The following is a 115343-nucleotide window of genomic DNA, read 5'->3' on the forward strand; positions in this document are numbered from 1 at the left end:
AAACATCAGGAACAACAGGACAAATACCTAATAAACGGTACTTTAATTCCCCTTGTCTTTTATCAAAATACCAATATCCAACTATTCTGTAAGCTGTTACATCATAAGCTTCGATTTCAGTTTTTCTGATATACTCCTCATCAATTTTTTTGGTACCTTTTCTATAAGCATCCATATCTTCATTCATTTGCTCACGACCAACATCTGTTGTATCTACAGTGTACAATGAAGCTTCGATATCTTTAAGGGTTTTCTTAGTAGTAAAATAACTTGAGTCATAAACTTCAGTAATTTTACCTTCTTTGATACCATTAATTAAAACATTATAAAGAGGTCTTCTATCTGGAGATGACATAACATCACCATCTACAGGAAAGTATAGAGGGAAATTAACTCTTTCATCAAGATCTACATATTCCCAAATACGTTTTCCCATTAAGATATCTCTATCATGAACATACCCATAAGGCAACGGTTTGTCATTATCAGCACTTAATTCTGCTTCTGTTTTTTTCCCGATTTGATCAGGTGTTTTAGCATTTAATAAGTTTGACTGAGCAAAAGTAGTAGCGCTTAAACCTAATACTAAAATTGCAATACTATTTCTCCAATTCATTTTATTCATTTTTTATTTGGTTTAAAAAGATAAACTCAAATTAATTTAAATTATTGTATTTCGTAAGTACAAATTGATACTTTTTTAGCCATCTGATCAATACCTTGGAAACTAGCTTTAATCTCAGAAATAACTACAACATCACCTTTTTGTGCTTTTGCAATTGCAGATTTAGCTCTACCATCCATTCTATTACCAGAAACTACAATTGTAGGTTGTCCTGGAACTTTAACGTTAAATTGTGTTACGTTAACAGTAACAGGGAAGTCGAAATCTTCCATAACAGCAGTAACTGTACAAACCTCTAAGTTAGATTTTGGACCTTTATTCTTTTCAGAACCACCAACTTTTCCAGTTGGAGCAGGTAAACCTTTAATTCTAAATACTTGAGCACTTGACATTGCTTTACCATCAGGCATAGTAGCATTTACGTTAATTTTAACTTCGCTACCAGCTCCTGGTTTTAACATGAATTTACCATCACCAACTTTAGACATTCCTGGAGCACTAGCATTTACTTTATTAGAAGCAATACCTGGAACAGAAATAGAAATTGGATTAGGAACTCCACGGTAAACAACATTCATCTTATCAGCTGAAATGATAGCTTGGTTAGGACGTGGAACAACAACATAAGTACCTTCGAATTTTAATGGAATTTCTTTACCATCTTCTAAGAATCCGAACTCTCCAGAAATAGTTTGTTCTCCAACATTACCAGCAGTCATAGAGATAACAGCTTGACCGTTTTCAATTTTACCAGGACCTTTGAAAGATGTTGGTTGAGTGTTAGCATCATAACGACCTAAAACTACTTTACCTTTAACAGCTTCACCTTGGAAATAAGCATTTTTCTCTAAAACTACAATAGCTTGAAAGTTTTTCATAGAAGCTGCAGATTTTAATGCATTTCCTAAGAATAAGTTGTAAGCTCCAGCTTCTGTATTTTTAACATCATTCTGCATAGCAGTTAAAAATGTTAAAGTAGAAACTGCAGGGAAACCTTTAGTTTTATAATCTAAAAATTTAACTTTAACACCTTCTCTGTTAGTAATATCACCAGTTGAGAATTTTTTCTCGATTTCTTTAATAAAAGGAATGTATTTTACATCATTTCCTAATACTTTTTTGATATCAGCAACATACTTGTCAATTTTAGAAACGATTTCAGTTCCTCTTGGACTATATCCATCTCCTTGAAACCATTTTTCGTCAATAGTTGATTTGTCCATTGATTCGAAAGGTAATTTACCAGTTTCATCTGGTTCGATACCTTCAGTAACTTCAGCTTTTACAGATTCTAAAAAAGTAGAAAATTCTTTTGAAATTTTAGCAACTTCTTTAGCTTTTTTTGCAGGCTCAGCATATTTTGCTGGCTCATCTGCAGCCTTAGTATTTAATGCAGATAACAAAGTCTCGTTAGACTGATCTGTTAATTTGTTTGATTCTGTAAATTTGTCATTAAAGTTACCAAAAGCCGTTAATACTTCTTTTGACATATTTAATGCCAACATTGCGATGAAAACCAAGTACATCAGGTTAATCATCTTCTGTCTAGGGGTTAATTTTCCTCCTGCCATTTTTCCTTTAAATTAGTTTTTAATTAATAAAATATTTAATGATAAAACTAATTATCCTCTGTTACTCATAGCAGATAACATACCTCCATAAACTGCATTTAAAGACGCAATGTTTGAAGTCATAGATTGCATTTGCTCTTTTAATTTAGCAGCATTTTCAGCAATCTCTTTGTTTGCTTGTGCATTTCTATCAGCACTTTCTAATTGTACTTTATATAAACTGTTTAAAGCTTCCATTTGAGCTGCAGCTGTAGTCATTTCTTCAGCATATTTCTTTTGACCAGCCATTGCATCAACAGTTGGAGAAATTGATTTAGCAGCACCTTCGAAGTTTTTAATACTGTTTCCTAAGCTTGCCATTAATTCACCATCAATTTTAGCTTCTTTCAACATATTATCTAATTTTTGAGATAATAAACCTTGAGCTTCAGCTGGGTTTTCTTTTTTATCTTTTGGTTTAGCTTCACCACCTGCTAATTCAGGGTAAACTAAAGACCAATCTAATTCATTCTCTACTGGTTCAAATGCTGATAATGCGAAAATTGCAGCTTCAGTTAATAAACCGATTACAAGCATTGGTCCTGCCCCTGGCCAGTGCATTAATTTAAATAATGCTCCAACGATTACTACTGCCGCTCCCATTCCATAAAGGAATCCCATCACTTTTTTGCTTAAAATTGCCATAATAAATAAAATTTAGTTAGTTAAGTTAATTATATAATAAAATTGGTTAAATACTATTTAGGTCTGTTGCCAGTTGCAGCTGTACCCATGTAATCTTGAACTGTTCTGAACCCGATGTAACTTCTTGCAGAATCAGCATACTCATAATCACGAGTTGAAACTTGTAAGAAATAAGCAACATCTTTCCAAGAACCACCACGAACAACTTTTCTTTGGTTTTTCTTATCAGCAACATGTGGATTCATTGTAGAAACGAATTCGTAAGCTTCAGCATAGTAAGAAGACTCAGTCCACTCTGAAACGTTACCTGCCATGTTATATAAGTTATAATCATTTGGCTCATATGATTTAGCTTCTACAGTGTATAAAGCACCATCAGCAGCATAATCACCACGGTTAGGTTTAAAGTTAGCCATAAAACAACCTCTGTCATTTTTAGCATAAGGACCTCCCCAAGGATAAGTAGCTCCTTCAATTCCACCTCTTGCAGCATATTCCCATTCCGCTTCAGTTGGTAAACGGAATGAATTTACTTGATCTCTTCCTTTTTTCTTTTTGATAAATGCATTTTTATACATTGTTCTCCAAGCACAAAATGCTTTAGCTTGATTCCAAGAAACACCTACCACAGGATATTCTCCGTAAGCTTGATGCCAGAAATAATCATTATGCATTGGCTCATTATAAGAATAAGCAAAGTCTTTTATCCAAGCAGTTGTATCAGGATAGATTTCAATAGGTGGTGCATCTTCGTAGAAGTTTTTACGTCCTTTTTTCTTAACAGCCTTGTTTAAATCAACTTGATTGTATTTGAATTTTAACTTAGAAGCATCAATAGTTTTTAAACCATTGTATGATTCTGACTCAGGTAAATACATTGAATCCATTACTTCTACATAATGCTCATCAGGATATTTTCCAGGCTCTTTTATAAGTTTGATTTTTTTATTTAACTTTCTTCCAGCATAAATATCATCATCAGTTCCAACACTGTAATAATTTTCATACATATACTTATCGTACGGAGTCATTTTTTCAGGATCAACGTCAGCAAAGGCAAAATCACCAATACTTCCACCTTTTCCTCCACCAGAACCAGGCTTTTGACCTTGTTCATCAGCAAGAATAGCTAGGCGCGTTCTGATAGTTGAATCTTTTACCCATTCAACAAACTGACGGTACTCACTATTAGTAATTTCCGTTTCATCCATATAGAATGAACGAACCGTAACTGTTTTAGTAGGCGCGTCTTGAATGTTAGCTAAATCATCATCGGCTTTACCCATAATAAAAGCTCCTCCAGGGATTAACGTCATACCGTAAGGTTTCTCGGGATGCCATTTTCTCCCTTTAACTCCTACTAATTCTCCTTTATCGCCTTTACCACAACTGATAAATAATGACAAAATTGCTGAAAATGCAACAAACTTCTTCATATAAACTTGGGTTAAATGTAATTTCTATTTAAGGGCGTAAACCTATTCAATAATTTTGAAAAAAACAACATTTTTTTAAAAAACGTGCAAAAAATATTGAATTTTAGCATTACACCTGTTTTAACAATGCTTTAACACTTTGAAAAATAACGACTTTTACAAAATATTCCTTCTTTGGGCTTTCCACCATCTTTCTGGAATTTCCTGCTCGCAAGCTGCTAAATAATCTTCATGTGTGCAAGGTAATAACGTATTTCTTTTTAATTTATTGTTAACATTTGTTAAAAACGGTATTTCAATCCACCATCTTGCGGTTTTATTACTCTTGTAAAAGATTAATTCTTCATCTTCTATAGGAACAATATACTTTATATAGTTCTCTTTTGTTCCAAATGGATACTCATTTGAACGAAAACAAAATCCTTCAATAAAATACCACAGCATTTGAGCTGTTAAAACAACTTCATTTCCATTTGGATTAAAATTAAAAATTCCAAATGAAGTTACTTTATCACTAATTCCAGCATAACGTGTTAGAGCGCAAATTTCTTTTCCTGTAAATCCGTTTGGATTAAAAACAGCAAAATTTCCTGAATAAGACGATTGTACCGAATTCATATCGATACTTACCAAATCCGCATCTCTAAAAACAGGTTCTGCTACGGCAATGTTGTTTGAAACTTCTCCTAAACGATAGGCTTCAAAGTATAATTTCTCGATTAAATCGATTTCTTCTTGCGAATTAAAATACGTTTGAAAACCTAAGTTACTGAAATTAAATAGATTATTAGGTTCTTCTACGATAATTTTCGACAAATAAGACTCCGAATCCAATTTATTCTCTTTAGAAAAATCAAATTGATTGTCTACGGAAACCAAATTTACCATTTGATCTAAATTATCATAACCGCGATACATTGGATAAGTTAAATCTTGACTTCCACCAATAACAACTGGAATAATTCTTTTCTTAATTAACTCAGCAATCAAACTTTTTACAACAAAATAGGTGTCTTCAATACTAGCCCCTGCCTCAATTGACCCTAAATCTACAATGGAAGCATTCCAATTACCAGGAAAAAGAATGTAAAATTGCTTTCTGAAATAGTCGAAAGAAAAATCATCATTGTCTTTTGCATTTCCTCTAAACTCATTTACTGTAAAAATCGCTATAGCAACATTATCTAAAACAGGAAAATCTGTCTGCGTATGAAACACCACTTTTTTTCCCAATGTTTGATTGGATAACTTAGAGATATATTCCTCTACAGAAGTTGAAATAGGTTGTAAAAAATCAAAAACCATTGCTTATTTCTTTTTAGCGGTTGTTTTCTTAGCTGGTGCTTTTTTTGTCGCTGTCTTTTTAGCTGGTGTTTTCTTTTCAATCATTTCCTGAACTTGCACCAATGTTAATTTACTTGCATCAACATCTTTACTCAATTCAATTTTGATTTTACCTTTGGTAATTACAGAACGACCCCAACGTGCTTTTTCCACTTTAATTCCTTCCTCTTTCCAATCGTGTATTACTTTATCAATGTCTTTTTGTTGTTTTTCTTCAATTAACTCATTCAAATCTGACTGCGATAAATTATCGAAGTTGTATTTCTTATTTACATTAATAAACATTCCATTCCATTTAATGAAAGGTCCAAAACGACCAACACCTTTTTGAATTGGTAATCCATCATAAGTTCCAATTGGTGCATCAGCCTGAACTTTCTCATCAATTAAACCTTGAGCGGTTTCCATAGTAACATCCATTGGATCTACTCCTTTTGGTAAGGAAATAAACTGAGAACCGAAACGAACATAAGGACCAAAACGACCATTATTCACTTCAATTTCTTCTCCTTTATATGTACCTAATTGTTTTGGAAGTAAAAATAAGTTCAATACTTCTTCCAAAGTGATATTTCCAATATTTTGATCTTGACGCAAACTAGCAAACTGCTTGTTTTCATCTTCGGCATCTCCAATTTGAGCCATTGCTCCATATTTTCCTAAACGAACCGAAACTTGTTTTCCAGAAACAGGATGTACTCCTAATATTCTTTCACCGCTTTCTCTATCTGCATTTTTCTCTACATCGACTACATTGGGATGGAAGTGTTTGTAAAAATCGTTCATCATTTTAGCCCAATCTACTTTTCCTTCTGCAATTTCGTCGAAATCTTGCTCTACTTTTGCTGTGAAATTGTAATCTAAAATCGTGTTGAAGTTTTTCACTAAGAAATCATTCACGATAATTCCGATATCGGTTGGGACTAATTTTCCTTTATCTGAACCAACATTTTCAGTTAAAACTTGAGATTTTACTTCTCCTCCTTTTAACATCAACTGGTTGTATTTTCTTTCTTGACCTTCGAAACTTCCTTTCTCTACATAAGTTCTAGCAATAATGGTAGAAATAGTTGGCGCATACGTTGATGGACGACCAATTCCTAATTCTTCCAATTTTTTTACCAAAGAAGCTTCTGTGTAACGACTTGGTGGACGCGAAAAACGCTCTGTTGCCGTGATATAATTATTGATAAGTTTTTCGTTTACTTTTAAAGCTGGCAACATTCCTTCTTGTTCCTCTTCGTCATCATCATGTCCTTCTAAATACACTTTTAAGAAACCTTCAAATTTGATAACTTCTCCAGTTGCTGTAAAAGTTTCAGAATGATTACTAGCTTCAATTTTTACATTCGTTCTTTCTAATTCCGCATCGCTCATTTGAGAAGCTAATGTTCTTTTCCAAATCAATTCATACAAACGTGCTTGATCTCTATCAATATCAACAGTATGTCTTGACATATCCGTTGGACGAATCGCTTCGTGCGCTTCTTGTGCTCCTTTTGATTTGGTATTAAAATTTCTCGGTTTAGAAAACTCTTTTCCGTAATAACTGGTAATTTCAGCTTGAGCTGCTGTCATTGCTTCTTGCGATAAATTAACGCTATCCGTTCTCATATAAGTAATAAGTCCAGCTTCGTATAAACGTTGAGCAATCTGCATGGTAATCCCAACAGGTAAATACAATTTTCTAGCTGCTTCTTGTTGCAACGTTGAAGTAGTAAATGGTGCTGCTGGTGATTTTTTTGTGGGTTTGGTTTCTAAATCTCCTACTTTGTAAGAGGAACCTATATTTTTTGTTAAGAAATCTTCCGCTTCCTTTTTAGTTGCAAAGTTCTTAGGCAATTTTGCTTTGAATGTTTTTCCAGCCTCATTAGTGAATTCTGCTGTAATACTGTAAGAAGCTTCTGGTTTGAAATTTTGAATTTCTCTTTCACGCTCCACAATCAAACGAACGGAAACCGATTGTACACGACCAGCTGATAATCCTCCTTTTACTTTTTTCCAAAGTACTGGCGATAATTCGTAACCTACTAATCTATCTAAAACTCTACGAGCTTGTTGTGCGTTTACTAAGTTGTAATCAATTCCTCTTGGATTTTCGATTGCTTTTTGAATAGCAGTTTTCGTAATCTCATGAAAAACAATACGCTTTGTTTTTTCTGGTTTTAAATTTAATTCTTCAGATAAGTGCCAAGAAATTGCTTCTCCCTCACGGTCCTCATCGGAAGCCAACCAAACCATTTCGGCATTTTTAGCTAATCCTTTTAATTTGGTCACTAATGCTTTTTTATCAGCCGAAACTTCATATTTAGGTTTAAAACCATTCTCTACATCTACCCCAATTTCTCTCGAAGGCAAGTCGGCAATATGTCCATAACTCGACTCTACTTGATACTCACTTCCTAGAAATTTCTCGATGGTTTTTGCTTTTGCAGGTGACTCAACGATTACTAAATTCTTTGCCATTTCACATTTTTTTGAATCGCAAAAGTATAGGTTTTTTTTAAATTTTAACATCCCGAGTATTTTTTTACCTATAATTAACCAAAATATCAGTCAAATTACTCCTATATATATAGGTATAAAATCCACGAAAAACAGCTACTTAGAAATAGAGAAAAAAATAATTTAAAATTTCATGTTAAACCTTTTCTGCCATCTTGTCAGATTTTATAATTTAGTATTATCTTTGCGTTCCGAAACTTCGGAATGATTAATGGAAATCTTTGATATGGAAAAGGTAATTGATGAAAACAAACAAGGTCAAAGTTTAGTGCTTGACCAAAAAGAAGGAAATACAAAAAAACTTTTTATAGAGAGTTATGGTTGCCAAATGAATTTTTCGGACAGCGAAATCGTGGCGTCTATTCTTTATGAAAACGGATATAATACCACTCAAAATCTAGAAGACGCTGATTTGGTTTTGGTAAATACTTGTTCTATTCGCGATAAAGCGGAACAAACGATTCGTAAACGTTTAGAAAAATACAACGCAGTAAAGAAAATCAATCCAACCATGAAAGTTGGGGTTTTAGGTTGTATGGCGGAACGTTTGAAAAGTCAGTTTTTAGAAGAAGAGAAAATTGTAGACATGGTGGTTGGACCAGATGCTTACAAAGATTTACCAAATTTATTAGCTGAAGTTGAAGAGGGAAGAGATGCTATCAATGTAATTCTTTCAAAGGAAGAAACGTATGGAGACATTTCACCTGTTCGTTTGAATAGTAATGGAGTAAATGCTTTTGTTTCGATTACAAGAGGTTGCGATAATATGTGTACATTTTGCGTTGTTCCTTTTACACGTGGTCGTGAGCGTAGCCGTGAGCCACAAAGTATTATTGACGAAATTCAAGATTTATACGATAGAGGTTTCAAAGAAGTAACCTTGTTAGGACAAAATGTTGATAGTTACCTTTGGTATGGTGGTGGTTTGAAAAAAGACTACGACAAAGCTACAGAAATGCAAAAAGCTACAGCTATGGATTTTGCGCAATTGTTAGACAAATGTGCGATGTTGTTTCCGAAAATGCGTTTTAGATTTTCTACTTCGAATCCGCAAGATATGCACGAAGAAGTATTGCATGTTATTGCGAAACACCACAATATTTGTAACTACATTCACTTACCCGTTCAAAGTGGAAGTACTCGAATTTTAAAAGAAATGAATCGTCAACACACCCGTGAAGAATACATCGCGTTGATTGACAAAATATATGCAATTATTCCAGATATTTCTTTGTCGCAAGATATGATTGCTGGTTTCCCAACAGAAACAGAAGAAGATCATCAAGATACTTTAAGTTTGATGGAATATGTAAAATATGATTTCGGATTTATGTTTGCGTATTCAGAACGTCCAGGAACTTTAGCTGCTAGAAAAATGGAAGACGACGTTCCAGAAGAAGTGAAGAAAAGACGTTTAAATGAAATCATCGACTTACAACAAAGAATTGGTTTAGAAAGAACGCAACGTTTCATTGGTCAAGAAGTAGAAGTATTAATCGAAAAAGAATCAAAACGTTCAGATGCTCACTGGAGCGGAAGAAATTCTCAAAATACCGTAGTGGTTTTCCCAAAAGAAAATTACAAAGTAGGTGAATTCGTAATGGTAAAAATCACAGATTGTACCGCTGCAACATTGATAGGTGAAGCAGTTGGTTATTCTGAAATAATGAATTAATTTTTTTGTTTCAAGTTTCAAGTTTAAAAGTTTCAAGTTAACTTTCTAAACCTGAAACTTGAAACCTGAAACAAAATATATGGAATCAGTACAAGCTATAAAACAACGATTTGAAATTATTGGGAACGACCCAAAACTCAATCGTGCCGTGGAGAAAGCCATTCAGGTTGCTCCAACGGATATTTCGGTATTGGTAACAGGTGAAAGTGGTGTTGGAAAAGAAAGTATTCCAAAAATTATTCACGCACTTTCGCACAGAAAACATGGAAAATATATTGCGGTAAACTGTGGTGCTATTCCGGAAGGAACTATTGATAGTGAACTTTTCGGGCATGAAAAAGGTTCGTTTACTGGAGCAACTAATACGCGTGAAGGTTACTTTGAAGTTGCCGATGGCGGAACTATATTTTTAGACGAAGTTGGTGAATTACCTTTAACCACTCAAGTACGTTTATTACGTGTTTTGGAAAATGGCGAATTCATAAAAGTAGGTTCATCTCAAGTACAAAAAACGAATGTTAGAATTGTAGCAGCTACGAATGTCAATATGTTTGATGCTATTGAAAAAGGTAAATTCCGTGAGGATTTATTTTATCGATTGAGTACGGTTGATATTATGCTGCCACCACTTCGCGAACGCAAAGACGACATTCATTTGTTGTTTAGAAAATTTGCTTCGGATTTTGCACATAAATACAAAATGCCTGCTATCAAATTAGATGACAGCGCAGTCGAAATACTTTTAAAATATCGCTGGAGCGGAAATATTCGTCAATTGCGAAATGTTGCCGAACAAATTTCGGTTTTAGAAACAAAACGCGAGATTTCATCGCAAACGCTTCTCTCCTATTTACCCATGGAAAATCCGAATTTACCTTCGGTCATTGGAACAAAAAAATCGGAAAGTGATTTCAGTAACGAAAGAGAAATTTTGTACAAAGTCCTTTTTGATATGAAGAGCGATTTGAACGATTTGAAAAAGCTTACGATGGAATTAATGCAAAACGGAAGTTCAAAAGTTCAAGAAGCCAATAAAGGATTAATTCAGAAAATTTACGGTAAACCCGAAGAAAATGCTATTTTTGAAGAACAACCAAGAGTTGAAATGCTTCCAAATCAAAATAATTTGATTCAAGAAGAGTTTGAAGATGATGACGATGAAAATTATTTATTCGCAGAAACCGTTGACGAAGAAGAAACTTTGAGTTTAGAAGCCAAAGAAATTGAATTAATCAAAAAATCTTTGGATAGAAACAAAGGAAAACGAAAAGCGGCTGCTGACGAATTAGGAATTTCGGAACGAACACTTTATAGAAAAATAAAACAATACGATTTATAATGAGATATTTCATCATAGCAATAACTATAACTTTTTCCTTTCTATTAAATGGTTGTGGCGTTTATAATTTCACAGGAACTCAACCTATAGATGCTAAAACTTTTCAAGTAAACTACTTTCAAAACAATGCACCGTTGGTAGAGCCTGGAATTGAAAGAACTTTTACTTTAGAATTGCAAGACATTATTCAAAGTCAAACCAATCTAAATTTAGTTTCTCAAGGTGGCGAATTACTTTACGAAGGAGAAATTGTAGATTATCGTATCACACCAATGACAGCAACTGCAGATCAAAGAGCAGCACAAAACAGATTAACAGTAACAGTAATGGTTCGATTTACAAATCGAAATAAAGAAGACGATAATTTTGAAAAACGTTTTTCATTCTTCTATGATTTTGACGCCAATCAACAATTAGTAGGTTCCCAATTAACAACAGCATTAGATGTGATTTTTGAACGAATAACACAAGATGTTTTCAACGAATCATTAGCAAAATGGTAATTAATTTGTAAATTTTGAACATATCCGATTTAACATATCTTTTAAATAAGCCCGAAACTATAAACGAAAAGCAAACCATTGCTTTAGAAAATGTAGTTTTGCAGTTTCCGTATTTTCAGGCAGCACGAGCTTTACATTTAAAAGGATTGTACAATCAGGAAAGTTTTAGATACAATTACGAATTAAAAAAAACAGCCGCTTACACAACAGATCGAACGATTTTATTTGAATTTATTACTTCAGATAATTTCACAGCGATTCAACAGGAAAAGATAGATGAAATTCAAAGATCATTGTTAGATATTGAAGTACATCACATGGAAGAAGTAATAGTTTTACCTGAAATTGAAACCATTACCCCTGAAGAAGAAATTAAAGAGATAGAACCAACTTTAGAGGAAAAATTAGAAATTGGTAAACCTTTGCCATTTACTCCTTCAGAAAGACATTCGTTTCAAGAATGGTTACAATTGACAAAATTTAGTCCAATTGAACGTGAAATTGAAGAAAAAACCATTCAAAACGACCCCGAAAAACAAAAAAAATTAGACATAATCGATAAATTTATTGAAGCCAATCCAAAAATTGCTCCAGTAAAAGAAACGACGAAACCGCCTGCAAATATTAGCAAAAGTATTGAAGAACCAACACACTTAATGACCGAAACTTTAGCAAAAGTCTATTTGGAACAAAAAAAATATACAAAAGCCATACAAGCTTATGAAATATTAATTTTGAAATATCCAGAAAAAAGTAGTTTCTTTGCAGACCGAATAAATGAAATCAAAAATTTACAACAAAATAATAATTAATTATGGGATTCACAGGTTTTTTAATTGCGATAACAATTGTTTGTTTTTTATTAATCTTAGCTATTATGGTTCAAAACCCTAAAGGTGGAGGTTTATCTTCTTCATTTGGTGGTTCTCAACAATTAGGTGGAGTTCAAAAAACAACCGATTTCTTAGATAAAAGTACTTGGACATTAGGAGGAATTTTAATTGCTTTAATTTTACTTTCTAGTTTGAGTTTTAATGGCGCTGCATCTGGTTCTAAAGTTTTAGGTAATGATGACACAACAGTTCCTACAACTACAGTTCCAACTACACCAGAAGCTACAAAACAAGCTGCTCCTACTGCTACACCAGCACCAGTTGCAACAGATTCTACAAAATAAGAATTGACAAAATAGATAAAATGCCAGCACTGACATGCTGGCATTTTTTTTACCGAAAAATTGTCAGAAAATTGCTTTGGCACAATTTCTGAAAAACAACAAGCAACAAATTAATTTTAATAAACAAAATATATACAATTATGTCATTAAACATTAAACCTATTTCAGATCGTGTAGTAATTGCTCCATTAGCAGCAGAAACTACAACAGCTTCAGGAATTATTATTCCAGACACTGCAAAAGAAAAACCACAAAAAGGTACTGTAGTAGCCGTGGGAAATGGCAAAAAAGATTACACCATGTCTGTAAAAGTTGGAGATACCGTTTTATATGGTAAATATTCAGGAACAGAATTCAAATATGAAGGTAAAGATTACCTAATTATGAGAGAAGACGAAATTTACGCAATTCTTTAATCATAGATTAAACAGCAACTTTTAAACATTTAAACGTTAAACATTTAAACAAAAAATTAAAATGGCAAAAGATATAAAATTCGACATTGAAGCACGCGATGGTTTAAAACGTGGTGTTGACGCATTAGCAAATGCAGTAAAAGTAACTTTAGGACCAAAAGGAAGAAATGTAATTATTTCTAAATCGTTTGGTGGACCAACGGTAACTAAAGATGGTGTTTCTGTTGCAAAAGAAATCGAATTACAAGACCCATTAGAAAATATGGGCGCTCAAATGGTGAAAGAAGTAGCTTCTAAAACCAATGATTTAGCCGGTGACGGAACAACAACTGCAACAGTTTTAGCACAAGCTATTGTAAAAGAAGGTTTGAAAAACGTTGCTGCTGGAGCAAATCCGATGGATTTAAAAAGAGGAATTGACAAAGCAGTTGAAACTATTGTAACAGAATTAAGCAAACAATCAGTAGCTGTTGGTGACTCTTCTGAAAAAATCAAACAAGTAGCTTCTATTTCAGCAAATAATGATGAAACTATTGGTGATTTAATCGCTGTAGCTTTTTCAAAAGTTGGAAAAGAAGGTGTTATCACTGTAGAAGAAGCAAAAGGAACAGATACTTATGTAGATGTAGTTGAAGGAATGCAATTCGACAGAGGTTATTTATCGCCTTACTTCGTAACGGATGCTGATAAAATGGTAGCGGAATTAAGTAATCCATATGTTTTACTTTACGATAAAAAAATCTCTAACCTACAAGAGTTATTACCAGTTTTAGAACCAGTAGCTCAATCAGGAAGACCCTTATTAATTATTGCTGAAGATGTTGACGGACAAGCATTAGCAACTTTAGTGGTAAACAAATTACGTGGTGGATTAAAAATTGCTGCGGTTAAAGCGCCAGGTTTTGGAGACAGAAGAAAAGCTATGTTAGAAGACATCGCCATCTTAACTGGAGGAACTGTAATTGCTGAAGAAAGCGGATATTCATTAGAAAACGCTACTTTAGATATGTTAGGAACTGCAGAAAACATTACAATTGATAAAGACAATACTACGATCGTGAATGGTTCTGGTGATGCTGAAAACATCAAAGCAAGAGTAAACCAAATTAAATCGCAAATCGAAACTACAACTTCTGATTACGATAGAGAAAAACTACAAGAGCGTTTAGCTAAATTAGCTGGTGGTGTTGCTGTTTTATATGTTGGTGCTGCTTCTGAAGTAGAAATGAAAGAGAAAAAAGACCGCGTTGATGATGCTTTACATGCAACTCGTGCAGCGGTTGAAGAAGGAATTGTTGCTGGTGGTGGTGTTGCTTTAGTAAGAGCAAAAGCAGCTTTAAATACTGTAAAAGCAGAAAATGCTGATGAAGCGACAGGAATTCAAATCGTGAACAAAGCGGTTGAAGCACCTTTAAGAACTATTGTAGAAAATGCAGGTGGTGAAGGTTCAGTTGTAATTGCAAAAGTTACCGAGGGAACAGCTGATTTTGGTTTCAATGCTAAAACAGGTGAATATGTTCAAATGTTATCAGCTGGAATCATTGATCCTAAAAAAGTAACTCGTGTAGCTTTAGAAAATGCAGCTTCTGTAGCTGGAATGATTTTAACTACCGAATGTGCTTTAATCGACATCAAAGAAGACAGTCCTGCAATGCCAATGGGCGGAGGAATGCCTGGAATGATGTAATTCAAAGTTGAAAGTACGAAGTTCAAAGTACGAAGTAATAAAAACCCCGATTTGAAATTTCAAATCGGGGTTTTGTTTTTATTTTCTCCAATCAAAATTGGTAACATAAGTTAAACGAACTGTAGGATTACTTTCCTGAAATGTGTTCGTGTAATTCCAAATATTTTGATGAATATAACTCAATTGAATTTGATGATTTTTATCAAAATTATAACCAACTCCACCAATCAATCGATTTTGATTTAGAAACGTTTTTCCTGCATTCGAACCTAAATTCACAAAAACCTCATCGCCAAACAAAGCAAACAACTTTGTTGCGTCTTCTTTTTTTATCAAAGGATAATTGAATAATAACATATAACGCATTCGATTTCTATAATCGTAATGATCTATTTCTAAATCGCCATTCGATTGTGCTTTTGCTATTCCAACATATCGAAATTCATCTCGTAATCGATGTGTGATTTTTAATTGTCCACTAGTATGAACAAACGTTCCTTGAACCCAAAAATGATTTTCGGGAATACTAATTTTATTCATTGCCGGATTTCCGTAGGAATAGGTGTTATAATGACTAAATCCAACACTTCCCATAAACTTTTTAGTAAATTGATAATCTACTGATGGACGAATAAAATACTGTTGTTTTTCTGAAAATCCGTTGGCATATCGCATAGTGGCTTCAAATGAAAAGGAGAATTTTTCCGTAATCATATTCTTTCCAAAATAGTGCAACCAAATATCGTTGTTACTTTCTTTTACTTGTGCGAAACTAGTATTCACAGCAAGAAAGCTCGCTATTCCAACTAAGAATAGCAAGCGTATTTTTATATGTTTCATACTTATTGAACGATTAGATTTTTTCTAGATGCTTTAGGATGCGAAGATAAGGCTTTATGATTTTCTAAACCAATAATTGTAACCGTTCCACCGTCTTCATTAGCTTCATAATCGTGTTTGAAATGCTCTAAATTTTCCATTACAGAATGGTCAACCAACTTGGTTTTTTTCAAACAAATACGCACTTGATAGCCTGGTGGAATTTCTTCTAATTTTCTTTTGATACCCAAATAATTCGAAAAAATAGCGGCTTTACTAATTTCAACTTTGTATTCGTTATTTACAAAGGAAACAACTGTAGGCGCTTTAAAGAAAGAGGAAATTGGCGTGCCATTAACAACGTGAATAATCATTTTAACCAACATTCCTGCAGCAATTCCAAGTAATAAATCTTCAAATAAAGTTACCAAAACTGTCACCGTGAAAATAAATAATTGTTCTTTTCCAATGTGCAACATGTGAATGAATTCTTTTGGATGCGCTAATTTTATTCCCACACTAATTAACATGGCTGCAAGTGCTGCATTTGGAATCATCTCTAACAAAGGAGCTGCTAACAATACAAAAACTAAGATGAAAAATCCGTGAAAGAAGTTAGCCCAACGTGTTTTTGCACCATTATTTACATTAGATGATGAACGAGCTACTTCTGAAATCATTGGTAAACCACCTAAAATTGCAGCTAAAGTATTTCCTATTCCAACTGCAATTAAATCTTTATTTGTGTTGGATTTTCTTTTGAAAGGATCCAATAAATCGATGGCTTTTACAGTTAACAAAGATTCTAAGGTTCCCACCAAAGCAAACATAATCACATATTTTATAAATAATCCTGTTTGATTGATTCCTGAAAAATCGACATTCCAATTAATATTATCTACTAAATTTCCGATTTTCACTAAAGCATAAGGTGGTTCTGTGTGTGCAAAATCCATAAATAATTCACATGGAATAGCAAATAACAACACAACCAAAGGAGCCGGAATCATTTTAATCGATTTATTTTTGATGTAAGGCCAACCCAACATAATTGCCAAACTCACTACTCCAATAATCGAAGCTTTTGCATCTAAATTGATGATGAATTTCGGAATATTCAACAGTAATTCTATTGGTCCCATTCCTTTTGCTAAAGCGGGATTATCATTCAATAAAACCGGAATTTGTTTCGCAATAATGATAATTCCAATAGCCGCTAACATTCCGTGAATAGTAGAAAGTGGAAAAAAATCGGCTAATTTACCCAATTTTAAAACTCCGAAAAGAATTTGGATAATTCCGGCAACAACCATTGCTCCAAGCGCTAATTTCCAACCCAATTCGTTGTTTCCTTGACCAAATTCGGCAACTGCTCCTGCTACGATTACAATTAAACCCGCCGCTGGTCCTTTAATCGTTAAGCGAGAACCCATGAAAAATGAAACTACTAAACCTCCAATAATAGCTGTGATTAATCCCATAATTGGTGGAAAATCAGAAGCTTTTGCGATTCCTAAACTTAATGGCAATGCCAATAAAAACACGATGAAACCAGAAATAGCATCGGTTTTAAAATTTTCTTTTAAACCTGCTAAACCATCAGCAGGAATGTATTTTTTTATATTTGCATTCATATATTTTCTAATAAATTAAGATGATTTGTAAGGCAACTCATGATACGTTTTAACATGAGGTCCTAAGAAAAGACGAGCATAAATTCGGATTCCAGCAATACCCGAAACCACAAAACTTGATGCTACAAAAAAGGCTAAGAAAAGTTGATTACTATCGATATGACTAAAAATCAAATCTTCGCCGATGAAAGTTGTTGTAATTGGAAAACCCGTGATTCCTAATGTTGCTAACAAGAAAAAGAAAGCAAACTTAGGATGTTCGTAAACATGTCCTAAATACTGATTAATCAGAATTTTTCTTTCTAATTTTCGAAGTTGCAATAAAGCTATGTAACCAATGATTCCTGCAACAATAATTCCTGCTAAGTAATAAGCAATTTCACTTACACTAACTTTGTCATTAAACACTATGGCTAAGGCTATCCAAAAATGATTCATTACGATTAAAATCCATGCTAAAAACGGACTTCTTCGTTCTGAAAACGATTTGAATACGAATACCAATCCGATAAAGGCAAATAATTCAGGAAGAATATTCGTCAACTGATAAGGTAAATGCAACTTGAATTTATACGTGATGAATCCCATTAAATAAATTGGAATAAAGAAGAAATAAATTCTCTTGATATTCAAGAAATCTAGCGATTTACCTATGATTTTCAATGGTTTCCATAACACCATATTTAGGAAACCTTCCAAATTGAATTCTTTCAAAGCTAAAATGTAAAGCGTGTATTCGATTTTCTTTGGATAGGAATCTTCGATTGCTTTTTCTCTTGGTTTGAAATTGTAAAATTGGTCGCGAATTAAATAGCTCACTACCGAAGGAGAAACCAATAATTGATACGTTCTCAAGAAAGCATTTCCAGCAAAGTGAATTAATGCTAAAGTTTCAAAACCTAAAGCAATTTCAATAAATATTATTCCAATTTGAGAAATAGAACTATACGCAACTTGACTTTTAACCGAAGACTGCACTCTCGCCATAACTGATGCTGCTAAACTTGTTGTTAATCCCATTAATCCAATGGCAAATCGCATGGTGGTTTGATGTTCCCAAAATGGAAACGTTCTCAACATCAAGAAAACGCCTAAATGCACTGATAACGAACCATAGAAAATAGCACTCGAAGGCGTTGGTCCTTCCATAGCTCTTGGCAACCATGACGAAAACGGAATTTGAGCCGATTTTGCCGCAGCCGCACAAGCCAAACAAAGCGCAATAAATATTCCGATAATAGAATGATTTTGCAAATGTTCGTTAACCAATTCGTAATTATTCAACTTCATGAAGGTAATATTCTCATGAAATAAATGGTGACTAGCCCACATGGCTAATAATAATCCAACATCGCCAATTCTATAAATTGAAAATACTTTGAAAGCATTTTTAACAGGTAAATAACGTTCTCTATAAAAAGCGATTAAAAGGAATGAGGAAATTCCAATGATTTCCCAACCAATGAATAAGGTTTCAAAGTTTCCTGATAAAATAGCTAAGTTATATCCGAAAAAGAAAAACAAAACCGTATTAAAAAAACGTTTATATCCTTTTTCTCTATGTAAGTAATAGCGACTATAAGTAGTTATCATCGAAGTTAATAAGGCTCCAATGAATAAATAAACGGCAGAAATTTGGTCAAAATAGAAATCGATAAAAAACTCATAATGAGCTGTTTTTAATATCGATAATTCAACTAAATTCAAATCTTTTGCACCATCAATTATCCAAAAAATGATAAAAGCTACTAATCCTACTAATTGTAAAAAAACCGTTCCAAAAGCCGTCCATGATATGGCTTTTTCTTTAGATTCAGGCAAAAACAAACTAATGATAAAGCCTAAAAACGGTAACAGTATAAAATATTGCAATAACTCGTTCATGACTTAAATGGTATTAGTGATTATTCCTACCGGAAGATTCTCTTTTGTAGTTTCAACCAACTGCATTTCATCTTTAATGAAATTCACAGTTTGAATAGGTTGATAGGGAACAAACTTTTCGTCTTCAAAAACAAAAAGTTCTTTAGTTTCAGGTTGAACTGCCACTAATTTCACCCAATCATTTTTAAACCATTCGTAAGTAGCTGGATTTTTTGAAATCGCATATAGTACTTTCTCTGGAAAATGCTCTGCAATGACTAACAAACGAACTGGGTCATGAACTTCAATCATTTGACTTGGTAAACCTGGGCGTAAATCGCCATCGATTCCATTCGCAACTCCGATTAATCCCATTACGTTATGAGGTAATTTAGAGCCAGCTCCTAATTTTTGATTATCAACTCTTGAGAAATAGTATTCCAAATTAATTCCGCCACCCACTGGAGCAACTGCGCCTAAAATAATGGCTAAATAATCTCCTGTTGGATCAACTTCATAGTCATACGAATTCAAAAACGAACGTCGGTCTAAGAACAATTGCTTTGACAAACTTCTTCTTCCTACAATACACATCGCGTTCGTTGCATGATTTAGCTCAGGACGAGGCTCAAATAAAGATAATGAACGACGCTTTACTTTTTCATGTACTTTTTCTAAAGTATCTGTAGTATCAATCGTATCAAAACGTCTTGAACGTTCTTTTGCATTGTTATCTAAGGCTTTAGTAAACGTGATTACATTTTGTTGGTGTAATGCTTTATTATTTTCCGACAAAGTATCTTCATCATAAAAAGCAATTTCATCTCGAGTCGTATCATGTAAAGCTGGTAAAAATTGAGTTGCATTTGGAATATCAATTCCTCTTTCTTTCAAAATAGCTCTAACTTCTGGATGATTCGCAGCAAACGAAGCTACTTTTGCGTTTACCGAACTTGGTCGACCTGAACAAGCACCGCAATCATAACCTGCATAATGCGTATTGTTTATACTTGTAGCTCCGTGTCCAACCACATAAACTATCGGAGAAAAATTTGAAACTAATCCGATACTTTTCAGAAGACCTTCTACTCTATTGGTCATTTCTTCTACTGAAAAACCAATTTGTAAATCATTCTCTTTTAGATTGGCATCTTTGTTTTCGATAACCAATTTCGATTTTTTATGTAAATGTTTGAAAGAAGCCGTTGTAGCAGGTGACATCGATGGTTTAAAAATATTCAAAAACAATTTCAAAGCCGAGGAAAAACCTAACGTTTGACTAATGATCCAACCAAATAATAATGAATGAGATTGCTTATGATAATGCAAATCTTTAGCCTGTTTTTTCTTTCTATGTTCTTCTTTGATTAAGAATTTTGGTGTAACAGGTGCTGGACATAATTTGGTATAAAATTTTCCATTTACCGGTTGATAGAAAAACTCGAAGTTAAAGAAAGCGGCCGTTCCATAAGTAGAAACATTTTTATCGATGTGTTCAATATGTCTTCTGAACGAACATTCTCTGTCGTCCATACAAAACATCCCTTGAAAACTTGGTGTTTGCTCTATCTTTTCTTCTTTTACATTTTGAACATTTGATAGAACAGCATCGTAAAAATTCCATTCGAATGCCTGTTGCCAAAGCGATAAAACATCGAATAATTCACTATAACTTATTTTTTCAAAAAGTGAAAAATTGGTATTTTCAACTTTAAATCCTAATGGAGACCAAATATTGTTGAACTTGGTATCTAAAGTGTCAATCTCAAGAAGTAATTCAAATTTTATTAATTCCTCTAAAGTAATTTGCTTTGAATCTAACAAAGAACTTGGATTATTTTCGATAGTTGCAATCATGCCGCTCCAACCAGGATGTCCAAATTGTTGGTCAAATAAATATTGTTCGAATAATTCTTCTTTACCAACAATTAATTCTAATAATTGTGTGATGGAAGCGTCTTCTTGTAATAGTTTTTTGGCTCTATCGGAAGAAAAAATTCCTTTAAACGTATTTTTTTCTAACTCTTTTATTGAAACTAAAAAACCTTTGTCGTGAATAGGGAAATTCCAAATAGCAATTCCTTGATCTAAATAACTACACAATACGCGAAACAACAAACTATGTGTTGATTTTTCAAGATTTATTGCATAGTATTTTTTCCAATTAGAACGTAAACTTCCAATTCTTGGAGAAACCGATTCATCATAATTGGCTTTCAGTAATTTCTCTTTCCAAGTTTGAAGATTTTCAGCTCCTTTTGCTTTTGTAATAATAGCATCTAAAACAGTTTCATTGATTTCTTTATTAGCAAATCGTTGTCTAAAATCGGATATTGATAAATAGGTTTTATATCCAAAAATAGTAGAAGCCTCTAAAAGTGCCTCATGAAATTTTTTATTTTGAAAAGCGTGTAATGTATTGTGGTGCACAAAGTCTTTCAATGGATTTTGTGCTGGTAAATAATGGGTTAAGTGATGAAGAACTTCGTGTTCGTCAAAACCAACGGTATGTGTTTTCATTGATTAATGAAATAGATTAATACACAGTGAACATTCACAATCAAATTAATGACGTGAAAAAAATAAATGTGTATTAAGAAAGATGAAACTTCCAATTACAATACAAATCGTAAAGTGGAATAGTTTCTTTTGAAGAAAATAATTGGGCAGAATAAGAATTTGAACTTTCTTTAAACTTAGTGCTTTTAAAGTTTATAGATTTTGACGGAATAGAAAACCAATCCAACTCCACTTCAAATTCAGGTTCTGATTCAATTGTTATAAATTCTCCTTCTTCAACCTCAACAGTATGAAAATGAGAAAAATCAGCAGGTGTATATTTTTGTTGGAATTCAGACTGAGATACCAAAGTAACATCATCCGAGATATTGAATGAAACACCAATAGCCCACATGAAAAATGTGAGCATAAAAACTGGAAATAATTGTAGTAATCTTTTCAAATTGAATTCACTTGCTACCTAAAAGCAATACAAATGTATGTTATATTTCTATTCAATAAATTAAAATTGAATTAATTTTAAAAAAAAATCCGATTAGAGTTTCTAATCGGATTTTTTACTATTTCATTCGTTCATAATTACAACAACCATGAAGCTTTTCGTAAACCGCGTCATCCGCTTTTATTTTTCCTGTATCATGTCCTACAGCAGCGATAGCTTTAGCTACATCATCCGCTGAACATTTAGTTTCATCAATTACTAAATGAATGTCTTGACAATCCACATGCCATTCTGCATCTTTAACTCCTTTTACAGAATACGCTGCCTTTTCGATGCGCTTTTCGCACATACCACAATTTCCAGCTACTTTGATTACAACTTTTTTGTTTTTACTTTTCTTCTCTTGCGCTACCATTGTTAGTGAAAAAAGGCAGGCTAATACTAATAAAACTAATCTTTTCATTTTTCTATTATTTCAAATTAATTAATGATCGTGAGCTTCTCCTTCAATATGATTATGCTCTTCTATTTTATGATTCTCTTTTTTATCTTTAATTTTAAATCGCAATCCAGCATAATACATGGCACCAAAAGTGGGACCGTATATCATACTACTATCAAAATAAGTACCAAAAGGGTTTTCATTTTGAATAATTCCGTTTGTTTGTTTGTAATTTGTCATGTTCTCTCCTCCCACATACACTTCAAAAACACTTGAAAACGTTCTAGTAATTTGAGCATTTAATGTTCCGAAAGCGGGAGCATATTCATCCAAACGATATTGTACTGGATTTGATTGCGTATAAGGTAAACGTTGTTCGCCTAACCAATTATATGTTACATCAAACTTCCATTGTTGTCCTTTGTCTTTGATATGTGTTTCGTAGGCTAAATTTCCAAAAACTCTATGTTTTGCTTGCAATGCCTTTTCCAATTGTCCTCTTGTGAATTGCGTTTGAACATCGTAATATTTGTAAGCCGTTTTAAACGTCAAATGTGTCATCAAATCAATAGAAAATTCCGCTTGAAATGAATTCGCAAAACTGTTTCCGTTTAAGTTATAAAACAATACTTCTTGTGGTGAATGATCCACATCAACAACAGCTTGATTTTGGAAATCTGTTCTGTAGTAATCTAAAATTACCTCAGCATCTTTTCCTGCCAATTTGAATTTTTGGATAAAACTTAAACCGTAATTCCATGCGATTTCTGGGTTTAATCCGTATAATTTTCCATCCGTATTCAAGATTGAGAAATTTCTGTTAGATGCGAATAACTGTTGGTTTTCAGCAAAAATATTAGCAGCACGTTTTCCTCTTCCAGCTGAAGCTCTAATTACAGCTTCTTTCCAAGGATTGTAACGAATATGTAATCTTGGCGTGATAAAAGTTCCTAAACGATTATGATTATCTACACGTGCTCCAGCCACTAAACTGAAATTATCGGTATTGTCATACGTGTATTCAAAAAAAGCACCAACTGAGTTATCAATTCTTGAAAAATCACGACTAAAATTCACTGCTACGAATTCATTATAATCGTCGTAAGTAAAATTCAAACCAGTTGTGAATTTATTTTTGGTATTGTTAATAATCGAATTGAATAATAAATTCGAGTAAAAACTTTTTTGATGAATGTCATACTGACTCAAACCAAAATACGAATCTTGTTTGTGCGATTGAAACGAATTCTGAAATCCAAAACTTTGATACGGCATATCTGGAAAAACGTAACCTGTCTTGTTTGAAATCTCAATTTTCTCGGTGTTGATTTCGCTTCCCCAAGCGTTCATTGTTAATCTATCTGTATCGGGATTAAAGTCCATTTCTCCCGCTTGCTTTTCATCGTTCATGTAGCGAACATTTAAAAAACTCACCAATCCTTTTTCAGCGTCAGCATACTGCCAACGATTTAAAATATTGACTTGTTTTCCAATTGGACCATCTAAAAATCCGTCGTTGTTCATATCATTTTTTCCCACACGAGTATTTCCGTGCAAAAACAAAGTAGAACTCAATTTATCAGTAAATTTATTATTAAAATGCGTGTTGATTTCATAACGTTCATCTTGAGAAGCATAAGCATTTAAGAAAAACGGTATATCATTAGCTGGTTTTAAAACTTCATAATTGATTTGCCCTGAAATACTTTCATAACCGTTAATTACACTTCCTGCACCTTTGGTAATTTGGATACTTTCCACCCAAGTTCCAGGCACAAAAGATAAACCATAAGCTTGTGAAGCACCACGAACCGAAGGAATATTCTCTTCCGCAATTAAAATATACGGGCTTGTTAATCCCAACATTTTAATTTGACGATTTCCAGTAACGGCATCCGAAAAATTCACATCGATGGATGGATTCGTGCTAAAACTTTCCGACAAATTACAACAAGCCGCTTTAAGCAACTCTTTTTGTCCCATTACTTGAATGTTTTGGACTTTATATAAAGAATGCTCGGTTCCTTTTTTTGTTTTAGAAACTACGACTTCTTTTAATGTATTTACTTCTTTTAAAACTACTGAAATTGTATTTGAAGTAACTTCGATTTTCTTAGTTTCAAATCCAATGTAACTCACTACTAAAAAAATAGTTTCGGGAGATTTTTTTATGGAGAAATTCCCATTTTCATCTGTTGTGGTTCCAATAGCGGTATTGAACCAAAACACATTAGCTCCTAATAAAGGTTGATTATTTTCGTCTTTTACTGTTCCTTTTATAGTTTCTTGTGAATAAATAAATTGAGAAACAAAGAATAGCAAAAAAGCTATATTTTTAAACATAATAAGGTTATTTATTGTTATTAATTCTTTGATTTACAGAATAAAAAACAATAAACTTATGCGTAAAAAACCAATTGACAATAGAGTTTGTAGAGTGGTGGCGCGTGAGAATCGCAATAAAAAGTCACTTCATTTGAAACGAATTTTTCTGATTCAAATGCAACGAAATTTGGTTTCCAATTAGCTGTAAAAACAGTTGGTTCTAAATCTAATTGAAAGGTTTTAACCAATATATCATCGGTCTTTTTTTCAACTTTGATTAATTTGTTGGAACAACAAGAATCATGTGAATCTGCTGTTGCGCAACAAGATTTTACATCCTCAACACAAGGTTCCTCTTCTTGATATTGAAAGGAAACCGATGCAATTTCATCTTTACAATAATGCACAGCAAAACTCAACCCTAAATTGGCAAGCAATACTAAGGAAGCTAAAACGATACTTATGTGTTTTCTGAAATTCATCGGAACAAAAGTAGGAAATTGAATTTTAATTTGCGTTAATTTTGTTCTAAATTTCAATGACTTGACCTAAAAATGGCACTTGAGCGTCAAAACCATATTGTTCTTGTATTTTTAAACGCAATTCATCGGCTGCTTCATTTTCACCGTGAACTAGGAATACTTTTTTAGGTTTAGTTTCCAATTCGGATAACCAATTCAGTAAATCTTTTTGGTCGCCATGAGCGGATAAACTTTCGATTAAAAGAATATTTGCTACAACGGGATAATAATTTCCATAGATTTTAATTTCTTGAGCTCCTTCTAATAATTTTCTACCACGGGTTCCTTCTGCTTGATAACCAACTAAAGTTACAGTGGTTTCAGGTTTATCAATTAATCGCTCTAAATACGACAGAACTCTTCCTCCTGTAATCATTCCGCTTGCTGCGATGACTACTTTTGGTTTTTTATCATAAACGGCATTCATGCTATCTTTGTAATCGGAAATTAGAGTGAAAACTTTGCACATTTCATCGCAATCTTCAATGGAAAGTTTATGCCAAGCATGATTATCTTGAAAAACATCTAAAACGCTAATTCCCATTGGTGTATCGATGATATAAGGCATACTTGGAATACGTTCTTCTTTTTTCAATTGCCAAATCAAGTACATCATCGTTTGTACTCGTTCCACTGCAAAACTTGGAATTACAACGGTTCCGCCTTTGTTGAACGTATTGTTGATGATGGTTTCCAATTCAAACAAAGCATCTGTTTGTGGATGAAGACGATTTCCATAGGTACTTTCTAAAAAAACATAATCAGCTTTCTTCGGTTTTTGAGGTGGAAACATTAGTACGTCATCGTCTTGACCAATATCTCCAGAAAAAACCAAAACTTTTCCATCAATCGTTAATTCAATCGAGCAAGCGCCTAAAATATGACTTGCATAAAAGAATTTGAATGAAACATCATCATCCAATTTCACGTCCAAATCTTTATCAACCACTCGAAACTTCGGAATTACAGCATCGACTTCGGATTCTGTGTATAAAGGTTCGGCTGGATCGTGTTTTGAAAAGTGTTCTTCATTGGCTTTTTTAGCTTCTTCTTCCTGAATTTTCGCACTATCGTATAAAATCAATCGCGAAATTTCTTTCGTTGGTCGGGTGCAGAAAATTTTTCCGTTAAACCCTTCATTTACCAATTTGGGCAACCAACCACAATGATCTAAATGTCCGTGTGTAAGAATTACAAAATCAATCGTTTCAGGTAAAATGGAAAGTGGCTCCCGATTTAATTCGCGCAACGATTTGATACCTTGGAACATTCCGCAATCAATTAAAATTCGAAGATTATTGTGTTCGATTAACGTTTTGGAACCTGTTACAGTTCCGGCACCGCCTAAAAAATGAATTTTCATGATTTTGCTTTTAATTGGTTAATTGATTGGCTTCTTTCAGTACGTTTTTAATTCGATTATGACTTAACTCAATGGTTTTCAAATAATCAGAATACAGAATTAAATCTTTTATAGTGATACAATCTAAAATAAGTAATTGGTCTTTTTCTGCCTTCGTTAAAGTCGTCAAACAAGTTATAGGATAGACTCGATAACGATCAACCAATTCTTTGATGCCATTTTTTTGCGGATAATCCCAACTCAACATACTCAAACCCGAACATTCTCCAAACTGAATGGCATCTGTAGTAAACTTGTTATTGGTTACAATGATACATTTTGAAATATTTCGCTTCGCCGAAAACAAATCGTACTTTTTATCTTTCAAATCATTAAATCGAGAGAGGATATACATTGGAACTTTTACATCACTTTTTGCATCTTGACCAGAGTGAAATTTACATTCAATCATGGAAACCACATCGTTTTTGAGAAGCAAAATATCAATCTCGTGTGAAATACATTTACCAGTAAGCGTAACACTAACTTTTGTTTTATAATTCTGTTCTTGCATTACTTTTGCCATGAACTTTTCAAAGAAAAATCCGGCTGGACCAAGACCTAACAAAGCGGTTCTCAGATTGTAGCGAGCAGCATGAACATTGGAAATGTTTTTCAGTAATTGATAAGCACGCTTGTAGATTTTTTTTGAAGAAATGCCTTCATACATTTCGCTTTCAATTTCTTTAACGATGGTTTCAGCCATAGCTTTGTCAGCTCCTGATTTTCGAAGCGAATTGATTAATTTTTGTTCGTCGTAATGAACTAGCTCACCGGAATATTTAGTAACTTTCATTTCGCTATAAATAACACCTAAAGGTACGAAAATTTAGCGAGAAATTTGCTGATAATAAAAAGCTGGGATAAAAAGCACTAAAAAAAGTGGTTGAATTAAAAATCGTCGGATGTAGAATAAAATCAAATAATCAGGTTCTTCTGAAAAATGAAGCAATCCAAAGAAAACGATAACCAAAACCACAAACAAGACAAGAAAAAGATAACCTGAAAAAATCATTAAATTCCTTTCATTAAAAAGCAATAGAATGATAATTAGTGAGAAAAATGTGTTTACCGCATATCGTAAAAACAGATTTCCAAAAAGCAAATAACAATTCAAATCGGGTAATGGTTTATTTTGATAATCTGTCTTAAAAAAGGACAGAAAAGGATCGTAAAACAAATTATCTTCGAAGGCTCTGACTAAAATTAACCCTAACAAAGCCAATCCTATGAAGAAAAGTCTTTTCTTATTTTGTAGTAGTTCTTTTAACATAGCCCGAAAATTTGGTTACCCATAAAATCCACAAAATAAAAACGACTCCATAAATGAAAAGCGGAAAAATTGTTCCGTGCAAAAGCTCTTCGTATTTTGGATAATAATAAAGTGCAAAAGACAATAATGCAATTCGAATCACATTTAAAACGTGAATCAAAACAACTCCAAAAACAATAAAAAGCAATGTTTTTTTCCATTGAGTTGAAAATGCGAACACAAAAGCAGCAAATAAAATCATTACACTAACGGCATTACATCCTTCAATTACTCTTGCTACATATTTTTCTTTGAATAAAATTTTCAAAGATGGTTCTTCAGAATGTTTTATGGATTGAGCAGCATCGGTAAATAGTAACATAAATTGCTTTGTTTGATGTGCAACAACTTCTGTAAAGCAATCTACTTCATTTTTTTCTACATCATATTGCTCCAAATACATTTTGTATACAAATGCAAAAACCACATAAAAAAGTAAAAACTTAATTAAAAAGGTAAAAAAAGGTTTGTATTGACTTATCGTATTTTCCAAAATATAGATTTTTAACAAAAATATAGATTTTTTAATACGAAGGAATAAATACTTTTGCAAAAAAAATACAATTATGACATTTGAAGAATTAAAACCGATTGTTTCGAGCATTATTGAAAAAGAAAATGCTACTCGCGATGAAAAGCTTAAAGAAATTTGCCAATTACTAAGTGATAACGTAAGTTATTATGATTGGGTAGGATTTTATTTTGCTAATCACGAAGCTAGAACTTTGCATTTAGGTCCGTATGTAGGAGCTGAAACTGACCATACCGTAATTCCGTTTGGAAAAGGAATTTGCGGACAAGTAGCCGAATCGAATACTAATTTTGTAGTTCCTGATGTGAAAGCGCAAGACAATTACATTGCTTGTAGTTTTACAGTAAAATCTGAGATTGTAGTTCCATTATTCGTTAACGGAATTAATATTGGACAAATCGACATCGATTCTCACATTATAGACCCTTTTACAGAAGAAGACGAACGCTTTTTAGAATTTGTAAATGAGCAAGTTTCAAAATTATTTTAAGTTATAAATAAAGTTTGCCTCTTTTTTATACATTTGTCGTGATTATAACCAACACGACTCTCTACATTTATGGAATTTAACGTCCCAAGTTTAGAACTTCCTTTCTTTGCTAATTTATTGCTATTATTAGTACTAGCAAGATTTTTTGGCGAAATCATGGAGCGTTTTAAACAACCTGCTATGATAGGTGAAATTTTAGCTGGTGTTCTTTTAGGACCAACGATTTTAAATTTTATTCATCGTACCGAAGAATTAAAAGTAATTTCTGAGTTAGGAGTTTTTTTATTGGTTATCATAGCAGGTCTAGAAATAAATTTAGATGAAATCGTGAAATCGATGAAGGGTCGAAATATTGTGATTTCACTTTTAGCTTTTTTTATCCCTATTGTTTCAGGTTTTTTCGTAGGAAGGTATTTTGAGTTGGATGTAATGACGACCATCTTCATTGGATTATGTGTCGCTATTACCGCTTTACCCGTGAGTATTCGAATTCTGATGGATTTAGGCAAACTAAATTCTTCTGTAGGGCAAAAAATTATTTCTGTTGCTATTTTTGATGATGTTATTGCGCTAACAATTTTAGGAATTTTATTAGACATTAAAGATGTTGAACAAACATTTGCAAACATTACTAATGCTACATTAATAACCCTTTTAAAACTAAGTTGCTTCTTAATTTTAGTAATTGCCACCTATCGCGTTATTAGAAACGTATCTAGAGAAGAAAATTTAATAGAAAACAAACTAAACAAAATACTTTCTGTACTAAAAGGAAAAGAATCGCTTTTTGCTGTTTTCTTTGTGTTTATTTTAATTTTTGCCACCATTACAGAGAGTATAGGATTGCATTTTATTATTGGTGCTTTTTTTGCTTCCATGCTAATTTCAAAAGAATTGGTTGGCGAAAAACATTTAAACACATTTCACAACACCACAAATAGTATGGCAATGGGATTCTTAGCTCCAATTTTCTTTGCAGGAATAGGATTGGAATTTCAGTTTTCGTCAATTCAAAATTATCCTTTATTATTTGCCATAATTGCCGTTTCTTTCTTATCGAAAATTATTGGTGGATATGCTGGAGGCCGTTTTGCACGATTAGATCATAAAATTTCGCTTGCATTAGGTTTTGGATTAAACGCAAGAGGGATAATGGAATTAGTAATTGCTAACATTGCTTACAAAGCCGGAATTATCAATACCGAAATTTTCTCGATGTTAGTTATTATGGGACTTATTACCACATTAGCGACTCCTCTTTTATTAAAAAGAGCCTTTAAATCGATTGATAAAGTTGCTTAAGTTTTAAATTCGGGAAAATAATTCATAATTTATAATTCATAATTCACAATTATTTTTATCTTTGCACCCGAATTGCAACCATACAATTCATACATAAAAATCATTTAAAATAATATTGGCATGTACTTGACAAAAGAAACGAAAGCTGAAATCTTCGCTAAACACGGAGGAAAAGCTGAAAACACTGGATCTGCTGAAGGGCAAATCGCATTATTTACATTTAGAATTTCTCACTTAACTGAGCACTTGAAAAAAAATCGTCATGATTTTAACACTGAGCGTTCGTTAGTACTTTTAGTAGGTAAAAGAAGAAGTCTTCTTGACTACTTAAAAAAGAAAGATATCAACAGATATCGTGAGATTATTAAAGAATTAGGTATTAGAAAATAATCAACTAAAGGGGCTTCGTGCCCCTTTTTGTTTTATTTATATTGACAGAAAAAGTTTGGTTTTTCATTGGGTTACAAACAACTACACACACAACAACAACACAACTGACCCTTTGTTTAATTTAGAATTAAAAATTTATGATTCCAAAAGTATTCCAAGAAGTTATCGATTTAGGTGACGGAAGAAGCATCACAATCGAAACTGGAAAATTAGCCAAACAAGCAGATGGATCTGTTGTTGTTCGTATGGGCGATGCCATGTTATTAGCAACAGCAGTATCTGCAAGAACATCAAATCCTGGTGTTGATTTTTTACCTTTAACGGTTGATTATCGCGAAAAATTTGCAGCAGCAGGTCGTTTTCCTGGTGGTTTCTTCAAAAGAGAAGCTCGTCCAAGTGACAGCGAAGTATTAACAATGAGATTAGTAGACCGTGTATTACGTCCACTTTTCCCAGACGATTACCATGCTGAAACACAAGTTATGATTCAATTAATGAGTCACGACGAAAATGTTATGCCAGATGCATTAGCTGGATTAGCAGCTTCTGCAGCATTAGCAGTTTCAGACATTCCTTTTTATAACTTAATTTCCGAGGTTCGTGTTGCACGTATTGACGGAAAATTCGTTATCAACCCAAGTAGAGAAGAATTAGAGCAATCAGATATCGACATGATGATTGGAGCTTCTATGGATTCTGTTGCCATGGTAGAAGGAGAAATGAAAGAAATTTCAGAAGCAGAAATGGTAGAAGCTATCAAATTTGCTCACGAAGCCATCAAAGTTCAAATTCAAGCTCAAGAGCGCTTAAGAGCTGCTATTGGTTCTCCTGCTTATAGAGAATATGAAGGTGAAAAAGAAGACGAAGCTATTTACGCTAAAGTAAAAGCTGCTGCGTATGACAAATGTTATGCAATTGCTCAAGAAGCTTCAGGAAAAAGTGAAAGAGGCGAAAAATTTGCAGCTGTAAAAGAAGAAGTAAAAGCTTTATTTACAGAAGAAGAATTAGCTGAAAACGGAGATTTAGTAGGGAAATATTTCTACAAAACCAATAAAGAAGCAGTTCGTAATGTAATCTTAGAAAAAGGTTTACGTTTAGACGGAAGAAAAACAACTGAAATCAGACCAATTTGGTGTGAAACAGATTATTTACCTTCTGTTCATGGCTCGTCTTTATTTACACGTGGAGAAACTCAAGCTTTAGCAACAGTTACTTTAGGAACTTCAAGAGAAGCTAACCAAATAGATTCTCCATCTGAACAAGGTGAAGAAAAATTCTATTTACATTACAACTTCCCTCCTTTCTCAACTGGTGAAGCAAAACCTTTAAGAGGAACTTCAAGAAGAGAAGTAGGTCACGGAAACTTAGCTCAAAGAGCGTTAAAAAACATGATTCCTTCAGATTGTCCTTATACAATTCGTATTGTTTCTGAAGTATTAGAATCGAATGGTTCTTCTTCAATGGCAACGGTTTGTGCTGGTACAATGGCATTAATGGATGCTGGAATTCAAATGGTAAAACCAGTTTCTGGTATTGCGATGGGATTAATTACTGATGGTGAAAAATTTGCTGTATTGTCAGATATCTTAGGAGATGAAGATCACTTAGGAGATATGGACTTTAAAGTAACTGGAACTGCTGACGGTATTACGGCATGTCAAATGGACATCAAAATTGATGGTTTACGTTATGACATCATGGAACAAGCTTTAGGTCAAGCAAGAGATGGACGTATGCATATTTTAGGAAAAATCACTGAAACTATTGCAACTCCAAGAGCTGAAGTAAAACCAAAAGCACCAAAAATTATTACAAGAACAATCCCTGGAGCTTTCATTGGAGCCTTAATTGGTCCTGGTGGAAAAGTAATTCAAGAATTACAAAAAGCAACTGGAACTACTATCGTAATTAATGAAGTAGACGAGCAAGGTGTAGTTGAAATCTTAGGAACAAGTCCAGAAGGAATTGCAACTGTTTTAGCTAAAATTGACTCTATTATCTTCAAACCAGTAATGGGAGAAGCTTACGAAGTAAAAGTAATAAAAATGCTAGATTTTGGAGCTGTTGTAGAATATACACAAGCACCAGGAAACGAAGTTTTATTACACGTATCAGAACTAGCTTGGGAAAGAACAGAAAATGTTACTGATGTAGTAAATATGGGAGATGTATTTATGGTGAAATACTTAGGTGTAGACCCTAAAACTCGTAAAGAAAAAGTGTCAAGAAAAGCACTTTTACCTAGACCTCCAAGAGAAGAGAAACCTATCGAGAAAAAAGATAAACCTCAAGGTTAATTTAGTTACGTTAATTCATAAAAAGCCCCGATTTTAATTTAAAATCGGGGCTTTTGAAATTTATTTTATTTTTTTGTAACTTTTTTGAAACCTCTTACGTATAACAATAAGAACTTTTAAAAAAGTAAGGAGAAATTTAGATGAGACAACTTAAAATTACCAAGCAGGTTACCAATCGTGAAACTGCTTCCTTAGACAAGTACCTACAAGAAATTGGAAAAGTTGACCTTATTACTGCTGACGAAGAAGTAGAATTAGCACAAAGAATTAAAGCCGGAGATCAACGCGCTTTAGAGAAATTAACAAAAGCTAACTTACGTTTCGTAGTTTCAGTTGCAAAACAATATCAAAATCAAGGACTTACACTTCCTGATTTAATTAACGAAGGAAATTTAGGATTAATTAAAGCCGCACAACGTTTTGATGAAACGCGTGGATTCAAATTCATTTCATATGCTGTTTGGTGGATTCGTCAATCGATTTTACAAGCTTTAGCAGAACAATCTCGTATTGTACGTTTACCGTTGAATAAAATTGGCTCTATCAATAAAATCAACAAAATGTATGCCTTATTAGAACAATCTAATGAGCGTGCGCCTTCAGCTGAAGAAATTGCTAAAGAGTTAGATATGACAGTAAATGACGTAAAAGAGTCAATGAAAAACTCTGGCCGTCATTTATCAATGGATGCTCCTCTTGTTGAAGGAGAAGATTCAAACTTATACGACGTTTTACGTTCAGGTGAATCTCCAAATCCAGATAGAGAATTAATTCACGAATCATTACAAACTGAAATCGAAAGAGCATTAGAAACCTTAACTCCAAGAGAAGCTGATGTAGTTCGTTTGTATTTTGGTTTAGGAGATCAACACCCAATGACTTTAGAAGAAATTGGAGAAACTTTCGATTTAACTCGTGAGCGTGTTCGTCAGATTAAAGAAAAAGCGATCAGAAGATTAAAACACACTTCTAGAAGTAAAATATTAAAAACATATTTAGGATAATATATTTGTTTCAGGTTGAAAGTTTCACGTTACTCAGAATAACTTAAAACTTAAACTTGAAACTTGAAAGCAACAACAGTCTAAGACTGTTCGTTTTTTGATTGATGATTGAAACTCCGGCTGATTACCGGAGTTTTGTTTTTAAAAGCAACTTCAAAATTCATCATTCGTTATTCATTGTTCATTGTTGAATACTAAAAATTTTGAATATTCAACTTGGAATTTTGAATGTTGAAATATTATAAATATTGTACATTTGCACTTAACAACACACACTTTACAAGTTTATGAAAAACACACTTATTGCTCCATCAGTTCTTGCAGCTGATTTTGCTAATTTACAACGCGACATCGAAATGATTAATGCCAGTGAGGCCGATTGGTTTCACATTGATATTATGGATGGCGTTTTTGTTCCAAACATTTCTTTTGGAATGCCCGTTTTAGATGCCATCAACAAACATGCTAAAAAAACAATTGATGTTCACTTAATGATTGTTGATCCTGACCGATACATTGCAACATTCAAAAAATTAGGTGCTGATGTTTTAACGGTTCATTACGAAGCTTGTACGCATTTACACCGAACACTTCAAGCTATTAAAGCAGAAGGAATGAAAGCAGGAGTTGCATTAAATCCACACACAAATGTAGATTTATTAGAAGATGTGATTCAAGATATTGATTTGGTTTGTATCATGAGTGTAAATCCAGGTTTTGGAGGGCAATCATTCATTGAAAATACGTATTCAAAAGTTGAAAAACTAAAAGCATTAATCAATAGAAAAAATGCTTCAACTTTAATTGAGATTGATGGCGGTGTCACAAATAAAAACGCAAAACAATTAGCTGATGCAGGTGCTGATGTGTTAGTTGCAGGAAGCTATGTTTTTGGAGCACAAGATCCAATTGCTACCATTTCAGATTTAAAATCAATTACGAAATAATACAAATTAAACCTGACAGGTTTTTGAAACCTGTCAGGTTTATTAATATTGATCAATTAAGTATTTTATTAAATCTGTTGTCGTAATTATACCTACCAATAACTCCTCTTCACAAACAGGAAGTGCATGAAATTCTTTTTTAGCTAAAATCTCAGCTGCTTCTTTAATTGTAGTATCAGGAGAAATAGCAACTATTTTTTTTGCCATTACTTGTTCAACGGTAAACATATTATAAACCGTTGTATCTACCACATCTTCATCGTCGTCGATTGCATCTGCAAAGGAAATACGGAGTAAATCGGTATAACTCAACATCCCAACAATCTTATTGCTATAAACAACCGGAATGTGTCGTATATGATGCTTTTTGAATAGCATTTCAGCTTTAGTTAAATCATCTGATAAATTTAACTTTACTACATTTTTTGTCATTATTGTTGACACAGGAACCTTTTGTTTCATGACCTTGAATATTTATTGACATAAAGTTACTCAATATTCAAACATCAAAACATGATTTATGTCAGATATTTAACTCTTATTCGTTAATAAAATATCTTTCATTGTAATTAATCATGTGCTTAACCTTCAGAAATATAGAAGGAAATTTTAGCTTAAACTCATCTGGAGACTCAAAGAAATACTCTAATAAAACAGCAACAAATTCAAACTGATTTTCATAGGCATAATCACGTAAAAAACCTGATTCAACTAAACGTTGTTTGACTTCAGGTTTTGAAACTACACGAAATAAATTTTGAAGGGATTCGTTGAACAAAACAAAAGTTGCTTTATCACTTTTTAATGCATAAATATGAAACGCATGAGTAAATTCATGTAATCCTAAGTTAAGGTTGTCATTTGTAATATCAATTCCTTCTTTGAAATGTTTCCATGAAAAAACAACACATTCCATTCTTGGATTAAATTCTCCTTTGTGGTAATTATCATTTTGTGAAGAATAATAAATATCGGGATAAATAATAATTCGTTTGAACAATGGATTTAAATATTCACGCATTCCAAAAGTTAACATTACATATGTTGCTGATATAGTTACTTTCATTTCTTCGGTAATTTCTATATCTCTACCTTCAAAATTATAATGCAAAATTAACTTAGCTACTCTATGTTCGAAATATCTTTTATACTTAGGTTTTAATCGATTGTAAAAATGAAAATTTGTTGTTAAGATATGCTTTCGAGAATCATTTAACTTTAAAAAATTTACATTAGCAAATACCACTAAAGGTTTTTTATAATTACGCAGATAAACGATTTCTGTTACGTAAAAAGCAAAGACAAAAAAGATAGCTGCAAAAGGAGCCACCACAACAAACATAGCAATGTAGTCAGCTAAAAACAATTCGTATTCAACAGGTGGCGTTTGCATAAGATTTTGAGACTGTTTTACAAATAACGTAAAATAATGTGTTTTAAAAAAAATAAACGTCAAGAAATCTTGACGTTTATTTGTGACCTCGGCAGGGTTCGAACCTGCAACCCTCAGAGCCGAAATCTGATATTCTATCCAGTTGAACTACGAAGCCATTTTTTAAGAGAATAGAGCAAAGAAAAAAGAAGAAAGACCTCAATCTTTGCTCTTTTATCTTTGCTCTTTCTTCTTATTTAAACTAAAAGTTTCTTTACAATTCCAGAAATTACTTTTCCTTCTGATTGCCCTCCAATTTGAGCTGTTGCTAAGCCCATTACTTTTCCCATTGATGCAATTCCTGAAGCACCTGTTTCTGCAATGATTTTTGAAATGATTGCTTCCACTTCTTCTTCTGATAATTGTGCTGGTAAAAATTTTTCAATTACAGCAATTTGCGCTAATTCTGGTTCTGCTAAATCAGGACGGTTTTGTGCTGTGAAAATTTCTGCACTATCCTTACGCATTTTTACCAAACGTTGTAACATTTTGATTTCGTCTGCTTCTGATAAACCATCTGCTGCACCAGCTTCTGTTTTTGCTAAAATAATTGCTGATTTGATAGCTCTTAATGCTTCTAATGCAACTGAATCTTTTGCTTTCATGGCTTCTTTCATGTGATCCATGATTTTTACTTCTAAACTCATATATTTATGTTTATTGTTTAATTGTTATTTTTTGTTTCAAGTTTCAAGTTTCAAGTTTCAGGTTTCAGGTTTCAGGTTATGTCTAACTTTTACTCTCTACCCTCTCGTTTTTCTTTGCTACCCCAGATGGCAATGGAAAGCTTTTTTGAATTATTGTGCGAATTTTTCTTTTTTTAAAAAGCGACCCAAGAAGCTCTTTTAAAAAATTAGAAAAATGGCATGATAACCAAAAAACTTGAAATGAACAGCTGGAAATAGGTTCTAAAAAATCTAATGCAAAAGTAATAAAAAAACCCGAAAATTGCTCTTCGGGTTTTAGGGGTAGGTTAGTTTGTAATAGATTAATCTACATTATCGTGAAGGAACGAATTGTTAGAACGAAGTTGGATATCATCGTTACTATCGATTCCTAATGACATTCTAGACTGATTGCTTGCGTTGTTTGGTGTAGAAGTTACATCAAACCCCATTCTTTTGTATGCCGGAACTCTTTCGAATTCATCAATTTGTGCATTGTTGTTGAATTTATGATTGAATTCTTTCATTTTTCTTTTACGTTCTTCAGCTCTAAATTTTAATGTTTCTTCGATTGACATTTCTAAAGGTGAAGTGTTATCTAATTGAGCTGCATCTTCAAACTTTTGAACATTTGTTTTCATGGTAAAGTTCAATTCCTCATCGATTGGTTCGTTAACTACTTCGATAGGTTTTGATGCTACTAACTCTTCTTCTTTTTCTAAGTAATCTTCTAACGAATATTTGATAATTCCGTTTTGATTTACTTCCGTTACTGGAACTACGTTAATAGGATCTTTTACTTCCATTTGACGTGTTTCTGGAGTTAACTCAAAAACAATAGTACTTTCTTGAGTTACTTCTTTTACTTCTTCTTTTGCAGCAAATAAATCAAATGAAAAACTGATTTCTTCTTCTTTAGCTACAACAAATTCAGGATCTTTTACTTCAATTTCTCTGATTTGTGGTGTGATAATTTCGAATGTTGGCGCTACATTTGGCGTGATTACTTCAAACTGAACGTCAATATTTTTAATTAATTCAGAAGTTGGAACTAAATCCATTGCTGGAGCTACTGGAGTATGAATTTCAGACTTTGGCTGCTCAACTTCTTCCTCTAAAGTGAAAACAATTTTTTGCTCTACCACTTCGTCACAAATTGGATTAATGATATCAGCTTTAACTTCTGTTTCAATTGGAGATTCAAAAATTGGCTCATTAACTGGAAGACTTGCAATTGTTTTGTTTAACAATTCGTGCACAATTTTTTGTTCGTCTTCTAATGAATGAATAATTTTCTTTGGCTCTGTATTTACGATTTCAGCTTGTTGCTCAATGTTAAAACCTGTAGCAATTACTGTTACCGAAATAGCTTCTCCTAAAGCTTCTTCTTCACCAACACCCATAATGATGTTTGCGTTGTAACCTGCTTCAGACTGAATAAAATCATTGATTTCTCCGATTTCATCGATTGTAATTTCATTCGTTTCATCTGTTCCAGAAACGATTAACAATAACACGTTTTTCGCACCTGTAATTTTATTATCGTTTAATAATGGAGAATCTAAAGCGCTTGAAATTGCTTGTTTTGCTCTATCAGAACCTGATGCTGTTGCAGAACCCATGATGGCTGTTCCGCTGTTTGACAACACGGTTTTAGCATCTTTAAGGTCGATATTTTGTGTATAGTGATGTGTAATTACTTCAGCAATTCCTCTTGACGCAGTAGCTAACACTTCGTCAGCCTTAGAGAAACCTGCTTTGAAACCTAAGTTTCCGTACACTTCACGTAATTTATTATTATTGATAACAACTAAAGAATCTACTTGCTTACGTAAACGTTCTACTCCGGCTAACGCTTGCTCAGAGCGAACTTTTCCTTCAAATTGAAAAGGAATCGTAACAATACCAACTGTTAAAATGTCGCGCTCTTTTGCTAATTGCGCAATTACAGGAGCCGCACCAGTACCAGTTCCTCCACCCATTCCTGCGGTGATGAAAACCATCTTGGTATTGCTATCCAACATTTTCTCAATTTCAGCGATACTCTCTATTGCAGATTGTTGACCTACTTCAGGATTTGCTCCAGCTCCTAAACCTTCAGTAAGATTAACACCTAACTGAATTTTATTTGGTACTGGGCTATTTTGCAATGCCTGAGAATCAGTATTACAAACTATAAAATCAACACCTTTAATGCCTTGTTTAAACATGTGGTTTATGGCATTACTACCTCCACCTCCAACGCCAATTACTTTAATTACGTTAGATTGGTTTTTAGGTAAATCGAATGAAATGTTTCCAAATTCTGACATAGTATCTCCTTTTATTCTGCGTTATCTAAAAATTCTTTAATCTTATCAATGTATTTATCAAAAAACGAACGTTTGATTTTGTCATCAGTTGTTTCGTGTTTGATAGGTTGAGTTGCTTTTGGCTCCTCTTTTTCTTCCTCAATAATTGGCTCTTCAACCACAATTTGAGGGCGAACCACCACTACTGGTTCTTCTTTTTTCATTTCTACAAACGGAGTAGCACTTTTAGTATTATTTCTAATACTGTTCATTACTAATCCAACCGCTGTAGCATATAAAGGACTTGACAATTCTTCGTCTGAATCTCCAGCTAAATGCTCGTTTGGATAACCAATTCTAGTATCCATTCCAGTAATGTATTCAACCAATTGTTTGATGTGTTGCAATTGCGCTCCACCTCCAGTTAATACAATACCTGCAATTAGTTTTTTCTTAGGATCTTCGTGTCCGTATAATTTAATTTCAGCATATACTTGCTCAATGATTTCCACCACTCTTGCGTGAATAATTTTTGACAAGTTTTTTAGCGAAATTTCTTTTGGTTCTCTACCTCTTAATCCCGGAATAGAAACAATTTCGTTGTCTTTATTTTCTCCAGGCCAAGCTGAACCAAAACGAGTTTTTAATAACTCGGCTTGTTTTTCGATGATTGAACATCCTTCTTTAATATCTTCCGTAATAACGTTTCCTCCGAAAGGAATAACTGCTGTATGACGAATGATTCCATCTTTAAAAATGGCTAAATCAGTTGTTCCACCACCTATATCTATTAAAGCAACTCCTGCTTCTTTTTCTTCCTGACTCAATACTGCATCAGCCGAAGCTAATGGCTCTAATGTTAATCCAGATAATTCTAATCCGGCACTTTTGATGCATCTTCCTAAATTACGAATCGAAGCCGCTTGCCCTACCACTACGTGAAAACTAGATTCTAATCTTCCACCGTACATTCCGATAGGTTCTTTAATTTCGGCTTGACCGTCTATTTTAAACTCTTGTGGCAATACGTGAATAATCTCTTCACCTGGCAACATCGCTAATTTATGAACTTGTCCAATTAGCGTATCAATATCAGCATCACCAATTACTTCTTCCGCATTTGGGCGACTGATGTAATCGCTATGTTGAATACTGCGAATGTGTTGCCCGGCAATACCTACAACTACGTCATTAATTTTATAACCCGAATCGTTTTCAGCATCAGTAACCGCTTGCTGAATCGACTGAATGGTTTGTGTAATATTATTTACAACACCTCTGTGAACACCTAAACTTTTTGATTTTCCTATTCCTAGAATCTCAAGCTTTCCGTATTCATTCTTCTTCCCTATCATCGCTACAATCTTAGTTGTACCGATATCTAATCCTACTGCAATGTTGTCTTTGTTCATAACTTCTCCTATTTCTTACAAACCACTTGTTGTGTAAACATCAAGTTCACTTCTTTATAATTTTTAATCAATGTATCTTTAATAGCATGATGGTAAAAAGCTTTGTAATTCTTAAACTTTCTTTCCACATTTTTTGGTTGCCCAAACACTATTTTATAATCATAACTTCTGTTGGTTAATACCACATTTCCAGAAGGCAAAATCATAGCAGCCGTAATGTTTTTGCTTAAGAAATCGTCTTTTTTGATTTCGTTAAACAACTTCAAAAATGGCTTACAATTTTCTTCACTTATTGCGCCGACAACCAGCGGAACACGTGCCGAAAAATTTTCCGACAATGACATCCTATCTCCTTTTGAATCAAGATAGTAACTATCAGCATCAGTAACAACTCTTACGATTGGGGTCTTTTGAGTAATACGCGTATTTAGAAATCCGTCTACTGTTGAAAAAACTTGTGCTTTTTCAATCATCTCGTGATCATCGAGAACAGTTTCTAAAGTATTCAAATCTAATTTATCTTTTTGGATTGTTGAAGCCCCTCCAAAATTTTGTATTAACAAGTTATTAACCATTTCATGTGTTAAAAACATATTCTCATTCGACTCAAATTTGATGTCTATCTTACTGATTTTGCGCTGACTATTTCGCTTTGACGAAAAAGAGTAAAGGAAAATCATTGTAAAAATGATTAACACCAAGCGAATAGTATGCCAATTAATTCTTCTCATGAAGCGCTTTTTTTAGATCTTTTACAAGCTCACCAATGTCGCCCGCACCAATCGTTACAAACACATCGGCATCTGAATTTTCAAAAGCCGTGAACAACTCGTCTTTGCTGACTAATTTCTTATTTGGATTATTAATTTTATTCAACAACCAAGTCGAATTTACTCCTTCCATTGGCAACTCGCGAGCCGGATAAATTTCCAATAATAAAATCTCGTCGAATTGACTTAAACTTTCTGCAAAACCATCTACAAAATCTTTCGTTCTACTGAATAAATGCGGTTGAAAAGCAGCGATGATTTTTTTACCCGGATACAATTCACGAACCGCTTGATGTACTGCGTTAATTTCCGTTGGATGATGTGCATAATCATCGATATAAACTAATTTTTCTTCTCTAATTTGGAAAGAAAAACGTCTTCTTACTCCTTTAAAACTTGCTAAAGCAGCAATGATTTTTTCATTGGAAACGCCATACGATTTCGCCATTGCAAAAGCTAATAATGCGTTAGTCAAATTATGATGACCTGGCAACCCAAATTTTACATTTTGAACTACTTCAGTTGGTGTTTTTACATCAAATGCATAAAACCCATTTTCAATTCGGATGTTTTGAGCTGAAAAATCAGCATCGTTATTAACACCGATAGTATTTCCTTCTAATGGCAATCCTTTGATTACGTATAAATTTTCGCTTGGAGTTTTGGCTGCGAATTCTCTAAATGATTCTTCAATACTAGCTGCATCACCATAAATATCCAAATGATCAGCATCCATTGAAGTTACACAAGAAACGTTTGGATGTAAATGCAAAAACGAACGATCAAATTCATCCGCTTCAACAACCGTAACTGTTTTTCCTGAACCAATTAAGTTAGAGTTATAGTTCTCCACAATTCCACCTAAAAAAGCGGTAACATCTACTCCACTTTCATATAAAACGTGACCTAAAATACTTGATGTTGTAGTTTTTCCGTGTGTTCCAGCAACAGCGAAGCAATAGGTGTCTTTTGTAATAATTCCTAAAACTTCCGCACGTTTTTTAATTGTAAATCCTCTTTCGATGAAATAATTCCATTCGGAATGTGAAACTGGAACCGCTGGTGTTACGATTACCAATGTGTTTTCAACATAGAAATCGGTTGGAATTAAGCTGATATTATCTTCAAAATGAATTTCTAAACCAATTTCTTGCAACTCATCTGTTAACTGCGTTGGTGTTTTGTCGTAACCCATTACTTTTTTTCCAATGTATTGAAAATAGCGAGCAAGAGCACTCATTCCGATGCCTCCGATGCCGATGAAATAAACGTTATGTATTTGATTTAGATTCATATTATTTTGTTTCAGGTTTCAAGTTCCAAGTTTTAGAAATTGAAAACATTTAAACTAATTTCATTATTTCGTCTGCGATTTGCTTTGTAGCATTTGGCAGTGCTAATTTTTTTATGTTTTGACTTAATTCAGCTTGTTTGCTTTCGTTTGAAATTAAATCGGAAAAAACCGTTTCAAATTGAGATTCTAATTCTGATTCTCTTATCAAAATAGCTCCGTTTTTATCTGAAATTGCTTTAGCGTTTTTTGTTTGATGATCTTCGGCAACATTTGGTGATGGAATAAAAATCGTTGGTTTTCCCACAATACACAATTCCGAAACAGATGATGCTCCTGAACGTGAAATTACAACATCCGCAGCAGCGTAAACCAAATCCATTCTATCAATAAAAGCTACTACTTGAACGTTTTCTTTTTCATTATATTTTGAGTAATCGTTCAAATACAATTTTCCGCATTGCCATATGATTTGAATGTTTTGACTCAATAGAAAATCCAATTCTTTTTCAATCAATTGGTTAATTCTTCTAGCACCTAAACTTCCGCCTAAAACCAACAATGTTTTTTTATTTGCATCTAATTTAAAATAAGCGATAGCTTCACTTTTGCTTGCTTCGTTAATCAAATCTTGACGCACTGGATTTCCAGTTAAAATCATTTTATCTTTTGGAAAAAATCGTTCCAAATTTTCGTAAGCGACACAAATTTTATTCGCTTTTTTAGCTAATAATTTATTCGTGATTCCAGGATACGAATTTTGCTCTTGAATAACCGTTGGAATATTTAACATCGAAGCCACTTTCAAAACGGCTCCGCTTGCAAAACCTCCCGTTCCAATTACAACATCAGGTTTAAAATTTTTGATAATTCGGAATGAATTCCACATACTTGAAAGTAGTTTGAATGGAAACATCGCATTATCTAAAGTCAATTTTCTTTGAATTCCTGAAATCCACAATCCTTTGATGGCGTAACCTGCTTGAGGTACTTTTTGCATTTCCATTTTATCTTTGGCACCTACAAAAAGAAACTCTGCTTCTGGAAAACGAGATTTTAATTCGTTTGCAATCGCAACAGCTGGATAAATATGCCCGCCAGTTCCGCCTCCGCTTATTATGAATCTTGGTTTTTTCATTACTTTTTATTTAAAACTGCGTTCATCGGATTTTGTCCGTTTACTAACACATCTCCGTTTCCATCTTCGATTAAAGATTCTCTAATCGAACTTTTAATCTCGTTTATTTTTTGCTGATTTTCATCGGAATCTTTCTCTTCATTCAAAGCCACTTGCGCATCAATAATTTGCTGTAAAGCTTCATCACGTTTACGTTTTTCTTCTAAGTCTAAAGCAACTTCTTCTTCTTTCTTGGTAACACTTAAAATAATTCCAACAGCGATACATGTCATCCAAATGGAAGTTCCTCCACTACTTATCAAGGGTAAAGGTTGCCCTGTTACTGGCAATAATTCTACGGCAACTCCCATATTCACAAATGCTTGGAATATGATTGGGAATCCGAGTCCGATGATTAATAATTTTCCGAATAAACTCGAAGCTTTTTGAGCATTGATAACAAAACGAATTAACAATAACAAATACAATCCAATGATGGTTACTGCACCGACTAATCCCCATTCTTCCACAATAATTGCGAAAATAAAATCGGAAGAAGATTGCGGTAAGAAATTTTTCTGAACACTTTTTCCTGCTCCTAATCCAATTACACCACCAGAAGCGATAGCGATTTTTGCTTTTTCAATTTGGTAATCGTCTTCATTTGGCGTGTCTTTGGTAAAACGTTCGATACGATTTTCCCAAGTACTAACTCTACTGAAGAATTTATTATCTGGAAATGCTTTTGCTAATAACAAGAATAACATTAAAGCTGCCAATCCCATTCCTAAAACATATCCTAAATATTTTAAAGGATATTGTCCGATGAAAATTAACATGCAAATCATGGCAAAAATTAAGGCTGTTGTTGAAAAATTGGCGGGTAAAATCAGCACTAAAACCGCTCCAACAGGCACCCATAATTCTAAAAATGATTCCTTAAACGAATATACTTTATCGCTAACTTTTGCCAAATAACGCGCCACGTAAACCATTATAACAATGAATGCTAAGGTAGACGTTTGGAAACTCACTCCTACAAACGGAATTTGAATCCAACGACTAGCGTTTGCACCACCAATTTCTGTTCCTTTGAATAATGTGTAAACCAATAGCAATGCTACTAAAGGAATACCAAAAATGGATAAGGCTTTGAAATAATGATAAGGCATTTTGTGAATCCAATAAATGATTACAAAACCCAACAAAACATGAATAGCATGTTTAATTAAATGTCCGATTGTCGTTCCGTTTCCGATAACGTAAACTAAATTGGTACTAGCGCTATACACTGGCAAAAAAGAAACCAAAGCCAATAGAAAAACTATGGCCCATATGGTTTTATCTCCTCTTATTTTACCAATGATATCGAACATTTTATTGTTTATTGTTTATTGTTTATTGTTTATTGTTTATTACAAATTGTGAACCGCTTGTTTGAATTGTTTTCCTCTGTCTTCGTAGTTTTCGAATAAATCGAAACTTGCACATGCTGGCGACAATAATACGCTATCTCCTTTTTCTGCTAAACGTTGCGCTAATTGAACTGCTTCAGACATAGAAGTTGTTTCTACCATTACATCAACTACATTATTAAATGCGTTGATGATTTTTGTATTATCAACACCTAAACAAACGATAGCTTTAACTTTTTCACGAACTAAAGGCATTAATTCATCATAATCATTTCCTTTATCAACACCACCTACAATCCAAACCGTTGGAGCATTCATACTATCCAAAGCATAGAAAACTGAATTTACATTCGTAGCTTTAGAATCGTTGATGTATTGTACCCCTTGAATTTTCAATACTTTTTCTAATCTATGTTCTACTCCTTGGAAATTAGTCAAACTTTCTCTGATGGTTTGTTTTCTAATGTTCAACAATTGCGCTACAGCTGTTGCTGCCATTGCATTTTTAATGTTGTGTTTTCCTTCTAGTGCTAGTTCGTTGATTGGCATAGTAAATAATTCGTTTTTAATAGTACTGTTGATGTTGTTGTCTTCTATAAATCCTCCGTCAATTTCAGGTTTTCCTGTTAATGAAAAAGGAACTTTATTTGCTTTTATCTTATTGTTTTTTAACCAATTTTGAATCGCTTCGTCTTCATTGTCATATATCAAATAATCGGCTTCTGTTTGATTTTTTGTAATTCTAAATTTAGAATTGATGTATAAACTGTAATCGTAATTGTATCTGTCTAAATGATCTGGGCTAATATTCGTAATAATTGCAATGTGTGGCTTGTAGTTTATGATTCCGTCTAATTGAAAACTGCTCAATTCCAATACATAAATATCGTGCTTGTTTTCGGCCACTTGCCAAGCGAAGCTTTTTCCAATATTTCCTGCTAATCCTACATTTAAACCACCTTGTTTTAACAAATGATACGTCAAAAGCGTTGTGGTTGTTTTTCCGTTACTTCCAGTGATTCCGACTGTTGTTGCATCTGTAAATTGAATAGCAAACTCGATTTCAGAAATTACTGGAATTCCTTTTTCGATAAGCTTTTTTACGATGGGAGCTTTTTCGGGAATTCCTGGACTTTTCATTACTACATCGGCATTCAGAATTAATTCTTCTGTGTGCTTTTCATCTTCCCAAGCGATTCCATTAATGGTAAGAACTTCTTTATAATTTTCTTTTATTTTTCCAAAATCCGATACAAAAACATCGTATCCTTTTTTCTTTCCTAATATGGCGGTTCCTACTCCACTTTCGCCTCCGCCTAAAACTACCAGTCGCATCTTATCTTAATTTTAAAGAAACGAGTGAAAAAATTGCTAACAGAATTCCAACAATCCAAAAGCGGGTTACGATTCTACTTTCGTGATAACCTTTTTTCTGATAGTGGTGATGCAATGGTGACATTAGGAAAATTCGTCTTCCTTCACCATATTTCTTTTTGGTATATTTGAAATAACTCACTTGAATCATAACCGATAAATTTTCAGCTAAGAAAATACCACAAACCACCGGAATCATTAATTCTTTACGAATAGCAATTGCAATTACTGCGATAATTCCACCAATAGTTAAACTTCCTGTATCTCCCATGAATACTGATGCTGGATAAGCGTTGTACCAAAGAAATCCTACTAAAGCTCCAACAAATGCTGCGATGTAAACCGTCATTTCACCCGAATTTGGAATGTACATGATGTTCAAATAATCTGAGAAAATGATGTTTCCCGAAACGAAAGTGAACAATCCGAGAGTGAGCACGGAAATTGCGGAAGTTCCTGCAGCTAATCCATCAATTCCATCAGTTAAATTAGCACCGTTTGAAACTGCTGTGATGATTAAAATTACCATTGGAATAAAAATCAGCCAAGCGTAATCTTTGTAATTATCACCCATAAATGATAATACTTCAGCGTAATCGAATTCATTATTCTTGAAAAAAGGAATTGTTGTTGCTGTTGATTTTTCTTCTAAATCGGCTGGTTTTATGTTGTTTTCAATTTTTACTCTTGATGTTAAAGTATCTTTACGAACCGTTACATCTGGACTCAAATACAAAACAGTTCCAACGATTAAACCCAAACCAACTTGACCAATTACTTTGAAAATCCCTTTTAAACCTTGTTTGTCTTTTTTGAAAATTTTGATATAGTCATCAATAAAACCGATTGTTCCCATCCAAAGTGTGGTTACAATCAACAAAATGATGTAAATGTTATTCAACTTCGCCAATAACAAAACTGGAATTAAAGTCGCCAAAATGATAATAATTCCACCCATTGTTGGCGTTCCTGCTTTTGCGGTTTGTCCTTCTAAACCAAGTTCACGAACCGTTTCACCTACTTGTTGGTTTCTCAAATAATTGATAATTTTTTTACCATAAATCGTAGCAATTAACAACGACAAAATAAAAGCTAATGCCGAGCGAAAAGTAATGTATTGAAAAACTCCTGCTCCAGGAACATCAAAGGCTTTGTCTAAGTATTGAAAGATGTAATATAACATAGTTTAAAAGTTTATGTGTTTAAAAGTTTAAGAGTTAGCTCTTGAAAACTTTACTGCTACTATTTATTCAATTGTTTTAATAACTCAGTTACTATTTGTAAATCGTCGAAATCATGACGAACTCCGTTAATTTCTTGATACGTTTCATGACCTTTTCCTGCGATAAGAATAATATCGTTTGGATTTGCCAATTGACAAGCGGTTTTAATGGCTTGTTTTCTATCTAAAATCGAAACAGTTTTCTTAAAATTTTGAGGTTCTACTCCTTTTTCCATTTCTTCGATAATCGTTTCCGGATTTTCGGTTCTAGGATTATCGGATGTAAAAATGGCTTTGTCGCTCATTGATGAAGCGATGTTTGCCATAATTGGTCTTTTCGTTTTATCTCTATCGCCACCACAACCTACAACTGTAATTAATTGTTCGTTTTTAGTGCGGATATCTTCTATCGTTTTTAATACATTTTCCAATGCATCAGGTGTGTGAGCATAATCTACAATTGCCGTAATTTTAGAATCTGAAACAATAAATTGAAAACGTCCAGAAACACTTTCTAACTCAGAAAGTAAACGTAACGCTTCTACTTTTTCAATTCCTAATTCTACTGCAACTCCGTAAATCGCTAATAAATTATATGCGTTGAACGAGCCAATTAATTTCACCCAAACTTCGTTATCATTGATTTTTAATAACAATCCTGATAATTGGTTTTCTAAAATTTGGGCTTTGTAATCAGCATACGATTTTAATGCGTAAGTCAATTTCTTAGCTTTTGTATTTTGAAGCATTACCAATCCGTTTTTGTCATCGATATTAGTAATTGCAAAAGCTGATTTAGGTAAATTATCGAAGAACGATTTTTTTACATCTCTATATTCAGCAAACGTATTGTGGTAATCTAAATGATCGTGTGATAAATTGGTGAAAACACCACCTTCAAAGTGTAACGCTTCTGTTCTTTTTTGATGAACGCCGTGCGAAGAAACTTCCATAAAGCAAAATTCGCAACCTTCTTGCACCATCAAATCTAAATACTTGTTAATAGTTAAAGAATCTGGAGTGGTATGCGTTGCTTTGAATTCTTGTTCGTCAACCATGATTTTAACGGTTGATAACAATCCAACTTTATAACCTGCTTTTTTAAATAATTGATACAATAAAGAGGCGATTGTAGTTTTACCATTCGTTCCTGTTACACCAACTAATCTGATATTTTCTGAAGGATTTTCGTAGTAATTAGCTGCTAAAAAAGCTAACGCTTCGTTAGAATCTTTTACTTTAATATAAGTAACACCGTTTACAATTACACTTGGGAATTCTTCACAAATTACTGCAATAGCACCTAGACTTAGTGCTTTTTCAATATAATCATGACCATCAGAAAGCGTTCCTCTAATCGCCACGAAAACATCATTCAATTCAATTTTTCTCGAATCGAATTCAATTTTTGAAACAGTAATATCGGTAGCTCCATGAACTGCTTCAATGTGTACTTTATATAATATGTCTTTTAATTGCTTCACGATAATTCGATTATGATAGTTTGATTCTTGTTAAAAGCTTGTCCCGATGTTAGTGATTGTTTTTTCACTCTTCCAACACCAATAACCTTTACTTTTAATCCTAAATTTTCTAGTAAAGCTACAGCGTCCATTCCGTCCATTCCTTTTACATTTGGAATAATTCGCTCTTCTTTTTCTACTTTTTTATAATACTCTGAATATTTTTTTTCTTGAGAAACTACTTTTGCATTGATATTTTTAACATGATTTGTTGATGGAGAATCAGTAAATATTTTTTGTGCGATTCTTTTAAAAACGGGTCCAGCAACATCGGCTCCGTAATATCCAGCCGCAACATTTGGTTTGTGAACTACTACAATACAAGAATATTTTGGTTCGTCTGCTGGAAAATATCCAACAAAAGAAGAAGCATAATATAATTTTGATTTGTCTTTATAATTTACTTGAGCCGTTCCCGTTTTTCCTGCCATTGAGAAATCTTTCGAATACAATTTAGAACCCGTTCCCTTCTTTACTACATTTTCTAAAACGGCATGAACTTTATCTAAAGTTTCTTGTGAACAGATTTTCGGATTGATGACCTGGGTATCAAATTTCTTGATGGTTTTATTCCATTCTTTGATTTCGCTTACGAAAATTGGTTTTACCATTACACCATCATTGGCAACCGCATTATATAATGTCAAAGTTTGCAACGGAGTTACAGATAATCCATAACCAAAAGCCATCCATGGCAATGCCACTCCCGACCAACGATTTGTTCCTGGCTGAGGAATAACTGGAATTCCTTCTCCTTTTATTGGCAAACCAAGTGGCTTATTTAATCCGTAACTATTGATTCTATCTACAAATTGTTTTGGATTACTCTTGTAACTATCATATACTGATTGTACTAAAATGGTGTTAGATGACAACTCAAATCCTCTTGCTAAAGAAATTTTTCCGTAACCTTTCCCATTAGAATCTTTAACAGATCTTCCGTAATATTGAATTCTACCTCCTTTTGAATCATAAACAGTACTCGTATCTGCTTTTTTGTCATCTAAAACCGCAATCAAATCCATTAATTTGAATGTTGAACCTGGTTCATGAGATTCTGCAATTGCATAATTTTGCGTTTCATAATACGAACCATCATCTGCTCTTCCTAAATTTGAAATGGCTTTAATGTGTCCTGTTTTGGTTTCCATTACCACCACACAACCGTGATCAGCGCTGTAATGTTCTAATTGTTTTAACAAAGCATGATGTGCAATATCTTGAATGTAAACATCAATAGTTGAAATAATATCATAACCATCTTGTGGCTCTTTTTCATTTACATCGCTAATAGGTTTCCACTGATTCTTTGCAATTTTTTGCATCATTCTGTGGCCATTTTTCCCGTTTAAATAATCGCGAAAAGCGTATTCCAAACCTTTTCCATCTTCGTTTGAGCGCTCATAACCGATGGTTCTTTTTGCCACCAAACCAATTGGGTGTTCTCTTACTATTTTTTGTTCAATGATGATTCCGCCTTTGTTTGCTCCTTTATTAAATAATGGAAACGATTTCAAACGCATTTGTTCGGTATAGCTCAATTTTTTGGCGATAAAAACGTAGCGACTTTTATTAGCTCTTGCCTTTTGTAATTTTGCTTGATAATGTCCGGATGACTTTCCAAACATAACCGATAACGAATCTGAAAGTGCTTGAATATTTTCTTTGAAATGCTCTGAAGATGGCGCCACCGCATCAAAATAAATAGTGTATTCTGGAATTGATGTTGCTAACAAACTTCCGTCCGCAGAATATACATTTCCTTTATTTGCTGGAATAGTAAAATTCTTAACTGTTCTTTCTTTTGCTAATTTTCTGTAATACGGACCTTCAACCCATTGAATATTGTTGAGTTTTATCAAAATAAATACAGCCATTATGAAAAACATAACAGCTACAAAATACATGCGATACGATATTTTTTTATCTTCTATTGCCATATTTTTAATTTATCCCAAAAACTTTTTTTACTTTCTTTATCTTCAACAACGATTTTTACAGGCGGAACTTCGGAAGGCAAAATATTTCGTGATTCCATTTTCTTTGCTACCGTAGATTCCATTTTTAATTTCATCAATTCCGAACGACGGTCTACAAATTCAGAACGCAATTCTTTAACTTGATTGCTTAATTCAGTAATTCGGTAATTTTTTTCATCGTATTGATGATTATTTGCAATAGCAACCATTCCTAAAACCACAAGAAAAACAATAAATTTCCAGTTCTTAAGAGCGTCATCACTAACAAGAAACTTGGCTTTTAATAAACTGTAAATTCCGTCTTTCATACTTTATAATTTTTCGGCTACTCTTAATTTTGCGCTTCGTGCTCTATTGTTTATTGCAATTTCTTCTTCGGTTGGTACGATTAGTTTTTCAATGGTTTTGAAAGGAACTTCAAAATTTCCGAAGAAATCACGTTCTGGCTCTCCTTCAAACATGCCGTTTTTTACAAAACGCTTTACCAATCTATCTTCTAATGAGTGATATGAGATAACACTCAATCTTCCGCCTGGTTTTAGAATTTCTAATGATTGCTCTAAAAATTCTTTCAAAACATCCATTTCTTGATTGACTTCAATACGAATGGCTTGGTATATTTGGGCTAAAATTTTATTGCTTTTATGTCCTGGTAAAAATTTTGCCAACACTTTTTTCAATTCGTCAGAATTTCGGATTTCTTTATCTTTTCGAGCGGTTACGATTACATTTGCCATCGCTCTAGCGTTTTTTAATTCGCCGTAATCAAACAAAACTCTTGCAATATCTTGTTCATCATATTCATTAACCACATGATACGCACTGATATCTCCTTTTTGATTCATTCGCATATCCAATTCAGCATCAAATCGGGTTGAAAAACCTCTTTCCGCCACATCAAATTGGTGTGATGAAACACCTAAATCAGCCAAAATTCCATCCACTTGTTTGATTCCGTGGAAACGTAAAAATCGTTTAATGAATCTGAAATTTTCATTAATTAAAGTAAATCGCTCGTCATCAATTGCGTTTTTTAAAGCATCTAAATCTTGGTCGAAAGCGAATAATTTTCCTTTTTCTCCCAAACGACTCATAATTTCTCTCGAGTGACCGCCACCACCAAAAGTAACATCCACATATACACCATCAGGATGAATATTCAATCCATCAACTGTTTCTTTTAACAATACTGGATTATGATATTCCATCTTCGTCGTCATTAAAATTACCCATTACTTCTTCTGCCAAATCCGCGAAATCACCCACAGCGTTTTCAATCGCATTTTCGTATTTATCTTTATCCCAAATTTCAATGATATTGATAGCTGAATTCAATACAATATCTTTATCAATTTGAGCAAAAACCACTAAATCTTTCGGAATTAAAAGTCGCCCTGTTGCATCAATCTCAATCATTTTAACTCCTGCTGTAAATCTTCTGATAAAATCGTCATTCTTTTTATTGAAACGATTTAGTTTATTGATTTTCAACATCATTTTATTCCATTCCGCCATTGGAAATAATTCCAAACACGGCTGAAAAACCGAACGTTTTAACACGAAACCTTCCTCTAAAGAACCCAATTGTTTCTTTAGTGACGTAGGTAGCATCAGCCTTCCTTTGGCATCCACCTTACACTCGTATGTCCCGATTAATGTTTTCAACTTTTTCTTTCGATTAGAATATGGACAAATTTAGAAAAATTTTACCACTTTTTACCACAAACTACCACTTTGTTAATAAGTTTTTAGATTTTAAAACCCTGTTTTCCACTTTTAACAAAATATTATTTGCAAAATCAAGAATTGAGAAGATTTGGAGCTTTAAAATCAACTAAGCCGATTTACACTATTTTAGTTAAAATTTTAATAAAATTGTTGATAACTAACATTTTACAAGCAGTAAAAGCACAAAAATTAGCCTTTCATTTTTTTCTTTACTTTCTTCAATAAAATAGTATATTTGTCAATCATTAGAACTAATACCTTAAGTGGAATTTATGTTAAGAAAAGAAAAAAAATACACCTATTTTGAAGCTGGCGAAGGAACCCCAATAATCATTCTTCATGGTTTAATGGGCGGCCTTAGTAATTTTGATGGTGTGGCTAATTTTTTTCCTCCTAAAGGATATAAAGTGGTAATTCCAGAATTACCAATTTACACACAAAATATTTTAAAAACCAATGTTAAAGCCTTTTCAAAATTTGTTAAAGACTTTATTGTTCACAAAGGATTTGATCAAGTAATTCTTGTTGGAAATTCGTTAGGCGGACATATTGGTTTGTATTTTACTAAAATGTATCCGGAACTTGTAAAAGCATTAGTAATTACAGGAAGTTCAGGTTTATATGAAAGCGGAATGGGAGAAAGTTACCCAAAACGTGGTGATTATGAATACATTAAAAAGAAAGCCGAAGACGTTTTTTACAATCCAGAAATAGCAACTAAAGAAATTGTTGACGAAGTTTTTGCAACAGTTAATGATAGAATCAAATTGATTAAAACTTTAACGATTGCTAAGAGCGCTATTCGTCATAATATGGCGAAAGATTTACCAAAAATGACTACTCCAACTTGTATTATTTGGGGAAGAAATGACAAGGTAACGCCACCAAATGTAGCTGAAGAGTTTGATAAATTATTACCAAATTCTGAGTTATTTTGGATTGACAAATGTGGACACGCTGCCATGATGGAGCACCCAGAAGAGTTCAATCAAATTTTGTTTGATTGGTTACAAAAGAAGAATTTATAATAGTTCCCCTTTTTGGGGAATTTTATTTTATAGCTTATGAAAATTAATACCGCCGAATTCGTAATTAGTAATTCAGAAGTAGACAAATGCCCGAAAGACCGCTTACCTGAATACGCATTTATTGGTCGTTCCAATGTTGGAAAATCATCGTTGATTAACATGTTGACGAATCATAAAAATTTGGCAAAAACCTCATCAAAACCAGGAAAGACACAGTTAATCAATCACTTTAAAATCAACAACAATTGGTTTTTAGTGGATTTACCAGGTTATGGTTATGCCCGAGTTTCTAAGAAAACCAAAGCGGTTTTCCAACAATTTATCATGGATTATTTTGAGCAAAGAGAGCAATTAGTTTGCGCCTTTGTTTTAATCGACATTAGATTAGAAGCTCAAAAAATTGATTTGGAATTCATGGAATATTTAGGAGAAAGCGAAATTCCGTTTGCGATTATTTTTACTAAATCAGATAAATTAGGGAAAAACAAAGTCAACAATCATGTGGAAGCTTATAAGAAACAATTGTTAGCTGGTGACTGGGCTGAAATGCCTCCTTATTTTGTTACTTCATCATTAGAAGCTATTGGTAGAGAAGGAATTTTAGAATATATCGGTCAAATTAATGAAGATATTTTTAAAGATAATGGATTTGTTTAAAAAATAAATCAAACAAAAAAGTCGCTATTTCTAGCGACTTTTTTTATGCTTTTAAATCCATTTTTTCGGCGAAGTAATCACAAAAATCTCGCATGGTATCTGACATTTTCTCATCAGCAGTTGCGCGTTGAAATGTATCCGCCATTGCAACTAAAGTTTGATGAAAGAATTGTTTCATTTCGTCTACAGGCATATCTTTTGTCCATAAATCTATACGAAGGGTTTCTTTTGCTTTGCTATCCCAAACTGATAACAACATTGCTTTTGCTTCTTCTTGCTCTACGCCACCATCTTGTGCTGTCCATAATAATTTATCAGGAACGTTATTTTCATCTAAACCTACGGTAATTTTTATATCTGATGTTTTCATATTTATTGCTTCTTTGGTTTGTATTTTGAATTATCGAAGATGGTTTTAGCATCCATTGCTAATAACTGTTCTAAAGTTATATCTTCGTTGTTTTCCATGTAGCTTCTTACGATTTGCCAGCCTAACCATTGCCCAACTCTTCCAGGAGTTTGATTGTCAATTTCAATATAAAATCTTGAAAACGGAGCTGGTTTAATAAATCGTAATTCATTCTTAGGATTGGAATCGAATAATAATTTATTTTCAACCAAATTACTCCACATGTAATATTCATTTTCTTGACAGAATTTGATTTGCATATCGGTATAACCAATTTTATCAGCATCTGAATATTCTGGAATTAACTTATCTTTCATGTACAATTCTTTTCCATAATAAATCATAGCAGACAATAAAGTTCTATCTGTTGGCGAAGCGATTTTTCCGTAACAAAAACTAGTTACTAAATTTGGTAAAATTTGATTTCGCTCCATTTCTGGCTTTTTAAATTCTGGAAAATCCACGTAAAAACGGTGGTCTTTTCCTAAATAACAATCTAACGAAATTAATGCCAGCGTATCAGTATAAAAAACTCTTCCATCTGTATCTACCTCATTAATTAAAGTAATAACGCGAGGTGTTTTGTACTTTGGAAAATAATATTGTACATGCGCAAATAGCTTTTCTAAGTCGGTTTCAATTTTTCCTAATTCAGGATATTGCATTTGAACTTCACTGTAAAGCTCTTTCAACAATGGATCCTTTAATTTATTAATTAATATTGAATCTGGAATATGCGATGGGAAAAAATAAGGATATTGTGCTTTTACTTTTTGTAAATCTTCAGGTTTTGAAGTCCAAAAAATTCTATCAAAACGTTCCACTTTAAATTCAATTGGAATTTTAGCTACTGCCTCTTCTACTTTACTCTCTTCTTTGCATGAAAATAGAGAAATTGCTACAAGGACAAATAATAATTTCTTCATATAGTGTATTTTTTATACTTTTATCGAACCAAAATTAGTTTGCAAATATACAGTTATCGACTTATAAATTTTCATAAAAAAATGACAAATTCCAACAACTTTCAAGCCGAGAAAATCAACCAACATATTGTAAAATGGTTACTCGATTATGCTACTAACGCAAAAGTAAAGGGTTTTGTTGTGGGAATTTCGGGTGGAATTGATAGCGCACTAACATCTACCTTGTGTGCACAAACAGGTTTACCAACACTTTGTGTTGAAATGCCAATTCACCAAGCAGAAAGTCATGTAAATAGAGCCAACGAACATATTGACCAATTAAAAAAACGTTTCCCAAATGTTTTTAACGAAAGAGCCGATTTGACTCCCGTTTTTGAAACGTTTAAAAACCAAGTTCCGTCTTCAGAAAATGAAGCTGTTTTGAATTTATCGTTAGCCAATACTCGTGCGCGTTTGCGAATGACAACTTTATATTATTTTGCAGGAATTCACGGCTTATTAGTTGCAGGAACTGGGAATAAAGTAGAAGATTTTGGCGTAGGATTTTTTACAAAATATGGCGACGGCGGCGTTGATATTAGTCCGATTGCAGATTTAGTAAAAAGCGAAGTACGATTACTTGCCGAATTTTTACAAGTTCCAGATAGTATCTTAAAAGCCAAACCAACAGATGGTTTGTTTGGAGACGACAGAAGTGACGAAGATCAGATTGGTGCTGATTACAACGAGCTGGAATGGGCTATGAATCAAGTAGAAAACGGAAAAACTATTGAAAATTTTTCGGGAAGAGAAGCCGAAGTTTTTAAAATTTACAAAAGGCTTAATACGATCAATCAACACAAAATGAATCCTATCCCAATTTGTCAAATTCCGAAAAATCTTAAATAATTATCTTCATAATTAACAAGTATTTACATTTTTTTTTAGTAACTTTGACCTTATATTACGAATAATATAATTTTTTAGTTATGATCAAAATAGGTATAGCAGACAGTTTACCTGTTGTAAGCCATGGATTACAGTCGTATTTTCATGGTAACAGCAGAATGGAAGTTATTGCATCGGCTAAAAACTTAGAATCTTTACTTTCACTTTTAGAAGCAAAACGTTGTGACATTCTTATTCTCGATGTAGAATTAGATGGTTTGTCGAGCATTAGAGACATCAAAAGCTTGCTGAAAGATTTTCCTGAAACAAAAATTGTTTTGTTTACAAATGTTTCCGAACAAATGTATGCCCCAACAGCAATTAAAGCGGGAGTCTCAGCTTACGTTTCCAAAAAAAGTGATTTAAAAGATCTAGAGGCTACAATAACAAAAGTAACAGAAGGCAAAGTCATCTTTAGCGAAACTGTTAAGAAAAGCATTGAAATGCTTAGTAAAGGGAAAAAATCGGAGCGTTTGTTCAAGAAATTATCTACTAGAGAAATCGAAGTACTACGCTACCTTAACGACGGTAAGAAAAACAAAGAAGTTGCTCAAATTCTTGGTTTGGATGAAAAAACAATCAGTACGTACAAGTTGCGCTTGTTGGCAAAATTAAATGTTACCAACTTAGTAGACTTATTAAAAAAAGCAAAAGATTTAGATGTAATTTAATTGTATCTTGATAAAACTCTACCCAAGTTTTTAGAAAAGATATGTGTTAACCCCAAATAAGCCATTACCATTTCCAGAGTTTCTGAGTTATCAGAGTCTTCATCGGTTGAAATTGAATTTTTCAAATCGTCGATAATGTTATTGACTAAATACCATCGCAATGTGATAATCGTCTCGGTTACGTATTGGCTTATCGTGGTTTCTTTTTGTTTTACATAGATTTGTTGTACTTCCCAATTGTGTAATACCTCACGTTCTTCGTTCATAAGAATCGTGGTGACTTCTTGCGCTAATTCCTCAGGCAATTGCATTAAGTATTTATCCAATTCAAAAACCTCATTTTCATTAAAATACGCAATTAAATGATTAAAAATTGCTTTAAAAATTGGGTTAGCTAATTCTACCTCATCTTCTTGTAAACTCAAATAAACACGTTGATATACTTTGTAATTATTTTGCTCTTTTACTTCAACCATTTCTCCATCTTCATTTTGAGCTAAAATAGTATCCTCAAACTCAACTTCTTTGTCACCATACAACAACAAAATCTGAATGATTTTATGTTCCAATTCGTATTGAATATCTATTTTAGTTGTTGGCTGAGCAATATCGTTTCTTACAACTTCAAAAGCTTTTTGTTCCTCTTTGTATTGTTTATTTGCTTCCGATACATCTTTCTTAACTAATTGCGCTAAGGTATTAAAAAGCACATCTTCGGAAATATCCATGATTCGGGAACATTCCTTAATGTAAACTTCTCTTTTAATTCGGTCTGGAATTTTTGAAATACTGATAACCATATCTCGAATCAAATCGGCTTTTTTAATTGGATCATTCTTGGCTTCTTGCATCAATAAAGACGCTTTAAACTGAATGAAATCTTTGGCGTTATCTTCGAAATATTGCAACAAATCTTCATACGAAGTTTTTCTTGCAAAACTATCTGGGTCATCGCCATCAGGAAACGTACACACTTTTACGTTCATTCCAGCTTCCAAAATCAAATCGATTCCACGAATCGAAGCACGAAGTCCGGCAGCATCACCATCAAAAAGCACGGTAATATTTGGCGTTAAGCGATTAATTAAACGAATTTGATCAGGCGTTAAAGCTGTTCCTGAAGAAGCCACAACGTTCTCAATACCCGCTTGATGCATTTGAATTACATCGGTATAACCTTCCACCAAATAACAATTGTTTAGTTTGGCGATAGATTGCTTTGCATGGAAAATTCCGTACAAAACTTTACTCTTATGGTAAATATCACTTTCGGGCGAATTCAGGTATTTTGCAGCTTTTTTATCATTGGTCAAAATACGACCACCAAAACCCAAAACACGTCCGCTCATACTTTGAATTGGAAACATAACACGACCTTTGAATCGGTCGAATTGTTTGTCTTCCTTAACAATTGAGAGTCCGGTTTTGTCTAAATATTCTAATTTATATCCTTTTCCTAATGCTTCTTTTGTAAAAGCATCCCAAGATTCTGGCGAATATCCTAATCCGAATTTTTTTATCGTATCAGATGTAAAACCACGTTCTTTAAAATACGATAGTCCGATAGCTTTTCCTTCTTCGGTTTCTAATAAAGTGTGATGAAAATATTTCTGAGCAAATTCGGAAACCAAATACATACTTTCCTTTTCATTCGCTTGTGCTACATCTTCATCGGACTGAACCGTTTCTTCGATTTCGATATTGTATTTTACTGCTAAATATTTGATAGCTTCTGGATAAGTAAAATGTTCGTGTTCCATTAAAAACGTCACGGCATTTCCGCCTTTTCCAGAGGAAAAATCTTTCCAAATTTGTTTCACAGGCGACACCATAAACGAAGGCGATTTCTCGTTTACAAACGGAGACAATCCTTTCAAGTTACTTCCGGCGCGTTTGAGTTGTACAAAATCACCTATAACCTCCTCAACTCGGGCGGTTTCAAATACTTTTTCTATGGTGTCTTTTGATATCAAATTACAGTTTTATTTTGGAAAGTTTCAAAGATACAAAGTTGTAAAGTTAATCCATAAAAAAATGCAGGAAAACAAAAAAAGCACTTCATATGACTGAAGTGCTTTTTTAAACAGAGAACTTAACTTAACCCTAAATTTAATTAAAATCAAAGCGTAATCCTAATGAAACGTTGTTTTGATCTATATTATTGTTCTTGAACATTGGATTTAAGTCATATTTAACATATAGACTGGTTTGACCATATCCTAAATAAGCACTTAAGCCGTAAGTAAAGTCAGAAACATTGAAATCTCCTTTTTGTTTTTCTTTTACTTTAATGTCGTCTGCTTCGTATTTTAAAATTTGTTTTGATTTGATGCGAACACCTCCATAACCTCCAATTCCTAAACGAACCGACTCGTGTGTTCTGAAATACGTCTTAGTTCCATCTTTTGAAAGTTTTTTTGGCGTAAAATCGAATTCTAAATGCAATGGCGCAGTTAAATACACGTTTCTAAAACGAGAATCATCTAATTTTATAGTTGATGTAACTAAATCTGTTTGATTACCATTTTTTATGAAATAACGATTATCCGTTGGACGAAGATTGTTATACATTAATGAAAGTCCGTACTTAGCGTGAAGCAAATTATTGTTTTTGAAAATTCTTGAATTATAAGTAACTCCCCATTCATAAAAATGCGACCCCCAAACTCTGTAATCTGAATCTTCTAAATTTTCTCCATCAGTAATTACGTTATTTAAACCAAAGGCAAAAACAAATTGTGATGTTGTTCTTTTTGATTTTCTTTCAGCTTTGTCTTTTTCACCATTGTAAATTTTCATGGAACCTAAGTTGATTTCGGTTCTATTTTCTCCAATTGAATCCTTTGAATTACTACCCAAAACAATCATTGTGCCTCCTCTTTTTGGTTTTTCATCAGAATTTAAAACTTTTCCGTCTACTTTGTCTTGAACCAATTGCGCTAATTTAGCTTCTTCAATAGCTACTTTAGTTTCGATATTTTTTGCGCGCTCTTCTGCAATTTTCAATTTTAATTCTTGTGCATTTTCAGCTGTAATTTTACCTTCTTTCACCTGTAAATCGATAGCTTCAACTTCTTTTTTTAAAGCGTTTTTCTCTTCAGTGGTAATCATTTCAATGTTATTCGCGATTTCTTTGGCTTGTTGCTCAAATGTTTTTTCTTGCGCAACTGCTTTCGTTAGTAAACTAAACACAATAATAATTGTGTACAAAATAATTTTTTGCATGACTGTTTGATTTTTGATTAATGATGATTTTTATTATTCGTAATTTCTATTGGCTAATGCCGATTTGGCATCTTTAAACTTTCTATTTAATTTATCTAAAGTAGTTTCTCTGTGATTTTCGTCTAATTCTTTTTCAACGTTTGTTAGCAATGAATTAGCATCTACTTTCATTTTAGCTTTTGGACTTGTTTTTTTATCTGATGTGATTACTTTCTCTCCTGTTTGAACTTCGGCTAATAAATTTTCTGGCAAAACGTATTTGTATGAGTTGGGTGATGGATGATGGATAATGGATGATGAATTATCTTTAGTCAAACTCTCCTCTTTTATCAACTCCTTTCTTTCTTCTGATTTTTTATTTTTTTGCGTTTTTGAAAAGTTTACTTCATTTTGAACTAAAATGGGTTGCTCTTTTTCAACTGAAATTTCATCTATTTTATTGGTTTCAACCGTATCAATTTCTTCGTTAATAGTTGTTACAATTGGTGTTGAATTATTAATTTCTGTTGTTTCGTTTGAATTGAAAAGGAAAAATCCCAATCCTAAAAAAAGTATTGTAGAAGCGGCTACAAAAAACCATCCGTAACCTTTCTTTGGCTTTTTTTCTTCTGAAACCGTAAGCATCGCATCTAATCGGCCCCAAGCTTGAGCAGAAGGCTGAATTTCTCTAGTATTCAGCTTTTCTCTTATTTGATTATCTATTTTATTTGGTTCCATTTAATTTGTTTTTTAAGTCGGTGATTTGTTGTTGCAATAACTTTCGGGCGTGTGATAATTGTGATTTTGATGTTCCTTCACTTATTTTGAGCATTTCGGCTATTTCCTGATGTTTGTAACCTTCAATCGCATATAAATTAAACACCATTTTATAACCATCGGGCAAATTATCAATCATATTTTGAATGTCATCTACCGAAAAATCTTCCATTTCATACACCGATTCATTCTCGCTTACCGTAACATCATCTATATCTTGGTGATTGAAATTATTCTTTTTCACCCGAATAAAATCGATACATTCATAGATCATAATTCTTCGTATCCAACCTTCAAAACTACCTTTGTGTTCAAAATTTTTCAGATTGGTAAACACTTTCATAAATCCGGTAATCATGACATCTTCTGCGTGGTGAATGTCTTTTATGTATTGGCGACACACACTTAACATTTTAGAAGAAAACTTGGCATAAATCTGCTGTTGTGCTTGTCGATTGTTTTCGACAGCCAACTTAATGAGTTGTTTTTCTTCTTGATGTAACTGGATAACTTTCATTTTCAAGTTCAATGTCAAGTTCAATATCAAACTCAAATTTATACTAATTGAAATTGATTTTTGCTCTTGCTCTTGTTATTGAATTATTGCTTCTAATTATATAGACGAGAATGATTTTAAAATGGTTGTATGAATCTTTAAAAAAATAAAAAAACTTCTAATTAAGGAACACAGATTGAAATAATTAAAGAAATTTTAAAAATTGAAATTGACTTTTGTCCTTGAAATTGAAATTGTTTTTATTTTTTTCTTTCAATCACATAATTTACCATTAAAATAAGGGAATCTTTATACGGAGATGTTGGGAAATCTTGTAATAATGAAAGTGCTTCTTGTTGAAATTGCACCATTTTTTCTTCGGCGTACGTTAATCCGTTTTTGTCTTTTACGAATTGGATTACTTCTTTTACGCGCTTTTTATCTTTGTTATGATTCTTAACCGAATTGATTACCCAACTTTTTTCTTTTGAGGAACAATTATTCAAAGCGTAAATCAATGGTAAAGTCATTTTTTGTTCTTTGATGTCGATTCCGGTTGGTTTTCCAATGGCATCATCGGTATAATCAAATAAATCGTCTTTAATTTGGAACGCCATTCCGATTAATTCTCCGAATTTACGCATTTTTTCAACCACATCTTTATCTTCTGGAGCCACAGAACAAGCGCCAAGCGAACAACATGCCGCTATTAAAGTAGCGGTTTTTTGTCGGATGATTTCGTAGTAAATATCTTCGGTGATATCTAATCTTCTGGCTTTTTCGATTTGAAGTAATTCCCCTTCACTCATTTCGCGAACGGCTACAGAAATGATTTTTAGTAAATCGAAATCATTATTATCAATAGAAAGCAACAATCCTTTCGAAAGTAAATAATCGCCAACTAAAACGGCAATTTTGTTTTTCCAAAGGGCATTTAAGGAGAAAAAACCACGACGTTTATTACTGTCATCAACTACATCATCATGCACTAAAGTTGCGGTATGAATTAATTCAATAACCGAAGCACCGCGATAGGTTCGTTCATTAACAGCACCACCAGAAACCATTTTAGCGGTCAAGAAAACAAACATCGGTCGCATTTGTTTTCCTTTTCGGTTTACTATATAATGTGTAATTCTGTTTAATAAAGCCACTTTTGAAGACATGGAATCGCGAAACTTCTCTTCAAAGAGTTCCATTTCATTTGCGATGGGGAGCTTTATTTGTTCGGTTATTTTCATTGAGGTATCAAAAATACAAAAACAAACTCGTTAGTCAAAAGTTTAGCAAAAGATTATAAAAAAAGAGACTTCGAACTTTATCGAAATCTCTTTACTTTTTTTTTAGAATGAAGAATAAATTAATTTTTAATAGAATCAACAAATCGTTGCTCGCTTTCTTTTAAAGGAAAAACATTATTCATTTCCCAAAATTTCTGAGTGTAATTTGTTCCTGCTTCAAAAATAGTATCGCCACCAAAACCTTTTTCAGGTATCTCAACATCGTTTTTAACATCTAAAACTAATAAATCAAAAGTACTGCTAACATTATCGTGTACTTTTTTACCCATTTGAATGTAAAGACTGAAGCTGTTTTTATAGTAAACCAATTCATATTGGTTATTTACAAACTTAAACTTACACCAAACCGATTGATCATTAAGTTTTAATTTGGCAATTAATATATTTTTAAGTTTTGAGTTTTTCTTATGTGAATCCGCTATTTCAACTTTAAATTCAATTATTTTATTAGATTTATTATCTACGATAACATAACCTTCGTACAATAATTCATCGCTTTCTGCATTAGGAATTATTTTAATGTATTCGTATTCAAATCCAGAAGCATCTCTTCTTAAATAGCGATCAAAAGTGTATTCTTTACTCTTGATAAGATTTTCAATACCATCAAAATTATAAGCATATTTCACATAATCCCTTACATTGTAAGCTGAATTCATACCATTTAAAACAGAACTTGTAGAATCTTGTAAATTAGATTTTATAGCTCTACTTTGATTTATTTGCAAAACCGATTTGCCATTACCTTTTTTAATAAAATAATCCATTTTTGCATCGGAATACTTGGTGTATTGATTGTTTATTTTTACAATCTCCCTTCCATAAGTACTTAATTTACTGTTTTTAACCGCACGAACTTTTGCATCTTTTATCAACGATTTTAAAAAATCTCTTCCCGAAACGTTTGAAATTATTAATTCATCTAAAATATACACTTTTGGAGTTAAATAAATTTCAACTTCCTTGTTTTCAAATACAACTTTCTTAGTTTCGTAATTGATGTGGCTAATTTCAACCTCTTTGATACGATGTAACGAAAATTCTCCATCTTCGTTTGTCATCGTACCAGTCAAATTACCTGAATTATCTTTACAAATAATATTTACAAACGGAATAGTTTCTTTTGTTTCTGCATCTTTAACAATTCCTTTCGTGCTATTTTCCTGAGAAAAACTAAATGTAAAAAAAAGTAGAAATAATAAAGTGTGCTTAATCATAATTTAGATGTGTGTTAGTTAAACTGAATTTATTTTTCACCAAAGCATTCAGCTGCACGAAGATACTGTTTCTTACAAAAGAACACGTATTTCTTACATCTTTTTTTATGATTCTGAAACTAGAAAAAGTAAATTATTGAATAAATTAAGATTTATTAGCTAATTGACCACAAGCGGCATCAATATCTTTACCGCGACTTCTTCTTACTTTAGCCACGATATTATTTTTTTCTAAAGCCATTATGTAAGCATTTGTAGCTTCTTCCGAAGCTTGTTGAAACATGCCATCATCAATGGGATTGTATTCAATCAAATTTACTTTACAAGGGACATATTTACAGAATTTCACCAAAGCATCAATCGATCTTTTATCGTCGTTGATTCCTTTCCAAACCACGTATTCGTAAGTAATTTTACTTTTGGTTTTTCTGTACCAATATTCCAAACTTTCACGCAAGTCGGTTAAAGGAAAATTCTTCGTAAATGGCATGATTTCGTTTCGAATTTCTTCAACAGCTGAATGTAAAGAAACTGCTAGTTTGAATTTCACCTCATCATCTGCCATTTTTTTAATCATTTTTGGAATTCCAGAAGTGGAAACTGTGATGCGTTTTGGTGACATTCCCAAACCTTCATTCGAAGTAATCATGTCAATCGCTTTCATTACGTTTGGATAATTCATCAAAGGCTCACCCATTCCCATAAAAACGATGTTTGATAAAGGTCGGTCGTAATATAAACGACTTTCGTTATCAATTGCGGCAACTTGGTCATAGATTTCTCCTGGTTCCAAGTTTCTCATGCGTTTTAATCGAGCTGTAGCACAAAAATTACAATCTAAACTACAACCTACCTGCGAAGAAACACAAGCTGTAGTTCGAGTTTCAGTAGGAATCAAAACCGATTCTACGATTAAGTCATCGTGCAAACGAACGGCATTCTTAACAGTTCCATCTTCACTACGTTGTAAAGTATCGACCTTGATGTGATTGATTACAAAGTTAGCTTCTAACATAGCGCGTGTTTCTTTAGACACATTAGTCATGTCTTCAAAAGTATGCGCGCGTTTTTGCCATAACCATTCGTAAACTTGATTGCCACGAAACGCTTTGTCTCCGTTAGAAACAAAAAAGTTACGCAATTGTTCTTTAGTTAGTGCTCGTATGTCTTTTTTCTCGATTTGCATGATGCAAAAGTAATGATTTTAGAAATTAGAATTCAGAAATTAGAAAATTGGATGAATTCTTTTTGTATTTTTGTTAAAAAGAATTTTATGGGAATTCCTGAATTAAAAGAAATTATCAAATTAAAACTTGAAAATGCCGATGAGCGTGTGCTTCGCATTGTAGATTCGGTTTTAAATGAATATTCGAAAGAAACTATTGCTTTTGATTCGAAAGGATATGCCTTAAATTTAGAAGAATACCATTTAAAAGTTGAAGAAGGTTTTGAAGACATTAAAAACAATAAAACTTTTTCTAATGACGAAATGGCCTCAAAAATTCAGCAATTAAAAAAGCAATAAATGATGTTTTCGGTTATTTGGACTTCAAAATCTTTCGAAGATATTTCAAACATACATCATTATCTCACAAACAAAATTTCTATTGAAACTGCAAATAAAATCGTTGACGAGATTTATCAAGCTCCTAATTCGATTACTTTTGTAGAACAATTTCAAATAGATGAATTTCGAAAGGATTGTAGAAGAATTATTGTTAGAAATTATAAAATTCTTTACCATATAAAAGATTCTGAAATATTCATAATTAGAATTTTTAATACATTTCAAGACCCAATAAAAAGTTTATAAAATGCATTTTATATCAGAAGATTTAGAAGATTACGTTGCCAATCATTCCCAAGCGGAACCTGAATTATTAGCGAAATTAAACAAAGAAACCTATCAAAAAATCATGCAACCACGAATGTTAAGTGGTCATTTTCAAGGTAGAGTTTTGAGTATGCTTTCAAAAATCATTCGCCCGAAACATATTTTGGAAATTGGAACGTATACGGGTTATGCTGCGTTATGTTTAGCAGAAGGATTAGCTGAAAACGGAACTTTAGATACGATTGATATTGAAGAAGAATTAGTGGATTTTCAAAGAAAATATTTTGACGCTTCGCCTTGGAAAGACCAAATTTTTCAACATTTAGGTGATGCGGTTGATATTATCCCAACTTTAAATAAAAAATTTGATTTGGTTTTTATTGATGCTGATAAAGAAAATTATGTAAATTACTTTCACTTAATCGTTCCCATGATGAACAAAGGCGGAATTATCCTATCAGACAATGTTTTGTGGAGCGGAAAAGTACTGGAAGAAGTTAAAACAAATGATAAAAGCACACCCGTTTTATTAGAATACAATCAACTATTGAATACTGACCCAAGAGTAGAAACGGTTTTATTGCCTATTCGTGATGGTTTGACGGTTAGTCGTGTTTTGTAATGAAATTGTATTTTTTACCAAAGAACAAATACAATTTATAACATCCAAATCCGAAAATTGCTCCAAATACATAACCCGTAAGAATATCTCCCGGAAAATGCAATCCTAAGTAAATTCTGCTAAAAGCAAAAATTAGTGGAAACAAAAACAACAAATAAGTATGTTTGTAATATTTACGAAGAATTAATACAACAAAAGTTGTTGTTGCGAAAGAATTAGAAGCGTGTCCTGAGAAAAAGCTGAATGAGCTTCTCTTTTCTACTATTCGAGCTATTTGATTAACTTCCAAATCATTACATGGTCGTAAACGTTCGAAAGAATATTTGAATAGATTGGTAATTTGGTCTGTAAACGTAATTAAAGCAGCCAAGAAAAGAATGATGATAAATACATTTTTAGCTTTTTTTAGAAATATTTCATCATTATAATAGGAACGGTAAAAAAATAAAACTATAAATATTCCAATAGGTAAGAAAAGAGCAGATAAAAAATATCTCCAGAAACTAACATTAAAACCTTCTTTTTTAATTACAAGATAAAAAACTGCAATAAAAAAAGGGATCCAATAAATTTGTTTTGTGATAATCATCCAAAAACCATCAAATGGTTCAGAGCCTAATCCGTTTAAAAAAAGGAATAATTCTTTATCTAAGTTAATTAACTGCTCCAAATTACAATTGTCTTTTTACAGGTCCGGTAATACTTTCAATATCTTCTTTTACTTTTTCAATCGGATTTTGAACGTCTAAATTAATGTTTTCCATAGGATTTACCATTTTTGTAATTCCTTCTTTAGCTTTTGCTATTTCTTCAGAAACACCACCCGTTAAAGTATTCATATCTAAACCAGCATCTTGAGTTCCTTTCTGAATTTCACTTTTAATCTCATTTGTGGCATTTTTTAATTGCGCCATACCTTTACCTAAAGCACGAGCAATATCTGGAATCTTATCTGACCCAAATAACATTAAAACAACTAAAATGATGAAAAATAATTCGCCTCCTCCTATTCCAAACATAACGTATTGTTTTGAAAATTAACTTCGCAAAGTTACAAAGTTTTACCCCTAAATTATCTTAAAGTAATCAAAAAAAAGACTATCCAAAGATAGTCTTAATTCTTATTTCTTTTCTAAAGTATCAAATTTTGATTCTGTTCCTCCTTTAGGCCAATAGTTATTTTCAACATCAATATCAGCTGTTTCTAATTTTGGATCTAATTGAATTTTTACCACTTTTTTCTCTGTTGCGAAAACTCTCTTAGCGGTATCATTGTTCTTTCTCCAAATTTGAGCAGGGAATTTTTGAGTTTCACTTGTTCCATCTTCAAATTGAAGTTCAACGATAATTGGCATGATTAATCCTCCTGGTTTTTCAAACTCTACTTCGTAGAAATATTTAGGCGATTTTAACGCATTTTTTTCTTCCGCAGTGTAATTTTTATCTAAATAATCTGCAAGCGCTTGCACATTTTTAGCATCAAATCCTTTTTTCAATTCAGGTTTAAAATCTGGAGCATCTTCTGCAACTAAGTACAACATTGGCTCACCATCGCTAATTTTTCTTCCTCTTCTATTGAACATCGCTTGTGTTTCTTTAGAAGCTTCTGTAGAAACAAAATACTGCTTAACCGATTTTACTCCAATATCTGTATAATCTGTTGAATAGAACCAACCTCTCCAAAACCAATCTAAATCTACAGCCGAAGCATCTTCCATAGTTCTGAAGAAATCTTCTGGTGTTGGGTGTTTGAATTTCCAACGGTTTGCATAGGTTTTGAAAGCATGGTCAAATAACTCTCTTCCCATGATGGTTTCTCTTAAAATATTTAAACCTGTAGCTGGCTTTCCGTATGCATTAGCTCCAAATTGGTAGATATTTTCAGAGTTTGACATGATAGGTTCTAAATATTTTTGATTTCCTTTCATGTAAGGCACAATATTTTTGGCTGGACCTCTTGTTGCTGGAAAATTTGGATCGAAAGAAGTTTCCGTTAAGTATTCTAAGAATGTATTTAAACCTTCATCCATCCAAGACCATTGTCTTTCGTCTGAATTTACAATCATTGGGAAGAAGTTGTGTCCAACTTCGTGGATGATAACTCCTAACATTCCATATTTAATTCTATCACTTACAAATCCTTTTTCATCAGGACGACCGTAGTTCCAACAAATCATTGGATATTCCATTCCTTGATCTTCTGCTGAAACTGAAACGGCTTTTGGATAAGGATAATCAAATGTAAAATGTGAATAGGTTTTTAAAGTATGAGCTACCGCTTTTGTAGATAAATCTCCCCAAAGTGGATTAGCTTCTTTTGGATAAATCGAAATTGCTAAAGGCTTGTTTGTTGGTAAATCAACTGCCATAGCGTCAATTATGAATTTTCTTGATGTAGAAAAACCGAAGTCACGAACATTTTGCGCTTTAAACTTCCATGTTTTCTTTTTGTCTGAAAAACTTTTTTCAGCAGCAATAGCTTCGTCTTGTGTTACAATAATAACAGGCTTATCGAATGTTTTTTCTGCTAATTCCCATCTTTTTACTTGTTCTGGGGTAAAAACTTCGCTTCTATTTTGTAAAACTCCTGTTGCTTCCATAACATGGTCAGCAGGAACTGTAATATTTACTTCGTAATCTCCAAAAACTAAAGCAAATTCTCCTCTTCCCCAAAACTGCATGTTTTGCCATCCTTCAACATCATTATAAACTGCCATTCTTGGAAAAAACTGAGCCATCACATACAAACGATTTCCATCTGGAAACTGCTCATAACCAGAACGACCGTTATTAGCTCCTTCCATGTAATTCACAATATTATACCACCATTTGATTGAGAACGAAATCTTCTCACCATTTTTCAAAGGCTTAGGCAAATCAATACGCATCATGGTTTGATTGATGGTATATTTCATCGAATTCCCTTTAGCATCTTTAACATATTCAATATTAAATCCACCATCAAAAGGTTTATCCATGTATTTCTTTGCAAAACCACTTGTAGAAATGGCTTTGTCCATGTTTTGACTTTCTACTAAAGGCGTTTTAGAATCGGGTCTTTCTATGTTTTGCTCTAATTGTACCCATAAATACTCTAAAGCTTCAGGTGCGTTATTGTAGTAGGTTATTGTTTCAGAACCATATAATTTCTTGTTTTTATCATCTAACTCCAGATTCATTTTATAATCTGCTTTTTGCTGATAATATGCTGGTCCTGGAGCTCCAGAAGCTGTTCTAAACATATTTGGAGTTGCCATTTCATCATACATTTGACGAAACTTATTCTCGTTATAATGTCCAAGCTCTCGCTTTTTTTCTTCTGTTTTTACATCCTGAGCTATAGCTCCAAAAGATATAACTAACGTTAGAAAAGCACTAAATACAATTGACTTTTTCATATAATTGAATTCTTTTTAATAGTCTATTTTTTGATTGGTATCACTATTAGTAAACAAAAAGCTGTTTTTGTTACTATTAACATTCACATGAACTATATTCTGTTGCTCCTTATAAATATCGGTTAGTAACGAATTAAAGATTTCGAAGGTATTTATTTTTTTTGAAACGGCAATTTTAGTGTAAAAAATTAACACATCACCTTCTACTTCTCGAGCTAAATATTCAATGTTTTGCGATTTTTTATTGATAGAAATTTTAATTTTTTCTTTCAAATATTCCTGAATTAGAGCATCTGCATTTTCAATTTCTCTTGAAGATGTTAAGTAAAATTTCTTTTTAAATCTTTTTTCCAATGCTTTTTCTAGGTCGTCAATAAAAATTCGGGAAGTAATTTCTACTCTTTTTTTGTTTGGGACAAAATCAATTTGAGTTACAGACACATAAAATTTATGCCAAGCAAATGAGCTCATCATTACAATCATAAAGATTGGCAAAACAAATCGAAATAAATTCTTTTTCATTTGGTAAAAATAGCAATTATTCTTTTTGATTTTCTGATTTGAATTCTTTTGCTTTTAAAGTTAAATACTGAATAAGTTGCAATTCGTATTCCGATTTTAAAAACAAGGACAAATCTTTAATTGGCATTTCGGCATATTGCAAAAACAATGGAATATCTTTATGTTTAATTTTTAAGGTTTCTACGAAAAAATTATGTGAAAAACGCTCAAACATGTGGTCGGAAAAAGATTTAGATTGAATATCGCGTTCTCTTCGTTCTTCAAAAACACGCTCCGAATGCTTTTTAGAATTTCTATCTTTTGCAAATAAACTCACAATTCCTGCTCCAATTGCTAGAAAATTAAAATTTGAACCATTTGGCGCCAACTGACTTGGCATTGCCGTATTTACAGGAGTTCCTATCCGAACATCATCTTCATAGTACATGACTTTTTTAGCATCAATTTTAGCAAAACCATCACCATAAACTTGAATTCGTTTTATATCTTCTTCTATTATTCCAGTAAGTGTGTAGGGCGTAATTTCTACTTCATTTAACTCGGTAACTCTTACTTGTAATCTAATTTCAAGCTCTTCTAACCAAAAATCCTTATCGGTTAAAATATATTTTTTAGAATCGTATGAAAGTCCTTGAATAAAAAGCGTATCTGTGGCTCTTGCTTTAATTGAAAATTTCCCATCTAAATTAGTAACCGCTCCTACATTTGAAGTAATATTAAAAACCGTTAAATTTTCAACTTCTATTGAATCCGCTACAATTCTTCCTTTCAAAACTTTTCTTTCTACATGTTGTGCTGTTCCAAATTGGAAAATAAAAAAAAAGAAAATAAAAAGTACGTAATTATTTTTCATTTGAAGTCTTATTTGAAATTTCTAGCTCTTTTAATTTTAAATATTCAACTGCTAATTCTGAAAGAACAAAAGTAGCCATCGTTTTATTTTTATCCTTCATTGATCTTGCAAATTTTTCATTTTCAACAATGTAAAACAGAAAACCATCAACATATTCATCAGGAATTTTTAATGTTTCCACGAAATACTTTCTTTCAAAATAATCTGAAGTTTTAGCTTGTAGCATTTCTTTTCTCTCCACTATCACTTCTTTTTTCAAAATAGCGGTTCTTCCGCTTATGGAATTAATCAAACCGTCAACACTCATTCCTCCTAACGGAATTAACAAAGGACTATACCATTTAAATTCTTCTGCCGCAGCAAGCTTACGTTCGGCTGGCGTGTATGTTTTTTGATTGGCTGGAACAATCCCTAGCGCAACAGCATTGATGTTTTTGTAATTGATAATGGCTACTTCCTCTAATTCTGTTATAAGCGATTCCATTTTAATTAATAATAAATCATTTGGGAAATCAGTTTGTTTTATAACATATCGTGTAGCTTTTAAATTTACAGCACTAAATTGAAGCGTATCTGAAACTTTTGCTTTTATTTGAAAATAGCCTCTTGAGTCAGTTACTACTCCATTTCGTTTAGACAAATTAATAACGTGAATTCCTTCCAACAAAGAAGATTCTGAAACTATTTTTCCATTAATAATAGAATCATTTTGTGACAAAACGACTAAAGGAAAAAAAATAAAAAGCAGAAGTAATCGTTTTGCCATAAAGTTTATTTATATGATTTGTAAATTTAAGTGGAAACTTTTAAAATGAAATCCTAACAAGATGATAAACTTATGTTAAGACAAATTTGGTAGCTTTGTAAAAAAATAATCGATGAAAAATATAATTATTGCCAGCACTTCTACTTTACATGGAGGCGAATATTTAGACTATTTATTACCTGAATTGCAATTGTTCTTTTCCAACGTAAAAGAGTTACTTTTTATTCCATACGCAAGACCTAGCGGAATTTCACATGATGATTACACTAAAAAAGTTGGTGAAGCTTTTACAAAAATTAACATCAAAGTAAAAGGAATTCATGAATTTGAAAATCCAACTGAAGCAGTTGAAAAGGCTGAAGGAATTTTTACTGGCGGAGGAAATACTTTTTTATTAGTAAGTCAATTATACAAAAACAATGTAATTGATACATTAGAAAGAGTAGTCAAAAACGGAACACCTTACTTAGGAACAAGCGCTGGAAGTAATATTTGTGGTTTAACAATGAGTACGACGAACGATATGCCAATTATGTATCCTCCAAGTTTTAGAACTTTAGGATTTGTTTCATTTAATATAAATCCGCATTACTTAGATCCTATTGAAGGTTCAACACACATGGGAGAAACGCGCGAAACCAGAATTAATGAATTTCATCATTTTAATCCGCAATCTGTTGTAGGATTGAGAGAAGGAAGTTGGCTAGCTGTAAAAGGCGATTCTGTAAAACTAAAGGGAACGTTAACCGCTCGAATTTTCAAAAGAAATGAAACTCCTATTGAAGTAACCCCAGAAACCGAACTAAAAGATTTGAAATAAAAAAAGCCTTGCAAATGCAAGGCTTTTTTGTGGAGCGGAAGACGAGGCTCGAACTCGCGACAACCAGCTTGGAAGGCTGGAGCTCTACCAACTGAGCTACTTCCGCAGGTGATAATTTTTAAAACTTTATCTTGTTTTGGAGCGGAAGACGAGGCTCGAACTCGCGACAACCAGCTTGGAAGGCTGGAGCTCTACCAACTGAGCTACTTCCGCATAACAAAAGCGTTAACTTTTGTGGGTGCAAATATACTTTAAAAGTTTTGGTAATTGCAAATTTTTTTAAATATTTTTTTCAGAGCTATTGTACTAACTTTACACTGAAATTAACGCTTTTCTCTAAAATATTAACTTTTAACGAGTTATATAATTATGACAATAAAAAAAATCAGTTCGGTTGAAACATATCCTGTGCGACATGAAGTTTTAAGAAACGGAAAACCTATTGAAACTTGCCAGTTTAAAGGCGATGATGATGAAAATACGACTCATTTTGGATTGTTTTTAGAAGATAAACTCGTTGGAATCATCTCCGTTTTTAAAGAAAACAATAATTTATTTTCAGAATTAAATCAATTTCAAATTAGAGGAATGGCGGTTTTAGAAGAATTTCAAGGTAAAGGATTTGGAGCCGAATTAGTAAAAGAAGCTGAAAATCATTGCATTAATCTGAACACAGATTTAATTTGGTTCAACGCAAGAGAAAATGCGGTTCCGTTTTACGAAAAATTAGACTATAAAATTATTGGCGATTCTTTTTTAATTTCCGATGTTGGCATTCATTTTGCGATGTACAAGAAAATACACTAAGAAGATTTTCAATAATTCTTCTTATATTTATATCACAATTGTTGCTCTCTATGAAAAAAATTACTTTTCTACTTCTTATTCTCTCTGTCATTTCTTGTAAAAAGGAACCGTTGCCTATTGCATTTGACAACAGTATTATTAAAGATACCGTTTTAAATGTAATTATTAGACCTGTTCATCCTGATTTGCTTTCGGAAAAATCAGATAGTTTGAAATTGTACTATCAAAAAATGAACTTTCACGAAATTTGGTATCTAGATGAAAACCGAAGAGATTTAATCAATGAAATTAAATTTTGTTACGAAGATGGATTAAATCCAAACGATTATGAAATTAATATTATTGAAGATTTAGAAAGCAAAAGAGCGAAATTAAACGATGAAGACATTGTAAAATATGACATTCTACTTACCGAAACCTTTGAAAAACTTGCGAATCATTTACATAAAGGCAAATTAAACCCGAAAGAATTATATACCGATTGGGATTTAAAACCAAAAGAAATCGCACTTTCCTCATTATTAGAAAAAGGAATTAAAGAGAAAATTATTGCTTCAACTTTTAAAGATTTAAAACCAAATCACATTGTCTATCAATTACTTAAAAAGAGCTTAGTTGAAATTGATAAATTTCCAAATGTTACTTTTGAAAAAATAAGTACAAAAAATAAAATTGTTGTAAACGACACTTTACCCGAAATGGTAAAAATCAAAAAACGTTTAGCCTATTGGAAAGATTATAAAAACAAAGACAGCATCATTACTTGGGCTTACGACACTTTAACCCTTAAAGCGGTAAAACGCTTTCAAGCACGTCATGGTTTGGCTCCTGACGGCGTTATCGGAATTGGAACACTTAGAGCGTTAAACACAACAAAAAACGAACGAATTGAACAAATATTTACCAATTTAGAACGTTGGAAATGGTATCCTTCTGATTTAGGAAAACAATACTTAATAGCAAACATTCCAGATTACATGTTGCATTATGTGATTGATAATGATACAGTAGCTTCGCACAAAATTGTGGTAGGAACTCCAAAAAGAAAAACGCCTATTTTAAGTTCGAAGTTATCTAATTTTGTTTTCAATCCAACATGGACCATTCCTCCTACAATTATTAAAGAAGATTTAACTCCAGAGGCATCTAGAAACCGAAATTATTTTCCTTCGCGAAGATTAACAATATACAACAGTCAAGGAAAAGAAGTAAGTCCGTATGAATGGAATCCTGCAAGAGCTAACAATTACAAATACGTACAAAAACCAGGTTACAATAATTCTTTAGGCTTGGTTAAGTTTAATTTTGCCAATCGTCATTCTGTTTATTTACATGATACAAATCATCGTGATTATTTTGTAAAAACCTATCGTTCATTGAGTTCAGGATGTGTACGAGTTGAAAATCCATTAGTTTTAACCAAACAAATTTTAACGAAAACTAATCCTAACAAATGGGATAACAACGAAATTGATTCTATTATAAAATTAGAGAAAACAAAAACAGTGTCCGTTAAAGACACTGTGAATGTATATTTGTTTTATTGGACGAGTTGGATAGAAAATGACAAACTTCAATTTAGAGATGACATTTATGAACTCGATAAAGTCCTTTTTCAGAAACTAAGAAACTAACTTAGATTTCGCTACATAGTTTCTTGATGGGTGATAAATAAAAATACAAGATTTTCCTTTAATTGTTTGAATCAATTCTTTGTGAATTTCATAAGGAACAGCAGGGCAACCTTGACTTCTTCCTAATCTTCCAGTATTTTTAATAAATGATTTGCTTACATAATCAGCTCCGTGAACCACAACTGCTCTGTTTCTAGCATTATCATTTATTCCGTATTCCATTCCGTCTAAACGTAATGATAGACCGTGTTTTCCTGTATACGTTTCTCCTGTTACATAAAAACCTAAACTACTTTTAAATGATTCACTTGCATTTGAAAAATCAGTAGCATATTCAGAACCAGAATTTCTTCCGTGAGAAACTAACGATTTTAAAATCACTTTTTGTGTTTTCATATCAATTACCCACATTCTTTCTTGAGAAGATGACAAGCTAAAATCAACAATCGTTAAAATTTCGTTTTCTATTTTACCTTGTTGTTTTAATTGTTCATATCCTTCAAAAGCCGCTAAAAAACTTTCAAATGTTGGTAAAGAAAACCCATTAGCATCGATAACTGTATAAAATGATTTACTTTTAGCTTCAAAAGTTGCTTTCGCATTTGCAGCAATTAATTTTGGATCAGTAGATTTAACTTCATTCTTAGTATTTTCTGTTGTATTTAAAGGCTTGAACGAAAAAATGCAAAATAAAATTAGGGGTAAAAATCTGTAAATCATTGTTAATCTTGTAGTTATATTGTTGTTGTAATGCGCCAAATATATTTATTATTTTTAAACCTGCAAACTTTTTTATGTATTTTATCGAAAATTTTAACCTTTCGTCGATTATTCGCACAAAAGTTAAACATTATATAAAAAAAGTAGACATATAATGTAATCCAATATTTTTGCAATCAAAATTCATTACATGACAAACAAATTCGGTATCACAATATTTATTTGCATCGCAAGTTTTCTTTTTTCGTTTTCACAAACTAAGAAAAGTGTTTCTACTAAGAAAACAACTGAAAACATTTCAATTGATGCCGAGTTAAATGAAACTTCTTGGAAAGATGCAGAAATTGCCACAGACTTTGTTTCTTTAGAACCTAAAAACGGAACTCCCATTCCAGAAGAATTTAAAACCGAAGTAAAAATCTTGTATTCAAATGATGCAATCTATATTGGAGCAAAATTATACGATCCTAATCCAGAGAAAATCCTAAAAGAACTTGTTGAACGAGATGAAATCGGCACTTCTGATTTTTTCGGAATTTTTATAAATGGTTATAACGATGGTCAGCAAGAATTTCGATTTTTTGTAACGGCTGCTAACGGACAAATCGACACCAACTTTACTTCTGCAGAAGGTGAAGATGGTTCTTGGAACGCCATTTGGGAAAGCAATGCAAAAATTACCGATTTTGGTTATGTGGTTGAAATGAAAATTCCTTATGCTGCGCTTCGTTTTCCTGAAAAAGACAAACAAACTTGGGGACTTAATTTTTTTAGAGAAGTTAGAAGAGAACGCCAAAAGTATACTTGGAGTCCTATTGATAATAAAATTGGAGCCATTTCGCAGCAAGCTGGAATCTTAACTGGAATAGAAAACATCAAAACTCCTACCCGATTATTTCTAATTCCTTATTCTTCTTTTTACCTTTCTGGAAGTGAGACTCAAAAAACCAAAGGCGAATTAAAAGGTGGATTAGACATCAAATACGGAATCAACGATGCTTTTACTTTAGACGCTATTTTGGTTCCCGATTTTGGTCAAACCAAATTTGATAATGTGGTTTTGAATTTAGGTCCATTCGAACAGCAATTTAACGAAAACCGTCCCTTTTTTACCGAAGGAACCGACTTATTTAGCAAAGGAAATTTATTATATTCGAGAAGAATTGGACAAACCCCTGATTTGAATTTAAACATTGCCGAAAATGAATCAGTAGAAAGTCCAGGCGCCATCAACTTAGTAAATGCATTAAAAATTTCAGGTCGCGATAAAGATGGATTAGGAATTGGATTTTTAAATGCAATTACCGAAAAAACAATGGCAACCGCTACAAATTCTGACGACGAATCTACACGACAAGTAGAAATTGCACCCTTAACTAATTACAATGTAATGGTTTTTGACCAGCGATTTAATCAAAATTCTTCGATAACTTTTATTAACACAAATGTTACAAGAAACGGAAGTTTTAGAGATGCAAACGTAACAGGATTATTATTCGATTTGAACAACAAAACCAATAAATACAACCTTTCTGGAGGATTAAAATCGAGTAGCATTAATGATGTTGAAAATAAAAATGGTTACAACGCTTCATTATATTTTGCAGAAACAAATGGAAAATTTAGATATAGTTTTGGGAGTGAATATATGTCAAAAGATTTCGAAATCAACGATTTAGGAATTAATTTTAGAACCAATTATTATTCGTTTTCAGGAAACACCAACTATCGAATTTTAAATCCAAACAAAACCTTCAATACCTTTAGAATCAACTTAAATTCTTACTTTGAATTTTACACACCTACGAATCAAATTCAATCAAGTAATTTCAATGTAAACTTAAATTCTACAAATAAGAAAAATCATTTTTTTGGTGGAGGAATTAACTTCAACCCATTTAAAAATTATGATTATTATGAGCCTCGTGTAGCTGATAGGTTTTTTGTAAACCCAACAAATATTGGTGGTTGGTTTTATTTTTCATCAAATTACAACAACAAATTTGCTATCGATTTTGAGCCTTTTATAACACATGTAATCAACGAAAATAGATACGAAGCTGGAGTAAATATTAGTCCAAGATATCGTTTTAGCGATAAGTTTTCGTTAGTTTATGGTTTTAATTATTTCAAACAAAAAAATGATATTGGTTTTATTGATTTTGAAGACTCTAACATCATTTTTGCTCGAAGAGATAGAGATACTTACACCAATTCTATAACCAGTAAATTTTCAATTAGTAGTGTAATGAATTTCAATTTATCGGTTAGACATTATTGGTCATTGGCAGAAAACAATAAAATCAATAATTTGAACGAAGATGGAAGTTTATCACCAAACACTACTTATTCAGGCAACCGAAACTCAAACTTTAGCACCTGGAATTTAGATTTAAGTTACTCTTGGTGGTTTGCACCAGGAAGCCAAATGTCTATTTTGTACCGAAATAATGCTAATACTTTTGATAGAGAAATAAACAAAGATTTTGGTTCCAACTTTTCCAATTTATTTGAAGACAATATGAATCATGTTTTATCAATTAGTGTTCGTTATTTCATCGATTACAACCAAGCCAAAAACTGGATTCGAAAAGGATAAATCACTTAATCGTTTTCGTAATTTTAAGTCGGATTTTCATCTAAAAATTTACCAATTGTTTATCTTTGTACAAACACACAAAAATGAACAAAAAAGTAATTTTAATGATATTGGACGGTTGGGGAAAATCGCCCGATCCAAAAGTTTCAGCAATAGACAACGCCAACACTCCTTTTATTGATAGTTTATACACGAAATACCCAAACGCCCAATTAAGAACTGATGGTTTAAACGTAGGTTTACCCGAAGGTCAAATGGGAAACTCTGAAGTAGGTCACATGAACCTTGGTGCTGGAAGAATCGTTTACCAAGATTTAGCCAAACTAAATTTAGCGGTAGAACACAAAACCATGAGTCAAGAAAAACCACTTGTAGATGCTTTCGATTATGCCAAAAAGAACAATAAAGCAATTCACTTCTTAGGATTAGTTTCAGATGGTGGTGTGCATTCTCATACTTCTCATTTAAGAGGATTAATTGATGCAGCTCAAGGAAGTGGTGTTCAAAAAATGTTTGTTCATGCCTTTACCGATGGTCGTGATGTAGATCCGAAATCGGGAGCAAAATATATTTCAGATTTAGAAAATTATCTTCAAAATACCAATGCAAAATTAGCTTCTGTAATTGGAAGATATTACGCAATGGATAGAGATAAACGTTGGGAAAGAGTAAAATTAGCTTATGATTTAGTAGTAAATGCAGATGGAACTCACTCAAAAAATGCCATTTCGAGTATTAACGAAAGTTATGCAAATAATGTAACCGACGAATTCATTCAACCTATTGTGATGGTTGATGAAAACAACAACCCTGTTGCGAAAATTCAAGACGAAGATGTGGTTATTTTCTTCAATTTCAGAACCGACAGAGGAAGAGAATTAACCGAAGTTTTATCACAAAAAGACTTTCACGAATTCAATATGCACAAACTGAATTTGTATTATGTTACGATGACCAATTACGATGAAACTTACGAAAATGTTCACGTAATTTACGACAAAGACAACATTACAGAAACACTCGGAGAAGTTTTAGAAAAAGCCAATAAAAAACAAATTCGAATTGCCGAAACCGAGAAGTATCCGCACGTAACCTTTTTCTTTTCTGGCGGAAGAGAAGACCCTTTCGTTGGCGAAACGCGTATTTTGAAAAATTCACCAAAAGTAGCCACTTACGATTTACAACCCGAAATGAGTGCCTTCGAACTAAAAGATGCTTTAGTTGAAGAACTTAAAAAGGGTGAAGTTGATTTTGTTTGTTTAAACTTTGCCAATGGCGACATGGTTGGACACACAGGCGTAATGGAAGCCGCAATAAAAGCATGCGAAGCGGTTGATGTTTGCGTAAAAGAAGTGGTTGAAACCGCTTTAGAAAACAATTACACTACAATTATTATCGCAGATCACGGAAATTGCGAAACGATGATTAATCCAGATGGTTCACCAAATACAGCACACACAACCAATCCAGTGCCAATTATTTTAGTTGATAAAGAATTAAAAAATATTCAAAATGGTGTTTTAGGCGACATTGCTCCAACTATTTTAGATTTAATGGGAATTGAAAAACCAGCAGTAATGACTTGTAAATCTCTATTATAATGAAAGGTATTTTATTTATAATTATTTGTTTATTCTTTTTCGGATGTAGTGCAACTTTCAAAGCATCAAATGGTGAAGATGGAAAACCTGGAGAAGACGGCAAACCTGGAACAGAACAAAAAGGAGCCGATGGAGAAGATGGAAAAAATGGCCAAAGTAAAAGCACAACAGTAGGCCTAAAAACATAAAATTATTAATCCCGATTCGTCGGGATTTTTTTTTGAACAATTCTAAAACAAAAGTTAAACTTTTACATTTCAATAGTATTACTATTATATTTGCATTGTCAAATATTACATTATGCAAAATTTACTATCTAATTTAAAAATAACCATTAACGAAAAGTTATACGTTAAAGATCCTGAAACATCAGAATTAGGACGCAATATCTTAAAAAACAGCATCATACTAATTGATGAAATTGGCTTTGAAGCGTTTACGTTTAAAAAATTAGGTGAAAAAATTCAGTCTAACGAAAGTTCTATTTATCGTTATTTTGAAAACAAGCACAAACTTTTGGTTTATCTAACTTCATGGTATTGGTCTTGGATGGAATATCGTATGGCATTTGCTACTACAAATGTTTCAAATCCGATTGAAAAATTAGAAAAAGCAATTAAACTAGTTACTGAAAATGTAGTAGACGATAATGCAACTCCGCATATTAATGAAGAAATTTTAAGTCGAATAATCGTAGAAGAATTTACAAAAACTTTAATGACAAAGGAAGTTGACAACGAAAATAAAGAAGGTTTTTTCTTAGTATATAAAAGAGTTATCAATCGCATAATCGACATCATAAAAGAAGTAAATTCCGACTATCCTTACGCAAAAAGTTTGGCTTCAAACATCGTGGAAGGCTCACTTCACCAGCATTTTTTAAAAAATCATTTAAAAACTATTACTAACTTATCTGAAAAAGAATGCGCAACAGATTTTTATACAGATATGGCTAAAAAAATACTACTATGACACCATTAAAAAGATTTAAAAACCTCATCCTAATCGACAAACAAGATATTTACCAAATCTTCTTGTATTCCATTATTGCAGGATTAATCAGTTTGTCTTTGCCTTTGGGAATCCAATCAATCATCAACTTTATTCAGGCAGGAAAAGTTAGCACTTCTTGGATTGTACTAGTTGGTGTTGTAGTTATTGGAGTAGCTTTTGTAGGATTGCTAAAAATTATGCAATTCAGAATCACCGAAAACTTACAACAAAAAATATTTGTGCGTTCGTCTTTTGAATTTGCTTATCGCTTTCCAAAAATAAAATTCAACGAACTACACAATCAATATCCGCCAGAATTAGCCAATCGATTTTTTGATACATTAACCGTTCAAAAAGGGTTTTCAAAGCTATTATTAGATATTTCTGGAGCTGCTTTACAAATCCTATTCGGAATTATCTTGCTGTCTTTGTATCATTCCTTTTTTATCTTTTTCGGATTGGTACTTTTGATATTACTGTATTTAATTTTCAAAATCAACTTTAATTTAGGATTAGAAACCAGCTTAAAAGAATCGAAATACAAGTATAAAATCGCACATTGGTTACAAGAAATTGCGAGAAATCACTTGAGTTTCAAAAGCAATTCGATTTTTAATTTTTCGCTACATAAAAACGATAAATTAGTTAATGAATATCTGAAACAAAGAGAAAGTCATTTTCAGGTATTAATGAAGCAATTTATTCAGTTAACTGGGTTTAAAATTTTAATTACAGCAGGATTATTGATAATTGGAGGATTATTAGTCATCAATCAACAAATGAATATTGGGCAATTCGTTGCAGCAGAAATTATCATTTTGAGCATTATTGCAGCGGTTGAAAAACTGTTTTCTGGATTAGAATTATTTTACGACGTTCTAACATCTTTAGAAAAATTAGGTTCGGTTGTGGATATGGAATTAGAAGAAGATGTTCAAAACTCAAATTATTTAGTGGACCGAAATAAAATAACGATTGAAACAGAAAACGTTTCTTTTTCGTATCCAAAATCGGATAAAGAAATACTAAAAAATATCAATTTATCGATTGAACCAAAACAACACACCTTAATTTTAGGCGAAAATGGTTCAGGGAAAACAACTTTAATTCGTTTGTTAGCAAGATTAATTGAACCATCTTCTGGAAGTATTTTCATCAATAACACCAATTACAAAAAATATTCTTCAGATGAATATCGTTCAAAAATTGGAATTATCACAGCACACGAAATGCCATTTGAAGGAACTATTTTGGAAAATATAACCTGTAATAATCCAGAAATTAAAATGGAAATGGTTTTTGATTTAATCGAAAAATTAAAATTAACCGAAGCCATCAAAGCACTTCCAAAAGGATTAGACACACAAATTTCATCGGAAGGAAAACAAATTAATTCGTCTACGATTCAAAAAATTGTTTTGGCACGTTGTATCATCAACCAACCCAAATTATTGTTTTTAGAAAATCCTTTAGACAAATCAGACGAGCAAAGTTGCAGAGAAATTATCGATTTTTTAAGCGAAGAAAAACATCCGTGGACATTAGTTGTTGTTAGTAAAAACAATTATTGGAAACAAATTTGCTCACAAGTAATTCACTTAGAAAAAGGAGAAATTAAATCGAATTAAGTCATGCTAAACATCACAAAAAATAGAATTGATCAATTTGTTAAGTTAGAGCAATTCAAATCGGGGCAAATATTTAAAGAGCAAAAGCATTACAAAGTAATTCGCAAGATTATTTGGGCATTTGTCATCATTTGCATTTTGTTTCTTTTTCTTCCTTGGACACAAAATATTCAAGGCGCTGGAAATGTAACCACTTTAAAACCAAATCAACGTCCGCAAACCATTCAAACTATTATTGGTGGTAGAATTGAAAAATGGTATGTAAACGAAGGTGACTTTGTAAAAAAGGGTGATACCATTTTATTTATTTCAGAGGTAAAAGAAGATTATTTAGATCCAAATTTGATTGAAAACACAGGAAATCAAGTAAAAGCAAAAGAAAATGCTGTAACTTCTTATGCCGATAAAGTAAAAGCTTTGGAAGCACAAATGGGAGCTATTCAGAATGAAAAAAATCTGAAATTAAAACAAGCACAAAACAAGCTAAAACAGTCGTATTTAAAAGTGCAAAGTGATAGTATAGATTTTGAAGCAACCAAAACACAGCTAAAAATTGCAAAAACCCAATACAATCGTTCAGTAAATCTAAACAAAGAAGGTTTAAAACCAATGACCGATGTGGAGGAAAAACGCATGAAATTGCAAGAAACCGAAGCGAAAATCATAACACAAGAAAACAAATACATTGCAAGCAAAAATGAAGTATTGAATGCTACAATGGAACTCAACAGAATTAGCGCTGAATATGCCGAAAAAAATGCCAAAGCAAGCAGTGACAAACAAACCGCTTTAAGTTCACAATTTGATACCGAAGCTCAAGTAAACAAGCTGAAAAATCAGTACAATAACTATCAAATTAGAAATGGTTTGTATTATATCACCGCTCCACAAGATGGTTATGTAAACCGAGCTTTGCAATCGGGAATTGGTGAAACCATTAAAGAAGGAACAGCTGTTGTGAGCATTATGCCAGCAAAATATGACATTGCAGTAGAAACTTATATTGAACCAATGGATTTTCCATTAATTAACAAAGGCGAAAAAGTTAGAGTTTGGTTTGATGGTTGGCCTACGATTGTTTTCAGCGGATGGCCTGGTGTTTCCTACGGAACTTTTGGCGGTATAATTGTTGCTAAAGAAAATTTTATTAGTCCAAATGGAAAATATCGTGTGTTAATTGCTCCTGATCCAAATGACAAAAAATGGCCAGAACAATTGAGTATTGGTGCCGGAACACAATCATTAGCTTTATTAGACAATGTGCCTATTTGGTTTGAAATTTGGAGAACATTAAATGGTTTTCCACCAAATTTTTATCAACCAACAACCACCGAAAACACTAAGAAATAATGAGAACGAAACTATTTTATATCTTCCTTTTCATTTGTAGTTGGATGAGTTTGTTTGGACAAAATTCGCCAACCGAATTCACCTACAATGAATTTTTAGGATATGTAAAAAAATACCATCCTTTAGTAAGACAAGCCGATTTAAAACTCAACGAAGCCCAAGCCAATTTAATGCAAGCGCGTGGTGCTTTTGACCCAAAAATTGAAGTTGATTTTAGTGAAAAACAATTCAAAGACAGTGAATATTATTCGATTTTAAACAGCAGTTTTAAAATTCCAACTTGGTACGGAATCGAACTTAAAGCAGGTTTTGACAACTCAGAAGGAATTTATGTAAATCCAGAAAATACGTTACCAAATAGCGGATTAACTTCGTTTGGAATTTCAGTTCCTGTAGGACAAGGTTTGTTCATTAATCAACGAATGGCTGATTTGAGAAAAGCCAAAATTGCCAGAAATTTAAACGTTGCAGAAAGAAATTTACAAGCAGTTGAAGTAATTTATGAGGCTTCTGTAAGCTACATGAATTGGAAAAGAAGTTTTGATGAAGTAAAATTGTATGAAACTTATTTAGAAAACGCTTTAGTACGTTACAACGGTGTTTCAAAATTAATTGAAGAAGGTGACAAACCTGCTATTGATAGCGTTGAAGCTGGAATAGCAGTAAAAACCAGAAGATTAAATTTAGAAGATGCGAAGTTAAAATTAACCAAAGCAAAATTAGAATTATCAAACTATTTATGGTTAGAAAATAATATTCCGTTAGAATTGAATGACAATTTATTTCCTGAAACAACGTTATCCAAAACAATCAAAGAAGTTTTACAAATTAACGAATTGGGAACAATTGATTTAGATAATCATCCAAAAATTCAAGCTTTAGATGCTAAAATTGCGATGTTAAAAGTAGATCGAAAACTAAAAGCAAATGCACTTTTACCCAAATTAGATTTGAGCTATAATTATTTATCAGAACCAAGCTATATCGACAATTATCGCTTTGAAGATTATAAAATAGGAGTAAATTTTACGTTTCCAATATTTTTACGAAAAGAACGCGGAAGTTTAAAATTAGCCGATTTAAAAATTCAGGATTCAGAATTTGGTTTGCAATTTGAACGAAAAAATTTGGAAAACAAAATCAAAGCACAACAACAAGAAATAGTTTCACTTGAAAAACAACAAGATTACAACGACAAACTGGTTAAAGACTTTTCAACATTGCTAAACGCAGAAGACCGATTATTTGAAATGGGAGAAAGCTCGTTGTTTGTAATTAATTCGAGAGAAAACTCCTTAGTAAGCTCACAAATTAATGAAATTGCATTGGAAAATAGGTACTTGAATGCGATAATTGGTTTGTTTAAAACCTTGGCAAACCCAAATTAAATTAACAAAATGAAGGTAAAAATGTTTAATTTCTAACATTTAAATTAAAAATTAATAAATTAGCAGTCCCAAATAATAACAATGAAAAAAACAATTCTTAATTTATTAATTTTATTCCTTCTAATAAGTACCAAAACTTTTGGCCAAGGAGGTGCGTCTTCTTGTTCTCAATTAGCGGCAAATCCCGCAGCATTTCAGTCTTGTGCAACCAGTATTCCTTTCAGTAGTTCGGTTGGAGGTAATGGAGAAAACTTTGCCTCTTCTTGTATTCCTACACCGTATGTTGGTCCTACATGGTTTTTTATAGAAATCGACTCTCCTGGAAGCGTTACTTTACAAATTAGTCAACAAAATTTAGCTGGTAATGGTACCGATGTAGATTTTGTTTTGTGGGGACCGTTTCCAAATTTAAACAATATCTGTAATCAATTAATTCCAGCAAACGAAGTTGATTGTAGTTATTTACCAGATACTGTTGAAACAGTTAATATTCCAAATAGTAATGCCGGCGATTTATATGTTATTGTAATTGATAATTACTCAGGACAAGCCGGAAATATAACGGTTTCACAAACAGGTGGAACAGGAAGTACTAACTGTGATTTCTTATCTTCAGTAACATTAAACAATACGGATGGTTCTCTTTTAACCAATTTAGATTATTGCAAACCTGACACTAAAGAAATTGTAGCAACCATTGATATTTCTGATTTTCCTGGAGTTCCTAGCAACTTACGATTTAATTACACTTGGTTTAAAGATGGAGTACAAATAAATGCTTTTTCAAATGTTACTTCGCCTACAAACAACCTAATTGTTACCGAAAGTGGCCTATACAAAGTCGTTACAACGGCTTACGATATTACTGTAAATCCATCAGGAGATACAACTGGATTAAGAATTAGCGAAGCTGAAGCAAATTTAAAATTTCATACTAAACCTGTTGTTACTATTGCAAATACCAATACCGTATGTTTAAACACCAATCCTACTTTAACAGCAACTATAGTTAACAATGCGGATTTAAATACTACAATTGATATTTTAAGTTATCAATGGTTTCACAACAATATTGCAGTTGTTGGTGCTACAGCAAATAGCTTTACTCCAACTTTACCTGGAGATTATTTTATAAAAGTTACAAATTCACCATGTTCTGTAACCGATTCAAATGTTATAAGAATTATTGCAAACCCAAATATTCAAATTGCTTCAACTACTACTATTTGTGAAAACGATTCTTATACCATTACTTCAACAAATACGAATGCAAGTTTAAATAGTTCGCTTTCTTATCAATGGTACAAAGATGGTGTAGCAATATCGGGTGCTAATAGCACAACTTATGTTGTAAATAAATTTAATCAAGCTGCAAATTCAACCTCTCAGTATTATTTAGAAAGTATTGAACAAGGTACGTGCACAAATGTTTCAAATACAATTTCAATTACAATTAATGCTTTACCTGTAATCAATACCGTTTCAACAACATTGGAACAATGTGATTATATTAACAACACACTTGATGGAATTGCAGAAACAAATTTACTTCAGCTTTATAATTACTTCACTAATAATACAGCAGGATTAACATTATATTTTTATTCAGATTCTGGATTAACACAATTAATTAATAATCCAACAAATTACATTAATACTACATCTCCATTTTTACAAACTATTTATGTGAAATTGGTTAATGAAAATATAACTCCAAATTGTACTTCGGCAGGTATTGGAAGTTTTGTGCTTCAAATTAATCCAACCAGTGTTGCTAACTATCCAAATATTCCAGCAGTTTGTCCAGAAATCAATCAAAATTATGGATTTGTAAATTTTGACTCACAACGTATCTTAATAAAAAACACTTATTTTGCTAGTTCTGATGTAAGTATTTCTTTTCATTTGAATACATCTGATGCCTCAACTGGATTAAACGGATTAACTAATTTAAACCAAATTCCTGTTGGAACAACAACAGTTTATACTAGAGTAATTTCAAATACAACACAAAGTTGTGAAGGAATTGGAACTTTTGACGTAATTGTAACGCAAGCTCCAAATCAAAACGTTATTAATAACGAAGCAGCTTGTCTTTTAGATTCGTTTTTATTGAATACTAAAGATACTGAAGCATTGGCTGGACAAAATCCTTCTGTTACAGTTTCTTATTTTAATACGTTTGATAATGCAAAAAACAATGTTTTTGTAATCAATAAAAATATTCCGCTTCCATTAACTTTAGGAAATAGAACTATTTACGCTCGTTTATTTGATAACGTAACTGGATGTTTATCGATTGTTAGTTTTGATATAAATGTTTTCCCAAATCCAATTATTGTTCAGCCTTCACCTATTAAATTATGTGGTGATATAACTGCTACATTTGATTTGAATAGTAGAATTACCCAAATTACTAATGGAAATACTAATTATCAAGTAACTTTCTACGCTAATAATGCTGATGTACTAGCAAATAATCCGATTGCAACACCAGACAATTATACGAGTTCATCTACAACAATTATTTGTAAAGTTGTGGATGCTACTAATAATTCTTGTGAATCATTTACTACTTTAAATCTTGTAGTAATGGTATTACCAGGGAGCAATTCTAATCCAACCCAACTTGAATTATGTAACGATTCTGGTTTTGACTATTTTGATTTGACTTCCAGAGAACTTGAAATGGCAGGCTCAACACCAATCAATACTATCAATTTTAGATATTACACAGAATTACCAGATGCTTTAGCAAATGCTAATACAAATCGAATAAGTACACCAAATAACTTTTTGAATACTAGAATAAACTTTCAAAAAATATATGTTCGATTAAATAGTAGAACTAATATTGATAGTGAAACTGGAATTGCTTGTTTTAAAATTTTGGAATTGGATTTATACGTTAGACCTTATCCTGTAAATTATCTTTTAAACGAGCCATACACTATTTGTATAGATCAATTAAACACTATAACCTATCCAGTTGAAATAAAAACGCAGTTAAACAGTACAGATTACACTTTTCAATGGTATAATGGTCATGACGCAGTAGCAGGAAATGAAATTATTGGAGAAACAGGTACTTCATTTACCACTTCAACAGTTGGGCAATATTCGGTAGTTGTAACCAATATTTCTAATGCAGCTAATTGCTCGTCTACTTTTAATTTTAGCACTCAAAATTCAATAGTACCTAATTCTGTTACAATTAATCCAAATGAATTAATCGCTTTTGGAACAGATAATACGGTAACAGCAATCGTAACTCCAACATCTAACGATTATTTATATTCGATTGATGGAACCTACTTTCAGTCTAGTAATGTGTTTACTAATATTCCTGGTGGCGACTATACTTTGACCGTTATCAATAAATTTGGATGTGGTGATGTTACAGCGACATTTACGGTTGTAGATTATCCTAACTATTTTACACCAAACGGAGATGGTCATAATGACACTTGGAATATTAAAGGAAGTAGCGCTTTAGATTTGGCAATCATAAGAATTTTTGATCGCTATGGAAAATTAATCAAACAAATTGACCCTAATGGTAATGGATGGAATGGAACATTTAATAATGAATTATTACCATCTACAGATTATTGGTTTACAATTGAATATACAAAAGACAACATTACGAAAGAATTTAAAGGACACTTTAGTTTAATTCGATAATAGTACAAAAAACAAAAACCTTCGCAATGCGAAGGTTTTTTTTCGTTTTATATCCAAAAAATATTAGTAACGACTTCTTGAGTTGTTATCTCTATTGTTAGAGTAACCACCTCTTCCACCTGAATTACGATCGAAGCTTCTTCTTTCTCCTTCTGGTTTTGGTTCAGATTTGTTAACAACGATTTTTCTACCTTCGATAGTTCCACCGTTTAATTCGTCGATTGCTTTTTGAGCCTCAGCATCATTAGCCATTTCAACAAATCCAAATCCTTTACTTCTTCCGGTAAATTTATCAGAGATAATTTTAACTGATTCTACAGCTCCATACTCTTCAAAATAACCTCTTAAATCTGCTTCCTCTACGCTGAAAGGAAGACTTCCTACAAAAATATTCATCTATGAAAAATTTAATTCCTCACAAAGGTAGGCTATTTAATGTTGTTAAAAGGTTAAAGTTTGATTTATTTTCAAAAACAACCCTTTTTAGCTAAAAAATTCAAAATCAAAAGGTTAGTTTTTTGAAAAGTTTTTAAATCTATTCTACTAAATTTAAAAACTTTTCAAATAAAAAAAGACAACCATCTTGATTGTCTTTTCTACTAACACTAATTCATTCTATTTATGTAACCCAATCATTTCATAGTAAGAACGCTCAATGGCTTCTTGATGATTAGGATGTGCAATTTTAACTAACTCCGCAACTCTTTGTTTTAATGTTTTTCCGTATAAATCAGCAATACCATTTTCAGTGATGATGTAATGAGCATGTGCTCTTGTGGTTACAACACCAGCACCTTGTTTTAAATAAGGTACAATTCTACTTTCACCTTTTTTGGTAATCGATGGCAGCGCAATAATTGCTTTTCCACCTTCACTTAATGATGCTCCGCGAATAAAATCCATTTGACCACCAACTCCAGAATACATAGTACTTCCTATAGAATCAGCACAAACTTGCCCTGTTAAATCTACTTCGATAGCCGAATTAATAGCTACCATTCTTGGATTTCTTCGAATTCGAGCTGTATCGTTTACCATAGAAGATTCCTTCATTTCAATAAACGGATTATCATCCACAAAATCATACAAACGTTTTGATCCCATTAAAAAAGTAGCTAGAGCTCTTCCACGTAAAGTTCCTTTGTAGTTACAATTGATGACATCATTTTCAATTAAATCAATAACACCATCGGAAAACATTTCCGTATGTAATCCTAAATCTTTGTGATTCGTTAATTTACTCAAGGCCGCATTTGGAATAGAACCAATTCCCATTTGAAGGGTACTTTTATCTTCAATTAAAGAAGCTACGTAAGTACCTATTTTTTCTTCTTCTGTTGTAAACGGAGTTACATCGTGAGCGTAAATTGGTAAATTAACATCTACTAAATAATCAATTTCTGAAATGTGTAAAATTCCATCTCCAAAAGTTCTTGGCATATTTGGATTAACTTGCGCAATTACAGTTTTAGCATTTTCAATAGCCGCTATAGAAGCCTCAACAGAAACTCCTAACGAACAATAGCCATGACTATCTGGTGGAGAAACATGAATAAATACCACATCTAATTTTACTACATTTTTACGAAACAACAACGGCAATTCACTCAAAAAAACGGGTGTATATGACCCATTTCCTGCTTTTAAAGTATGACGTACATTAGCACCAATAAAAAAAGAATTCACATGAAAACTTTCAGCCAATTCTGGGTTTGCATAAGGTGCATCTCCCTCAGTATGTAAATGGCATATTTCTACATTTCTAAGTTCAGATGCTCTATCGGTTAACGCTTTTGTTAAGATTGTTGGTGTAGCAGCTGCAGCTTGAACATAAACCCTATCACCACTTTTTACTACTTGTACAGCTTCTGCTGCGGTTACATATTTTCCCATACCTAATGAAATTTATACTGCAAATTTATATCGGAATTTAAGCATAAAATATGATATTACTCATATTTAGTTAAGGGTTTTAGATTTAAGGTTAAAGGAAAATAAAATTGAATTTTGAAATTGAACTTATAATTGAACTTGAATTTGTATTTTTGCTTCGAAATTTTGCATTATGATTGTAATTAAAACCCTTGAAGAAATCGAATTGATGCGCGAAAGTGCTTTAATTGTTTCGAAAACATTAGGAATGATTGCTAAGGAAATTAAACCTGGCGTAACTACTTTATATTTAGATAAATTGGCAGAAGATTTTCTTCGTTCGCACGGAGCGGAACCTGCATTTTTAGGCATGTATGGCTTTCCAAACTCGCTTTGTATGAGTCCAAATACGCAAGTAGTTCATGGTATTCCAAATAATGTTCCGTTACAAGATGGCGATATTATTTCGGTAGATTGTGGTGCTTTCAAAAATGGTTTTTATGGTGATCATGCCTATACTTTTGAAATAGGTGAAGTAGCTCCAGAAACAAAAAAGCTTTTACAAGTTACTAAGGAATCGCTTTATGTGGGAATTCGTGAAACTAAAGTGGGCAATCGTGTAGAAGACATTGGATATGCTATTCAACAATATTGTGAAAAACATGGATATGGTGTAGTTCGTGAATTATGCGGACACGGTTTAGGTAGAAAAATGCACGAAGATCCTGAAGTTCCAAATTACGGAAAACGTGGTCGTGGGAAAAAATTAGTCAACGGAATGGTTATCGCAATTGAACCGATGATTAATCAGGGAACTAAAAACATCAAACAACATAAAGACGGCTGGACAATTACAACTGCCGACGGAAAACCAAGTGCACACTTTGAACACGATGTAGCCATTGTTGACGGAAAACCTGAGTTGCTATCTACTTTTGCCTACATTTATGATGCTTTAGGAATTGTGAGTAATGAAGAAGATGGATTGAGACAAAAACCTTTGGTTTTATAATTCAACACGAATTTCACTAATTTCCACTAATTATGAATGATTTAATTTACAAAAATGAAGTATATGAAATAGTTGGATTGTGCATGGAAGTTCATAATACTCTTGGCAAAGGTCACAATGAAAAAGTCTATGGAGATGCTTTGGAATTTGAGTTTAAATTAAATAAAATCGATTACATACGAGAACAAAAATATACAATTGAGTATAAAGGAATTCAGTTACCTAGTTATTATTACTCTGACTTTACTATATACAACAACATTATTTTAGAGATTAAAGCAATTCAAACGCTTACATCAAGTGAAACAAAACAAGTGTTGAATTATTTGGCGGCTTCAAAATGTAATTTAGGATTGCTAGTAAATTTTGGAGAAGATAGTCTTAAATACAAAAGAATAATATTATAAATTAGTACTAATTTGTGAAATTAGTGTTTTAATAAATTAAAAATGAATTGTAAAACTTGTAATAATCCTTATGAAAACACCGCACAATATTGTTCAAATTGTGGCGCTAAAATAGTTAGTGACAGACTTTCTTTAAAAGGAACTTGGGAAGAATTTGTTGGTCCTTTTTTTAGTTGGGATAATAATTTTTGGAGAACTTTTATTGGCTTATTCACTAATCCAAAAGATGTTCTTGAAGCTTATATTTCTGGTGCAAGAAAAAAATATTTTCAACCTTTTTCGTATATAATTTTATATGCAACGATAGCCGTTTTTTTCTATAAATTTTTCCCTTTGGATATTATTTTCGATTATTCGGAAGGATTTACAAAAGGTTACAATTCTACAAATTCATCAGGCAATGTTCCAAAAATAGACATGAAAGGTTTTATGGAAACCTTAATGAGTTATTACAACTTTTTTGTATTGCTTTTAATTCCAATATATGCGCTAACGAGTTATATTATTTTTAATAAAAGAGGTCATAATTTTTTCGAACATTTGGTATTTAATAGTTACTTACAAACAAACTTAGGGTTCATATCATTAGTATTACAAGTTGTTTTAGTCAATATTATAGGCATGAGTTTTGGAACATATTCTATTCTATTCCTATTATTATTTATACTATTCACACTTTATGCTTTTAAAAAGCTTTATGAACAAAACATAAAACAAAGTCTTATTTCAGGCGTAAAATATTTACTACTTTTTGCTGCATTATACCTCGTAATAATAATTGCATTTTCTATATTCTTCGGTATAATATATATCATAACTTCAATGTAATGAAAAAACTTTTTAAACTTATATTAAATACCATTCCTCGTCCAATATTAATTCGTTTGAGTATTGTGATCCGTCCAATTTTAGCTTTTTTATTAAAAGGAAGTCGCTTTACAGATCCAATTGATGGAAAAAGCTTTCGTATGTTTTTACCTTATGGATATGGAACACAACGCAATAACGTTTTATCACCAAGTACACTTTCTTTAGAAAGACATCGCTTATTGTGGTTGTATTTAAAAAACGAAACCGATTTTTTTACCGCTCCAAAAAAAGTATTACACTTTGCACCTGAGCAAGAATTTTACAAACGTTTTAAAAAACAATCGAATTTAGATTACACTACTACCGATTTATTTTCGCCATTGGCTGATGTAAAAGCAGATATTTGTAATTTACCATTTGAAGATAATTCATACGACATTATTTTGTGTAATCACGTTTTGGAACACATTCCTGATGACACTAAAGCGATGCAAGAATTATATCGCGTTTTAAAACCAGGTGGAATGGGGATCTTTCAAATCCCTCAAGACTTATCAAGAGCGACTACTTTTACAGATGATTCTATTACTGACCCAAAGGAAAGAGCAAAAATCTTCGGACAATATGACCACGTGAGAGTTTATGGTAGAGATTACTTTGACAAACTAAGAAGTATTGGATTTAAAGTAGAAGAAGTAGATTACACCAGAACAATAGCTCCCGAATTAGTAGAAAAATATTGTTTAGCAAAAGGAGAAATTATTCCGGTTTGTTATAAATAAAAAAATCCCGCAATTATTACAATTGCGGGATTTTGAATTTAATAAAAACCTATTTATTCTTCTGGCATTAACATACCAATTACTTTATCTTTAGCTAAATATTTCTTAGCTACATCTTGAAGTTCTTTAACGGTTAAAGCATTCAATTTAGCTTCAAAATCAAATACTTCTTCCGGATTTACTCCATCTGTATATTGACGTTTTAAAACTGCCATCCAATATCTGTTATCTTTCAAGCTTTCTTTGTATTCTAATCTTGACGCTTCTTTAAATTTATCCAAATCTTTTTGTTCTGGACCATTAGTAACCATTTTGTTTAATTCTCTTAAAGCAGATTCAGTAAGTTTTTCAGCATTTTCTGGTCCGCATGGGAAAGAAATTGAGAAATTATAACTTCCGTAAGGTACTTTATTCATGCTTCCTCTTGCTCCTACTCCATACACACCACTTTCGTTTTCTCTTAATTCTTCTACTAATTTAATGGTTAATACTTCACCTAATGCTTTGAAAGCAAATGCTTCTTTAGCATCGTATTTTGTATCACCATAAATCATGATGTTAACCGTACTTTTTGGATCTTTTCCTTTGTTTACTACTTTTTTGTGCGAACCTTTAAGCATTCTGTAACCTAAATCTTTAGCACTTTCTTTGATATTTTTATCAGAAGGTAATGATGCGATATATTTCGCTGCAAAAGCTTCCATTTGCGCTTCATCAAAATTTCCAACAAAGTAAAAATTAAAATCAGCTGCATTTGCAAAACGCTCTTTGTATTTTTTATAAGCTAATTCATAATCCGCTTTATCAAAATCTTCTTCTTTTGGAAAACCTTTATATCTTGGATTTTCTTTGTTCAAATACGTATAAAATTCATTCGAAAAATAAGTTGCCGGTTGCGACATCATATTTGCCATAAACCCTTTTTGTTTCGTAATAAAACCAGCAAAAGCATCTTTATCTAAATTCAAATCAGTGAAATAAGCATACGTCATTTGAAATAAATACTCTAAATCTTTTGGAGTAGAAGAACCATTTAACCCTTCATAAACTCCACTAACATACGGATTTACTCTTGCGATTTTTCCTGTCATGAATTTATTGATATCATTTTTAGACATTCCTGAAAAACCTGCTTCAGACAAACCACCCATTGCTAATGAAACTTTTGCCATTTCATCATTTGAAAATAAATTTGAACCTCCAAAACTGATTGCTTCAAACATTACTTGGTCGTTTTTAAAATCGGTCTTTTTGTAAACAACTGTTGCTCCGTTAGAAAGTTTTAAAGTAGTAGTTCCAAGCTTAGCATTGCTTTCTTTTGAAACTACACTTCCTTCTTTAACCGGATTTCTCAACAAACTTTCAGATACTTTTGTTTCTGTGTAAGCTGTTAATTCATTTTTATTTACTGTTAATGAATTTAAAACTTCTTGTTCTGTTGGTTTTACTAAACCATCTTTTTCTGGTCCAGTTAAAATAACTACTCTATTATCTTCTTTTAAATATTTAGCAATTAAACCATTTGTATCTTCAACAGAAATGGTTGGCAACATCTTTTTAAAGACATCAAACGTCCATTCGATACTTGGAATTGGTTCTTTTTCTAAGAAATTTGCTTGATATTCTGATACGAAATTTTCAGATTCACTTTTCTCTCTTTCGTTATACTGTCTTTCAATTTGAGATAAGAATTCGGCTTTTGCGCGATCTAATTCGCCTTGGGTAAACCCAAATTGTTTTACTCTTTCATTCTCTTTTACTAACACTTTTAAAGCTTCTAATTGCTTGTCCTGAGCTACCATTGCAAAAGATTGAAATGCTTCTTTAGTTCTTGCCCAGGTACCACCATGATACGTATATCCAAAATTAAAAGGTGGATTTGGACTGTTTTGTAACTCTTCTAATCTGTTATTTAACATCGTAGAAAAAAGTCCTTTGGCAAGATATTCTTTAAAATCACCAAGAGTTGTAACTTTCTTAGGCTCTGCATAATCTTTATACAATAATTGCACCTGAGCAAATGCTGCTTCTTTATCTGATTCTACAGCTACGAAAGTTTCTTTGTGATTAGGAACATCATAAAATTTTCTCTCTTTTTGTTTCTTTGGATTTTTATATTTTCCAAAATGAGCGATAATTTTTTGCTCCATTTCGGCAACATCGATATCTCCAACAACAATTACAGCCATTAAATTTGGGCGATACCAATCTTTATAAAAACTCGTTAATTTATCATACGTGAAGTTTTCTAAAATTTCTTTTTGACCAATAGGAAGACGTTTTGCATATAACGAATTGTACATCATTTTAGGCATAAAACGTCCCATCATTCTTTTGTCAGCACCTAAACCTAAGCGATATTCTTCTAAAACAACACCTCTTTCTTTATCAATTTCTTCTGGAGTTAAAGTAGTATTGAACGCCCAATCTTCGATAATTTGGAACCCTTTTTCTACTTTTTCTTTATCATCTGAAGGAATTGGTAAAAAGTAAACCGTTTCATCAAAACTCGTGTAAGCGTTTAAATGTTGGCCAAATTTTACTCCGATATTTTGAAGATAATTTACCAATTCATTTTTAGGAAAACGTTTTGTGCCATTGAAACACATGTGCTCCATGAAGTGCGCTAAACCTTGCTGCTCATCGGTTTCTTGAATGGAACCTGCATTAACAACTAGACGTAAATCAACCTTATCTTCAGGTTTTGCATTTTTACGGATATAATAGGTTAATCCGTTTGAAAGTTTTCCGATTTTTACATTTGGATCAGTCGGAATTGGATCTTCAAGCTTGAAATCCTGCGCAAAAAGAAACGCTGGAGCCAAAAGCAATAAAGAAATGGAAAAGTGAAATTTCTTCATAAAATTTGATTTTGTTTGGATAAAATTATCTTTATAACTACAAAATCAAAAGTTTATTATGCAAGTTTTAACAATTAATTTCTTATTTGGAATTAGTCTATAATCAAAGAATTGAAATTTTCTGTAGTAAATTGCTGCATTTTATTGTTAGAATCCGAGTAAAGAAGCATTACATGCAGTTCTGGATGCTTTTGTAAGAACACCTTACTTTCCTCTAAACTCATTAACATAAAAGCAGTTGCGTAACCATCTGAAAGAGCAGATGATTTTGATAAAACGGTTGAACTTAATACATTGTTTTTTTGAGCCAATCCTGTTTTAGGATTTATGATATGCACAAATTTTTCACCTGTTTTTTCATCAATCATTACTTTTCGATAATTTCCAGAAGTTGCCATTCCTAAGTTTTCTAAATTTACTTTAGCAATTAAAGTACGTTCTTCAGGTTTTTGTAAAGGATCGTCGATTCCTACTACCCAATTCTTATTATCAATCGTGTTTTTACCTAATGCGAATAATTCGCCGCCGATTTCTACAATGGCATTTTCAATTCCTTCTGATTTTAAGTAATTCACTACAACATCTACCGAATATCCTTGAGCAATTGCATTAAAATCGATGAAAGTTTGGTTGTACTTTTTTGAAATGGTTTTATTTAAATTTAAAGCAATCTTATCAAAACCTACAAATTGTAACAAACTATCAACTTGTTTTTGAGATAAATCTTGGTGTTTTTTATTTGGTCCAAAACCATAAGCGTTCACTAAAACACCAATTGTTGGGTCGAACAAACCATCTGTTTCTTTATAAATTTGGTTGGAAAGTTGAAACGTTTCTGTAAAGAACTCATCTAACACAACAGTTGAATCTCCGGCATTTATTTTAGAAATTTTAGAATCTGGTCGATACGTAGAAAGCGATAAATCGAAAGCAGTTAACAAAGAATCTATTTGATTTTTAGTTACTTTTTCTTCTGATGCAATATATTTTATAGAATAGGTACTTCCTTGTGCTTCGCCTTGAATGGTGTAAAAATCTGTAGTTTTAGTACATGAAGTAAATAAAATTGCTACAATTAGAAAACTATAAAATCTCTTTAATTCCTTCATAATTTAAAATATAATCTTGATTTTTTAAAATGGGCTTTTCGAAATCTTCGGCATTGGCAAAACCAACTCCTGCAAACAAAACTTTAGCTTTTTTCTCTTTGGCGTGACTGATGAAGGTTTCCATAAATACCACATCATATTCCGCAGGATTATCAGGATACGTAACCGCTTGTACCATCACAAAATGCAAGGTATTCGTAGGTTTATCTACACAAACAAATTGCGGATGTTTTTTCATCTGGCTGTTAATGGCGATGAACTCAAATCCTTGTTTTTCGAGTTCTTTTCCCACGTGATTCATGGCCAAATGATGTAAGTCTTGTAGTGATAATTGTTCCATGCTGCAAAGGTAGTTAATCTAATTGAAAGCATAAAAAAACCGACTCATTTCTGAATCGGTTTTGATATATAAAATTTGGATTAACCTCCGAAGTCGTCGAAACGAACATTTTCTTTTGGCACACCCCAATCGTCACACATTTTTACAACTGCGTTATTCATCATTGGTGGTCCACAGAAATAGAATTCGATATCTTCTGGTGAATCGTGTAATTTCAAGTGATTATCGATAACTACGTTATGGATAAATCCTACGAAACCATCACCTTCTCCATTTGGTCCATCTTTCACTTTCCAGTTATCTTCTGGTAAAGGTTCAGATAACGCGATATGGAATTTGAAGTTAGGAAAATCTTTCTCTAAAGCTCTAAAGTGGTCAACATAGAACAACTCACGCTTAGAACGACCTCCGTACCAATACGTAACTTTTCTTCCAGTTTTAACTGTACGGAATAAGTGGTATAAGTGCGAACGCATTGGCGCCATACCAGCTCCACCACCTACATACAACATTTCTGCATCAGATTCGTTGATGAAGAATTCACCGTAAGGTCCTGAAACAGTTACAGTATCTCCTGCTTTTCTTGAGAAAACGTATGAAGAAGCAATACCCGGGTTTACTTTCATCCAATCGTTAGTAGCTCTATCAAATGGAGGCGTTGCAATACGAACGTTCAACATAATTTTTCTTCCTTCTGCAGGGTAAGAAGCCATAGAGTAAGCTCTTTCAACCAATTCGTTATTTTTCATAACTAATGGCCATAATTTAAACTTATCCCACTCGATTTTGAATTTTTCAGGTTCACCTGGATGTTCTACCGGGTGAGCTGTAATATCAATATCTGTAAATTTCACTTCACAAGCTGGGATTTCAATTTGGATATAACCTCCAGCTTCGTAGTGCATATCTTCTGGTAACTCAACGATAAATTCTTTAATAAAAGAAGCTACGTTGTAGTTAGAATATACTTTTGCTTCGAATTTTTTGATACCAAAAATTTCTTCAGGAACTTCGATTACCATGTCTTGTTTTACTTTAACTTGACATCCTAATCTCCATCCTTCTGCTAATTCTTTACGCGTAAAGTTTGGTATTTCTGTTGGTAAAGGTTCTCCACCACCATCTAATACTTTACATTTACATTGTAAACAAGAGCCTCCACCACCACAAGCTGATGGTAAGAAGATTTTATTATTCCCTAAAGTAGTAAGAAGTGTACTACCTCCACCTACTTCGATTTCGTTTTCACCGTTAATTTTAATCTTTACAGCACCCGAGTTTACTAATTTAGATTTTGCATATAATAGCATAAACACCATTAGTAAAATAAGCGCTAAGAAAGCTAAAATCGAATATGTAATTAATTCAAACATAATTTCAATTTTTAATGTTATACTATTATTTAACTACTTGAGTTGAATCTACTTTTACTGAATCTACAGCTACTTGAACTGAATCAACTACTGGAGTTTCAACAACTGCTGGAGCTGGAGTTTCAACTTTAGCTTCTGGCTTTTTGTTTAATGCATTAAGGTCAATTCCACCAAAACTCATAAAACCAATAGCCATCAAACCTGTTAAAATAAAAGTAATTCCTAAACCTCTCAAAGGAGCTAATACGTTGGAATATTCCATTTTTTCACGGATAGCTGCTAATGCAACAATTGCAATTAACCAACCAAAACCAGATGCAAAACCGAAAGTTATTACATGACCTAATGAAGAATATGTTCCACCATCAACTCTTTGTTGCATGAACAATGAACCACCTAAGATAGCACAGTTTACTGCAATAAGCGGTAAGAAAATACCTAATGAGTTATATAATGAAGGAGCAAATTTCTCAACAATCATTTCTACTAACTGTACCATTGTTGCTACAGAAGCGATGAATAAAATGAATGTTAAAAAGCTCAAATCTAATTCAGCTAACGATGGATCTAACCAAGCTAATGCACCAGCACCTAAAACATAATGATAAATTAAATAGTTTAAAGGAACAGTTATTACTTGTACAAATATTACAGCAATTCCAAGACCAATAGCTGTTGATACTTTTTTAGAAACGGCCAAAAACGAACACATTCCTAAGAAGTATGCAAAAATCATGTTATCAATGAAAACTGATTTTAAAAATATATTGATATATTCAAACATAGCTATTATTTTTTCTCGATTAATTTCTTGTTAATTCCTCTTTGTACCCAAATTACGATACCTACCATAACTAAGGCCATTGGAGCTAATAACATAAATCCGTTATTAACATATCCAGTAGCATACAAACCTGTTTTTTCAACAGAATTTCCAAAGATTTCGATTCCGAATAATTTTCCTGAACCGAATAATTCTCTAAAAAATGCAACTACCAATAAAATGATTCCATATCCTAAACCATTTCCTAAACCGTCTAAGAAAGAAGGCCATGGTTTGTTACCTAAAGCAAATGCTTCAAAACGTCCCATTAAGATACAGTTGGTAATAATTAATCCTACGAATACTGATAATTGTTTGCTGATATCATAAGCATAAGCCTTCAAAACTTGGTCAACCAAGATTACTAAAGCTGCTGCTACAACCAACTGAACAATGATACGGATTCTACTTGGAATTAAATTTCTTAATAATGATACAATTACGTTACCAAAAGCTACTACCGCAGTTACTGAAAGTGCCATTACAAAGGCATTTTTCATTTGAACTGTTACCGCTAAAGCTGAACAAATACCTAATACCTGAACCGTTACTGGGTTATCGTCATTAAATGGATTTGTAATTAACTTAATATTACTTTTTGAAAATAATCCTTCTTTGTTGTTTTCTGCCATGACGATTATTTTTTATTAGATTTTAAATATTTTTCATATGGTTTTAAACCTCTAACTAACATTTCGGTTACACCATTACCTGTTAAAGTAGCCCCAGAAATTGCATCAACTTCACCATCAGCTTTGTTGTCTTTTCCTGAATAACCTTTAACTACTTTTAAACCTTGTAAGTTTCCGTTAGCGTCAAAAACACTCTCTCCAATAAAACTTTTTTGGAAATAATCTTGAGTAATTTCACCTCCTAAACCAGGAGTTTCTGCTTTATGGTCAAATACAATACCATCAACTTTTAAGTTTTCGTCAACCGAAACATAACCCCAGATAGCATCCCATAACCCCATTCCTCTTACCGGAATAACATAGAATTTTTTACCATCTTTCTCCGCGTTAAAAATTGGGAATTTTCCTTTTTCTTTAGCGATATCAACTGTAAAAGCGTCTTTACTAATTTCTGTTCCGTTTTCATCAAAAACCACTTCACTAATGATGTGTTTTTTGTATGCTTCTTCAGAAGCGTCTCTTTCTACAGCTACTCCAAACGATTTTAGAATGTACTGCATTTTCTCTTTCTTAATGTTTGCCTCTTGATCTGGCTTAAGTGCTGTTGCAGCAAATGCTAATGCAGAAGCTACTAACACTACCATTACAGTCGCAAACAAAAATGTATATCCGTTACTTTCTCTATTCATGACTATGCAGATTTTAATTGTTTAGACTTAGCCAATCTTTTCTTTCTCTTAGCAATGTTTCCATTTACTACGAAATAATCGATAGTTGGCGCTAAAGTGTTCATTAATAAGATAGCCAACATTACTCCTTCTGGATACGCTGGGTTGAAAACTCTAATTAAAATACTAAAGAATCCTATTAATAAACCGTAGATTATTTTTCCTTTATCGGTTTGAGCCGCAGAAACTGGATCAGTTGCCATGAATACAATACCAAAAGCAAAACCTCCAACTACTAAGTGATTGATCCAATCAAAGTTCATTAAAGCAGTTAAACCTACAGCGTTGAACATCATTGCTGTTAAAGCCGCTCCAATTACTCCAGAAACCATAATTTTCCAACTACCTACTCCTGTTGCAATTAAAATAAATGCACCAATTAAAATAGCTAAAACCGAAGTTTCTCCGATAGAACCTGGAATAAATCCTAAGAACATATCCATAGTCGAATACGCTACTTCTTTTCCTTGTGCTAATGAACCTAAAATAGTTTCACCTGACACACCATCAATTGTAGTAGCATCGCTAACCCAAATTTTATCTCCCGACATAAATGTAGGATAAGCAAAGAATGCAAACGCACGTGCTAATAAAGCAGGGTTGAAAATATTCATTCCAGTTCCTCCAAAAGCTTCTTTACCAATTACAACTGCAAAAGCAACTGAAATAGCTAACATCCATAAAGGTAAATCAACTGGCATAACCATTGGAATTAGCAAACCAGATACTAAATATCCTTCGTTAACTTCGTGACCTCTAAAAATTGCAAAAGCAAATTCGATACCTAATCCTACTGCATACGATACAATAATCATTGGTAACACTTTCCATAATCCGTGGAAAAATAAATTTGCAAATGACATATCAGAACCTTCAATTTGAATGAAGTGTTGGTAACCTGCATTGTAAATTCCGAATATTAATGCTGGAATTAAAGCCAAAACCACAGTAATCATGGTTCTCTTCAAATCTACAGCATCTCTAATATGAGCTCCATGCTTTGTAGTATGATTAGGCACATATAAAAATGTATCCAATGCATTGATAGCAGGTGCGAATTTTTCAAATTTTTGCCCTTTCTCAAAAGGCTTTTTAATTTGGTCTATTTTATCTCTTAAAAACTTCATAGCTATTATCCTACTTCTTTAATCATTAAATCAAGAGCTTCACGAATGATTTGTTGGGCTTCTAATTTAGATGTGTTAGTATAATCAATTAAAGCAAAATCTTCTGGAGCTACTTCGTAAATTCCTAAGCTTTCCATTTTATCGATATCACTTGCCAAACAAGCTTTTAATAATTGCATTGGGAAAATATCAAGTGGCATAACCGCTTCCATTTCTCCTGTTACAACTAAAGCTCTTTCTTCACCGTTTAAATTGGTGTTAGGCGCATATTTTTTTCCAGGCATTAACCAAGATAATCCCGTTCTTGATGCACTGTGAACACTTGGCGACGCAAATGGCATCCATCCAAACATTCTATAAACATTTCCTTCAGGAATTACAGTTACCGTATTACTTAGGAAACCTAAATTTCCATCCATTTTTACTTTAGCACCTGTTAAAACATCTCCAGAAATAACTCTCACGTTATCACTTTCAATTTTTCCAGCAACTAAATCAGCAATAGCAGCACCCGAAATTACATTGTAGTATTGAGCATCTTTAACTTCAGAACCTACTAAAGCCACAGTTCTTGTAGCATTGAATTTTCCAGTTAAAAACAATTCACCAATGATAGCAACATCTTGTGGCGTTACTGTCCAAACTCTCTCACCAGCATTAATTGGTGAAATTTTTGCAATTTGAACTCCAACGTTTCCAGCTGGATGTGGACCATACACTTGGTGTAAAGAAACTCCTTTAACATCTTTAAAAATTGATTTTCCTTTACCTTTTACAGATAAATGAACTTTTCCTGATGTTAATTTTGCTAAAGCATCGATACCAACTTGGAATGCTTCTAATTTGTTTTCTAAAACAAACTCAACATCTGCAGCCAATGGAGCAGTTGCATAAGCTGAAATAAAAATAGCTTTAGGTGTATCAGCTGAATTAGCAATCACATCATACGGACGCTGATTGATAAATGGCCAACATCCTGAAGCTAACAAATGTGCTTTTACTTCTTCTGTTGATAAATCATTAGGATTTTTCTTGCTATGCTCAACGAAAACATCTTGAGAATCTGCAGCAATAAGAATCTCTAAAATGACTCTTTTTTCACCACGCTTGATTTCTTGAATTTTTCCGCTTACAGGAGCAACGAATTTAACTTTCTCATCTGATTTAGAAAAGAAAATTACTTCTCCCGCTTTAACGTTATCTCCTTCTTTTACTACCATCTTTGGAGTTACTCCGTGAAAGTCAGAAGGTTTAACAGCATAGACTTTCGAGCGAGTTACTTGAGCTACTTTGTGAGCTGCTTCACCCTTCAACTTAAGGTCTAAACCTTTTTTAATTCGAATGTCTTTTGACATATTTTTGAAGATATGATTGTTAAAAAATTTACTATAAAACGTGCAAATTTAATCAAATACATAGCACCTTACCAAAAATAAAGACAGAGATTAGGTTTATTTATAATTATTCTAAATTACAAAATACTAATAAATTAACAGTAATTACGTTTGTTCCTAAAGATTTACTATTTTTACGTTTTTATAGCTGTAAAATGAATAAAATTGCAACTCTATTTTTACTACTTACTCATTGTTTTATTTTCTCTCAAGCAGGAATTGAACAAGATCCAACATTTAATATCAAAACAATTTCATTTCGTGTAAATGGAAATAATGTTATTCCATTTTTTAAACTTGGCGAGACTTTTGAATTGAGTTTCGATGATTTATACGGAGACGAAGCCGACTACTATTACACGATAACACAGTACAACTACGATTGGTCTGCACCTTCAGATTTAGGAAAAGTAGAATATTTAAACGGAATGGACAATCAGCGCATCATTACTTATGAAAACTCCTTCAATACTTTACAATTGTATTCGCATTACAGACAAGTTTTCCCAAATAGATTTAATCAAATCACTAAAAGTGGAAATTATTTAATCTCAATTTTAAATGATGAAGGCGAAATCGTATTTTCTAGAAAAATTATAATTTACGAAGAACAAGTTGCTGTAGCAATGTTAGTAAGAAGAGCAAGAGACTTCGAAAGCCTTGATGGAAAACAAAACATAGAAATGACCATAAATTACGGTGACAAAGTTTTACAAAATCCGATTCAGAACGTAAAAGTTACACTTTTTCAAAACGGAAATTGGAAAAACAGCATTTCAAATGTTAAACCACAATACACATTGGGCTCTGAGCTAATTTATAGATACAACAAAGAAACACAATTTTGGGGTGGAAACGAAGCGTACAGTATTGACAACAAAATAATTAGAACAACCAACAATACCGTTTCACAAGTAACTTCTGGAGATAATATTTACAACACTTATTTATATGTAAACACTCCGCGAAAAAACCACCCTTACACCTATTTTCCTGATATTAATGGTAACTTTTTTATTCAGAATGCAAATACTTCAAATTCACAAATAGAAGCCGATTATTCATGGGTTTACTTTGCTTTAAACACACCTAATTTATTAGATAAAAATATTTATGTAGTTGGAATGTTTAACAATTATGCTTTAACTGATGAATATAAATTAGAATTCGACAAAAATTCTGGTTTATACGAAAAAGCAATTTTATTAAAACAAGGATTTACCAATTACCAATACGTTATTACAGATAAATTCGGCAAAATTGATTATGAAAATGCTATTGATGGTAATTTTTTTCAAACCGAAAACAACTACACCGCAATTGTTTACTACAGAGGAAATAACGATCGATACGACAGAGTAATTGGAATTGCAAACACAAACAGCGAAGTTATCCGAAATTAAAAATGAGCAGAAAAGACCTAAAATATAGAGGAACTCAGTGCATCAACTGTGAAACATCGTTAGATATAAGCGAAAAATATTGTCATCATTGTGGCCAATTAAATTCAACAAAAAAACTTACAATAAGCGATTTTATTGAAGAATTTTTTGCCAATTTTTATGCTTACGATTCTAGATTACGCAATTCAATACTATCTATTTTTACAAAACCAGGCGTTTTAGCTCGTGAATTTAATGCAGGCAAAAGACATACGTATGCAAATCCGTTTCGATTATTTTTAAGTGTTTCATTAATACTATTTATAACGTTTAATTTTACCGAAGGAGATAATAGTCCAAACAATATTGATCCTTTAGTTGTTGATAATGAATTAACAGAGAATCAAAAACAAGATTTAAAAACACTCGATAGCTTATCTAACAAAGCAATTAGCAAAAATCCTAATGCAGAAGGATTAATAAACAGTCTAAATAGAAAAGAAATCAATCATAGTCGAGATTCAATTTATACCAAACAATTTATAGACGAAAATATTTCTTCAGGATTCAAACCACTAATCTACACAGCTCTTTCATTTCGAAATTTCAACAGAAAATATCCAGAAAAAACTACTGAAGAAGCCTTAAAAGAACTAGGACACGAAGTCACTTTTTATACTAAAACTTTATTTAATAAATCTAAACTTTTCAAATCAAACGATATTGAAAGCGAAGTTTTCGATTACTTTTATCAAAAACTTCCTTTCTTTATTTTCCTTTCTTTACCAATACTAACACTCATGTTTTGGCTGGTTTTTTATTCAAAAAAAATAAATTACACCGAACATTTAGTTTTTGCATACACTTTTTTTACTTTCATCTTTTTATGCATGATGATTTTCAATTTCATTGAATTAATAAGTGAAGAACTAACTTACTTTGTTTCCGGAGTTTCATTTGCATTTATATTTCCAATTTATTTCTATAAATCTTTAAGAAATTTTTATCAACAAAGCCGTTGGATAACTGTTTTAAAATTCTTAATTTTGAATCCGCTATTCTTTTTATTCTTAGGGATTTGCACCCTAATAATGATGTTCATAGGAATAATTCTATTTTAACGTATGGTAAGTCAAATTACAAAAGGCATAAAGATTTCAGTTTTAACTAGTTTTGAAGGAACTTACTTCAAAAACTATAAAATTCACTTTGCCTTTGCGTATCATGTTACTATTGAAAATCAAAGTAAAGATTCGGTACAATTAACCACACGTCATTGGGAAATTTACGACGCATTAAACAATGTTGAAGTAGTAGATGGCGAAGGTGTAATTGGTAAAAAACCAGTAATAAAACCTGGTGAAAGCTACACTTATTCTTCTGGATGCTTGCTTTCTTCACCAATTGGAGCTATGAAAGGCTATTTCAACATGGTAAACTTTACCACAACTAGAAGTTTTAGAGTTACCATCCCAACTTTCAAGCTTAGCGCTCCTTTTGCTATCAACTAAATAACGAACAAACTAGCTTCGTAACATTTGTTATCGATAATTCAAAATATACTTTGTATTTTTGTATTCGTTTACGATTATTTCGTAAATCAAAGCACAAAATTGTCTAATCTCAAAATACAACACCATGTTAAAAGGATTTTTTAATGTCCCAAAAGCGGTTAACGAACCCGTAAAATCGTACGCTCCAGGTTCTCCTGAAAGAGCAAAAGTTGCAGAAACATATAAAACCATGTGGAATTCTCAAGTAGAAGTTCCATTATATATAGGTAGTGAAGAAATTAAAACTGGAGATACTAAAAAAATGTCGGCACCGCATGATCACCAACATATTGTAGGTGTTTATCATCAAGCAGACAAAGCTTTAGTTGAAAAAGCAATCACCGAAGCATTAGAAGCTCGTAAAAAATGGGCAGCTATGGCGTGGGAAAACAGAGCTGGAATTTTCTTAAAAGCAGCTGAATTATTAGCAGGTCCTTACCGAGCTAAAATCAATGCAGCGACTATGATTGCTCAATCAAAAACAATTCACCAAGCAGAAATTGATTCAGCTTGTGAGTTGATTGACTTCTTACGTTACAACGTAGAATTCATGACAAAAATATACGCAGACCAGCCAGCATCAACATCAGACATGTGGAACCGTGTTGAATACAGACCATTAGAAGGTTTTGTATATGCAATTACACCTTTCAACTTTACAGCTATCGCAGGAAATTTACCTTCAAGTGCTGCATTAATGGGGAATGTTGTGGTTTGGAAACCAGCTGCAACACAAGTATATTCTGCTAATATAATCATGCAAGTTTTCAAAGAAGCAGGTCTACCAGATGGCGTTATCAATATGGTTATGGGTGATTCTGGAATGGTTTCTGACGTAGTTTTATCTAGTCCACATTTAGCGGGAGTTCACTTTACAGGTTCGACTGGTGTTTTCAATGACATTTGGAAAACTATCGGAAACAACATCGCTACTTACAAAACATATCCAAGAATCGTTGGAGAAACAGGTGGAAAAGATTTCATCATCGCTCATCCATCAGCTAATCCAACTCAAGTTGCTGTAGGAATTGCTCGTGGTGCTTTTGAATTCCAAGGACAAAAATGTAGTGCCGCATCACGTGTTTATATTCCACAAAGTTTATGGCCAGCTGTTCAAGCAAAATTAGAAGCGGATTTGAAATCTATGAAAATGGGTTCACCAGAAGATATGAGTAATTTTATTACAGCAGTTATTTCAGAAGCTTCATTCGATAAATTAGCGCGTTACATTGACCAAGCTAAAAACGATAGCGATGCGGAAATAATCATGGGTGGAAATTATGATAAATCAAAAGGTTATTTCATCGAGCCAACAGTTATCTTAACTACAAATCCAAAATACAACACGATGTGTACCGAATTATTCGGACCTGTAGTTACCATTTATATTTACGAAGATGCAAAATGGTCTGAAACATTAAAATTAGTAGACGAAACTTCAGAATACGCTTTAACTGGTGCGGTATTTAGCCAATGTCGTTATGCTGTGGAAGAAGCGACGGTTGCATTACAAAATGCAGCAGGAAACTTCTACATCAACGACAAACCAACAGGTGCTGTTGTAGGAATGCAACCATTTGGAGGAGCAAGAGGTTCTGGAACTAACGATAAAGCAGGTTCTTCACAAAACTTATTGCGTTGGGCTTCTGTTAGAACCATCAAAGAAACTTTCGTAACACCAGAAGATTATAAATATCCGTTTTTAGGTTAATCCGAAATACGAAGTAGAAATAAAAAACCCGATTTTCAATTGAGAATCGGGTTTTGTGTTTTATAGCTAGTCACTAATTACTTTTCACTAATCACTACTTCTTATACTTCAACGGTAAATGAACCACTTTCTTAGTTTCAAAAAACTCATCTGAAAAGAAATCCGATAAATTATATTGCGTTGCTTTTGGAAAATCCTTTAATTCTTCGGTTAAATCACCACCTTTTAAATATAAAATTCCGTTGGCTAATTCGTGATTTTGTTTTTTAGCCACTTTATCATCAACCCATTTTACAAAATCAGGCATATTGGTTACAGCACGACTTACGATAAAATCAAATTCTTGTTTGACTAATTCGGCACGTTTTTGTTCGGCTTTTACATTTTTTAATCCTAAACCTGCTGCAACTTCATTTACCACTTTGATTTTCTTGGCAATAACATCAATCAAATAAAAATCAACTTCTGGAAATAAAATCGCTAATGGAATTCCAGGAAAACCACCACCAGTTCCCACATCCATAATTTTAGAACCTGGGCGTAACTCGATAATTTTTGCAATTCCTAAGGAATGCAAAACGTGACGTGTATGTAATTCGTCGATATCCTTTCGTGAAATCACATTAATTTTGGCATTCCAATCTTCGTATAACCCTTGCAATTTTTGAAACTGAAGTATTTGATTATCAGATAAATCAGGAAATTGCTTTAAAATCTCTTCCATTAGTTAAATTTTACACAAAAATACGCTTTTTGGTGAATAAAAAATGAGGAATATCATAAATGAAAAAATTATAATATTTATCTTTGACGAAATTTGAATACAAAATTTATGAGTACTACAACCCCGATTTTCTCAAAAGAAGATAATCTGAAGTTTTTCAGAACATTAAATAAAAGAGTAAACGATTATTTCAAAGAAAATAAAATTGACAAAACAGGAAACTGGAAATTGCACTTGAAAACCATTGTAATGTTCGGTCTTTTCCTAACGCCTTACTTCTTCCTATTAGCTATGGATATGCCGTTTTGGGTATATTTATTATTAAACGTAGTAATCGGAATTGGAATGGCCGGCGTAGGGATGAACGTAATGCACGATGGTAATCATGGTGCTTATTCTACTAAATCTTGGGTAAACAAATTAATGGGCGGAAGTATCTACATCTTAGCCGGAAATGTTTACAACTGGCAAGTACAACACAACGTTTTACACCACACCTACACCAACATTATTGGTCACGATGAAGATTTAGAAGCAGGAAGAATTTTACGTTTTTCTAAAACGGCTAAATGGTACAGTCACCACAGATTCCAACATTATTATTCTGTTTTCTTATACGGATTATTAACATTCAACTGGGCAATCACAACAGATTTCTTACAGATGAAACGTTACTTAAAAAGAAACTTATCGTATGGTGAATTTAAAAAACCAACCATTCTTTGGACAACTTTAATTATCACTAAAACGATTTACTTCTCAATTTGGTTAGTATTACCTATGATTTTAGGAATTACATGGTGGAAAGTACTTTTAGGATTTGTTGTAATGCATTATACAGCTGGTTTAATCTTGAGTGTAGTATTCCAATTAGCTCATGTAGTTGAAGATACTATAAATCCAATGCCAGATGACAATGGAGAAATCGAAAACACTTGGGCAATTCACCAATTATTTACAACTGCTAACTTCGCACCAAAAAACTGGATTGTGAATTATTATACAGGTGGATTAAATCACCAAATTGAACACCATATTTTCCCAAACATAAGTCACATTCATTACAATAAAATTGCTGAAATTGTAAAACAAACGGCAGCTGAGTGTAACTTACCGTATCACGAGTTCAAAACGACTCGATCGGCCATCGCCTCTCATTTCAAACATTTGAGAGAACTAGGAAGAAAACCACAATTAGCATAATAAAGAAGAGACGCGAGGAATCGCGTCTTTTGTATTAACTATAATAACTAACACACAATGAACCCGTTATCGGACAGAATCAACAACTTAGCCGTTTCACAAACTTTAGCAATGGCGGCTTTGGCAAGAGAATTAAAAGCACAAGGAAAAGACATTATCAGCCTTAGTTTAGGAGAACCAGATTTTAATACTCCTGAATTTATTAAAGAAGCTGCAAAAAAAGCTATCGACGAAAACTACAGTACGTACACACCTGTGGAAGGTTACTTAGAATTGAAAGAAGCGATTTGCAAAAAATTCAAAAGAGATAATAATTTAGACTACAAACCATCACAAATTGTAGTTTCAACAGGAGCAAAACAATCGTTATATAACATTGCACAAGTAATGTTGAATGATGGTGACGAAGTAATTCTTCCTGCTCCATATTGGGTTTCATATTTCGAAATTATCAAGCTTTCTGGCGGAGTTCCTGTTGAAGTTCCTACTTCTGTTGAAAGCGATTTCAAAATCACACCAGAACAATTAGAAGCAGCCATCACACCAAAAACTAAAATGATGTGGTTCAGTTCGCCTTGCAACCCAAGTGGTTCGGTTTACAATCGTGAAGAGTTAACAGCTTTAGCTAAGGTTTTAGAAAAACATCCACACGTATATGTAGTTTCTGACGAAATCTACGAACACATCAACTTTTCAGGAACATTTTGCAGCATTGCATCGATTCCAGGAATGTTAGAAAGAACAATCACAGTTAATGGTGTTGCAAAAGCATTCGCAATGACAGGATGGAGAATTGGATATATTGGCGCACCGGAATTCATCGCAAAAGCGTGTACAAAAATCCAAGGACAAGTTACTTCGGGAGCCAATTCTATTGCACAAAGAGCAACGATTACTGCTGTTGAAGCGGATCCAAGCGTTTTAAACGAAATGGTTTCAGCCTTCAAAAACAGAAGAGATTTAGTAGTAGGATTAGTTAAAGAAATCCCAGGATTCAAATTGAATGTTCCAGAAGGCGCATTTTATGTTTTCCCTGATGTATCTTTTTACTTTGGAAAAACTTTAAAAGGACAATTAATTAAAGACGCAACTGATTTCTCAATGTTCTTATTAGCAGAAGCAAACGTAGCAACTGTAACAGGAGACGCTTTTGGAAATCCAAATTGTATTCGTTTCTCTTACGCAACAAGCGAAGCTCTATTAACAGAAGCAATGAGAAGAATCAAAGAAGCGGTTTCTTAAAACTAAAAAATATAGCAAACACGAATTGCACAAATTGGCACGAATTAATTGGTGTAAATTAGTGTAATTCGTGTTTTTTTTATGCTCCAAATTCAAAAAAAAACGAACTCGAATTAGAAATCTCCAATTTTTTATAAGAACTTTGCACACTTTTTTTCGGCAAATCCCGAAAGATTAAAGATTTACAAATGAAGAAGAAGATTGAAATTTTAGCTCCTGCAAAAAACTTAGTACAAGGAATTGCTGCCATAAATAGTGGTGCTGATGCGGTTTATATTGGCGCTCCTTTATATGGCGCTCGTTCAAACGCTACCAATTCTGTTGAAGATATTGCCGAATTGGTAAAATATGCGCACTTGTTTAACGCTCAGGTTTTTGTGGTTATCAATACGATTTTATACGATAACGAATTAGAACCTTGTCGTCAATTGATTTGGAAATTGTATGATATTGGCGTAGATGCTTTAATCATTCAAGACATGGCGATTATGGAAATGGAGTTACCTCCTATCGTATTGCATGCTAGCACGCAAACCAATAATCGTGATGCTGATAAAATCAAATTCTTAGCAGATGCTGGAATCAAACGTGTGGTTTTAGCGCGTGAATTGAATCTTAGTCAAATCAAAGAAATCCGTGACGCTTCTGATGTTGAATTAGAATTTTTCGTAACGGGTGCTTTATGCGTTTCGTTTAGCGGAAATTGTTATATGAGTGTTGCCAATGGCGAACGTTCAGCAAACCGTGGTTCTTGTGCACAAAATTGTCGTTTACCTTATAACTTAATTGATGGAAATGGCGATACTTTAATCAAAAATAGTCACTTACTCTCAATTAAAGACTTTGATGTTTCCAACCAAATTCCAAATTTAGTGGAAGCCGGAATTGTTTCTTTCAAAATTGAAGGTCGTTTGAAGGATATTGTGTATGTAAAAAATAACGTTTCGTATTTACGTCAGAAATTAGATGCTTTCTTAAACGAAAATAGCGATAAATACACCAAAGCTTCTTCTGGAAAATGCACGTATTTATTTGATTCATCATTAGATAGAACGTTCAATCGTGGTTATACTGATTATTTTGTAAACGAAAGACATCAAGCCATTGGTTCTTGGGAAAGTCCAAAATCAAAAGGGCAATATATTGGAAAACTGATTAAAACCGTTGGAAATTCATACGTAATTGAAAACGGAGAATTATTAAATAATGGCGACGGATTGTGTTTCATCAACGAAAATAACGAAGCCGAGGGAATTTACGTAAACCGCGCCGAAAACGGAATCGTTTACCCAAACGTGTTAAAAGAAATCAAAGAAGGTACTTTCATTTACAGAAATAACGATGCGGCTTTCATTAAATTAGTTGAAAGAGAAGACAGTGCAGTTCGAAAAATCAGCACCACTTTATTATTAAAAGAAAACGAAACAGGTTTTGAGTTAATCGCAACTGACGAAGATGGAAATGTTAGCGTTGTAAATTTGGTTCATCCAAAAGAACAAACAAAAAATAACGAATCTTTAGCAGAAAACTTCAAAATTAACTTAGCTAAAACAGGTTTCACACCTTATACAGCTGATGAAATTACGATTGAATTTTCTGGAAATTGGTTTCTTCCGATTTCAAAAATCAATGAAATGCGAAGAACGGTTTACGAACAATTATCAGAAATTCGTTTGAAAAATTACGTTCGCAAGGAACACCAATTGGTAAAAACATCGCATCCTTATCCAGAAACAAAATTGGATTTCATGTACAATGTTGCCAACAAAACCGCTCGTAAATTCTACGAACGTCATGGTGTAACTGAAATTGAAAAAGCATTCGAATTACAATGGGATCCTGGAAAATCGCGTGTAATGACGACTAAATATTGCATCAAATACGAATTAGAACGTTGTCCAAAATACCACAGAGAAAACATGGACAAAAAACTGAAAGAACCCTTAGTTTTGAAACAAGGCGAATTGGAATACAAACTAAAATTCAATTGTAAACCTTGTGAA

At 32.7% G+C, this 115343-nt stretch carries 104 protein-coding genes and 3 tRNA genes (2 of these 107 cut by a window edge); 42 read left to right on the forward strand and 65 right to left on the reverse strand.

Annotated features, from left to right (window positions below):
- The 6 genes from porN to topA all read right to left on the reverse strand — a co-directional run.
- Nucleotides 1–616: the 5' portion of a type IX secretion system ring subunit PorN/GldN gene (gene porN, locus B0I03_RS03055; protein WP_181452333.1), read on the reverse strand. The gene continues 305 nt to the left of window position 1, outside the view; only the first 616 of its 921 coding nucleotides appear in the window; the start codon lies at nucleotides 614–616; its stop codon lies off the left edge, out of view.
- Nucleotides 617–666: 50 nt separating this feature from the next.
- The gene (gene porM, locus B0I03_RS03060; protein WP_111566005.1) at nucleotides 667–2196 is read right to left on the reverse strand and encodes a type IX secretion system motor protein PorM/GldM; all 1530 of its coding nucleotides are present in this window, start codon (nucleotides 2194–2196) and stop codon (nucleotides 667–669) included.
- Nucleotides 2197–2247: 51 nt separating this feature from the next.
- A complete protein-coding gene (porL, locus tag B0I03_RS03065) occupies nucleotides 2248–2880 on the reverse strand; it encodes a type IX secretion system motor protein PorL/GldL (RefSeq protein WP_111566006.1) in 633 nt (210 codons plus the stop codon).
- Nucleotides 2881–2933: 53 nt separating this feature from the next.
- On the reverse strand, nucleotides 2934–4316 hold the full coding sequence (gene porK / locus B0I03_RS03070) for a T9SS ring complex lipoprotein PorK/GldK (protein WP_111566007.1): 1383 nt from the start codon (nucleotides 4314–4316) through the stop codon (nucleotides 2934–2936).
- A gap of 156 nt (nucleotides 4317–4472) precedes the next feature.
- Nucleotides 4473–5621 carry a formimidoylglutamase gene (locus B0I03_RS03075; protein WP_111566008.1) on the reverse strand — a complete coding sequence of 383 codons (1149 nt, stop codon included), beginning with the start codon at nucleotides 5619–5621 and terminating at the stop codon, nucleotides 4473–4475.
- A 3-nt stretch (nucleotides 5622–5624) separates the two neighbouring features.
- A complete protein-coding gene (topA, locus tag B0I03_RS03080) occupies nucleotides 5625–8126 on the reverse strand; it encodes a type I DNA topoisomerase (RefSeq protein ID WP_111566009.1) in 2502 nt (833 codons plus the stop codon).
- 265 nt (nucleotides 8127–8391) lie between these two features.
- Here topA and miaB point away from each other — a divergent pair, with 265 nt between their 5' ends.
- The 7 genes from miaB to groL all read left to right on the forward strand — a co-directional run bounded on the left by miaB (nucleotide 8392) and on the right by groL (nucleotide 14962).
- On the forward strand, nucleotides 8392–9840 hold the full coding sequence (miaB, locus tag B0I03_RS03085; RefSeq protein ID WP_111566362.1) for a tRNA (N6-isopentenyl adenosine(37)-C2)-methylthiotransferase MiaB: 1449 nt from the start codon (nucleotides 8392–8394) through the stop codon (nucleotides 9838–9840).
- A 79-nt stretch (nucleotides 9841–9919) separates the two neighbouring features.
- Nucleotides 9920–11179: a sigma-54 interaction domain-containing protein gene (locus B0I03_RS03090; protein ID WP_111566010.1), complete on the forward strand. Its 1260-nt coding sequence runs from the start codon at nucleotides 9920–9922 to the stop codon at nucleotides 11177–11179.
- Nucleotides 11179–11682, forward strand: coding sequence for an LptE family protein (locus B0I03_RS03095; RefSeq protein ID WP_111566011.1), 504 nt, complete (start codon nucleotides 11179–11181; stop codon nucleotides 11680–11682). Before B0I03_RS03090 ends, B0I03_RS03095 begins: the two co-directional genes overlap by 1 nt.
- A 14-nt stretch (nucleotides 11683–11696) precedes the next feature.
- Complete coding sequence (locus B0I03_RS03100; protein ID WP_111566012.1) at nucleotides 11697–12494, forward strand: tetratricopeptide repeat protein; 798 nt, start codon at nucleotides 11697–11699, stop codon at nucleotides 12492–12494.
- Nucleotides 12495–12496: 2 nt separating this feature from the next.
- Nucleotides 12497–12859: a preprotein translocase subunit SecG gene (gene secG / locus B0I03_RS03105; RefSeq protein ID WP_111566013.1), complete on the forward strand. Its 363-nt coding sequence runs from the start codon at nucleotides 12497–12499 to the stop codon at nucleotides 12857–12859.
- 140 nt (nucleotides 12860–12999) lie between these two features.
- On the forward strand, nucleotides 13000–13275 hold the full coding sequence (locus B0I03_RS03110) for a co-chaperone GroES (RefSeq protein WP_111566014.1): 276 nt from the start codon (nucleotides 13000–13002) through the stop codon (nucleotides 13273–13275).
- A gap of 61 nt (nucleotides 13276–13336) precedes the next feature.
- On the forward strand, nucleotides 13337–14962 hold the full coding sequence (gene groL, locus B0I03_RS03115; RefSeq protein WP_111566015.1) for a chaperonin GroEL: 1626 nt from the start codon (nucleotides 13337–13339) through the stop codon (nucleotides 14960–14962).
- A gap of 78 nt (nucleotides 14963–15040) precedes the next feature.
- On the opposite strand, the gene B0I03_RS03120 is transcribed toward groL, so the two are convergent.
- The 12 genes from B0I03_RS03120 to xrtF all read right to left on the reverse strand — a co-directional run bounded on the left by B0I03_RS03120 (nucleotide 15041) and on the right by xrtF (nucleotide 28735).
- Nucleotides 15041–15745 carry a DUF2490 domain-containing protein gene (locus B0I03_RS03120; protein ID WP_245902931.1) on the reverse strand — a complete coding sequence of 235 codons (705 nt, stop codon included), beginning with the start codon at nucleotides 15743–15745 and terminating at the stop codon, nucleotides 15041–15043.
- A 59-nt stretch (nucleotides 15746–15804) separates the two neighbouring features.
- Nucleotides 15805–17415, reverse strand: a complete 1611-nt coding sequence (locus B0I03_RS03125) for a SulP family inorganic anion transporter (protein WP_111566017.1) — start codon at nucleotides 17413–17415, stop codon at nucleotides 15805–15807.
- A gap of 15 nt (nucleotides 17416–17430) precedes the next feature.
- Nucleotides 17431–19299 (reverse strand): proton-conducting transporter transmembrane domain-containing protein, encoded by a 1869-nt coding sequence (locus B0I03_RS03130; RefSeq protein ID WP_181452334.1) that lies wholly within the window; start codon nucleotides 19297–19299, stop codon nucleotides 17431–17433.
- Nucleotides 19300–19302: 3 nt separating this feature from the next.
- Entirely contained in the window at nucleotides 19303–21798 is a 2496-nt protein-coding gene (locus B0I03_RS03135; protein WP_111566019.1) for a YbcC family protein, read from the reverse strand.
- A gap of 73 nt (nucleotides 21799–21871) precedes the next feature.
- Complete coding sequence (locus tag B0I03_RS03140; protein WP_220084598.1) at nucleotides 21872–22240, reverse strand: hypothetical protein; 369 nt, start codon at nucleotides 22238–22240, stop codon at nucleotides 21872–21874.
- A gap of 118 nt (nucleotides 22241–22358) precedes the next feature.
- A complete protein-coding gene (locus B0I03_RS03145) occupies nucleotides 22359–22703 on the reverse strand; it encodes a heavy-metal-associated domain-containing protein (RefSeq protein ID WP_111566021.1) in 345 nt (114 codons plus the stop codon).
- A gap of 21 nt (nucleotides 22704–22724) precedes the next feature.
- Complete coding sequence (locus tag B0I03_RS03150; RefSeq protein ID WP_111566022.1) at nucleotides 22725–25025, reverse strand: TonB-dependent receptor; 2301 nt, start codon at nucleotides 25023–25025, stop codon at nucleotides 22725–22727.
- A 56-nt stretch (nucleotides 25026–25081) separates the two neighbouring features.
- A complete protein-coding gene (locus B0I03_RS03155) occupies nucleotides 25082–25489 on the reverse strand; it encodes an HYC_CC_PP family protein (protein WP_146603250.1) in 408 nt (135 codons plus the stop codon).
- 46 nt (nucleotides 25490–25535) lie between these two features.
- Nucleotides 25536–26891 carry an MBL fold metallo-hydrolase gene (locus B0I03_RS03160; protein WP_181452335.1) on the reverse strand — a complete coding sequence of 452 codons (1356 nt, stop codon included), beginning with the start codon at nucleotides 26889–26891 and terminating at the stop codon, nucleotides 25536–25538.
- 10 nt (nucleotides 26892–26901) lie between these two features.
- A complete protein-coding gene (locus B0I03_RS03165; protein ID WP_111566025.1) occupies nucleotides 26902–27726 on the reverse strand; it encodes a restriction endonuclease in 825 nt (274 codons plus the stop codon).
- Between the two features lie 33 nt (nucleotides 27727–27759).
- Nucleotides 27760–28203 (reverse strand): exosortase F system-associated membrane protein, encoded by a 444-nt coding sequence (locus tag B0I03_RS03170; RefSeq protein WP_111566026.1) that lies wholly within the window; start codon nucleotides 28201–28203, stop codon nucleotides 27760–27762.
- Nucleotides 28178–28735, reverse strand: coding sequence for an exosortase family protein XrtF (gene xrtF / locus B0I03_RS03175; protein ID WP_245902934.1), 558 nt, complete (start codon nucleotides 28733–28735; stop codon nucleotides 28178–28180). Before xrtF ends, B0I03_RS03170 begins: the two co-directional genes overlap by 26 nt.
- Before the next feature lie 73 nt (nucleotides 28736–28808).
- On the opposite strand from xrtF, the gene B0I03_RS03180 reads away from it, so the two are divergent.
- From B0I03_RS03180 to rpe, 6 genes are all read left to right on the forward strand, one after another.
- On the forward strand, nucleotides 28809–29264 hold the full coding sequence (locus tag B0I03_RS03180) for a GAF domain-containing protein (protein ID WP_111566027.1): 456 nt from the start codon (nucleotides 28809–28811) through the stop codon (nucleotides 29262–29264).
- Between the two features lie 69 nt (nucleotides 29265–29333).
- Complete coding sequence (locus B0I03_RS03185; protein ID WP_111566028.1) at nucleotides 29334–30566, forward strand: cation:proton antiporter; 1233 nt, start codon at nucleotides 29334–29336, stop codon at nucleotides 30564–30566.
- A gap of 120 nt (nucleotides 30567–30686) precedes the next feature.
- Complete coding sequence (gene rpsO, locus B0I03_RS03190; RefSeq protein ID WP_008256427.1) at nucleotides 30687–30956, forward strand: 30S ribosomal protein S15; 270 nt, start codon at nucleotides 30687–30689, stop codon at nucleotides 30954–30956.
- A gap of 137 nt (nucleotides 30957–31093) precedes the next feature.
- Nucleotides 31094–33253: a polyribonucleotide nucleotidyltransferase gene (locus B0I03_RS03195; protein WP_111566029.1), complete on the forward strand. Its 2160-nt coding sequence runs from the start codon at nucleotides 31094–31096 to the stop codon at nucleotides 33251–33253.
- Between the two features lie 140 nt (nucleotides 33254–33393).
- Entirely contained in the window at nucleotides 33394–34257 is an 864-nt protein-coding gene (locus B0I03_RS03200) for a sigma-70 family RNA polymerase sigma factor (protein ID WP_014389330.1), read from the forward strand.
- Nucleotides 34258–34544: 287 nt separating this feature from the next.
- A complete protein-coding gene (gene rpe, locus B0I03_RS03205) occupies nucleotides 34545–35204 on the forward strand; it encodes a ribulose-phosphate 3-epimerase (protein WP_111566030.1) in 660 nt (219 codons plus the stop codon).
- Between the two features lie 42 nt (nucleotides 35205–35246).
- Here the strand turns inward: rpe and B0I03_RS03210 are convergent, their stop codons facing one another.
- The 17 genes from B0I03_RS03210 to mraZ form a co-directional block, all read right to left on the reverse strand.
- A complete protein-coding gene (locus B0I03_RS03210; RefSeq protein WP_111566031.1) occupies nucleotides 35247–35666 on the reverse strand; it encodes a CBS domain-containing protein in 420 nt (139 codons plus the stop codon).
- A 76-nt stretch (nucleotides 35667–35742) separates the two neighbouring features.
- The gene (locus B0I03_RS03215; protein WP_111566032.1) at nucleotides 35743–36597 is read right to left on the reverse strand and encodes a zinc-dependent peptidase; all 855 of its coding nucleotides are present in this window, start codon (nucleotides 36595–36597) and stop codon (nucleotides 35743–35745) included.
- Nucleotides 36598–36680: 83 nt separating this feature from the next.
- Nucleotides 36681–36754: transfer RNA gene (locus tag B0I03_RS03220), tRNA-Arg, on the reverse strand.
- A gap of 79 nt (nucleotides 36755–36833) precedes the next feature.
- Entirely contained in the window at nucleotides 36834–37283 is a 450-nt protein-coding gene (locus B0I03_RS03225; protein ID WP_111566033.1) for a GatB/YqeY domain-containing protein, read from the reverse strand.
- A gap of 341 nt (nucleotides 37284–37624) precedes the next feature.
- Nucleotides 37625–39613, reverse strand: a complete 1989-nt coding sequence (gene ftsZ, locus B0I03_RS03230; protein ID WP_111566034.1) for a cell division protein FtsZ — start codon at nucleotides 39611–39613, stop codon at nucleotides 37625–37627.
- Between the two features lie 11 nt (nucleotides 39614–39624).
- Nucleotides 39625–41004, reverse strand: a complete 1380-nt coding sequence (gene ftsA, locus B0I03_RS03235; protein WP_111566035.1) for a cell division protein FtsA — start codon at nucleotides 41002–41004, stop codon at nucleotides 39625–39627.
- 8 nt (nucleotides 41005–41012) lie between these two features.
- Nucleotides 41013–41735: a cell division protein FtsQ/DivIB gene (locus B0I03_RS03240; protein WP_111566036.1), complete on the reverse strand. Its 723-nt coding sequence runs from the start codon at nucleotides 41733–41735 to the stop codon at nucleotides 41013–41015.
- The gene (murC, locus tag B0I03_RS03245) at nucleotides 41722–43068 is read right to left on the reverse strand and encodes a UDP-N-acetylmuramate--L-alanine ligase (protein ID WP_111566037.1); all 1347 of its coding nucleotides are present in this window, start codon (nucleotides 43066–43068) and stop codon (nucleotides 41722–41724) included. Before murC ends, B0I03_RS03240 begins: the two co-directional genes overlap by 14 nt.
- A 49-nt stretch (nucleotides 43069–43117) precedes the next feature.
- Complete coding sequence (murG, locus tag B0I03_RS03250; protein WP_111566038.1) at nucleotides 43118–44203, reverse strand: undecaprenyldiphospho-muramoylpentapeptide beta-N-acetylglucosaminyltransferase; 1086 nt, start codon at nucleotides 44201–44203, stop codon at nucleotides 43118–43120.
- Nucleotides 44203–45558, reverse strand: a complete 1356-nt coding sequence (locus B0I03_RS03255) for an FtsW/RodA/SpoVE family cell cycle protein (protein ID WP_111566039.1) — start codon at nucleotides 45556–45558, stop codon at nucleotides 44203–44205. Before B0I03_RS03255 ends, murG begins: the two co-directional genes overlap by 1 nt.
- Before the next feature lie 39 nt (nucleotides 45559–45597).
- Nucleotides 45598–46932: a UDP-N-acetylmuramoyl-L-alanine--D-glutamate ligase gene (murD, locus tag B0I03_RS03260; protein WP_111566040.1), complete on the reverse strand. Its 1335-nt coding sequence runs from the start codon at nucleotides 46930–46932 to the stop codon at nucleotides 45598–45600.
- 1 nt (nucleotide 46933) lies between these two features.
- Nucleotides 46934–48154 carry a phospho-N-acetylmuramoyl-pentapeptide-transferase gene (mraY, locus tag B0I03_RS03265; RefSeq protein ID WP_111566041.1) on the reverse strand — a complete coding sequence of 407 codons (1221 nt, stop codon included), beginning with the start codon at nucleotides 48152–48154 and terminating at the stop codon, nucleotides 46934–46936.
- 59 nt (nucleotides 48155–48213) lie between these two features.
- On the reverse strand, nucleotides 48214–49677 hold the full coding sequence (locus tag B0I03_RS03270) for a UDP-N-acetylmuramoyl-L-alanyl-D-glutamate--2,6-diaminopimelate ligase (protein WP_111566042.1): 1464 nt from the start codon (nucleotides 49675–49677) through the stop codon (nucleotides 48214–48216).
- On the reverse strand, nucleotides 49674–51656 hold the full coding sequence (locus tag B0I03_RS03275; protein WP_111566043.1) for a penicillin-binding protein: 1983 nt from the start codon (nucleotides 51654–51656) through the stop codon (nucleotides 49674–49676). The genes B0I03_RS03270 and B0I03_RS03275 overlap by 4 nt, the downstream gene beginning before the upstream one ends.
- Nucleotides 51647–52003: an FtsL-like putative cell division protein gene (locus B0I03_RS03280; RefSeq protein ID WP_111566044.1), complete on the reverse strand. Its 357-nt coding sequence runs from the start codon at nucleotides 52001–52003 to the stop codon at nucleotides 51647–51649. The genes B0I03_RS03275 and B0I03_RS03280 overlap by 10 nt, the downstream gene beginning before the upstream one ends.
- A 3-nt stretch (nucleotides 52004–52006) precedes the next feature.
- On the reverse strand, nucleotides 52007–52915 hold the full coding sequence (gene rsmH, locus B0I03_RS03285; protein WP_181452336.1) for a 16S rRNA (cytosine(1402)-N(4))-methyltransferase RsmH: 909 nt from the start codon (nucleotides 52913–52915) through the stop codon (nucleotides 52007–52009).
- Nucleotides 52890–53360 carry a division/cell wall cluster transcriptional repressor MraZ gene (gene mraZ / locus B0I03_RS03290; protein ID WP_111566046.1) on the reverse strand — a complete coding sequence of 157 codons (471 nt, stop codon included), beginning with the start codon at nucleotides 53358–53360 and terminating at the stop codon, nucleotides 52890–52892. Before mraZ ends, rsmH begins: the two co-directional genes overlap by 26 nt.
- A 335-nt stretch (nucleotides 53361–53695) precedes the next feature.
- Here mraZ and B0I03_RS03295 point away from each other — a divergent pair, with 335 nt between their 5' ends.
- A complete protein-coding gene (locus B0I03_RS03295) occupies nucleotides 53696–54451 on the forward strand; it encodes an alpha/beta fold hydrolase (protein WP_111566047.1) in 756 nt (251 codons plus the stop codon).
- 36 nt (nucleotides 54452–54487) lie between these two features.
- The gene (yihA, locus tag B0I03_RS03300) at nucleotides 54488–55108 is read left to right on the forward strand and encodes a ribosome biogenesis GTP-binding protein YihA/YsxC (RefSeq protein WP_111566048.1); all 621 of its coding nucleotides are present in this window, start codon (nucleotides 54488–54490) and stop codon (nucleotides 55106–55108) included.
- A 43-nt stretch (nucleotides 55109–55151) separates the two neighbouring features.
- Here the strand turns inward: yihA and gldC are convergent, their stop codons facing one another.
- The gene (gene gldC / locus B0I03_RS03305) at nucleotides 55152–55478 is read right to left on the reverse strand and encodes a gliding motility protein GldC (protein ID WP_111566049.1); all 327 of its coding nucleotides are present in this window, start codon (nucleotides 55476–55478) and stop codon (nucleotides 55152–55154) included.
- A 2-nt stretch (nucleotides 55479–55480) separates the two neighbouring features.
- Nucleotides 55481–56443 carry a gliding motility lipoprotein GldB gene (gldB, locus tag B0I03_RS03310; RefSeq protein ID WP_111566050.1) on the reverse strand — a complete coding sequence of 321 codons (963 nt, stop codon included), beginning with the start codon at nucleotides 56441–56443 and terminating at the stop codon, nucleotides 55481–55483.
- An 81-nt stretch (nucleotides 56444–56524) separates the two neighbouring features.
- Between gldB and nadE the strand changes: the two genes are divergently transcribed.
- Nucleotides 56525–57331, forward strand: coding sequence for an NAD(+) synthase (nadE, locus tag B0I03_RS03315; protein ID WP_111566051.1), 807 nt, complete (start codon nucleotides 56525–56527; stop codon nucleotides 57329–57331).
- Nucleotides 57332–57411: 80 nt separating this feature from the next.
- Nucleotides 57412–58041: a response regulator transcription factor gene (locus B0I03_RS03320; protein ID WP_111566052.1), complete on the forward strand. Its 630-nt coding sequence runs from the start codon at nucleotides 57412–57414 to the stop codon at nucleotides 58039–58041.
- Here B0I03_RS03320 and dnaG read toward each other — a convergent pair.
- The 7 genes from dnaG to rlmN all read right to left on the reverse strand — a co-directional run bounded on the left by dnaG (nucleotide 58038) and on the right by rlmN (nucleotide 66222).
- Entirely contained in the window at nucleotides 58038–60014 is a 1977-nt protein-coding gene (gene dnaG, locus B0I03_RS03325) for a DNA primase (RefSeq protein WP_111566053.1), read from the reverse strand. The two genes, B0I03_RS03320 and dnaG, sit on opposite strands and share 4 nt — an antisense overlap.
- A 136-nt stretch (nucleotides 60015–60150) precedes the next feature.
- Nucleotides 60151–61266 (reverse strand): hypothetical protein, encoded by a 1116-nt coding sequence (locus B0I03_RS03330; RefSeq protein WP_111566054.1) that lies wholly within the window; start codon nucleotides 61264–61266, stop codon nucleotides 60151–60153.
- Nucleotides 61267–61299: 33 nt separating this feature from the next.
- Nucleotides 61300–61983 (reverse strand): hypothetical protein, encoded by a 684-nt coding sequence (locus B0I03_RS03335; RefSeq protein ID WP_111566055.1) that lies wholly within the window; start codon nucleotides 61981–61983, stop codon nucleotides 61300–61302.
- Nucleotides 61970–62539, reverse strand: coding sequence for an RNA polymerase sigma factor (locus B0I03_RS03340; protein WP_111566056.1), 570 nt, complete (start codon nucleotides 62537–62539; stop codon nucleotides 61970–61972). The genes B0I03_RS03335 and B0I03_RS03340 overlap by 14 nt, the downstream gene beginning before the upstream one ends.
- 239 nt (nucleotides 62540–62778) lie before the next feature.
- A complete protein-coding gene (locus tag B0I03_RS03345; protein ID WP_111566057.1) occupies nucleotides 62779–63759 on the reverse strand; it encodes a polyprenyl synthetase family protein in 981 nt (326 codons plus the stop codon).
- A gap of 119 nt (nucleotides 63760–63878) precedes the next feature.
- Nucleotides 63879–65036, reverse strand: coding sequence for a carboxypeptidase-like regulatory domain-containing protein (locus B0I03_RS03350; RefSeq protein ID WP_111566058.1), 1158 nt, complete (start codon nucleotides 65034–65036; stop codon nucleotides 63879–63881).
- Between the two features lie 145 nt (nucleotides 65037–65181).
- Nucleotides 65182–66222, reverse strand: coding sequence for a 23S rRNA (adenine(2503)-C(2))-methyltransferase RlmN (gene rlmN, locus B0I03_RS03355; protein ID WP_111566059.1), 1041 nt, complete (start codon nucleotides 66220–66222; stop codon nucleotides 65182–65184).
- A 12-nt stretch (nucleotides 66223–66234) separates the two neighbouring features.
- Between rlmN and B0I03_RS03360 the strand changes: the two genes are divergently transcribed.
- Genes B0I03_RS03360 through B0I03_RS03370 form a run of 3 tightly spaced genes read left to right on the forward strand, consistent with a single transcriptional unit; the run spans nucleotide 66235 to nucleotide 67492 of the window.
- Nucleotides 66235–66561: a hypothetical protein gene (locus tag B0I03_RS03360; RefSeq protein WP_111566060.1), complete on the forward strand. Its 327-nt coding sequence runs from the start codon at nucleotides 66235–66237 to the stop codon at nucleotides 66559–66561.
- On the forward strand, nucleotides 66562–66849 hold the full coding sequence (locus B0I03_RS03365; RefSeq protein WP_111566061.1) for a type II toxin-antitoxin system RelE/ParE family toxin: 288 nt from the start codon (nucleotides 66562–66564) through the stop codon (nucleotides 66847–66849).
- Nucleotide 66850: 1 nt separating this feature from the next.
- Nucleotides 66851–67492: an O-methyltransferase gene (locus B0I03_RS03370; protein ID WP_111566062.1), complete on the forward strand. Its 642-nt coding sequence runs from the start codon at nucleotides 66851–66853 to the stop codon at nucleotides 67490–67492.
- Here the strand turns inward: B0I03_RS03370 and B0I03_RS03375 are convergent.
- The 6 genes from B0I03_RS03375 to B0I03_RS03400 form a co-directional block, all read right to left on the reverse strand.
- Nucleotides 67476–68162 (reverse strand): phosphatase PAP2 family protein, encoded by a 687-nt coding sequence (locus B0I03_RS03375; RefSeq protein WP_111566063.1) that lies wholly within the window; start codon nucleotides 68160–68162, stop codon nucleotides 67476–67478. The two genes, B0I03_RS03370 and B0I03_RS03375, sit on opposite strands and share 17 nt — an antisense overlap.
- Before the next feature lies 1 nt (nucleotide 68163).
- Entirely contained in the window at nucleotides 68164–68511 is a 348-nt protein-coding gene (locus B0I03_RS03380; RefSeq protein ID WP_111566064.1) for a Sec-independent protein translocase subunit TatA/TatB, read from the reverse strand.
- Nucleotides 68512–68613: 102 nt separating this feature from the next.
- Nucleotides 68614–70890, reverse strand: coding sequence for a M1 family metallopeptidase (locus tag B0I03_RS03385; protein ID WP_111566065.1), 2277 nt, complete (start codon nucleotides 70888–70890; stop codon nucleotides 68614–68616).
- 15 nt (nucleotides 70891–70905) lie between these two features.
- On the reverse strand, nucleotides 70906–71412 hold the full coding sequence (locus B0I03_RS03390) for a DUF6702 family protein (RefSeq protein ID WP_146603251.1): 507 nt from the start codon (nucleotides 71410–71412) through the stop codon (nucleotides 70906–70908).
- 16 nt (nucleotides 71413–71428) lie between these two features.
- On the reverse strand, nucleotides 71429–72265 hold the full coding sequence (locus B0I03_RS03395) for a hypothetical protein (protein ID WP_111566067.1): 837 nt from the start codon (nucleotides 72263–72265) through the stop codon (nucleotides 71429–71431).
- Nucleotides 72255–73031: a carboxypeptidase-like regulatory domain-containing protein gene (locus B0I03_RS03400; protein WP_111566068.1), complete on the reverse strand. Its 777-nt coding sequence runs from the start codon at nucleotides 73029–73031 to the stop codon at nucleotides 72255–72257. Before B0I03_RS03400 ends, B0I03_RS03395 begins: the two co-directional genes overlap by 11 nt.
- A gap of 112 nt (nucleotides 73032–73143) precedes the next feature.
- Between B0I03_RS03400 and pepE the strand changes: the two genes are divergently transcribed.
- Nucleotides 73144–73851 carry a dipeptidase PepE gene (gene pepE, locus B0I03_RS03405; protein ID WP_111566069.1) on the forward strand — a complete coding sequence of 236 codons (708 nt, stop codon included), beginning with the start codon at nucleotides 73144–73146 and terminating at the stop codon, nucleotides 73849–73851.
- 30 nt (nucleotides 73852–73881) lie between these two features.
- Here the strand turns inward: pepE and B0I03_RS03410 are convergent.
- Both B0I03_RS03410 and B0I03_RS03415 read right to left on the reverse strand, forming a co-directional pair.
- A tRNA-Gly gene (locus B0I03_RS03410) sits at nucleotides 73882–73957 on the reverse strand.
- Nucleotides 73958–73988: 31 nt separating this feature from the next.
- A tRNA-Gly gene (locus tag B0I03_RS03415) sits at nucleotides 73989–74064 on the reverse strand.
- A gap of 156 nt (nucleotides 74065–74220) precedes the next feature.
- Between B0I03_RS03415 and B0I03_RS03420 the strand changes: the two genes are divergently transcribed.
- Nucleotides 74221–74658: a GNAT family N-acetyltransferase gene (locus tag B0I03_RS03420; RefSeq protein WP_111566070.1), complete on the forward strand. Its 438-nt coding sequence runs from the start codon at nucleotides 74221–74223 to the stop codon at nucleotides 74656–74658.
- A 50-nt stretch (nucleotides 74659–74708) separates the two neighbouring features.
- Entirely contained in the window at nucleotides 74709–76292 is a 1584-nt protein-coding gene (locus B0I03_RS03425) for a L,D-transpeptidase family protein (protein WP_111566071.1), read from the forward strand.
- Here the strand turns inward: B0I03_RS03425 and B0I03_RS03430 are convergent.
- Nucleotides 76281–77012, reverse strand: a complete 732-nt coding sequence (locus B0I03_RS03430) for a murein L,D-transpeptidase catalytic domain family protein (RefSeq protein ID WP_111566364.1) — start codon at nucleotides 77010–77012, stop codon at nucleotides 76281–76283. The two genes, B0I03_RS03425 and B0I03_RS03430, sit on opposite strands and share 12 nt — an antisense overlap.
- Nucleotides 77013–77202: 190 nt before the next feature.
- On the opposite strand from B0I03_RS03430, the gene B0I03_RS03435 reads away from it, so the two are divergent.
- From B0I03_RS03435 to B0I03_RS03470, 8 genes are all read left to right on the forward strand, one after another.
- Nucleotides 77203–79611 (forward strand): DUF5916 domain-containing protein, encoded by a 2409-nt coding sequence (locus B0I03_RS03435; protein WP_111566072.1) that lies wholly within the window; start codon nucleotides 77203–77205, stop codon nucleotides 79609–79611.
- Nucleotides 79612–79694: 83 nt separating this feature from the next.
- Nucleotides 79695–81212 (forward strand): 2,3-bisphosphoglycerate-independent phosphoglycerate mutase, encoded by a 1518-nt coding sequence (gene gpmI / locus B0I03_RS03440; protein WP_111566073.1) that lies wholly within the window; start codon nucleotides 79695–79697, stop codon nucleotides 81210–81212.
- Entirely contained in the window at nucleotides 81212–81400 is a 189-nt protein-coding gene (locus tag B0I03_RS03445) for a hypothetical protein (protein ID WP_111566074.1), read from the forward strand. Before gpmI ends, B0I03_RS03445 begins: the two co-directional genes overlap by 1 nt.
- Before the next feature lie 112 nt (nucleotides 81401–81512).
- Nucleotides 81513–82184: a TetR/AcrR family transcriptional regulator gene (locus B0I03_RS03450; protein ID WP_111566075.1), complete on the forward strand. Its 672-nt coding sequence runs from the start codon at nucleotides 81513–81515 to the stop codon at nucleotides 82182–82184.
- Nucleotides 82181–83833, forward strand: a complete 1653-nt coding sequence (locus tag B0I03_RS03455) for a peptidase domain-containing ABC transporter (RefSeq protein WP_111566076.1) — start codon at nucleotides 82181–82183, stop codon at nucleotides 83831–83833. Before B0I03_RS03450 ends, B0I03_RS03455 begins: the two co-directional genes overlap by 4 nt.
- A 3-nt stretch (nucleotides 83834–83836) precedes the next feature.
- On the forward strand, nucleotides 83837–85183 hold the full coding sequence (locus tag B0I03_RS03460; protein WP_111566077.1) for an HlyD family secretion protein: 1347 nt from the start codon (nucleotides 83837–83839) through the stop codon (nucleotides 85181–85183).
- A complete protein-coding gene (locus B0I03_RS03465; protein WP_111566078.1) occupies nucleotides 85183–86571 on the forward strand; it encodes a TolC family protein in 1389 nt (462 codons plus the stop codon). Before B0I03_RS03460 ends, B0I03_RS03465 begins: the two co-directional genes overlap by 1 nt.
- Before the next feature lie 81 nt (nucleotides 86572–86652).
- Nucleotides 86653–90255 carry a T9SS type B sorting domain-containing protein gene (locus tag B0I03_RS03470; protein ID WP_111566079.1) on the forward strand — a complete coding sequence of 1201 codons (3603 nt, stop codon included), beginning with the start codon at nucleotides 86653–86655 and terminating at the stop codon, nucleotides 90253–90255.
- 63 nt (nucleotides 90256–90318) lie between these two features.
- On the opposite strand, the gene B0I03_RS03475 is transcribed toward B0I03_RS03470, so the two are convergent.
- Nucleotides 90319–90651 carry an RNA recognition motif domain-containing protein gene (locus B0I03_RS03475; RefSeq protein ID WP_111566080.1) on the reverse strand — a complete coding sequence of 111 codons (333 nt, stop codon included), beginning with the start codon at nucleotides 90649–90651 and terminating at the stop codon, nucleotides 90319–90321.
- A gap of 219 nt (nucleotides 90652–90870) precedes the next feature.
- The gene (locus B0I03_RS03480) at nucleotides 90871–92148 is read right to left on the reverse strand and encodes an acetyl-CoA hydrolase/transferase family protein (protein WP_111566081.1); all 1278 of its coding nucleotides are present in this window, start codon (nucleotides 92146–92148) and stop codon (nucleotides 90871–90873) included.
- 172 nt (nucleotides 92149–92320) lie between these two features.
- On the opposite strand from B0I03_RS03480, the gene map reads away from it, so the two are divergent.
- The 4 genes from map to B0I03_RS03500 are packed head-to-tail and all read left to right on the forward strand — an operon-like array spanning nucleotide 92321 to nucleotide 95138.
- Nucleotides 92321–93139, forward strand: a complete 819-nt coding sequence (gene map, locus B0I03_RS03485) for a type I methionyl aminopeptidase (RefSeq protein ID WP_111566082.1) — start codon at nucleotides 92321–92323, stop codon at nucleotides 93137–93139.
- A gap of 32 nt (nucleotides 93140–93171) precedes the next feature.
- Nucleotides 93172–93546, forward strand: a complete 375-nt coding sequence (locus B0I03_RS03490) for a GxxExxY protein (protein ID WP_111566083.1) — start codon at nucleotides 93172–93174, stop codon at nucleotides 93544–93546.
- 42 nt (nucleotides 93547–93588) lie between these two features.
- A complete protein-coding gene (locus tag B0I03_RS03495) occupies nucleotides 93589–94374 on the forward strand; it encodes a DUF3667 domain-containing protein (RefSeq protein ID WP_111566084.1) in 786 nt (261 codons plus the stop codon).
- Entirely contained in the window at nucleotides 94374–95138 is a 765-nt protein-coding gene (locus tag B0I03_RS03500; RefSeq protein WP_111566085.1) for a class I SAM-dependent methyltransferase, read from the forward strand. The genes B0I03_RS03495 and B0I03_RS03500 overlap by 1 nt, the downstream gene beginning before the upstream one ends.
- 53 nt (nucleotides 95139–95191) lie before the next feature.
- On the opposite strand, the gene B0I03_RS03505 is transcribed toward B0I03_RS03500, so the two are convergent.
- The 9 genes from B0I03_RS03505 to B0I03_RS03545 all read right to left on the reverse strand — a co-directional run bounded on the left by B0I03_RS03505 (nucleotide 95192) and on the right by B0I03_RS03545 (nucleotide 105486).
- Nucleotides 95192–97999 (reverse strand): M16 family metallopeptidase, encoded by a 2808-nt coding sequence (locus B0I03_RS03505; RefSeq protein ID WP_111566086.1) that lies wholly within the window; start codon nucleotides 97997–97999, stop codon nucleotides 95192–95194.
- 92 nt (nucleotides 98000–98091) lie between these two features.
- Nucleotides 98092–99108, reverse strand: coding sequence for an FAD:protein FMN transferase (locus B0I03_RS03510; RefSeq protein WP_111566087.1), 1017 nt, complete (start codon nucleotides 99106–99108; stop codon nucleotides 98092–98094).
- Nucleotides 99083–99448 carry a Na(+)-translocating NADH-quinone reductase subunit F gene (locus tag B0I03_RS03515; RefSeq protein ID WP_111566088.1) on the reverse strand — a complete coding sequence of 122 codons (366 nt, stop codon included), beginning with the start codon at nucleotides 99446–99448 and terminating at the stop codon, nucleotides 99083–99085. Before B0I03_RS03515 ends, B0I03_RS03510 begins: the two co-directional genes overlap by 26 nt.
- Before the next feature lie 80 nt (nucleotides 99449–99528).
- Nucleotides 99529–100821, reverse strand: a complete 1293-nt coding sequence (gene nqrF / locus B0I03_RS03520) for an NADH:ubiquinone reductase (Na(+)-transporting) subunit F (protein WP_111566089.1) — start codon at nucleotides 100819–100821, stop codon at nucleotides 99529–99531.
- A 25-nt stretch (nucleotides 100822–100846) separates the two neighbouring features.
- Nucleotides 100847–101605: an NADH:ubiquinone reductase (Na(+)-transporting) subunit E gene (gene nqrE, locus B0I03_RS03525; RefSeq protein ID WP_111566090.1), complete on the reverse strand. Its 759-nt coding sequence runs from the start codon at nucleotides 101603–101605 to the stop codon at nucleotides 100847–100849.
- Between the two features lie 5 nt (nucleotides 101606–101610).
- Entirely contained in the window at nucleotides 101611–102276 is a 666-nt protein-coding gene (locus B0I03_RS03530) for an NADH:ubiquinone reductase (Na(+)-transporting) subunit D (RefSeq protein WP_111566091.1), read from the reverse strand.
- Nucleotides 102277–102281: 5 nt separating this feature from the next.
- Nucleotides 102282–102965 (reverse strand): NADH:ubiquinone reductase (Na(+)-transporting) subunit C, encoded by a 684-nt coding sequence (gene nqrC / locus B0I03_RS03535; protein ID WP_111566092.1) that lies wholly within the window; start codon nucleotides 102963–102965, stop codon nucleotides 102282–102284.
- A gap of 2 nt (nucleotides 102966–102967) precedes the next feature.
- Nucleotides 102968–104131, reverse strand: coding sequence for an NADH:ubiquinone reductase (Na(+)-transporting) subunit B (locus tag B0I03_RS03540; RefSeq protein ID WP_111566093.1), 1164 nt, complete (start codon nucleotides 104129–104131; stop codon nucleotides 102968–102970).
- A 5-nt stretch (nucleotides 104132–104136) separates the two neighbouring features.
- The gene (locus tag B0I03_RS03545; protein WP_111566094.1) at nucleotides 104137–105486 is read right to left on the reverse strand and encodes a Na(+)-translocating NADH-quinone reductase subunit A; all 1350 of its coding nucleotides are present in this window, start codon (nucleotides 105484–105486) and stop codon (nucleotides 104137–104139) included.
- Between the two features lie 194 nt (nucleotides 105487–105680).
- On the opposite strand from B0I03_RS03545, the gene B0I03_RS03550 reads away from it, so the two are divergent.
- The 4 genes from B0I03_RS03550 to pruA all read left to right on the forward strand — a co-directional run bounded on the left by B0I03_RS03550 (nucleotide 105681) and on the right by pruA (nucleotide 110171).
- Nucleotides 105681–106928 carry a type IX secretion system plug protein gene (locus tag B0I03_RS03550; RefSeq protein WP_111566095.1) on the forward strand — a complete coding sequence of 416 codons (1248 nt, stop codon included), beginning with the start codon at nucleotides 105681–105683 and terminating at the stop codon, nucleotides 106926–106928.
- 2 nt (nucleotides 106929–106930) lie between these two features.
- Nucleotides 106931–108028 (forward strand): DUF3667 domain-containing protein, encoded by a 1098-nt coding sequence (locus B0I03_RS03555; protein ID WP_111566096.1) that lies wholly within the window; start codon nucleotides 106931–106933, stop codon nucleotides 108026–108028.
- A gap of 3 nt (nucleotides 108029–108031) precedes the next feature.
- A complete protein-coding gene (apaG, locus tag B0I03_RS03560; protein ID WP_111566097.1) occupies nucleotides 108032–108418 on the forward strand; it encodes a Co2+/Mg2+ efflux protein ApaG in 387 nt (128 codons plus the stop codon).
- 127 nt (nucleotides 108419–108545) lie between these two features.
- Complete coding sequence (gene pruA / locus B0I03_RS03565) at nucleotides 108546–110171, forward strand: L-glutamate gamma-semialdehyde dehydrogenase (protein WP_111566098.1); 1626 nt, start codon at nucleotides 108546–108548, stop codon at nucleotides 110169–110171.
- 94 nt (nucleotides 110172–110265) lie between these two features.
- Here the strand turns inward: pruA and rsmG are convergent, their stop codons facing one another.
- Nucleotides 110266–110895 (reverse strand): 16S rRNA (guanine(527)-N(7))-methyltransferase RsmG, encoded by a 630-nt coding sequence (gene rsmG, locus B0I03_RS03570; RefSeq protein WP_111566099.1) that lies wholly within the window; start codon nucleotides 110893–110895, stop codon nucleotides 110266–110268.
- Between the two features lie 108 nt (nucleotides 110896–111003).
- Between rsmG and B0I03_RS03575 the strand changes: the two genes are divergently transcribed.
- From B0I03_RS03575 to B0I03_RS03585, 3 genes are all read left to right on the forward strand, one after another.
- Entirely contained in the window at nucleotides 111004–112098 is a 1095-nt protein-coding gene (locus B0I03_RS03575) for a fatty acid desaturase family protein (protein WP_111566100.1), read from the forward strand.
- Nucleotides 112099–112155: 57 nt separating this feature from the next.
- Nucleotides 112156–113340 (forward strand): pyridoxal phosphate-dependent aminotransferase, encoded by a 1185-nt coding sequence (locus B0I03_RS03580; protein WP_111566101.1) that lies wholly within the window; start codon nucleotides 112156–112158, stop codon nucleotides 113338–113340.
- 188 nt (nucleotides 113341–113528) lie between these two features.
- Nucleotides 113529–115343, forward strand: the 5' portion of a protein-coding gene (locus tag B0I03_RS03585) for a peptidase U32 family protein (RefSeq protein WP_111566102.1). Its footprint extends 57 nt past the window's final position; only the first 1815 of its 1872 coding nucleotides appear in the window; it begins with the start codon at nucleotides 113529–113531; the stop codon falls past the right edge of the window.

The organism is Flavobacterium aquaticum, from assembly GCF_003259835.1.
GTDB classification, from domain to species: Bacteria; Bacteroidota; Bacteroidia; order Flavobacteriales; family Flavobacteriaceae; genus Flavobacterium; species Flavobacterium aquaticum.

What these genes read in the sequence shown, in the direction of transcription:
- B0I03_RS03580 (WP_111566101.1), top strand. Translation starts at nt 112,156, where the DNA reads ATGAACCCGTTATCGGACAGAATCAACAACTTAGCCGTTTCACAAACT.
- gpmI (WP_111566073.1), top strand. Translation starts at nt 79,695, where the DNA reads ATGAACAAAAAAGTAATTTTAATGATATTGGACGGTTGGGGAAAATCG.
- B0I03_RS03150 (WP_111566022.1), bottom strand. Translation starts at nt 25,025, where the DNA reads ATGTTTAAAAATATAGCTTTTTTGCTATTCTTTGTTTCTCAATTTATT.
- B0I03_RS03365 (WP_111566061.1), top strand. Translation starts at nt 66,562, where the DNA reads ATGATGTTTTCGGTTATTTGGACTTCAAAATCTTTCGAAGATATTTCA.
- B0I03_RS03145 (WP_111566021.1), bottom strand. Translation starts at nt 22,703, where the DNA reads ATGAAAAGATTAGTTTTATTAGTATTAGCCTGCCTTTTTTCACTAACA.
- gldC (WP_111566049.1), bottom strand. Translation starts at nt 55,478, where the DNA reads ATGAAAACATCAGATATAAAAATTACCGTAGGTTTAGATGAAAATAAC.
- mraY (WP_111566041.1), bottom strand. Translation starts at nt 48,154, where the DNA reads ATGTTATATTACATCTTTCAATACTTAGACAAAGCCTTTGATGTTCCT.
- rsmH (WP_181452336.1), bottom strand. Translation starts at nt 52,915, where the DNA reads ATGACGACGAAGATGGAATATCATAATCCAGTATTGTTAAAAGAAACA.
- B0I03_RS03575 (WP_111566100.1), top strand. Translation starts at nt 111,004, where the DNA reads ATGAGTACTACAACCCCGATTTTCTCAAAAGAAGATAATCTGAAGTTT.
- B0I03_RS03450 (WP_111566075.1), top strand. Translation starts at nt 81,513, where the DNA reads ATGCAAAATTTACTATCTAATTTAAAAATAACCATTAACGAAAAGTTA.
- B0I03_RS03445 (WP_111566074.1), top strand. Translation starts at nt 81,212, where the DNA reads ATGAAAGGTATTTTATTTATAATTATTTGTTTATTCTTTTTCGGATGT.
- B0I03_RS03170 (WP_111566026.1), bottom strand. Translation starts at nt 28,203, where the DNA reads ATGTTAAAAGAACTACTACAAAATAAGAAAAGACTTTTCTTCATAGGA.
- B0I03_RS03095 (WP_111566011.1), top strand. Translation starts at nt 11,179, where the DNA reads ATGAGATATTTCATCATAGCAATAACTATAACTTTTTCCTTTCTATTA.
- B0I03_RS03400 (WP_111566068.1), bottom strand. Translation starts at nt 73,031, where the DNA reads ATGGCAAAACGATTACTTCTGCTTTTTATTTTTTTTCCTTTAGTCGTT.
- B0I03_RS03280 (WP_111566044.1), bottom strand. Translation starts at nt 52,003, where the DNA reads ATGAAAGACGGAATTTACAGTTTATTAAAAGCCAAGTTTCTTGTTAGT.
- B0I03_RS03490 (WP_111566083.1), top strand. Translation starts at nt 93,172, where the DNA reads ATGAATGATTTAATTTACAAAAATGAAGTATATGAAATAGTTGGATTG.
- pepE (WP_111566069.1), top strand. Translation starts at nt 73,144, where the DNA reads ATGAAAAATATAATTATTGCCAGCACTTCTACTTTACATGGAGGCGAA.
- nadE (WP_111566051.1), top strand. Translation starts at nt 56,525, where the DNA reads ATGACAAATTCCAACAACTTTCAAGCCGAGAAAATCAACCAACATATT.
- B0I03_RS03240 (WP_111566036.1), bottom strand. Translation starts at nt 41,735, where the DNA reads ATGAGAAGAATTAATTGGCATACTATTCGCTTGGTGTTAATCATTTTT.
- B0I03_RS03360 (WP_111566060.1), top strand. Translation starts at nt 66,235, where the DNA reads ATGATTTTAGAAATTAGAATTCAGAAATTAGAAAATTGGATGAATTCT.
- B0I03_RS03395 (WP_111566067.1), bottom strand. Translation starts at nt 72,265, where the DNA reads ATGAAAAATAATTACGTACTTTTTATTTTCTTTTTTTTTATTTTCCAA.
- B0I03_RS03480 (WP_111566081.1), bottom strand. Translation starts at nt 92,148, where the DNA reads ATGGGAAAATATGTAACCGCAGCAGAAGCTGTACAAGTAGTAAAAAGT.
- map (WP_111566082.1), top strand. Translation starts at nt 92,321, where the DNA reads ATGATTGTAATTAAAACCCTTGAAGAAATCGAATTGATGCGCGAAAGT.
- B0I03_RS03125 (WP_111566017.1), bottom strand. Translation starts at nt 17,415, where the DNA reads ATGAATGCAAATATAAAAAAATACATTCCTGCTGATGGTTTAGCAGGT.
- B0I03_RS03420 (WP_111566070.1), top strand. Translation starts at nt 74,221, where the DNA reads ATGACAATAAAAAAAATCAGTTCGGTTGAAACATATCCTGTGCGACAT.
- ftsA (WP_111566035.1), bottom strand. Translation starts at nt 41,004, where the DNA reads ATGAACAAAGACAACATTGCAGTAGGATTAGATATCGGTACAACTAAG.
- B0I03_RS03295 (WP_111566047.1), top strand. Translation starts at nt 53,696, where the DNA reads ATGTTAAGAAAAGAAAAAAAATACACCTATTTTGAAGCTGGCGAAGGA.
- B0I03_RS03385 (WP_111566065.1), bottom strand. Translation starts at nt 70,890, where the DNA reads ATGAAAAAGTCAATTGTATTTAGTGCTTTTCTAACGTTAGTTATATCT.
- B0I03_RS03430 (WP_111566364.1), bottom strand. Translation starts at nt 77,012, where the DNA reads ATGATTTACAGATTTTTACCCCTAATTTTATTTTGCATTTTTTCGTTC.
- B0I03_RS03540 (WP_111566093.1), bottom strand. Translation starts at nt 104,131, where the DNA reads ATGAAGTTTTTAAGAGATAAAATAGACCAAATTAAAAAGCCTTTTGAG.
- B0I03_RS03165 (WP_111566025.1), bottom strand. Translation starts at nt 27,726, where the DNA reads ATGAAAGTTACTAAATATTCCGGTGAGCTAGTTCATTACGACGAACAA.
- apaG (WP_111566097.1), top strand. Translation starts at nt 108,032, where the DNA reads ATGGTAAGTCAAATTACAAAAGGCATAAAGATTTCAGTTTTAACTAGT.
- B0I03_RS03515 (WP_111566088.1), bottom strand. Translation starts at nt 99,448, where the DNA reads ATGGAACAATTATCACTACAAGACTTACATCATTTGGCCATGAATCAC.
- B0I03_RS03210 (WP_111566031.1), bottom strand. Translation starts at nt 35,666, where the DNA reads ATGAAACAAAAGGTTCCTGTGTCAACAATAATGACAAAAAATGTAGTA.
- B0I03_RS03455 (WP_111566076.1), top strand. Translation starts at nt 82,181, where the DNA reads ATGACACCATTAAAAAGATTTAAAAACCTCATCCTAATCGACAAACAA.
- B0I03_RS03425 (WP_111566071.1), top strand. Translation starts at nt 74,709, where the DNA reads ATGAAAAAAATTACTTTTCTACTTCTTATTCTCTCTGTCATTTCTTGT.
- B0I03_RS03335 (WP_111566055.1), bottom strand. Translation starts at nt 61,983, where the DNA reads ATGGAACCAAATAAAATAGATAATCAAATAAGAGAAAAGCTGAATACT.
- B0I03_RS03340 (WP_111566056.1), bottom strand. Translation starts at nt 62,539, where the DNA reads ATGAAAGTTATCCAGTTACATCAAGAAGAAAAACAACTCATTAAGTTG.
- murD (WP_111566040.1), bottom strand. Translation starts at nt 46,932, where the DNA reads ATGCGACTGGTAGTTTTAGGCGGAGGCGAAAGTGGAGTAGGAACCGCC.
- B0I03_RS03090 (WP_111566010.1), top strand. Translation starts at nt 9,920, where the DNA reads ATGGAATCAGTACAAGCTATAAAACAACGATTTGAAATTATTGGGAAC.
- nqrE (WP_111566090.1), bottom strand. Translation starts at nt 101,605, where the DNA reads ATGTTTGAATATATCAATATATTTTTAAAATCAGTTTTCATTGATAAC.
- B0I03_RS03350 (WP_111566058.1), bottom strand. Translation starts at nt 65,036, where the DNA reads ATGATTAAGCACACTTTATTATTTCTACTTTTTTTTACATTTAGTTTT.
- B0I03_RS03435 (WP_111566072.1), top strand. Translation starts at nt 77,203, where the DNA reads ATGACAAACAAATTCGGTATCACAATATTTATTTGCATCGCAAGTTTT.
- B0I03_RS03200 (WP_014389330.1), top strand. Translation starts at nt 33,394, where the DNA reads ATGAGACAACTTAAAATTACCAAGCAGGTTACCAATCGTGAAACTGCT.
- nqrC (WP_111566092.1), bottom strand. Translation starts at nt 102,965, where the DNA reads ATGAATAGAGAAAGTAACGGATATACATTTTTGTTTGCGACTGTAATG.
- rpsO (WP_008256427.1), top strand. Translation starts at nt 30,687, where the DNA reads ATGTACTTGACAAAAGAAACGAAAGCTGAAATCTTCGCTAAACACGGA.
- B0I03_RS03460 (WP_111566077.1), top strand. Translation starts at nt 83,837, where the DNA reads ATGCTAAACATCACAAAAAATAGAATTGATCAATTTGTTAAGTTAGAG.
- B0I03_RS03390 (WP_146603251.1), bottom strand. Translation starts at nt 71,412, where the DNA reads ATGAAAAAGAATTTATTTCGATTTGTTTTGCCAATCTTTATGATTGTA.
- B0I03_RS03155 (WP_146603250.1), bottom strand. Translation starts at nt 25,489, where the DNA reads ATGAATTTCAGAAAACACATAAGTATCGTTTTAGCTTCCTTAGTATTG.
- B0I03_RS03545 (WP_111566094.1), bottom strand. Translation starts at nt 105,486, where the DNA reads ATGTCAAAAGACATTCGAATTAAAAAAGGTTTAGACCTTAAGTTGAAG.
- B0I03_RS03320 (WP_111566052.1), top strand. Translation starts at nt 57,412, where the DNA reads ATGATCAAAATAGGTATAGCAGACAGTTTACCTGTTGTAAGCCATGGA.
- porK (WP_111566007.1), bottom strand. Translation starts at nt 4,316, where the DNA reads ATGAAGAAGTTTGTTGCATTTTCAGCAATTTTGTCATTATTTATCAGT.
- B0I03_RS03075 (WP_111566008.1), bottom strand. Translation starts at nt 5,621, where the DNA reads ATGGTTTTTGATTTTTTACAACCTATTTCAACTTCTGTAGAGGAATAT.
- rsmG (WP_111566099.1), bottom strand. Translation starts at nt 110,895, where the DNA reads ATGGAAGAGATTTTAAAGCAATTTCCTGATTTATCTGATAATCAAATA.
- ftsZ (WP_111566034.1), bottom strand. Translation starts at nt 39,613, where the DNA reads ATGTCAGAATTTGGAAACATTTCATTCGATTTACCTAAAAACCAATCT.
- B0I03_RS03465 (WP_111566078.1), top strand. Translation starts at nt 85,183, where the DNA reads ATGAGAACGAAACTATTTTATATCTTCCTTTTCATTTGTAGTTGGATG.
- B0I03_RS03530 (WP_111566091.1), bottom strand. Translation starts at nt 102,276, where the DNA reads ATGGCAGAAAACAACAAAGAAGGATTATTTTCAAAAAGTAATATTAAG.
- B0I03_RS03370 (WP_111566062.1), top strand. Translation starts at nt 66,851, where the DNA reads ATGCATTTTATATCAGAAGATTTAGAAGATTACGTTGCCAATCATTCC.
- miaB (WP_111566362.1), top strand. Translation starts at nt 8,392, where the DNA reads ATGGAAAAGGTAATTGATGAAAACAAACAAGGTCAAAGTTTAGTGCTT.
- murG (WP_111566038.1), bottom strand. Translation starts at nt 44,203, where the DNA reads ATGAAAAAACCAAGATTCATAATAAGCGGAGGCGGAACTGGCGGGCAT.
- B0I03_RS03505 (WP_111566086.1), bottom strand. Translation starts at nt 97,999, where the DNA reads ATGAAGAAATTTCACTTTTCCATTTCTTTATTGCTTTTGGCTCCAGCG.
- murC (WP_111566037.1), bottom strand. Translation starts at nt 43,068, where the DNA reads ATGAATCTAAATCAAATACATAACGTTTATTTCATCGGCATCGGAGGC.
- B0I03_RS03510 (WP_111566087.1), bottom strand. Translation starts at nt 99,108, where the DNA reads ATGAAGGAATTAAAGAGATTTTATAGTTTTCTAATTGTAGCAATTTTA.
- rlmN (WP_111566059.1), bottom strand. Translation starts at nt 66,222, where the DNA reads ATGCAAATCGAGAAAAAAGACATACGAGCACTAACTAAAGAACAATTG.
- B0I03_RS03195 (WP_111566029.1), top strand. Translation starts at nt 31,094, where the DNA reads ATGATTCCAAAAGTATTCCAAGAAGTTATCGATTTAGGTGACGGAAGA.
- B0I03_RS03110 (WP_111566014.1), top strand. Translation starts at nt 13,000, where the DNA reads ATGTCATTAAACATTAAACCTATTTCAGATCGTGTAGTAATTGCTCCA.
- B0I03_RS03130 (WP_181452334.1), bottom strand. Translation starts at nt 19,299, where the DNA reads ATGAACGAGTTATTGCAATATTTTATACTGTTACCGTTTTTAGGCTTT.
- B0I03_RS03160 (WP_181452335.1), bottom strand. Translation starts at nt 26,891, where the DNA reads ATGAAAATTCATTTTTTAGGCGGTGCCGGAACTGTAACAGGTTCCAAA.
- B0I03_RS03475 (WP_111566080.1), bottom strand. Translation starts at nt 90,651, where the DNA reads ATGAATATTTTTGTAGGAAGTCTTCCTTTCAGCGTAGAGGAAGCAGAT.
- B0I03_RS03215 (WP_111566032.1), bottom strand. Translation starts at nt 36,597, where the DNA reads ATGCAAACGCCACCTGTTGAATACGAATTGTTTTTAGCTGACTACATT.
- B0I03_RS03275 (WP_111566043.1), bottom strand. Translation starts at nt 51,656, where the DNA reads ATGGCAATAGAAGATAAAAAAATATCGTATCGCATGTATTTTGTAGCT.
- nqrF (WP_111566089.1), bottom strand. Translation starts at nt 100,821, where the DNA reads ATGTTTGAATTAATTACATATTCGATTTTAGCTTTCTTAGCGCTTATT.
- topA (WP_111566009.1), bottom strand. Translation starts at nt 8,126, where the DNA reads ATGGCAAAGAATTTAGTAATCGTTGAGTCACCTGCAAAAGCAAAAACC.
- B0I03_RS03225 (WP_111566033.1), bottom strand. Translation starts at nt 37,283, where the DNA reads ATGAGTTTAGAAGTAAAAATCATGGATCACATGAAAGAAGCCATGAAA.
- pruA (WP_111566098.1), top strand. Translation starts at nt 108,546, where the DNA reads ATGTTAAAAGGATTTTTTAATGTCCCAAAAGCGGTTAACGAACCCGTA.
- B0I03_RS03495 (WP_111566084.1), top strand. Translation starts at nt 93,589, where the DNA reads ATGAATTGTAAAACTTGTAATAATCCTTATGAAAACACCGCACAATAT.
- secG (WP_111566013.1), top strand. Translation starts at nt 12,497, where the DNA reads ATGGGATTCACAGGTTTTTTAATTGCGATAACAATTGTTTGTTTTTTA.
- B0I03_RS03180 (WP_111566027.1), top strand. Translation starts at nt 28,809, where the DNA reads ATGACATTTGAAGAATTAAAACCGATTGTTTCGAGCATTATTGAAAAA.
- B0I03_RS03550 (WP_111566095.1), top strand. Translation starts at nt 105,681, where the DNA reads ATGAATAAAATTGCAACTCTATTTTTACTACTTACTCATTGTTTTATT.
- B0I03_RS03500 (WP_111566085.1), top strand. Translation starts at nt 94,374, where the DNA reads ATGAAAAAACTTTTTAAACTTATATTAAATACCATTCCTCGTCCAATA.
- B0I03_RS03380 (WP_111566064.1), bottom strand. Translation starts at nt 68,511, where the DNA reads ATGTTTGGAATAGGAGGAGGCGAATTATTTTTCATCATTTTAGTTGTT.
- B0I03_RS03470 (WP_111566079.1), top strand. Translation starts at nt 86,653, where the DNA reads ATGAAAAAAACAATTCTTAATTTATTAATTTTATTCCTTCTAATAAGT.
- gldB (WP_111566050.1), bottom strand. Translation starts at nt 56,443, where the DNA reads ATGAAGAAATTATTATTTGTCCTTGTAGCAATTTCTCTATTTTCATGC.
- yihA (WP_111566048.1), top strand. Translation starts at nt 54,488, where the DNA reads ATGAAAATTAATACCGCCGAATTCGTAATTAGTAATTCAGAAGTAGAC.
- rpe (WP_111566030.1), top strand. Translation starts at nt 34,545, where the DNA reads ATGAAAAACACACTTATTGCTCCATCAGTTCTTGCAGCTGATTTTGCT.
- B0I03_RS03330 (WP_111566054.1), bottom strand. Translation starts at nt 61,266, where the DNA reads ATGCAAAAAATTATTTTGTACACAATTATTATTGTGTTTAGTTTACTA.
- B0I03_RS03185 (WP_111566028.1), top strand. Translation starts at nt 29,334, where the DNA reads ATGGAATTTAACGTCCCAAGTTTAGAACTTCCTTTCTTTGCTAATTTA.
- B0I03_RS03135 (WP_111566019.1), bottom strand. Translation starts at nt 21,798, where the DNA reads ATGAAAACACATACCGTTGGTTTTGACGAACACGAAGTTCTTCATCAC.
- porM (WP_111566005.1), bottom strand. Translation starts at nt 2,196, where the DNA reads ATGGCAGGAGGAAAATTAACCCCTAGACAGAAGATGATTAACCTGATG.
- porL (WP_111566006.1), bottom strand. Translation starts at nt 2,880, where the DNA reads ATGGCAATTTTAAGCAAAAAAGTGATGGGATTCCTTTATGGAATGGGA.
- B0I03_RS03345 (WP_111566057.1), bottom strand. Translation starts at nt 63,759, where the DNA reads ATGAAAATAACCGAACAAATAAAGCTCCCCATCGCAAATGAAATGGAA.
- B0I03_RS03555 (WP_111566096.1), top strand. Translation starts at nt 106,931, where the DNA reads ATGAGCAGAAAAGACCTAAAATATAGAGGAACTCAGTGCATCAACTGT.
- B0I03_RS03255 (WP_111566039.1), bottom strand. Translation starts at nt 45,558, where the DNA reads ATGTTCGATATCATTGGTAAAATAAGAGGAGATAAAACCATATGGGCC.
- groL (WP_111566015.1), top strand. Translation starts at nt 13,337, where the DNA reads ATGGCAAAAGATATAAAATTCGACATTGAAGCACGCGATGGTTTAAAA.